108 protein-coding genes and 1 pseudogene (1 of these 109 only partly in view) are annotated in these 114601 nt (G+C 60.6%); 40 read left to right on the top strand and 69 right to left on the bottom strand.

Annotation, left to right across the window (positions count from 1 at the left end):
• The 3 genes from IEI94_RS15365 to IEI94_RS15355 all read right to left on the bottom strand — a co-directional run.
• Nucleotides 1–1347 carry the 5' portion of an efflux transporter outer membrane subunit gene (locus tag IEI94_RS15365; protein ID WP_318153406.1) on the bottom strand. The gene continues 57 nt to the left of window position 1, outside the view, so the window shows 1347 of its 1404 coding nt (coding positions 1–1347); it begins with the start codon at nucleotides 1345–1347; its stop codon lies beyond the left edge, outside the window.
• A complete protein-coding gene (locus IEI94_RS15360) occupies nucleotides 1340–4516 on the bottom strand; it encodes an efflux RND transporter permease subunit (protein WP_191168152.1) in 3177 nt (1058 codons plus the stop codon). The genes IEI94_RS15365 and IEI94_RS15360 overlap by 8 nt, the downstream gene beginning before the upstream one ends.
• 86 nt (nucleotides 4517–4602) lie before the next feature.
• Nucleotides 4603–5805, bottom strand: coding sequence for an efflux RND transporter periplasmic adaptor subunit (locus IEI94_RS15355; protein WP_191168151.1), 1203 nt, complete (start codon nucleotides 5803–5805; stop codon nucleotides 4603–4605).
• 301 nt (nucleotides 5806–6106) lie between these two features.
• Here IEI94_RS15355 and IEI94_RS15350 point away from each other — a divergent pair, with 301 nt between their 5' ends.
• Both IEI94_RS15350 and IEI94_RS15345 read left to right on the top strand, forming a co-directional pair.
• Nucleotides 6107–7081 carry a LysR family transcriptional regulator gene (locus IEI94_RS15350; RefSeq protein WP_191168150.1) on the top strand — a complete coding sequence of 325 codons (975 nt, stop codon included), beginning with the start codon at nucleotides 6107–6109 and terminating at the stop codon, nucleotides 7079–7081.
• Nucleotides 7082–7143: 62 nt separating this feature from the next.
• Nucleotides 7144–7530 carry a RidA family protein gene (locus IEI94_RS15345; RefSeq protein ID WP_191168149.1) on the top strand — a complete coding sequence of 129 codons (387 nt, stop codon included), beginning with the start codon at nucleotides 7144–7146 and terminating at the stop codon, nucleotides 7528–7530.
• Here IEI94_RS15345 and IEI94_RS15340 read toward each other — a convergent pair.
• Nucleotides 7502–9388, bottom strand: coding sequence for an ABC transporter ATP-binding protein (locus IEI94_RS15340; RefSeq protein WP_191168148.1), 1887 nt, complete (start codon nucleotides 9386–9388; stop codon nucleotides 7502–7504). The two genes, IEI94_RS15345 and IEI94_RS15340, sit on opposite strands and share 29 nt — an antisense overlap.
• 72 nt (nucleotides 9389–9460) lie before the next feature.
• On the opposite strand from IEI94_RS15340, the gene soxR reads away from it, so the two are divergent.
• On the top strand, nucleotides 9461–9910 hold the full coding sequence (gene soxR, locus IEI94_RS15335) for a redox-sensitive transcriptional activator SoxR (protein ID WP_191168147.1): 450 nt from the start codon (nucleotides 9461–9463) through the stop codon (nucleotides 9908–9910).
• Between the two features lie 75 nt (nucleotides 9911–9985).
• Entirely contained in the window at nucleotides 9986–10393 is a 408-nt protein-coding gene (locus IEI94_RS15330) for a YciI family protein (protein ID WP_191168146.1), read from the top strand.
• Between the two features lie 15 nt (nucleotides 10394–10408).
• On the opposite strand, the gene IEI94_RS15325 is transcribed toward IEI94_RS15330, so the two are convergent.
• From IEI94_RS15325 to IEI94_RS15300, 6 genes are all read right to left on the bottom strand, one after another.
• Nucleotides 10409–11416, bottom strand: a complete 1008-nt coding sequence (locus tag IEI94_RS15325; RefSeq protein WP_191168145.1) for a zinc-dependent alcohol dehydrogenase family protein — start codon at nucleotides 11414–11416, stop codon at nucleotides 10409–10411.
• A gap of 67 nt (nucleotides 11417–11483) precedes the next feature.
• Nucleotides 11484–12665 (bottom strand): 2-methylaconitate cis-trans isomerase PrpF, encoded by a 1182-nt coding sequence (prpF, locus tag IEI94_RS15320; protein WP_191168144.1) that lies wholly within the window; start codon nucleotides 12663–12665, stop codon nucleotides 11484–11486.
• Complete coding sequence (gene acnD / locus IEI94_RS15315) at nucleotides 12662–15295, bottom strand: Fe/S-dependent 2-methylisocitrate dehydratase AcnD (protein WP_191168143.1); 2634 nt, start codon at nucleotides 15293–15295, stop codon at nucleotides 12662–12664. The genes prpF and acnD overlap by 4 nt, the downstream gene beginning before the upstream one ends.
• A 37-nt stretch (nucleotides 15296–15332) precedes the next feature.
• Nucleotides 15333–16460, bottom strand: coding sequence for a 2-methylcitrate synthase (gene prpC, locus IEI94_RS15310; protein WP_191168142.1), 1128 nt, complete (start codon nucleotides 16458–16460; stop codon nucleotides 15333–15335).
• An 85-nt stretch (nucleotides 16461–16545) separates the two neighbouring features.
• The gene (gene prpB / locus IEI94_RS15305) at nucleotides 16546–17433 is read right to left on the bottom strand and encodes a methylisocitrate lyase (protein WP_191168141.1); all 888 of its coding nucleotides are present in this window, start codon (nucleotides 17431–17433) and stop codon (nucleotides 16546–16548) included.
• Nucleotides 17434–17472: 39 nt separating this feature from the next.
• Complete coding sequence (locus IEI94_RS15300; RefSeq protein ID WP_191168140.1) at nucleotides 17473–18186, bottom strand: GntR family transcriptional regulator; 714 nt, start codon at nucleotides 18184–18186, stop codon at nucleotides 17473–17475.
• Nucleotides 18187–18443: 257 nt separating this feature from the next.
• On the opposite strand from IEI94_RS15300, the gene pabB reads away from it, so the two are divergent.
• The gene (pabB, locus tag IEI94_RS15295) at nucleotides 18444–19805 is read left to right on the top strand and encodes an aminodeoxychorismate synthase component I (protein WP_191168139.1); all 1362 of its coding nucleotides are present in this window, start codon (nucleotides 18444–18446) and stop codon (nucleotides 19803–19805) included.
• Nucleotides 19806–19950: 145 nt separating this feature from the next.
• A complete protein-coding gene (locus IEI94_RS15290; protein WP_191168138.1) occupies nucleotides 19951–20565 on the top strand; it encodes a phosphoadenosine phosphosulfate reductase family protein in 615 nt (204 codons plus the stop codon).
• A gap of 86 nt (nucleotides 20566–20651) precedes the next feature.
• On the opposite strand, the gene cysB is transcribed toward IEI94_RS15290, so the two are convergent.
• Nucleotides 20652–21623 (bottom strand): HTH-type transcriptional regulator CysB, encoded by a 972-nt coding sequence (gene cysB, locus IEI94_RS15285; protein ID WP_191168137.1) that lies wholly within the window; start codon nucleotides 21621–21623, stop codon nucleotides 20652–20654.
• Nucleotides 21624–21903: 280 nt separating this feature from the next.
• On the opposite strand from cysB, the gene trxA reads away from it, so the two are divergent.
• Nucleotides 21904–22227 carry a thioredoxin gene (trxA, locus tag IEI94_RS15280; RefSeq protein WP_191168136.1) on the top strand — a complete coding sequence of 108 codons (324 nt, stop codon included), beginning with the start codon at nucleotides 21904–21906 and terminating at the stop codon, nucleotides 22225–22227.
• 39 nt (nucleotides 22228–22266) lie between these two features.
• Here trxA and IEI94_RS15275 read toward each other — a convergent pair whose 3' ends face one another.
• Nucleotides 22267–23397 (bottom strand): AI-2E family transporter, encoded by a 1131-nt coding sequence (locus tag IEI94_RS15275; protein ID WP_191168135.1) that lies wholly within the window; start codon nucleotides 23395–23397, stop codon nucleotides 22267–22269.
• Nucleotides 23398–23574: 177 nt separating this feature from the next.
• On the opposite strand from IEI94_RS15275, the gene IEI94_RS15270 reads away from it, so the two are divergent.
• A complete protein-coding gene (locus IEI94_RS15270; RefSeq protein ID WP_191168134.1) occupies nucleotides 23575–24354 on the top strand; it encodes an SIMPL domain-containing protein in 780 nt (259 codons plus the stop codon).
• On the opposite strand, the gene serS is transcribed toward IEI94_RS15270, so the two are convergent.
• Entirely contained in the window at nucleotides 24351–25628 is a 1278-nt protein-coding gene (serS, locus tag IEI94_RS15265; protein WP_191168133.1) for a serine--tRNA ligase, read from the bottom strand. The genes IEI94_RS15270 and serS overlap by 4 nt on opposite strands.
• Before the next feature lie 202 nt (nucleotides 25629–25830).
• On the opposite strand from serS, the gene IEI94_RS15260 reads away from it, so the two are divergent.
• The 9 genes from IEI94_RS15260 (at nucleotide 25831) to IEI94_RS15220 (ending at nucleotide 35236) form a co-directional block, all read left to right on the top strand.
• Nucleotides 25831–28950 carry an FAD-binding and (Fe-S)-binding domain-containing protein gene (locus IEI94_RS15260; protein WP_191168132.1) on the top strand — a complete coding sequence of 1040 codons (3120 nt, stop codon included), beginning with the start codon at nucleotides 25831–25833 and terminating at the stop codon, nucleotides 28948–28950.
• Nucleotides 28951–28986: 36 nt separating this feature from the next.
• On the top strand, nucleotides 28987–30594 hold the full coding sequence (locus IEI94_RS15255) for a sensor histidine kinase (RefSeq protein ID WP_191168131.1): 1608 nt from the start codon (nucleotides 28987–28989) through the stop codon (nucleotides 30592–30594).
• A 27-nt stretch (nucleotides 30595–30621) separates the two neighbouring features.
• On the top strand, nucleotides 30622–31323 hold the full coding sequence (locus IEI94_RS15250) for a response regulator transcription factor (RefSeq protein ID WP_191168130.1): 702 nt from the start codon (nucleotides 30622–30624) through the stop codon (nucleotides 31321–31323).
• Between the two features lie 130 nt (nucleotides 31324–31453).
• Complete coding sequence (locus IEI94_RS15245) at nucleotides 31454–32026, top strand: phosphoribosyl-AMP cyclohydrolase (RefSeq protein ID WP_191168129.1); 573 nt, start codon at nucleotides 31454–31456, stop codon at nucleotides 32024–32026.
• Between the two features lie 343 nt (nucleotides 32027–32369).
• A complete protein-coding gene (locus tag IEI94_RS15240; protein ID WP_191168128.1) occupies nucleotides 32370–32612 on the top strand; it encodes a type II toxin-antitoxin system Phd/YefM family antitoxin in 243 nt (80 codons plus the stop codon).
• The gene (locus IEI94_RS15235) at nucleotides 32609–32872 is read left to right on the top strand and encodes a Txe/YoeB family addiction module toxin (RefSeq protein WP_076748634.1); all 264 of its coding nucleotides are present in this window, start codon (nucleotides 32609–32611) and stop codon (nucleotides 32870–32872) included. The genes IEI94_RS15240 and IEI94_RS15235 overlap by 4 nt, the downstream gene beginning before the upstream one ends.
• Before the next feature lie 89 nt (nucleotides 32873–32961).
• Complete coding sequence (locus IEI94_RS15230) at nucleotides 32962–33162, top strand: DUF2905 domain-containing protein (protein ID WP_191168127.1); 201 nt, start codon at nucleotides 32962–32964, stop codon at nucleotides 33160–33162.
• 173 nt (nucleotides 33163–33335) lie between these two features.
• A complete protein-coding gene (locus tag IEI94_RS15225; protein WP_224750157.1) occupies nucleotides 33336–34598 on the top strand; it encodes a PQQ-dependent sugar dehydrogenase in 1263 nt (420 codons plus the stop codon).
• Between the two features lie 5 nt (nucleotides 34599–34603).
• Complete coding sequence (locus IEI94_RS15220) at nucleotides 34604–35236, top strand: c-type cytochrome (protein WP_191168126.1); 633 nt, start codon at nucleotides 34604–34606, stop codon at nucleotides 35234–35236.
• Between the two features lie 116 nt (nucleotides 35237–35352).
• On the opposite strand, the gene IEI94_RS15215 is transcribed toward IEI94_RS15220, so the two are convergent.
• The 5 genes from IEI94_RS15215 to IEI94_RS15195 form a co-directional block, all read right to left on the bottom strand.
• On the bottom strand, nucleotides 35353–36246 hold the full coding sequence (locus IEI94_RS15215) for a dihydrodipicolinate synthase family protein (RefSeq protein WP_191168125.1): 894 nt from the start codon (nucleotides 36244–36246) through the stop codon (nucleotides 35353–35355).
• Nucleotides 36247–36292: 46 nt separating this feature from the next.
• On the bottom strand, nucleotides 36293–36736 hold the full coding sequence (locus tag IEI94_RS15210) for a GNAT family N-acetyltransferase (protein WP_191168124.1): 444 nt from the start codon (nucleotides 36734–36736) through the stop codon (nucleotides 36293–36295).
• 23 nt (nucleotides 36737–36759) lie between these two features.
• Nucleotides 36760–37260 carry a hypothetical protein gene (locus tag IEI94_RS15205; protein WP_191168123.1) on the bottom strand — a complete coding sequence of 167 codons (501 nt, stop codon included), beginning with the start codon at nucleotides 37258–37260 and terminating at the stop codon, nucleotides 36760–36762.
• Between the two features lie 59 nt (nucleotides 37261–37319).
• Nucleotides 37320–38420: an SLC13 family permease gene (locus IEI94_RS15200; RefSeq protein WP_191168122.1), complete on the bottom strand. Its 1101-nt coding sequence runs from the start codon at nucleotides 38418–38420 to the stop codon at nucleotides 37320–37322.
• 100 nt (nucleotides 38421–38520) lie between these two features.
• On the bottom strand, nucleotides 38521–39384 hold the full coding sequence (locus tag IEI94_RS15195; RefSeq protein ID WP_191168121.1) for a helix-turn-helix transcriptional regulator: 864 nt from the start codon (nucleotides 39382–39384) through the stop codon (nucleotides 38521–38523).
• Nucleotides 39385–39536: 152 nt separating this feature from the next.
• Between IEI94_RS15195 and hemA the strand changes: the two genes are divergently transcribed.
• The 5 genes from hemA (at nucleotide 39537) to IEI94_RS15170 (ending at nucleotide 45503) form a co-directional block, all read left to right on the top strand.
• Complete coding sequence (hemA, locus tag IEI94_RS15190) at nucleotides 39537–40769, top strand: 5-aminolevulinate synthase (protein ID WP_191168120.1); 1233 nt, start codon at nucleotides 39537–39539, stop codon at nucleotides 40767–40769.
• Nucleotides 40769–41272 carry a GNAT family N-acetyltransferase gene (locus IEI94_RS15185; RefSeq protein ID WP_191168119.1) on the top strand — a complete coding sequence of 168 codons (504 nt, stop codon included), beginning with the start codon at nucleotides 40769–40771 and terminating at the stop codon, nucleotides 41270–41272. The genes hemA and IEI94_RS15185 overlap by 1 nt, the downstream gene beginning before the upstream one ends.
• On the top strand, nucleotides 41269–42339 hold the full coding sequence (locus tag IEI94_RS15180) for a Gfo/Idh/MocA family oxidoreductase (protein WP_191168118.1): 1071 nt from the start codon (nucleotides 41269–41271) through the stop codon (nucleotides 42337–42339). The genes IEI94_RS15185 and IEI94_RS15180 overlap by 4 nt, the downstream gene beginning before the upstream one ends.
• A gap of 22 nt (nucleotides 42340–42361) precedes the next feature.
• Nucleotides 42362–44215, top strand: coding sequence for an asparagine synthase (glutamine-hydrolyzing) (gene asnB, locus IEI94_RS15175; protein ID WP_191168117.1), 1854 nt, complete (start codon nucleotides 42362–42364; stop codon nucleotides 44213–44215).
• Between the two features lie 88 nt (nucleotides 44216–44303).
• Complete coding sequence (locus IEI94_RS15170) at nucleotides 44304–45503, top strand: MFS transporter (protein WP_191168116.1); 1200 nt, start codon at nucleotides 44304–44306, stop codon at nucleotides 45501–45503.
• A gap of 341 nt (nucleotides 45504–45844) precedes the next feature.
• Here IEI94_RS15170 and IEI94_RS15165 read toward each other — a convergent pair whose 3' ends face one another.
• The 14 genes from IEI94_RS15165 to IEI94_RS15095 form a co-directional block, all read right to left on the bottom strand.
• Complete coding sequence (locus IEI94_RS15165; protein WP_191168115.1) at nucleotides 45845–46315, bottom strand: HEPN family nuclease; 471 nt, start codon at nucleotides 46313–46315, stop codon at nucleotides 45845–45847.
• A 419-nt stretch (nucleotides 46316–46734) separates the two neighbouring features.
• Entirely contained in the window at nucleotides 46735–47187 is a 453-nt protein-coding gene (locus IEI94_RS15155) for a hypothetical protein (RefSeq protein WP_224750156.1), read from the bottom strand.
• A gap of 100 nt (nucleotides 47188–47287) precedes the next feature.
• Entirely contained in the window at nucleotides 47288–47716 is a 429-nt protein-coding gene (locus IEI94_RS15150; protein ID WP_191168113.1) for a hypothetical protein, read from the bottom strand.
• Nucleotides 47717–47753: 37 nt separating this feature from the next.
• Nucleotides 47754–48287, bottom strand: a complete 534-nt coding sequence (locus tag IEI94_RS15145; RefSeq protein ID WP_191168112.1) for a hypothetical protein — start codon at nucleotides 48285–48287, stop codon at nucleotides 47754–47756.
• A gap of 73 nt (nucleotides 48288–48360) precedes the next feature.
• Nucleotides 48361–49116, bottom strand: a complete 756-nt coding sequence (locus tag IEI94_RS15140; protein WP_191168111.1) for a TIR domain-containing protein — start codon at nucleotides 49114–49116, stop codon at nucleotides 48361–48363.
• Between the two features lie 69 nt (nucleotides 49117–49185).
• Nucleotides 49186–50616 (bottom strand): AAA family ATPase, encoded by a 1431-nt coding sequence (locus tag IEI94_RS15135; protein WP_191168110.1) that lies wholly within the window; start codon nucleotides 50614–50616, stop codon nucleotides 49186–49188.
• Nucleotides 50617–50764: 148 nt separating this feature from the next.
• Nucleotides 50765–51661 carry a hypothetical protein gene (locus IEI94_RS15130; RefSeq protein ID WP_191168109.1) on the bottom strand — a complete coding sequence of 299 codons (897 nt, stop codon included), beginning with the start codon at nucleotides 51659–51661 and terminating at the stop codon, nucleotides 50765–50767.
• 92 nt (nucleotides 51662–51753) lie between these two features.
• Nucleotides 51754–52923: a hypothetical protein gene (locus IEI94_RS15125; RefSeq protein WP_191168108.1), complete on the bottom strand. Its 1170-nt coding sequence runs from the start codon at nucleotides 52921–52923 to the stop codon at nucleotides 51754–51756.
• Between the two features lie 81 nt (nucleotides 52924–53004).
• Nucleotides 53005–54393 (bottom strand): HEPN domain-containing protein, encoded by a 1389-nt coding sequence (locus tag IEI94_RS15120; protein WP_191168107.1) that lies wholly within the window; start codon nucleotides 54391–54393, stop codon nucleotides 53005–53007.
• 88 nt (nucleotides 54394–54481) lie between these two features.
• On the bottom strand, nucleotides 54482–54814 hold the full coding sequence (locus tag IEI94_RS15115) for a hypothetical protein (RefSeq protein WP_191168106.1): 333 nt from the start codon (nucleotides 54812–54814) through the stop codon (nucleotides 54482–54484).
• Nucleotides 54815–54910: 96 nt separating this feature from the next.
• A complete protein-coding gene (locus IEI94_RS15110; RefSeq protein WP_191168105.1) occupies nucleotides 54911–55933 on the bottom strand; it encodes a DNA helicase UvrD in 1023 nt (340 codons plus the stop codon).
• Nucleotides 55918–57483, bottom strand: coding sequence for an ATP-dependent nuclease (locus IEI94_RS15105; protein ID WP_191168104.1), 1566 nt, complete (start codon nucleotides 57481–57483; stop codon nucleotides 55918–55920). The genes IEI94_RS15110 and IEI94_RS15105 overlap by 16 nt, the downstream gene beginning before the upstream one ends.
• A gap of 370 nt (nucleotides 57484–57853) precedes the next feature.
• Entirely contained in the window at nucleotides 57854–58927 is a 1074-nt protein-coding gene (locus IEI94_RS15100; RefSeq protein WP_224750155.1) for an IS91 family transposase, read from the bottom strand.
• Nucleotides 58920–59777 carry a tyrosine-type recombinase/integrase gene (locus IEI94_RS15095; RefSeq protein WP_191168103.1) on the bottom strand — a complete coding sequence of 286 codons (858 nt, stop codon included), beginning with the start codon at nucleotides 59775–59777 and terminating at the stop codon, nucleotides 58920–58922. Before IEI94_RS15095 ends, IEI94_RS15100 begins: the two co-directional genes overlap by 8 nt.
• Nucleotides 59778–59829: 52 nt before the next feature.
• Here IEI94_RS15095 and IEI94_RS15090 point away from each other — a divergent pair, with 52 nt between their 5' ends.
• Entirely contained in the window at nucleotides 59830–60342 is a 513-nt protein-coding gene (locus tag IEI94_RS15090; protein WP_191168102.1) for a hypothetical protein, read from the top strand.
• 32 nt (nucleotides 60343–60374) lie between these two features.
• Here the strand turns inward: IEI94_RS15090 and IEI94_RS15085 are convergent, their stop codons facing one another.
• From IEI94_RS15085 to IEI94_RS15050, 8 genes are all read right to left on the bottom strand, one after another.
• Nucleotides 60375–61061, bottom strand: a complete 687-nt coding sequence (locus IEI94_RS15085; protein ID WP_191168101.1) for a hypothetical protein — start codon at nucleotides 61059–61061, stop codon at nucleotides 60375–60377.
• 81 nt (nucleotides 61062–61142) lie between these two features.
• Entirely contained in the window at nucleotides 61143–61865 is a 723-nt protein-coding gene (locus tag IEI94_RS15080) for a HEPN domain-containing protein (protein WP_191168100.1), read from the bottom strand.
• An 811-nt stretch (nucleotides 61866–62676) separates the two neighbouring features.
• Complete coding sequence (locus IEI94_RS15075; RefSeq protein WP_191168099.1) at nucleotides 62677–64248, bottom strand: transposase; 1572 nt, start codon at nucleotides 64246–64248, stop codon at nucleotides 62677–62679.
• Between the two features lie 152 nt (nucleotides 64249–64400).
• A complete protein-coding gene (locus tag IEI94_RS15070; protein ID WP_191168098.1) occupies nucleotides 64401–65432 on the bottom strand; it encodes a hypothetical protein in 1032 nt (343 codons plus the stop codon).
• A 227-nt stretch (nucleotides 65433–65659) separates the two neighbouring features.
• Nucleotides 65660–66448, bottom strand: coding sequence for a hypothetical protein (locus IEI94_RS15065; protein ID WP_191168097.1), 789 nt, complete (start codon nucleotides 66446–66448; stop codon nucleotides 65660–65662).
• A 149-nt stretch (nucleotides 66449–66597) separates the two neighbouring features.
• Nucleotides 66598–67017, bottom strand: coding sequence for an L-alanine exporter AlaE (gene alaE, locus IEI94_RS15060; RefSeq protein ID WP_191168096.1), 420 nt, complete (start codon nucleotides 67015–67017; stop codon nucleotides 66598–66600).
• Between the two features lie 288 nt (nucleotides 67018–67305).
• Nucleotides 67306–67734 carry a fosfomycin resistance glutathione transferase gene (locus IEI94_RS15055; RefSeq protein ID WP_191169617.1) on the bottom strand — a complete coding sequence of 143 codons (429 nt, stop codon included), beginning with the start codon at nucleotides 67732–67734 and terminating at the stop codon, nucleotides 67306–67308.
• A 310-nt stretch (nucleotides 67735–68044) separates the two neighbouring features.
• Entirely contained in the window at nucleotides 68045–68614 is a 570-nt protein-coding gene (locus tag IEI94_RS15050; protein WP_191168095.1) for a bactofilin family protein, read from the bottom strand.
• Between the two features lie 338 nt (nucleotides 68615–68952).
• On the opposite strand from IEI94_RS15050, the gene IEI94_RS15045 reads away from it, so the two are divergent.
• On the top strand, nucleotides 68953–69363 hold the full coding sequence (locus tag IEI94_RS15045) for a bactofilin family protein (protein ID WP_191168094.1): 411 nt from the start codon (nucleotides 68953–68955) through the stop codon (nucleotides 69361–69363).
• 23 nt (nucleotides 69364–69386) lie between these two features.
• Here IEI94_RS15045 and IEI94_RS15040 read toward each other — a convergent pair whose 3' ends face one another.
• The 4 genes from IEI94_RS15040 to IEI94_RS15025 are packed head-to-tail and all read right to left on the bottom strand — an operon-like array spanning nucleotide 69387 to nucleotide 72339.
• The gene (locus tag IEI94_RS15040) at nucleotides 69387–69854 is read right to left on the bottom strand and encodes a hypothetical protein (protein WP_191168093.1); all 468 of its coding nucleotides are present in this window, start codon (nucleotides 69852–69854) and stop codon (nucleotides 69387–69389) included.
• Nucleotides 69855–69875: 21 nt separating this feature from the next.
• Complete coding sequence (gene trpC, locus IEI94_RS15035) at nucleotides 69876–70682, bottom strand: indole-3-glycerol phosphate synthase TrpC (protein ID WP_191168092.1); 807 nt, start codon at nucleotides 70680–70682, stop codon at nucleotides 69876–69878.
• Nucleotides 70683–70718: 36 nt separating this feature from the next.
• A complete protein-coding gene (gene trpD / locus IEI94_RS15030) occupies nucleotides 70719–71738 on the bottom strand; it encodes an anthranilate phosphoribosyltransferase (protein ID WP_191168091.1) in 1020 nt (339 codons plus the stop codon).
• 13 nt (nucleotides 71739–71751) lie between these two features.
• Nucleotides 71752–72339, bottom strand: a complete 588-nt coding sequence (locus tag IEI94_RS15025) for an anthranilate synthase component II (RefSeq protein WP_191168090.1) — start codon at nucleotides 72337–72339, stop codon at nucleotides 71752–71754.
• A gap of 395 nt (nucleotides 72340–72734) precedes the next feature.
• Here IEI94_RS15025 and IEI94_RS15020 point away from each other — a divergent pair, with 395 nt between their 5' ends.
• A complete protein-coding gene (locus IEI94_RS15020; RefSeq protein WP_191168089.1) occupies nucleotides 72735–73025 on the top strand; it encodes a HigA family addiction module antitoxin in 291 nt (96 codons plus the stop codon).
• Nucleotides 73026–73109: 84 nt separating this feature from the next.
• Nucleotides 73110–73364, top strand: a complete 255-nt coding sequence (locus tag IEI94_RS15015) for a type II toxin-antitoxin system Phd/YefM family antitoxin (protein ID WP_191168088.1) — start codon at nucleotides 73110–73112, stop codon at nucleotides 73362–73364.
• A 123-nt stretch (nucleotides 73365–73487) separates the two neighbouring features.
• On the opposite strand, the gene IEI94_RS15010 is transcribed toward IEI94_RS15015, so the two are convergent.
• The 11 genes from IEI94_RS15010 to IEI94_RS14960 form a co-directional block, all read right to left on the bottom strand.
• The gene (locus IEI94_RS15010; protein WP_191168087.1) at nucleotides 73488–74492 is read right to left on the bottom strand and encodes a hypothetical protein; all 1005 of its coding nucleotides are present in this window, start codon (nucleotides 74490–74492) and stop codon (nucleotides 73488–73490) included.
• Between the two features lie 247 nt (nucleotides 74493–74739).
• The gene (locus IEI94_RS15005; protein ID WP_191168086.1) at nucleotides 74740–75000 is read right to left on the bottom strand and encodes a hypothetical protein; all 261 of its coding nucleotides are present in this window, start codon (nucleotides 74998–75000) and stop codon (nucleotides 74740–74742) included.
• Between the two features lie 57 nt (nucleotides 75001–75057).
• Complete coding sequence (locus tag IEI94_RS15000; RefSeq protein ID WP_191168085.1) at nucleotides 75058–76056, bottom strand: DUF6708 domain-containing protein; 999 nt, start codon at nucleotides 76054–76056, stop codon at nucleotides 75058–75060.
• 33 nt (nucleotides 76057–76089) lie between these two features.
• Complete coding sequence (locus tag IEI94_RS14995; RefSeq protein WP_318153405.1) at nucleotides 76090–77037, bottom strand: tetratricopeptide repeat protein; 948 nt, start codon at nucleotides 77035–77037, stop codon at nucleotides 76090–76092.
• A gap of 53 nt (nucleotides 77038–77090) precedes the next feature.
• Nucleotides 77091–78095 carry a tetratricopeptide repeat protein gene (locus IEI94_RS14990; RefSeq protein ID WP_191168083.1) on the bottom strand — a complete coding sequence of 335 codons (1005 nt, stop codon included), beginning with the start codon at nucleotides 78093–78095 and terminating at the stop codon, nucleotides 77091–77093.
• 23 nt (nucleotides 78096–78118) lie between these two features.
• The gene (locus tag IEI94_RS14985; protein WP_191168082.1) at nucleotides 78119–81373 is read right to left on the bottom strand and encodes a hypothetical protein; all 3255 of its coding nucleotides are present in this window, start codon (nucleotides 81371–81373) and stop codon (nucleotides 78119–78121) included.
• On the bottom strand, nucleotides 81370–82197 hold the full coding sequence (locus IEI94_RS14980; RefSeq protein ID WP_191168081.1) for a DUF4123 domain-containing protein: 828 nt from the start codon (nucleotides 82195–82197) through the stop codon (nucleotides 81370–81372). Before IEI94_RS14980 ends, IEI94_RS14985 begins: the two co-directional genes overlap by 4 nt.
• Complete coding sequence (locus IEI94_RS14975) at nucleotides 82182–84272, bottom strand: type VI secretion system Vgr family protein (RefSeq protein ID WP_191168080.1); 2091 nt, start codon at nucleotides 84270–84272, stop codon at nucleotides 82182–82184. Before IEI94_RS14975 ends, IEI94_RS14980 begins: the two co-directional genes overlap by 16 nt.
• Before the next feature lie 373 nt (nucleotides 84273–84645).
• Nucleotides 84646–85164 carry an Hcp family type VI secretion system effector gene (locus IEI94_RS14970; protein ID WP_191168079.1) on the bottom strand — a complete coding sequence of 173 codons (519 nt, stop codon included), beginning with the start codon at nucleotides 85162–85164 and terminating at the stop codon, nucleotides 84646–84648.
• A 225-nt stretch (nucleotides 85165–85389) separates the two neighbouring features.
• The gene (gene trpE, locus IEI94_RS14965) at nucleotides 85390–86886 is read right to left on the bottom strand and encodes an anthranilate synthase component I (RefSeq protein ID WP_191169616.1); all 1497 of its coding nucleotides are present in this window, start codon (nucleotides 86884–86886) and stop codon (nucleotides 85390–85392) included.
• Between the two features lie 308 nt (nucleotides 86887–87194).
• Entirely contained in the window at nucleotides 87195–87860 is a 666-nt protein-coding gene (locus IEI94_RS14960) for a phosphoglycolate phosphatase (RefSeq protein ID WP_191168078.1), read from the bottom strand.
• A gap of 236 nt (nucleotides 87861–88096) precedes the next feature.
• On the opposite strand from IEI94_RS14960, the gene IEI94_RS14955 reads away from it, so the two are divergent.
• Entirely contained in the window at nucleotides 88097–89395 is a 1299-nt protein-coding gene (locus tag IEI94_RS14955) for an NAD(P)/FAD-dependent oxidoreductase (protein WP_191168077.1), read from the top strand.
• Nucleotide 89396: 1 nt separating this feature from the next.
• On the opposite strand, the gene IEI94_RS14950 is transcribed toward IEI94_RS14955, so the two are convergent.
• Both IEI94_RS14950 and rpe read right to left on the bottom strand, forming a co-directional pair.
• On the bottom strand, nucleotides 89397–89681 hold the full coding sequence (locus IEI94_RS14950) for a GIY-YIG nuclease family protein (protein ID WP_318153404.1): 285 nt from the start codon (nucleotides 89679–89681) through the stop codon (nucleotides 89397–89399).
• Nucleotides 89674–90369 (bottom strand): ribulose-phosphate 3-epimerase, encoded by a 696-nt coding sequence (gene rpe, locus IEI94_RS14945; protein ID WP_191168075.1) that lies wholly within the window; start codon nucleotides 90367–90369, stop codon nucleotides 89674–89676. Before rpe ends, IEI94_RS14950 begins: the two co-directional genes overlap by 8 nt.
• Nucleotides 90370–90452: 83 nt before the next feature.
• On the opposite strand from rpe, the gene IEI94_RS14940 reads away from it, so the two are divergent.
• From IEI94_RS14940 to IEI94_RS14915, 6 genes are all read left to right on the top strand, one after another.
• Nucleotides 90453–91640 (top strand): MFS transporter, encoded by a 1188-nt coding sequence (locus IEI94_RS14940; protein ID WP_191168074.1) that lies wholly within the window; start codon nucleotides 90453–90455, stop codon nucleotides 91638–91640.
• 113 nt (nucleotides 91641–91753) lie between these two features.
• Complete coding sequence (gene cysP, locus IEI94_RS14935) at nucleotides 91754–92776, top strand: thiosulfate ABC transporter substrate-binding protein CysP (RefSeq protein ID WP_191168073.1); 1023 nt, start codon at nucleotides 91754–91756, stop codon at nucleotides 92774–92776.
• Nucleotides 92773–93630, top strand: a complete 858-nt coding sequence (gene cysT, locus IEI94_RS14930; RefSeq protein ID WP_191168072.1) for a sulfate ABC transporter permease subunit CysT — start codon at nucleotides 92773–92775, stop codon at nucleotides 93628–93630. Before cysP ends, cysT begins: the two co-directional genes overlap by 4 nt.
• A complete protein-coding gene (cysW, locus tag IEI94_RS14925) occupies nucleotides 93630–94451 on the top strand; it encodes a sulfate ABC transporter permease subunit CysW (RefSeq protein ID WP_191168071.1) in 822 nt (273 codons plus the stop codon). Before cysT ends, cysW begins: the two co-directional genes overlap by 1 nt.
• A gap of 1 nt (nucleotide 94452) precedes the next feature.
• On the top strand, nucleotides 94453–95544 hold the full coding sequence (locus IEI94_RS14920) for a sulfate/molybdate ABC transporter ATP-binding protein (RefSeq protein ID WP_191168070.1): 1092 nt from the start codon (nucleotides 94453–94455) through the stop codon (nucleotides 95542–95544).
• A gap of 137 nt (nucleotides 95545–95681) precedes the next feature.
• Nucleotides 95682–96269, top strand: coding sequence for a YajG family lipoprotein (locus IEI94_RS14915; protein WP_191168069.1), 588 nt, complete (start codon nucleotides 95682–95684; stop codon nucleotides 96267–96269).
• Nucleotides 96270–96365: 96 nt separating this feature from the next.
• On the opposite strand, the gene IEI94_RS14910 is transcribed toward IEI94_RS14915, so the two are convergent.
• From IEI94_RS14910 to IEI94_RS14900, 3 genes are all read right to left on the bottom strand, one after another.
• A complete protein-coding gene (locus IEI94_RS14910; RefSeq protein WP_191168068.1) occupies nucleotides 96366–97010 on the bottom strand; it encodes a thiopurine S-methyltransferase in 645 nt (214 codons plus the stop codon).
• Between the two features lie 17 nt (nucleotides 97011–97027).
• A complete protein-coding gene (locus tag IEI94_RS14905) occupies nucleotides 97028–97651 on the bottom strand; it encodes a TIGR04211 family SH3 domain-containing protein (protein ID WP_191168067.1) in 624 nt (207 codons plus the stop codon).
• Nucleotides 97652–97853: 202 nt separating this feature from the next.
• Nucleotides 97854–98183, bottom strand: coding sequence for a DUF1820 family protein (locus IEI94_RS14900; RefSeq protein ID WP_191168066.1), 330 nt, complete (start codon nucleotides 98181–98183; stop codon nucleotides 97854–97856).
• A 230-nt stretch (nucleotides 98184–98413) separates the two neighbouring features.
• Here IEI94_RS14900 and miaB point away from each other — a divergent pair, with 230 nt between their 5' ends.
• The 5 genes from miaB to lnt all read left to right on the top strand — a co-directional run bounded on the left by miaB (nucleotide 98414) and on the right by lnt (nucleotide 103878).
• Nucleotides 98414–99760, top strand: a complete 1347-nt coding sequence (gene miaB / locus IEI94_RS14895) for a tRNA (N6-isopentenyl adenosine(37)-C2)-methylthiotransferase MiaB (RefSeq protein WP_191168065.1) — start codon at nucleotides 98414–98416, stop codon at nucleotides 99758–99760.
• 110 nt (nucleotides 99761–99870) lie between these two features.
• Nucleotides 99871–100953 (top strand): PhoH family protein, encoded by a 1083-nt coding sequence (locus tag IEI94_RS14890; protein ID WP_191168064.1) that lies wholly within the window; start codon nucleotides 99871–99873, stop codon nucleotides 100951–100953.
• Nucleotides 100950–101474, top strand: a complete 525-nt coding sequence (ybeY, locus tag IEI94_RS14885; protein WP_191168063.1) for an rRNA maturation RNase YbeY — start codon at nucleotides 100950–100952, stop codon at nucleotides 101472–101474. Before IEI94_RS14890 ends, ybeY begins: the two co-directional genes overlap by 4 nt.
• Nucleotides 101471–102364, top strand: coding sequence for an HlyC/CorC family transporter (locus IEI94_RS14880; RefSeq protein WP_191168062.1), 894 nt, complete (start codon nucleotides 101471–101473; stop codon nucleotides 102362–102364). Before ybeY ends, IEI94_RS14880 begins: the two co-directional genes overlap by 4 nt.
• Nucleotides 102365–102384: 20 nt before the next feature.
• Nucleotides 102385–103878, top strand: a complete 1494-nt coding sequence (lnt, locus tag IEI94_RS14875; RefSeq protein WP_191168061.1) for an apolipoprotein N-acyltransferase — start codon at nucleotides 102385–102387, stop codon at nucleotides 103876–103878.
• A 97-nt stretch (nucleotides 103879–103975) separates the two neighbouring features.
• On the opposite strand, the gene phaC is transcribed toward lnt, so the two are convergent.
• From phaC to prmB, 5 genes are all read right to left on the bottom strand, one after another.
• A complete protein-coding gene (phaC, locus tag IEI94_RS14870) occupies nucleotides 103976–105823 on the bottom strand; it encodes a class I poly(R)-hydroxyalkanoic acid synthase (protein WP_191168060.1) in 1848 nt (615 codons plus the stop codon).
• A gap of 97 nt (nucleotides 105824–105920) precedes the next feature.
• Nucleotides 105921–106337, bottom strand: coding sequence for a phasin family protein (locus IEI94_RS14865; protein ID WP_191168059.1), 417 nt, complete (start codon nucleotides 106335–106337; stop codon nucleotides 105921–105923).
• Between the two features lie 135 nt (nucleotides 106338–106472).
• On the bottom strand, nucleotides 106473–106880 hold the full coding sequence (locus IEI94_RS14860; RefSeq protein ID WP_191168058.1) for a hypothetical protein: 408 nt from the start codon (nucleotides 106878–106880) through the stop codon (nucleotides 106473–106475).
• Between the two features lie 361 nt (nucleotides 106881–107241).
• The gene (gene aroC, locus IEI94_RS14855) at nucleotides 107242–108327 is read right to left on the bottom strand and encodes a chorismate synthase (protein WP_191168057.1); all 1086 of its coding nucleotides are present in this window, start codon (nucleotides 108325–108327) and stop codon (nucleotides 107242–107244) included.
• Between the two features lie 28 nt (nucleotides 108328–108355).
• Complete coding sequence (gene prmB, locus IEI94_RS14850; protein WP_191168056.1) at nucleotides 108356–109309, bottom strand: 50S ribosomal protein L3 N(5)-glutamine methyltransferase; 954 nt, start codon at nucleotides 109307–109309, stop codon at nucleotides 108356–108358.
• Nucleotides 109310–109467: 158 nt separating this feature from the next.
• Here prmB and IEI94_RS14845 point away from each other — a divergent pair, with 158 nt between their 5' ends.
• Nucleotides 109468–110061, top strand: a complete 594-nt coding sequence (locus tag IEI94_RS14845) for a Smr/MutS family protein (RefSeq protein ID WP_191168055.1) — start codon at nucleotides 109468–109470, stop codon at nucleotides 110059–110061.
• A gap of 1 nt (nucleotide 110062) precedes the next feature.
• On the opposite strand, the gene IEI94_RS14840 is transcribed toward IEI94_RS14845, so the two are convergent.
• Genes IEI94_RS14840 through IEI94_RS14830 form a run of 3 tightly spaced genes read right to left on the bottom strand, consistent with a single transcriptional unit; the run spans nucleotide 110063 to nucleotide 112828 of the window.
• A complete protein-coding gene (locus IEI94_RS14840; protein WP_191168054.1) occupies nucleotides 110063–111121 on the bottom strand; it encodes a patatin-like phospholipase family protein in 1059 nt (352 codons plus the stop codon).
• 8 nt (nucleotides 111122–111129) lie between these two features.
• Nucleotides 111130–112008, bottom strand: coding sequence for an alpha/beta fold hydrolase (locus IEI94_RS14835; RefSeq protein ID WP_191168053.1), 879 nt, complete (start codon nucleotides 112006–112008; stop codon nucleotides 111130–111132).
• Nucleotides 112001–112828, bottom strand: a complete 828-nt coding sequence (locus IEI94_RS14830; protein ID WP_191168052.1) for an alpha/beta fold hydrolase — start codon at nucleotides 112826–112828, stop codon at nucleotides 112001–112003. Before IEI94_RS14830 ends, IEI94_RS14835 begins: the two co-directional genes overlap by 8 nt.
• A 246-nt stretch (nucleotides 112829–113074) precedes the next feature.
• Between IEI94_RS14830 and IEI94_RS14825 the strand changes: the two genes are divergently transcribed.
• On the top strand, nucleotides 113075–114022 hold the full coding sequence (locus tag IEI94_RS14825) for an AEC family transporter (RefSeq protein WP_191168051.1): 948 nt from the start codon (nucleotides 113075–113077) through the stop codon (nucleotides 114020–114022).
• Between the two features lie 128 nt (nucleotides 114023–114150).
• Here the strand turns inward: IEI94_RS14825 and IEI94_RS14820 are convergent.
• Nucleotides 114151–114601: pseudogene (locus tag IEI94_RS14820) on the bottom strand (aldehyde dehydrogenase (NADP(+))); the annotation flags it as partial.

The following is a 114601-nucleotide window of genomic DNA, read 5'->3' as shown; positions in this document are numbered from 1 at the left end:
GGCCGAGCGGGTATGGCTACGTGCCAGGCTATCCTCCGCGTCCAGCACCGAGCGTTCGGCGTCGATGACCTCCAGGAAATCGATCACGCCGACCTCGAAGCGCACTCGGGCCTGGCGCGCCGCCTCGGCACTGGCCTCGGCGGCGTCGACCAGATGCTCGCGTTCACGCAGCGCCTGGGCGTAGCGTGCCAGGGCGGTCTCGGTCTCCTCCAATGCCAGCAGGATCGTCTGCTCGTAGTGCGCCAGGTTGGCCTCGGCATCGGCCTCGGCGGCGGCCATCCGGGCCCGCACCCGCCCCTGATCGAGAAACGACCAATCCACCCCCAGCGCCACTAGCCGCGTCTCGCCATCGCGTCCCAACAGGTCACCCGTGCTGGCCGCCTGGGTACCCAGCAGCCCACTCAGGGTGAAGCGCGGGTAGAGATCGGCGGTGGCGACACCGATGCGCGCGCTGGCCACCTCGAGACGGCGCTCCGCGGCAGCGATATCGGGACGCCGACGCAGCAGGTCGCCCGGCAGGCCGGTCGCGACCCGTGCCGGCAGCGCGGGCAGTGACACCGGCTGTTCCAGCAGGGAGACCAAAGCGCCGGGCTCCTTGCCGCTCAACACGGCGATGCGATGAACCCGCGCCGCCACCTCCCCTTCCAGGGCGGGAATGCGCGACAGGGTATTCTCCAGCTGCGCCCTGGCGCGCACGCTATCGAAGTCGGTGCCGCGCCCCGCCTCCAGACGCGCATTCACCAGCGCCAGCGACTCGCGCTGATTCTCGGCGTTGGCCCGGGCCACCCGCAGCTGCTCCTGCAACCCGCGCAGCTGGAAGTAGTGGTCGACCAGCTCGCCGACCACCACCACCTGCAGGGCGCGCAGATCGGCGCTGCTGGCCTCGGCCTCGGCCCGCTGGGCCTCCACGTTACGCCGCACGCGACCGAAGAAGTCCAGCTCCCAGAACGCCGTCACGCCGGCATCGAAGCTCTCGGTGTCGCGATCCGAGCGTGAGCTCCCGGGCATCTGGTCGGCACTCAAGCGCTGGTAAGCCGCACCGCCCTGGGCGTTCACGCTCGGCCCCAGATCCTGGTGGCTCTGGCGCAGCAGCGCACGGCTGCGGTCGTAGCGCGCCAGGCCGATGCGCAGGTCGTGGTTGGCGCTCAGGGCCTCCTCCACCAACTGGGTCAGCAAAGGGTCCTCGAAGCCTTGCCAGAAGTCGACCTCCACCGGCTCGGCGCTGACCAGCGCAGCCTCGGCGCGCACCAGCGCTTGTGGTTCCGGAAGCGCCGGCGCGCGGTAGTCGGGCCCCACGGCGCAGGCGGTGAGGATCAGCAGCAAGGGAATCAGCAGCAGATTACGCACGATAGTCGCCCTCCAGCGGCAGGGTGGAGCCCTCGGGCATCGGGCGGTGGCGCGTGACCAGCTTGCGCAGGGCGACGTAGAACACCGGGGTCAGGAACAGGCCGAACAGGGTCACGCCAATCATTCCTGCGAATACCGCCGTGCCCAGCGCCTGGCGCACTTCGGCACCGGCGCCGCCGGCCAGCATCAGCGGCACCACCGCCGCAGTGAAGGTGATCGAGGTCATGATGATCGGCCGCAGACGCAGACGGCACGCCTCCAGTGCCGCCTCGACGATACCGCGCCCCTGCATCTCCAGCTCGCGGGCGAACTCGACGATCAGGATGGCGTTCTTGCACGCCAGCCCGATAAGCACCACCAGCCCCACCTGCACGAAGATGTTGCTGTCGCCCCCGGTCAGGCGTACGCCGATCAGCGCCGAGAGCATGCACATCGGCACGATCAGGATTACCGCCAGCGGCAAGGTCCAGCTCTCGTAGAGGGCCGCCAGCGCTAGGAACACCAGCAGGATGGCGAGCGGGAACACGATCAACGCCGCACCGCCCTGGTTGACCTGCTGATAGCTCAGGTCGCTCCATTCGAAGCTAATGCCCGCCGGCAGCACCCCCGGCGCCAGCCCCTCGACCACCGCCAGGGCCTGGCTGGAAGAGAGGATGCGCGGGTCGGACTCGCCCAGCAGGTCGGCGGCGGGATAGCCATTGTAGCGGATCACCGGGTCGGGACCGAAGGTCTGGTCGACGCGGATCATGCTGCCGATCGGCACCATCTCGCCGTACTCGTTGCGGGTGCGCAGACGGCCGATATTCTCGGCATCCATGCGGTAGTCGCCGTCGGCCTGGGCGATCACCTGCCAGGTGCGGCCGAAGCGGTTGAAGTCGTTGACATAGGCCGAGCCGAGGTAGACCTGCAGGGTCTCGAACAGGTCGGTCAGCGCCACGCCCTGGGTCTTGGCCTTGACCCGGTCGACGTGCAGGTCCAGCTGCGGCACGTTGGACTGGTAGGAGGAGATCGGATAGCCCATGCCCGGCGTCTGCATCAGCGCACCGCTGAGGGTATTGACCGCCTCCTGCAATTCGCCGTAGCCCAGATTGGCACGGTCCTGCAAGAACAGCGAGAAGCCCGAGCCGGAGCCGAGCCCGAGGATCGCCGGCGGCATGAAGGCGAAGGTGAAGGCCTCCTGCAGCGCCGCGAACTTGCCGTTGAGTTCGGCATTGATCTCCTCGGCGCTGCGCTTACGGTCGCCGAACGGCTCGAGGCCGAAGAACACCGTGCCGGAGTTGGGCGTGTTGGTGAACTGCAGCGGGTTGAGCCCCGGGAATGCCACGGCAGCCTCGACCCCCTCGGTATCCAGGGCGATCTCGGTCATACGCCGGATCACCGCTTCGGTACGATCCAGCGAGGCGCCCTCCGGCAGCTTGGCACCGCCGATCAGGTACATCTTGTCCTGGGTGGGAATGAAGCCGCCGGGCACCGCCTGGAACATCAGCCCGGTGGCGGCAAGCAGCAGCGCATAGACGGCAAATACCGCCCCCCGCCGACGCAGGCTGCGCGCCACGCCACGCTGATAGCGTTTTGAGCTGGCGTTGAAGAAGCGGTTGAAGGGGCGGAACAGCCAACCGAAGAGGAAATCGATCCCCCGCGACAGGCGGTCCTTGGGCGCGTCGTGGGGCTTGAGCAGCAGCGCGGCAAGCGCCGGCGACAGCGTCAGCGAGTTGATCGCCGAAATCACCGTGGAGATGGCGATGGTCACCGCGAACTGGCGATAGAACTGGCCGGTGACGCCCTCGAGGAAGGCCATCGGTACGAACACCGCGCACAGCACTATCGAGATGGCGATGATCGGCCCGCTCACCTCGCGCATCGCCTGGTGGGCCGCCGCCAGCGGCGCGAGCCCCTCCTCGATATTGCGCTCGACGTTCTCCACCACCACGATGGCGTCGTCGACCACGATGCCGATGGCCAGCACCAGACCGAACAGGGTCAGGGTATTGATCGAGAAACCGAGCAGATAGAGCACGGCGAAGGTACCGACGATGGATACCGGCACCGCCAGCAGGGGGATGATCGACGCCCGCCAGGTCTGCAGAAACAGCGTGACCACCAGTACCACCAGCAGCACCGCCTCGAGCAGGGTCTTGATCACCGACTCGATCGAGTCGCGCACGAACACCGTGGGGTCGTAGACGATCTCGTGCTCCACGCCTTCGGGGAAGCGTTCGGCCAGCTCGTCCATCTTGTCGCGCACCGCATCGGAGAGCGCAATGGCGTTGGAGCCTGGCGCCTGGAAGATACCGATGGCCACCGCCTGCTGGTTGTCGAGCAGCGAACGCAGCGAATACTCCGCGGCGCCGAGTTCGATGCGCGCCACGTCGGAGAGATAGGTGATCTGACCGTCATTACCGGCCCTGACCACGATATTGCCGAACTCCTCCTCGCTGGACAGCCGCCCCTGGGCGTTGATCGAGATCAGGAAGTCCGAGGTCTCTGGCGTAGGGGGCGCGCCGAGCTGGCCGGCCGAAACCTGCACGTTCTGCTCGCGGATCGCCGCCAGGATATCGCCGGCGGTCAGCCCCCGGGCAGCGGCACGGTCCGGGTCGATCCACACCCGCATGGCGTAGTCGCCGGCACCGAACAGCATCGCCTGCCCCACCCCCTCCAGGCGCGACAGCTCGTCGCGCACATGCAGCGCCGCGTAGTTGCGCAGGTAGGTGCTGTCGTAGCGGCCGTCGGGGGAGATCAGCTGCGGCACCATGGTCAGGTCCGGGGACTGCTTGTCGGTGGTCACCCCTTGGCGGCGCACCGCCTCGGGCAGACGCGCCTCTGCCTGGCTGACGCGGTTTTGTACCTGGACCTGAGCCTCGTCCGGGTCGGTGCCAGGGCGAAAGGTCAGCGTCATCGCCAATACCCCGTCGGAGCCGGCCACCGACTTCATGTACATCAGATTCTCGACCCCGGTAATCGCCTCCTCCAGTGGCGTGGCCACCGTCTCGGCGATCTCGCTGGGGTTGGCGCCGGGATAGACGGCCCGTACCTGGACGGTGGGCGGCACCACATCGGGGTATTCGCTGATCGGCAGCAGCGGAATGGCGATGGCGCCGGCGATAAAGATCAGGATCGACAGCACCGCGGCGAAGATCGGCCGGTCGACGAAGAATTTGGCGAAATTCATGACAAGACTCCCTTGCGGGGCGGGCAAAGGCGCCCGCCCCGAGAACAGCGTTCAGGGTTATTGGGTATTGCTGGAGTCAGGCGTGCTCAGCGTATGGCGGCGACCTCAGCGGCAGTGGCGTCCGAGCCGCGCATATCGACGCTCTCCGCCGCCACCGGCATGCCTGGGTAGAAGATGCGCTGGGCGCCATTGACCACCACCTGGTCTGTCGGCTCCAGGCCATCCGCCACCATCCGAAGCCCGTCGATCATGCGGCCGAGCTGCACGTCGCGGCGCATGGCCCGGCCCTCGTCGTCGACCACATAGACATACTTGCGGTCCTGGTCGGTGAGCACCGCCTTGTCATCGATCAGCAGACTGTTATCGGCGTTTCCCGCCAGCAGCTGCACGCGGGCATACATGCCGGGAGCGAAGCGCCCCTCGCTGTTGTCGAGAACGGCGCGGGTCAGGATAGTGCCGGCCTCGGCATCGAGGCGGTTATCGACGAAATCGACGTCGCCGCGGTAGGGGTAGCCGATATCGTTGGCCAGGCCGACGCGCACCGGAAAGCTCGCACCGCGGAAGTTCTCACGCTCGCCGTTGCGCGACATGGCCTCATAGCGCAGATAGGCCTGCTCGTCGCTATGGAAGTGCACGTGCACCTGCTCCAGGGCGACGATGCGGGTCAGCGGCGTGGCATCCGAGACCAGGTTCCCCGGTGTGACCAGCGCCCGGCCGGTGCGCCCCCCAATAGGCGCACGCACCTCGGTGAACGCCATATTGAGCCGGGCGGTTTCAGCACTGGCCTGGGCGGCCAGGATATCGGCCCCCGCCGTGGCCGCCGCTGCGCGGCGCTGATCCAGCTCCTCGCGGGAGATCGAGCGACTCTGCGCCAGCGTCTCGGCTCGAGCGGCCTCGCTGCGGGCCAGGTCGGCCCGGGCTCGAGCCCGCTGTAGCTCGGCCTCAGCGCGCTCCAGTTCGGCGCGATAGGGCCGCGGGTCGATGGTGAACAGAACGTCGCCCTTCTCGACCTCCTGGCCCTCGGTGTAATGAATGCTGTCGATGTAGCCCGATACGCGGGGGCGCAGATCGACGCTTTCCACCGCTTCGATACGGCCGGTGAATTCGTCCCACAGTTCGACATCCTCGACCAGCACCTGAGCCACGCTGACCTGGGGCGGTGGTGGCCCCTGCCCCGCGTCAGCCTGGTCATCGGCCTGACTGTCGCATCCCGTCAAAACGAAGAGCCCGGCGACTATGGTGATAACCATTAGATATCGCCGACTCCCGAACATCTTGTGGACGTTCATTGTTCCTCTCCCAATCCCGAGTAGCCGTTTGCAGCGTCGCTATAAGCCCTGGCCGGTAATCGACTCGCTGTGACTTATGTCCTTTATTTTTTAACTAAGGCTATGCATTTCGTTTGCCAGCATCCCTAATCGACAACGACGAACTTTGCCGACTGCCACGATATAGTCTTGCCGGTTACTTGATTAGTCGGGTTGAGAGGGAAATACTGTCCCGTTGACGGGATAGTGTCCGTGCAGCCATCCACGTCCTTCTTCCTGTAGTGTTGACTACCCACTGCTCGCACGGCACAGGACAACAATCATGCTACAAGACCTCAATGACGCCCTGATCTTTGCCAAGGTCGTGGACCAGGGCAGCTTCATTGCCGCGGCCAAGCAGTTACACCTTTCCAAGACAACAGTGAGCCGCAAGGTACAAGGGCTTGAGGAGCGACTGGGTGCCCGTCTGCTGCACCGCACCACGCGCAATCTTAGCCTTACCGAGGCCGGTGCCGTTTACTTTGAATACTGCAATCGCATCGCCCAGGATCTGGACCAGGCCGCGAACGCCGTCCAGCGTTTGGAAGATAGCCCGCGTGGCTGGTTGCGGGTCACGGCGCCCTTTACCATGTGTACCGAGTTCACCTCAGATTTAATACGCGAGTTTCGCGAGCGCTATCCCCAGGTGCGCATCGATATGGTGCTATCCAATGATCGCCTTGATCTGGTCACGAATCAGATCGACGTTGCCTTACGGGTCGGTCCGCTACCGGATTCGAGTTTGATCGCTCGTCCTCTGGCGCGTTTTCGCTCTTTTGTCTATGCCAGCGACAGCTATATCGCCCTGCACGGAGAACCAACCGAGCCAGCAGATCTGGCTCGCCACCCCGCCCTGGCCAAGTCCACCGACCAGCGCGGCCAGCGCTATCTGTGGCAGCTGCGCAAAGGGGCGCGCCAGGAGGAGGTCGAGATCGATCCGATTGCCGTCGCCAACGACCCCTTTGTGCTACGCGGGCTCCTCGTCGAGGGGCAAGGGTTGATGTTGACCAGCGAGATCGTCGCCTGCCTGGGGCCGGATGAGCAGCGACTGCAGCGGGTGCTGGAGGGTTGGGAGGGGCCTGAAGTTGAACTCAATGCGGTCTTCCCTGGAGGCCGACTGATATCTCCCAAGGTGCGCACCTTCGTCGACTTCGTCGTCGAGCGCATGCAAATCGGGAACATGCCAACCATCCAGCCGTGGCATCCTCAGGCTCAGCCCGCCGCCGAGGTGACAGAGGACGCCGCAGCAACCGCCTGATTTCGCAGGAACCCTTGTTGCCGAGGCGTGTCGTATAGGTGCTTTCTTGATAAGGAGATCTCATGCCAGAGCACCACAACGACCCCACCCTGCCCAGCCCGCAGTTCCCCGGCAGCCATATCGTGCTCGACGACCGCTACGCTTTCGTGTCCGGGCTGACCGTCGCCGATATCCACGGTACCGAGGGTGATCTAGGCGATATCAAGAAGGAGACACATCGCGTCATGCGCGAACTCGAGCGCATGCTGAAGCTTGTCAACGTGCACATGCGCGACGTGGTAAGGGTCGATGTCCACCTCGCCGACCTCGACGAGATCAGCGATATGGACAGCATCTACGCAGAGTACTTCGAGGGACCCCACTACCCTGCGCGCACCTGCACCGAGTCGCCCAGACTATGCGGCGGCTGCCGGGTCGAGATCACGCTGATGGCGCGCCGGCCGGAGTGACGGCCGTCTCGCCGTTGATGTCGACGCCCAGAAAACCGCCCGACTGGCGCCGCCATAGGGCAGCATAGAGCCCATCAAGCTCTAACAGCTGCTGATGAGTCCCGGTCTCGACGATACGCCCTTCGTCGATCACCACCAGCCGGTCGAGCATGGCGATGGTCGACAGCCGATGGGCAATGGCGATCACCGTCTTGCCCTCCATCAAGGTGTAGAGCTGCTCCTGAATCGCCGCTTCGACCTCGGAATCGAGTGCCGAAGTCGCCTCGTCGAGCACCAGAATCGGCGCGTTCTTGAGCAGCACCCTGGCAATTGCGATGCGCTGCCGCTGCCCGCCGGAAAGCTTGACCCCGCGTTCGCCGACATGGGCATCCAGCCCGCGCCGCCCCTGCACATCGACCAGATCGTCGATAAAGCTATCGGCGTGGGCGCGTCGCACCGCCTCCAGCACCTGCTCCTCACTGGCATGTGGACTGCCGTAGCGAATGTTGTCGCGCAGCGAGCGGTGCAGCAGCGAGGTGTCCTGGGTCACCATGCCGATCTGCTGACGCAGCGACGCCTGGCCGACGCCTGCAATGTCCTGATCGTCGATCAGGATGCGTCCCCCTTCCAGGTCGTAGAAGCGCAGCAGCAGGTTGGCCAGGGTCGACTTGCCGGCGCCGGAGCGGCCGATCACCCCGACCTTCTCGCCGGGCGCAATGGTCAGGCTCATGCCGTCGAACACCCGCTGGGCCTCACCGTCGGGCCGCGCATAGCCGAAGCGCAGCGCATCGAAGCGGATCTCGCCCCGCGATATCTCCAGCGCCTTGGCTTGCGGGGCATCCTTGATCTCGGGCTCGCGGGCGATGGTGTTGATGCCGTCCTGCACCGTGCCGATATTCTCGAACAGCCCCGCCACTTCCCACAGGATCCAGTTGGACATGAAGCGGATACGCATCACCAGCGCAATCGCCACCGCGATAACCCCCAGCGACACCGCCTCCAGGTACCAGGCGCCGATGGCGATGGCCGCCACCCCCGCCAGTAGCAGCGAGTTGAGCAGCGTCAGGCTTACCGTCAGCTTGGTGGCCAGGCGCATCTGGCGGTGCACCGTGGCCATGAAGCCCTCCATGGCATCGCGGGCGTAGTGCTGCTCGCGCTGGGTATCGGCGAACAGCTTGATGGTCTGGATATTGCTGTAGCTGTCGACGATGCGCCCGGTCATCCGCGCCCGGTCGTCGGCCTGATCCATGGAGACCTGGCGGAGGCGCGGTACGAAGACCTTCATGATCGCGACATAGCCGACCAGCCAGGCCACCAGCGGCAGCATCAGCCACGGCTCGGCGCTGCCCATCAGCAGCATGGCACCGGCGAAGTAGACGATCACATAGACCAGCAGGTCCATCAGCTTCATCACCGTCTCGCGAATCGCCAGCGCCGTCTGCATCACCTTCTGCGAGACCCGGCCGGCGAACTCGTCCTGATAGAAGGCCATGCTCTGTCCGAGCATATGGCGGTGCGACAGCCAGCGGCCGATCATCGGGTAGTTGCCGAAGATGCTCTGATGGGTGATCAGCGACTGCAGCAGGGTCAGCAGCGGCAAGCCAATCACCACCAGCGCCGCCATGCCGGCAAGGCGCCAGCCATACTCGGCAAAGAAGCCCTCGCGCTCCGCCGTCGCCAGCCAGTCGACCAGGTCGCCCATATAGCTGAAGAACAGCACCTCGACTGCCGAGACCAGTGCGGTGAGCAGCGACATGACGATCAGCAGCGGCAGTACCGGGCGCGAAAAGTGCAGAATAAAGGCGCCCAGCCCGCGGGGCGGGGTCTCGGGTTCACCGGAGGGATAGGGATTCACCAGGGTTTCGAAGAAGCGGAACATGACATCACCGGTTGTCTTAAGGGCGACTGGCAGGGTAAAACCTCAAGTTAACTAAAGGTCAAGGAAAAACGCATGTCGGCACGAATTCCGCGTGAGCTCAGCGTCGGCGAGGTCGCCGCCCGCAGTGGGGTGGCAGTATCTGCCATCCACTTCTACGAAGCCAAGGGGTTGATCGCCAGCCGCCGCAATGCCGGCAACCAGCGACGCTTCACCCGCGACGTGCTGCGCCGGGTGGCGATCATCAAGGTCGCCCAGCGCACCGGCATCTCGCTGGCCGAGGTGCGTGAGGCCTTCGCCACCCTGCCCGACCACCGCGCTCCCAGCGCCGCCGACTGGCAGCGTCTCTCGGCCAACTGGCGCAAGACCCTCGACGAACGCATTCGCTGCCTGACCCAGCTACGCGATCAGCTCGACCACTGCATCGGCTGCGGCTGCCTGTCGATGGACGACTGCCCGCTGCGTAACCCCCGCGACACCCTCGCCGAGCAGGGCGCCGGGGCACGACTGCTGGAATCGAGCTGAAAGACGCGTACAGGGTGTCGAATCGACGCCGCCAAGATCGACATTGGAGGGTAGACACCAATGTGGAGAGAGCGCATGCGCTTTATGATCATCGTCAAGGCAAGTCAGGACAGTGAAGCCGGCGTCATGCCGGAAGACTGCATGGTCGCCGCCATGGCCGACTATCACGAACAGCTGGCCGCCGCCGGCGCGCTACTCGACGCTTCTGGCCTGCAGCCCAGCGCCAATGGCTGGCGCATCGAGTATCGCGACGGCGAACCGCTGTTGACCGACGGCCCCTTCGGCGAAGCCAAGGAGCTGATCGCCGGCTACACCCTGATCCAGGTAGCCTCGCGGGAAGAGGCGCTGGAGTGGACCCGGCGCTTCCCCAACCCCGGTGGCCCGGGCGGAAACGCCGAGATCGAAGTCCGCCAGCTGTTCGAGCTGGAGGACTTCGCTCCGGGGGAAGGCATCCAACGCTTCCGGGCACTAGGCACCGTCTAGGCCGCTAGCGCCCTCTCAAATGTCGAGGCAGATCTTCCCAAAATGCGCCCCAGACGCCTGGTGGCGGAAGGCATCGGCGATCTGCGCCAGCGGGAAGTGGCGGTCGATCACCGGGCGCATGTCGTTGGCTTCAATTGCCTGGATCATCTCGATCTGCTGACGGCGGCTGCCGACGATCAGGCCCTGCAGGCGCACCTGCTTGGCCATCATCTTGGCCGTGGGCACCTCACCGCTGCCGCCGGTGAGCACGCCGATAAGCGAGATATGCCCGCCGATGCGCACCGCCTCGATGGATTGCGGCAGTGTGCCGGGACCGCCCACCTCGACCACGTGATCGACGCCACGGCCACCGGTGAGCGCCTTGACCCGCTCGCCCCAGTCAGGCTCATCGCGGTAGTTGATGGTGTGCTCGGCGCCCAACTCGCGCAGCCGGGCGAGCTTGTCGTCGGAGGACGAAGTGGCGATGACCCGCGCGCCCATCATGCGCGCGAATTGCAGCGCGAAGATCGACACCCCGCCGGTGCCCAGGGTCAGCACGGTGTCGCCGGCCTTGAGGCCGCCATCGCCGACCAGCGCCCGCCAGGCGGTGAGGCCAGCCGTGGTCAAGGTCGCCGCCTCGGCATGGCTATAGCCAGCCGGCGCGTGGGTGAACCAGTGGGCCGGACGCACTACCTGCTCGCGGGCATAGCCATCGACGCCGTCACCGGGCACGCCGGTGAAGTCGCCCTCGCGTGCCGGGCCTTCCTGCCAGTCGGGGAAGAAGGTCGAGACGACCGAGTCGCCGACGGCAAACTCCTGAACGCCCTCACCGACCGCCTCGACCACCCCGGCGCCGTCGGACATCGGAATGCGGCCGTCGGCGGTGGGCATCATGCCGATGACCACGCCGTAGTCGTGAAAGTTGAGCGAGCTGGCATGCAGCCGCACGCGTATTTCGCCGGCGCCGGGGGCGCCCGGTGCCGGCGCATCGGCTACCTGCAGCTTGTCGAGGCCGCCGGGTTGCGCGAGGGTTACCTGTTGCATGCTATCGATCTCCTGTGGGTAACATTAGCTTGCTAACGTTATACAATGGGGATGGATAGCCCTGACTTCAACCCGGCACCCGCACCCAGCCCTCCATCAGTACCCGCGCACTGCGGCTCATGGTCACCTGCTCGACCCGCCAGTCAGCGCCGACGCGGCTCGCCTTGGCGCCGACCCGCAGCGTGCCCGAGGGATGGCCGAAGCACACCGAGTCGCGCTCGCTGCCGCCGGCGGCCAGGTTGACCAGGGTGCCGGGGATCGCCGCGGCGGCGGCGATGGCCACCGCCGCGGTGCCCATCATGGCGTGGTGCAGCTTGCCCATGGAGATCGCCCGCACCAGCAGGTCGATCTCCTCGGCGTCGACCCGCCTGCCGCTGGAGGCCGTGTAGCCGGCCGGCGGCGCCACGAAGGCCACCTTGGGCGTGTGCTGGCGACCGCCCGCCTCGCTGATGTCATTAATCAGCCCCATGCGCACGGCGCCGTGGGCGCGCAGCGTCTCGAAGCGCAATAGCGCCTTTGGATCGCCGTTGATCGCCTCCTGCAGCTCGGTGCCGGTGTAACCCAGATTGGCGGCGTTGACGAAGATGGTAGGAATGCCGGCATTGATCAGAGTCGCCTGGAGGCGGCCGCTGGCCACCACCTCGCTGGGCACCTCCAGCTCATCCACCAGCTGGCCGGTGGGGAACAGCGCCCCCTCGCCGTCGGCGGGGTTCATAAAGGCCACCGGCACTTCCGCCGCCGGGAAGGTCACGCCGTCGAGTTCGAAATCGCCGGTCTCCTGCACCTGGCCGCCGCTGATCGGCACCCGCGAGACGATGGTCTTCTCGATATTGGCCTGCCAGATGCGCACCTCGACCACCCCGTCGCGGGGAATCCTGGCCGGGTCGACCAGGCCGTTGGCGATGGCGAACGGGCCCACCGCGGCGGAGAGATTGCCGCAGTTACCGCTCCAGTCGACGAAGGGCGTGTCGATGGCGACCTGGCCGAACAGATAGTCGACGTCGTGGTCCGGCGAGGCGCTCGGCGACAGGATCACCGCCTTGCTGGTGCTGGAGGTCGCGCCGCCCATGCCGTCGACCTGCTTCTGGTAGGGGTCGGGGCTGCCCAGCACCCGCAGCAGCAGCGCATCGCGGGCTGCTCCGGGCCGCTGTGCATCAGCCGGCAGGTCTGCGAGGCGGAAGAACACCCCCTTGCTGGTGCCGCCGCGCATATAGACGGCGGGAATGCGGATCTGTGGCGCGTGGCTCATGCGCTGGCCCCCGCGCTGGATTCGAGGAAGTCCTGAGCGAAGCGCTGCAGGACGCCGCCGGCGGAGTAGATGGTCAGCTCCTCCTCGGTATCCAGGCGGCAGATCAGCGGCACCCGCTGGGTCTCGCCATTAGTACGATGAATCACCAGCGTCAGGGTGGCCCGCGGCGCCGGCGTGCCCTCCACGTCATACACCTCGGTGCCGTCCAGCTCGAGGGTGTGGCGGGTGGTGCCCGGCTCGAACTGCAGCGGCATCACCCCCATGCCGACCAGGTTGGTGCGGTGGATACGCTCGAAGCCTTCGGCGACGATTGCCTCGACCCCCGCCAGCGCTACGCCCTTGGCCGCCCAGTCCCGCGACGAGCCCTGGCCATAGTCGGCGCCGGCGATGATGATCAACGGCTGCGCGCGGGCCATGTAGGTCTCGATGGCCTCCCACATGCGGGTCACCTTGCCCTCGGGCTCGAGGCGCGCCAGCGAGCCCTGACGCACCTTGCCATCCTCGTCGCGGACCATCTCGTTGAACAGCTTGGGGTTGGCCAGGGTCGCGCGCTGAGCGGTGAGGTGGTCGCCGCGGTGGGTGGCGTAGGAGTTGAAGTCCTCCTCCGGCAGGCCCATCTTGTCGAGGTACTCCCCCGCCGCGCTGTCGAGCTGGATGGCATTCGACGGCGACAGGTGGTCGGTGGTGATATTGTCGGGCAGGATCGCCAGCGGGCGCATGCCCTTGAGGCCGCGCTCCTGGGCCATATTGCCCTCCCAGTAGGGCGGCCGGCGGATGTAGGTACTCTGCGGACGCCACGCATAGAGCGGCTCGACAAGCGAGCGGGCGTCGCGGTCCAGGTCGAACATCGGGATATAGGTCTGACGGAACTGCTCCGGCTTCACCGCCCGCTTGACGATGGCGTCGATCTCCGCGTCGTCGGGCCAGATATCCTTGAGGGTCACCGCCTGGCCGTCGCTGTCGATGCCCAGCACGTCCTTCTCGATATCGAAGCGGATGGTGCCGGCGATGGCGTAGGCCACCACCAGCGGCGGCGAAGCCAGAAACGCCTGCTTGGCGTGGGGATGAATACGGCCGTCGAAGTTGCGGTTGCCCGACAGCACCGCCACCGAGTAGAGGTCGCGCTCGACGATCTCCTGCTGAATGGCCGGGTCCAGCGCCCCGGACATGCCGTTGCAGGTGGTGCAGGCGTAGCCCACCACGCCGAAGCCCAGGCTCTCCAGCTCGCCCATCAGGCCGGCCTCTTCGAGGTACATCTTGACCGTCTTGGAACCCGGCGCCAGCGATGACTTCACCCACGGCTTGCGCAGCAGGCCGCGGCGGTTGGCGTTGCGCGCAATTAGCCCGGCGGCGACCATATTGCGCGGGTTGGAGGTGTTGGTGCAGCTGGTGATGGCGGCGATGATCACCGCACCATCCGGCAGCTTGCCGGCCTGCTCCTCGGCCCGGGCGGCGTCCAGCCCCACCGCGATGCCGCGCTTGACCAGCTCCGAGGTGGGCAGGTGAGCGTGGGGGTTGGAGGGCCCGGCCAGGGTGCGGGTCACCGTGGAGAGGTCGAAGTGCAGCACGCGCTCGTACTCGACCTCGGTGAGGCTGTCGGCCCACAGCCCGGTGTGCTTGGCGTAGGTCTCCACCAGCGCTACCTGCTCGTCATCGCGGCCGGTAAGGGTGAGATAGTCGATGGTCTGGCTATCGATATAGAACATCGCCGCGGTGGCGCCGTACTCCGGCGTCATGTTGGAGATGGTGGCGCGGTCGCCGATGCTCAGCGCCGCGGCGCCGTCACCGTAGAACTCCAGGTAGGCCCCCACCACCCGCTCGCGGCGCAGAAACTCGGTGATCGCCAGCACCATATCGGTGCCGGTCACGCCGGGCTGCAGCTTGCCGGTCAGCTCCACGCCAATGATATCCGGCAGGCGCATCATCGAGGCGCGGCCGAGCATCACGCTCTCCGCCTCCAGGCCACCCACCCCCACCGAGATCACCCCCAGGGCGTCGGTCATCGGCGTATGGCTGTCGGTGCCGACACAGGTATCCGGGAAGGCGACCCGCTGGCCGTGGGCGTCGGGCTGGACCTGCACCACCGGCGACATCTTCTCCAGATTGATCTGGTGCATGATGCCGTTGCCCGGCGGGATCACGTCGACGTTCTCGAACGCCGTCTTGGTCCAGTTGATGAAGTGGAAGCGGTCGTCGTTGCGGCGATCCTCCACCTGGCGGTTCTTGTCGAAGGCGTCCTGCTCGAAGCCGGCGTGCTCCACCGCCAGCGAGTGGTCGACGATCAGCTGGGTGGGCACCACCGGATTGACCTTGGCCGGGTCACCGCCCTGCTTGGCAATGGCGTCACGCAGGCCGGCCAGATCCACCAGCGCGGTTTGGCCGAGGATGTCGTGGCACACCACCCGCGCCGGGTACCAGGGAAAGTCGAGGTCGCGCTTGCGCTCGATCAGCTGGCGGAGCGCATCACCCAGCAGCGCCGGGTCGCAGCGCCGCACCAGCTGCTCGGCCAGCACCCGTGAGGTGTAGGGCAGACCGGCGTAGGCGCCGGGGGCGATCTCCTCGACCGCGGCACGCGCATCGAAGTAGTCGAGTTCGGTGCCTGGGAGCGGTTTGCGATAGTCGGTATTCATGGTCTCACCCCGTGGAAGTTGGAGGCTGGAATTCGGCTCAGTGGCGCTGCTCGATGGGCAGCCAGCCGCGCGCCTCGGGGCCCACATAGTCCGCGCTGGGGCGGATGATGCGATTGTTCTCGCGCTGCTCGAAGACGTGGGCGCACCAGCCGGTGACCCGCGAACAGACGAAGATCGGCGTGAACAGCTTGGTCGGGATGTCCATGAAGTAATAGGCGCTGGCGTGGAAGAAATCGGCGTTGCAGAACAGCTTCTTCTCGCGCCACATCACCGCCTCGACCCGCTCGGAGACCGGGTAGAGCACGCTGTCGCCAACGTCGTCCGCCAACTGCTTGGACCACGCCTTGATGATCGCGTTGCGCGGATCGGACTCGCGGTAGATGGCGTGGCCGAACCCCATGATCTTCTCCTTGCGTTCGAGCATGCCGAGGATCTCCCGCTCGGCCTCGTCGGCGGAGCGCCAGTCCTCGATCATCGCCATCGCCGCCTCGTTGGCGCCGCCATGCAGCGGGCCGCGCAGCGAGCCGATGGCGCCGGTGACGCAGGAGTGCATATCGGAGAGCGTCGAGGCACACACCCGGGCGGTAAAGGTGGAGGCGTTGAACTCATGCTCGGCATACAGGATCAGCGACACGCTCATCACCCGCGCGTGCAGCTCGCTGGGGGTCTCGTCGCGCAGCAGGTGCAGGAAGTGGCCGCCCACCGAGTCGTCGTCGGTCTCGGTATCGATGCGCACGCCGTCGTGGGAGTAGCGGTACCAGTAGCAGATGATCGACGGCAGCACCGCCAGCAGGCGGTCGGAAACGTCCTGCTGCTGGTCGAAGCGCTCCTCGGTCTCGAGGTTGCCGAGCATCGAGGCGCCGGTGCGCATCACGTCCATCGGGTGAGCGTCGGCGGGGATCTGCTCGAGTACCGCCCGCAGCGGCGCCGGCAGGCCGCGCAGGCCCTTGAGCTTGGTGATATAGGCGTCGAGCTCGGCCTGAGTGGGTAGCTTGCCCTTGAGCAGCAGGTAGGCGACCTCCTCGAAGCGCGCCTTGTCGGCCAGCTCGGCGATATCGTAGCCGCGGTAGGTCAGCCCAGAACCGCTCTGCCCCACGGTGCACAGCGCCGTGCTGCCGGCGCTCTGGCCACGCAGACCGGCGCCTGGTGTTGGTTTATCTGCCATGACGTGTCTCCTTCTCCAAGCCCCCATGGGCCGGTGAATGCTAGGTATTGTTATGGGAAGTCGTTGCGCTCACGCGAGGCGTGGCCTAGGTGTTGTTTTCCTGCACGAACAGCGCATCCAGCTTGCGCTCGAAGTCGTGATAGTTGAGGAAGTCGTAAAGCTCATCGCGGGTCTGCATCAGCTCGACCACATCGCGCTGATGGCCGTTGGCGTGGATGCTCTGATAGACCTTGAGCGCCGCGGCGTTCATGGCGCGGAACGCCGAGAGCGGATAGAGCACCATCTGGCAGCCGGCCTCGGAGAGCTCCTGCTGGGTGAACAGTGGCGTGGCGCCAAACTCGGTGATATTGGCCAGGATTGGCGCATCGACTTGCTCGCAGAAGGCCTGATAGTCGTCCAGGGTGTGTACCGCCTCGGCGAAGATCGCATCGGCGCCGGCCTCGATGCAGGCATTGGCGCGCGCAATAGCGGCGTCCAGCCCCTCCATCTGGAAGGCGTCGGTACGCGCAATCAGGAAGAACTCTGGGTCGATGCGTGCATCGGCAGCAGCCTTGATGCGGTCGACCATCTCAGCCTGACTGACGATCGCCTTGTTGGGGCGATGCCCGCAACGCTTCTGGGCCACCTGATCCTCGAGGTGCACGGCGGCCACGCCGGCACGCTGCATCTCCTTGACCGTGCGCGAGATATTGAAGGCCCCGCCCCAGCCGGTGTCGATATCCACCAGCAGCGGTAGCTCAGTGGCGCCGGTGATGCGGTGGGCGTCCTCGACCACGTCATTCATGGTGGTCATGCCGAGGTCGGGCAGGCCGAAGGAGGCGTTGGCCACCCCGCCGCCGGAGAGATAGATCGCCTGGTGCCCGACTCTCTCGGCCATCAGCGCGGTATAGGCATTGATGGTACCGACGATGGGCAGCGGCTGGTTGGCGTTGAGCGCGGCGCGAAAGCGGGCGCCGGGAGTGGCATGGCTCATGAGACTCTCCTTGAACGGTGGCGTTGGAATAGCAGTCGGTTATGGCGCCGGCTGATCGGCTTCCTGTTCGAGCACCTCGGCGTAGCGCTCCGCGACATTGGCCCGCGAGGCACTGACGTGGCGACGCATCAGCAGCTCGGCAAGCTCGGGGTCACCGCTCTCGATGGCATCGACGATGCGGTGGTGCTCGACGAAGGCCCGCTGCGGGCGGGCGCCGCTGGCGCTGAACTGGGTGCGATAGAGGCGTACCAGGTAGTAGAGGTCATCGCAGAGGATCGTCATCAGCATGCGATTGTGGCTGCCCTGGACGATGCGGTAGTGGAAGTCCAGGTCACCCTCGCGTTGGAAGTAGGCCTCGCCGCGCTTGAGGTCGTCCTGGCGCTCATGCAGCGCCAGCACCTCGCGCAGTCCGGCGATCTCCTCGGCGGTCATGTGTTCGGCGGCCAGTCGAGCCGCCATGCTCTCCAGCGCCTCGCGCACATCGAATAGCTCGAGCAGCTCCTTCATCGACAGCTTGACCACCCGTGCGCCGACATGGGGCACCCGCTCGATCAAGCGGTGCACCTCGAGGCGACGCATCGCCTCGCGCAGCGGCCCACGGGAGATACCGTAGGTCTTCGACAGCCCTGGCTCGGTGATCTTGGCCCCCGGCGCCAGGTCGCCACGCACGATGGCCTCCTGTAGCTGGTTGAAGACCCGCTCGGCGAGGGTTCTGACTTCGGGCGTACTCAATTCTGATGTGGCTTGATTCATGATTAATTGTCGACAATTGGGATCTAATGGCACTCTACCCAGCCACCGCTGAGGAATCAAGCGTCGGCCGCGCTGCGTCGCCTACGCCTTTGGGCGTAGAGGCTGTCGGTCACGGTGCCGACCCACCCAAACATTGTCAACAATAATGCCAAATTAGCATATGCCGTTGATAGGCCGTCTTCATCCAGCGTGGCGTGGATGAGACAAACGCCTGAACGACGCCTAGAATAATGCGCTCGTTGAGGAAAGTGCCGCGCATGACATCACGACTCGAGATCACTGCTCTGCCCTATCAGCCCGATCCATTGGGCTACTTTGCCGTGCTGCGCCAGCAGCCGGGGGCCGTGCTGTTGGATAGCGGGCGCCCCCACGGCCCTGGCGGGCGCTACGATATTCTCAGCGCGCGGCCCCTCGAGATGCTCGAGATCGCCCCCGGTGGCCAGGCGCAAGACAGCCGCGGTCGCAAGCTCCCGGGCACGCCCATCGAGGCGCAAAAAGCGCTGCTGGCCAAGCTGCGGCTCGACCTGCCGGACAGCGACCTGCCGTTTCTCGGCGGGCTGATCGGCTACTGGAGCTACGACCTGGGTCGCAGCCTCGAGCCGCTGGAGGGCCATGCGCGTGACGCCACCCATCTGCCCTGGTGTCGCGTCGGCCTCTACGACTGGGCGCTGATTCAGGACCACCAGCGCCAGCAGAGCTGGCTGGTGGCCAGCGCGCCGCGCCGCGCCGAGGTCGAGCAGTGGCTGGCCATACCGGCGCCGGCAAGCGAACCGTTCAAGATCACCGCGCCGTTCGCCGCCGAGCTCGACCGTGACGGCTACGGCGAGCGCTTTCGCCGCGTGCAGGGCTATATCCAGTCCGGTGACTGCTACCAGATCAACCTCGCCCAGCGCTTCAGCGCGCCCTACCGCGGCGACCTGTGGCAGGCCTACCTGCGGCTGCGCCGGGCCACCCCCACGCCCTTCGCCGGCTACCTGGCCTGGGATGACAAGGCGGTGCTGTCGCTGTCACCGGAACGCTTTCTGCAGGCCCACTACGGCCAGGTCGAGGCGCGACCGATCAAGGGCACCCGCCCGCGCGGCGCCACCCCCGAGGAGGATCGCCGCCTGGCCGAGGCGCTGCTGGCCAGCGACAAGGACCGCGCCGAGAACGTGATGATCGTCGACCTGCTGCGCAACGACCTGGGCCGGGTATGCCGCCCCGGCAGCGTGCGGGTCCCGCAGCTGTGCGCCCTGGAGAGCTACGCCAATGTCCATCACCTGGTCAGCAGCGTGCGCGGCGAGCTGGCCACCCGGCGCTCTACGCTCGACCTGCTGGCGGCCTCCTTCCCCGGCGGCTCGATCACCGGCGCGCCCAAGGTGCGCGCCATGCAGATCATCGACGAGCTGGAACCCAGCCGGCGCAGCGTCTACTGCGGCAGCCTCGGCTATGTCGACCTGCGCGGCCATATGGATACCTCCATCGCCATCCGCACCGCGGTGGCCGACGCTGGCCAGCTGCACCTGTGGGGCGGCGGCGGCCTGGTGGCCGACTCCGATGAAGAGGCCGAGTACCACGAGACCCTCGACAAGATCCGCCACCTGCTGCACGCCCTGGATCAAGACAGTGTTATCACTTAGCACCAATGGCTCTAACGCAGCCGCCTCAAGCTTATTTTTCGATATATAACGATCTAACCAAACGATATTGGGGCGGGGCTGTGCGGCTTTGGTAATCTGGCGCCATTCACCAGAGCGGCGGTCTTTCGCCTTCAGGAGCCAGATAATGGATATCGACAGCATCAACCAGCAGCATGGCAACGACCCCGAAGCCCTCACGCGCTGGGCACTGAGCCTTGGCAAGCGCGCTATCTGCACCACCAACTTCCGCCCCTTCGAAGCGGTCATCCTGCATATGGTGACCCAGGTGCAACCCGATATCCCGGTGGTATGGATGGATAGCGGCTACAACACCGAGGCCACCTATCGCTTCGTCGACGAGGTCGTCAAGCGCCTCGACCTCAACCTGATCACCTACCACCCGCAGCGCTCCCGCGCCCATCGCGAAGCCCTGGAAGGCGACTTTCCCGGCATCGACGACCCGCGCCACGCCGCCTTTACCGAGGAGGTCAAGCTCGAGCCCTTCCAGCGCGCGCTGCGCGAAATGGCCCCCGAGGTGTGGTTCACCGCGCTGCGTGCCGAAGACACCGCCGAGCGTGCCCGCATGCAGCCGGTCTCGCGCAACGCCGACGGGCTGATCAAGGTCGCCCCGGTGCTGCACTGGACCGCCAAGGAGATGTACCAGTACCTGCAGCAGCACGACCTGCCCAACAACTTCGACTACTTCGACCCCACCAAGGTGGAGGAGAAGCGGGAGTGCGGGTTGCATCTGCAGCACTAGGCACTTGCCTGATCACATCGCCTCACAACCATAAGGGCCCGCCGGTATAGCTACCGGCGGGCCCTTATGCATGTTGCTCGATGCGCTTAGCGCGTCGGCAGCTCGATATTCTCGAACAAGTCCTGCTCGTGACGCGGGCCGGCCGCCAGGGCGGCATCCACGATGTCGCGGTCGAGGTGGGCGGCGAAGCCCTGCACGAAGTCGTACATATAGCCGCGCATGAAGGTGCCGCGGCGAATGGCAATCTTGGTGGTCGAGCTGGCGAACAGGTGGCTGGCATCCAGCGCCACCAGATCGCTGTCGGCCTCCGGGTCCACCGCCATATGGGCAACGATCCCTACTCCCATCTTGAGCCGCACATAAGTCTTGATCACGTCGGCGTCGGCGGCAGTGAGCACCACATTGGGCGTCAGGCCACGTGCCTTGAAGGCGTCGTCGAGCTGCGAGCGGCCGGTAAAACCGAACACATAGGTCACCAGCGGGTACTCGGCCAGCGCTTCCAGGGTCAGGGTCTTGACGCTGGCCAGCGGGTGGCCCTTGGGTACCAGCACGCAGCGGTTCCAGCGGTAGCAGGGCAGCAGCACCAGGTCGTTGAACAGCTCCAGCGCCTCGGTGCAGATGGCGAAATCGGCGTGCCCCTCGCTGACCATCTGGGCGATCTGCTTGGGCGTTCCCTGCTGCATATGCAGCGCCACATCGGGGTACTTCTGGGTGAAGTCGTGGATCACCGGCGGCAGCGCATAGCGTGCCTGGGTATGGGTGGTGGCGATCGACAGGCTGCCGCGGCGCTCGTCGCTGTGCTCCTGGGCGACCTGCTTGATATTCTCGGCGGTGCGCAGCACCTGGCCAGCTAGCTCGATGATCGCCTCTCCGGCTGGCGTTACCCGCGTGAGGTGCTTGCCACTGCGGGCAAAAATCTCCACCCCCAGCTCATCCTCGAGCAGGCGGATCTGCTTGGAGATCCCCGGCTGCGAGGTATACAGGCTTTGCGCGGTGGCGGACACGTTGAGGTTGTGGCGCGTGACTTCCCAGATATAGCGCAGCTGCTGCAGTTTCATCCCCGAAACCTCTTGCTGATGGTCGGCCTCCAAGGCCGGTCGGCTAATTCGACAAGGCAATAAGCCAGCATTATTAAATTACTTTATAGCATATAAGAAAGCCCTCCGAAACGGCCACACCTGGCCTGGGCCGAGGCCACCCTGGCGGATACCGATAGCACCTCGCTATTATGAGTATTGGCTAGGTGATATTTGCCAGCAACGCAGGCTGCCGCTAACATCGGTCAGCTAAACCTTGCGAAAGCACGCTCGATACAGCGCAAAGCAACTGGAGATTTACATGGCTAATAACGTCGATGTCACCACTGCCAACTTCGAGCAGGAAGTGCTCAAGGCCGACAAGCCGGTCCTGCTGAAGTTCTGGGCACCCTGGTGCGGCCCCTGCAAGATGATGGCGCCCGTGGTCGATGAAGTCGCCGATGAGCGCGCGGATAACATCAAGGTCGTCAGCGTCAATGTCGACGACGCCCCGGAAATCGCCGCCGAACACGGCGTACGTGGCGTACCCACCGTGATGCTGTTCAAGTCCGGCGCCAAGGTCGCCTCACTGGTCGGCGCCCAGTCCAAGACCCAGCTCGCGCAATTTATCGAGCAGAACGCCTGATCCCAGCGGCGCCTCGCTCGCCAGGCCGACAACTCGCGTCTATTCAGCGCCCCGGTGTTCATCATCGGGGCGCTGCCGTTTGAGGCGCACCCGCCCCGCCATGATCTCATCCTCTGTGGCATTCTTCTCCGCCCCCGGCCCCAGCAGCCGCGCGATCCAGCGCGTATCCGGGTGGCTGTCGAGGGCGATCTTGAGAGTCATGGTCAGCAGCACCGAGAGCAGCATGCCCACCGTGCCAAGGATCCACCCCCACACCACCAGAGACAGAAAGGCCACGAAGGTCGACAGTCCCAGGGCGCGCCCCATCACCCGCGGTTCGACCAGGTTGCCCATCACGAAATTGATTGCCAGGTAGGCCATCGCCAGCACCAGCGCCGAGCCCCAGCCGGCATCGGGCGACACCAGCAGCAGCAGCACCGGGGGAATCGCCGCCAGCGCCGAGCCGATATTGGGAATGAAGTTGAGCCCGAAGGCCAGGGTCGCCCACAGCAGCGGGAAACCCACCCCCACCACGATGCAGGCGATCCACACCAGCACCCCGGTAATCAGGCTGATCACGGTCTTCACCGCCAGGTAGCGCTTGAGGGTCAGGCTGAACTCGCTGATCCGACGCAGGCTGGGTGCCGGGTCGAGCAGCGCCTGGCTGATCTTGTCGCGAAAGTTGAGCGTCTCGAACAGCATGAACACCACCAGCAGCCCGACGATTATGCTCTGGAACAGGAGGTTACCCAGCTGGCCAAGCAAGGTCGGTATCATCTGGGTGACGTTGACATCGTCGAGCCAGTGAGCGAACTGCTCGGGCTGAACCGACATGCCGCGACTTGCCAGCCAATTGAGCAGCTCATAGTAGTAGGCGTAAGCCTGCTCCTCGATATCCGGCAACGCGGCGATAAAGGTGCTGAAGCTATTGGCCAGGAACAGCATCAACAGGATCAACAGAGTGCCTATCACCAGCAGGGTCGCGCACACCGCCTGGCGCAGGCTCAGGCCGTGGCGATTGAGCCACTGTACCGGCGCAGTGCACACCACGGCGATAAACAGCGACAGCAGCAGCGGCACCAGCAGGTCGGCCCCCGCCTTCATCCCGCCGATGATCACCACCAGCGCGGCAAGCGCCAGCGTCAGATTAAGGGGGATGGTGCGAGTAGGCTGATGAGAATCGGGATCCATGGACCTTCCTGGCGAGATGATTGCCTTTCATGATGGCTGGAGTTGACCGCCGAGACAAATCCGCCGCTCGGCGCTCCAGCATAATTAGGGAAACTTAGTGCACTCGCTCGCCGCCTGGGAACCGTGGGCATAGAGTAGGCTCGAAACGTCGTCTACTGCCTGCAAGGAGGCCATTCAATGACACTATCTCGTTTTCGCCCACACCTGCCGCTGGCGCTGCTGCTTGCCGCCACTCTCAGCGCACCGCTGGCCATGGCCGACATGCCTCGGCCCCAGGAGTCGCGGCTCAGCGTACAGGCGCAATCCAGCGTCGAGGTGACCCCCGACAAGGCCAGCCTCAGCGCCCGCCTGTGGGAGCGCACCCCGGCGGTCGCCGCCGGCGACGACCAGCAGACCGACCCGGATGCCCTGCGCGAGGCACGCGAGCGCCTCGAGGAGCGCACCGGCGAGCTGATCCGCACCCTGGAAGAGGCTGGCCTCGAGCGCGATGCCATCAGCGCCGGCTCGCTCAACGTGCGCCCGGACCACGTCAATGCGCCGCGCCAGCAGGACGGCGAGCGCGAGACCCTTGTGCGCACTCAGCTCGAGCGGCCGATCACCCTCACCATCGATGACCTCGAGCAGCTGCCGGTGATTCTCGATGCCCTCACCGAGGCCGGCGTGAACGCCCTGGACGGCGTGCAGTACGACCTCCACGACCGCGAAGCGGCCACCGATCGTGCTCTCACCCAGGCACTGGAGAAGGCCCGCCACAAAGCCGGACTGATGGCCGACACCCTGGAGGTCGAGCTGGGCCGAGTGACCAGCGTCAGCGAAGTGCAGTCGCCGGTATTCATGCCGCGCAATATGGCGATGCGCGCCGACGCCATGGAGAGCCAGGGTGCCAGCGCCGAGTACCGCCCCGGCACCATTAGTGTCGATGCCGAGGTGAGTGTGAGCTGGGAGATCGCCGACTAACCGTTAATCGTTTCCACCCCGCCCATATAGGGCCGCAGCGCGGCGGGGATGGTGATCGAGCCGTCGGCCTGCTGGTGGTTCTCCATCACCGCCAGCAGGCAGCGGCCCACCGCCAGGCCGGAGCCGTTGAGGGTATGCAGCAGCTGCGGCTTCTTCTGCTCCGGATGGCGGAAGCGCGCCTGCATGCGCCGCGCCTGGAAGTCCTCGCAGTTGGAGACCGAGGAGATCTCGCGGTAGGTCTCCTGGCTCGGTAGCCACACTTCCAGGTCGTAGGTCTTGGCCGCGCCAAAGCCCATGTCGCCGGTACACAGCGTGACCACCCGATAGGGCAGCTCGAGCTTCTGCAGGATCGCCTCGGCGTGGCCGCGCATCTCCTCCAGCGCCGCGTAGCTGGTGGCCGGGTCGACCAGCTGCACCATCTCCACCTTGTCGAACTGATGCTGGCGGATCATGCCGCGGGTATCGCGCCCGTGGGAGCCCGCCTCGCTGCGGAAGCACGGCGTATGCGCGGTGAGCTTCAGCGGCAGCGTCTTGTGGTCGAGGATCTCGTCGCGGGCGAAGTTGGTCAGCGGCACCTCGGCGGTGGGGATCAGGTGGAAGCCGCGCTCATCGTCGAGCTTGAACAGATCCTCGCCGAACTTGGGCAGCTGGCCGGTGCCGGTCAGCGACGCCTCGTTGACCATGTAGGGCACATAGCACTCTTCATAGCCGTGCTCGAGGGTCTGGGTGTCGAGCATGAACTGGGTCAAGGCGCGGTGCAGGCGAGCAATCTCGCCACGCATCACCGCGAAGCGCGAGCCGGTCAGCTTGGCCGCCAATTCGAAGTCGAGGTTGGCACACTTGGCGCCCAGATCGACGTGGTCGAGCACCTCGAAGTCGAAGGTCCGCGGCGTGCCCCAGCGGTGCAGCTCGACGTTCTCCTCTTCGCTCTCGCCCTGGGGCACGCTCTCATGGGGCAGGTTGGGCAGCCCCACTACCACTGCATCCCACTCGGCCTGCACCTCGGCCAGGCGCGCCTTGGCGGCGTCCAGGCGGTCACCCAGGTCGCTCACCTCGTCGAGCAGCGGCTGGATATCCTCGCCGGCCGCCTTGGCCTTGCCGATCGCCTTGGAGCGCGTGTTGCGCTCGTTCTGCAGGGTTTCGGTCTCGGTCTGGATCTCGCGACGCCGGGATTCCAGCGCCTCGAGTCGCGCGGTGTCGAGAGTAAAGCCACGCGTGGCCAGTTGTTGGGCAACCTGTTCGAGGTCACCACGCAGCAGTTTCGGATCGAGCATGGAATCCTGTCCGTCGCAATTCGGTGGTGGGGGAAACGCCAATCAGGCGCTTATTGTAGGGAAAAGCCCGCCCTTTCACCACGCCACCCAACCTGCACCGAGATGCGCGGTGCATCCGCCTCGGGTAGAGTAGTGGCACGACTCCAACAGCACGCGCGGCTTGTTAAAGCCGACGCCCGCGACCGATGGCTAGAAACGACCGATGATCGCACGACTGGATACTGACTCCCCCGCTGCCCTGCCCGCCCTCGACCATCACTACCTGCGTTTTATCGAGGCGCTCAAGGCGGCCGGTTTCGAGGGCGAGATCGCCCCGGACTTCGCCAACCGCACGGTGCTCGCCACCGACAACTCCATCTACCAGCGCCTGCCCCAGGCGGTGCTCAGCCCCAAGGGGGCGGAGGACCTGCAGCGTATCGCCCACCTCGCCGGCCAGGTCGAGCATCGCCGGGTGGTGCTCACCCCGCGCGGCGGCGGCACCGGCACCAACGGCCAGTCGCTCACCGACGGCCTGGTGGTGGACGTCTCCAAGCATATGAATCGGATTCTCGAGATCGACGTCGAGAACCGCCGGGTGCGGGTTCAGGCCGGGGTGGTCAAGGACCAGCTCAACGCCGCCCTCAAGCCCCACGGGCTGTTCTTTGCGCCGGAGCTCTCCACCTCCAACCGCGCCACCATCGGCGGCATGATCTCCACCGATGCCAGCGGCCAGGGCAGCTGCACCTACGGCAAGACCCGCGACCACGTGCTCGAACTCGACACCCTGCTGCTCGGCGGCGAGCGCCTGACCAGCCGCCCGGTGGACGATGCCGAGCTGGAGGCGCTGTGCGCCCGCGACGATGTGACCGGCCACGCCTACCGCACCGCCCGCGAGATCATCGACACCCAGGGCGAGCTGATTGCGGCCAAGTTCCCGCCGCTCAATCGCTGCCTGACCGGCTACGATCTGGCGCACTTGAGAGACGCCGACGGCCGGCTCGATATCAACAGCCTGCTGTGCGGCTCCGAGGGCTCGCTGGGCTTCCTCAACGAGGCGGTGCTCAATGTGCTGCCGATCCCCAAGCACGCCACCCTGGTCAACGTGCGCTACGCCGACTACATGCACGCGCTGCGCGACGCCAAGGCGCTGATGGGTAATGGAGAGGACACCCAGGATCGCCCCACCTCCATCGAGACGGTGGACGACACCGTGCTGCTGCTGGCCATGGACGACTTCGTGTGGGACAGCGTGGCGGAGTTCTTCCCCGCCGGCGAGACGCCGGTGCGCGGCATCAACCTGGTGGAGTTCAACGACGACGACCCCGAGCGCCTGGCGGCGCGGGTCGAGGCGTTCTGCCAGCACCTCCAGGAGGACACCAGCGTCGAGCGGATCGGCTACACCCAGGCCCTCGGCCGCGAGGCGATCAAGCGCGTCTACGCCATGCGCAAGCGCGCGGTGGGCCTGCTCGGCAACGCCCAGGGCGAGAAGCGCCCGATCCCCTTTATCGAAGACACCGCGGTGCCGCCGGAGCACCTCGCCGACTTTATCGGCGAATTCCGCGACGCGCTCAGCGCCCGCGGCCTCGACTACGGCATGTTCGGCCATGTCGACGCCGGGGTGCTGCACGTGCGCCCGGCCATCGACATGAAGGACCCCGAGCAGGCGACGCTGATTCGCGAGCTCTCCGACGAGGTCGCCGAGCTGACCCACAAGTACCATGGCCTGCTGTGGGGCGAGCACGGCAAGGGCGTGCGCTCGGAGTATTCGCCCAAGTTCTTCGGCGAGCTCTACCCCAGCCTGCAGCGGGTCAAGGCGGCCTTCGATCCGCACAACCAGTTGAACCCGGGCAAGATCGCGACGCCTTCCGAAGCGGTTGAGGAACAGCCGGTGCGCCTGCTCGACCCCGGCCTGCTGACCGTCGACGGCGTTACCACCCGCGGCGAGCTCGACCGCACCATCGACGAGCGGGTCTGGCAGGCCTACGACGCCGCGGTCTACTGCAACGGCAACGGCGCCTGCTACAACTACGACCCCGATGACGCCATGTGCCCATCGTGGAAGGCCACCCGCGAGCGGGTCCATTCGCCCAAGGGCCGCGCCAGCCTGATCCGCGAGTGGCTGCGCCAGCAGGACGCCGCCGGCATCGACCTGGTCGAGGAGGCTCGCAAGAAGAAGGCCGAAGGCGCCTGGGGCTTTATCAAGGACCTGCCCAAGCGCAGCCTCAACAGCCTGCGCCGCAAGCGCGAGGCGGACGTCTCCCACGAGGTCTACGACGCCATGGCCGGCTGCCTGGCGTGCAAGTCCTGCGCCGGCCAGTGCCCGGTCAAGGTCAATATCCCCCAGGTGCGCTCGCAGTTCCTCGAGGTCTACCACGGCCGCTACCTGCGCCCGCTGCGCGACTATCTGATCGGCGGGCTGGAGTTCATGGTGCCAACCCTGGCTCGCATAGCACCGCTCTACAACGGCCTGCTGGATACCCGCCTGGTCGACCGGCTGCTGGCCGGCCCCATCGGCATGGTGGACAGCCCGCGCCTCTCCCGCGCCAGCCTCAAGAAGCAGCTGGCCGCCTGGGGCGTGGCAGAAGCCACGCCCACCTCGCTGGGCCTGCTCACCGAGGCGCAGAAGGCGCGCAGCGTGGTGATCGTGCAGGACGCCTTCACCAGCTACTTCGAGGCCAAACTGGTGATGGATATCGTCGAGCTGCTCAGCCGGCTGGACGTCAAGGTGTTCGTGGCGCCCTTCTCACCCAACGGCAAGCCGCTCAACGTGCAGGGCTTCCTCGGCGCCTTCGAGCGCACCGCCGCCAAGCAGGCCAAGCGCCTGCGCAGCCTCGCCGAGCATGGCGTGCCCATGGTCGGCATCGACCCGGCGATGACGCTCACCTACCGCCAGGAGTACGTCAAGGCGCTGGGGGCGGACGCCGTGCCCGAGGTGCTGATGCTGCAGGAGTGGCTGGTGACGAGCGCCCGCCGCCTGGCGCCCAACGGCCTGACGCTGGACGACCCCGGCTACCGGCTGCTCAGCCACTGCACCGAGGCCACCAACGCCCCGGGCAGCCCCAAGGCGTGGCAGCAGGTGTTCGCCGCCTTCGGCCTGGAGCTCGAACTGGTCAACACCGCCTGCTGCGGCATGTCGGGCACCTACGGCCACGAGGCGCGCAATCTCGAGACCTCCAAGGCGATTTACGCCCAGTCCTGGCAGCCGCTGGTGGAAGACCCGACCAACGCAGGCAAGCTGCTGGCCACCGGCTACTCGTGCCGCAGCCAGGCCAAGCGACTCTCGGATAGCGCCCTGCCACATCCGCTGCAGGCGCTGCTCGGCCTGCTGCGCCAGCGGCACTGAGAAACACAACGGCAGATCACCGGAGATCGATGGCCCATGTTTCAACGCCGCCTGGGAATTGCGCTGTTCACCCTCACGCTGCTGGCGTTGATCCAGGGCGGCATAGCCGTGTGGGCCATCGATGGCGCCCGGCAGAAAGTCGAGCTCGGTCGTCTCTCCAGCGACCTGCATAGCGGTTTCTTGGCGCTATCGGACAGCAAGCACCGGCTGCAGACCTGGCTGTCCCGCGCCCAGCACGACGCCAACCCGGACCTCGAGCAGCGCCAGGCGCTGCTCGAGGAGATGCGTTCGCACCTGGCGCGGCTTCACCAGCTCAGCGAAACCCTGGCCGACCATGCCCTGGTGGAGATGGAGCAACCCGCCAGCCTGGCGGAGGAGCGCCAGACGGCCCTGAACGTCTTCGATCGGTTCCTCGACACCCTGGAAAGCCAGGAGAGCATCCCCCCGTTCGACCTCGAGGCCAGCGACATCAACCAGTTCGAGGGCCGCGACCTACGCCTGATGATGGCCGACACCCTGTCCCGGGAGCGCACGCTGCTCGCCAAGCAGCGCAACGAAGCCGACCGCTCCCTCCAGCAGTTGGTGCTCACGGTGATCCTGACCACGCTGACCCTGAGCGCCATCATCCTGCTGGTGTTCTGGCACTTCGCCCGTGCCCTGCGTCGCCCCATCGGCGAGCTGGTGCGCGGCGCTCAAGCCCTGCAGCGCGGAGAGCTCAGCCATCGCCTGGACGACAGCCTGCAGGATGAATTCGGCCGCATCGCCGCGCATATCAACCACATGGCCAGCGAACTGGAGCAGCATCGGCGTACCGAGCGCGACCGCCAGCAGCGTCTGGAAGACCTGGTGGAAACGCGCACCCGGGAGCTCGAACAGGCGCTGGAACGGCTCAAGCAGCTCTCCCAGCAGCGCCAGCAGCTGCTCGAGGACATCAGCCACGAGCTACGCACCCCAGCCACCTCGATACGCGGCGAGGCGGAGATCGCCCTGCGCGGCCAACCGCGCAGCGAGAGCGAGTACCGCCAGGCACTGCAGCGCATCGCCGGCGATGCCGTTCACCTGAGCGGCGTCATCAGCGATCTACTGACCATGGCACGCAGCGATATCGCCGAGTGGCAGATCCAGCACCAGCCCCTCGACCCGCGTGGTCCGCTGCACGATGCCATTGGCCAGGCCTCCACCCTGGGCCGGCTACGCGGCATCAGCGTGACCACAGGCCAGTTGGAGACGGCCACGCTGCTCGCCGATGCGCAGCGCCTCCAGCAGGTCTTCGGCATACTGCTCGATAATGCCGTCCAGTATTCGCACCCCGGCGGCCAGGTCAGCGTCGAGGCGCAGGTGATCAAGCATCAGGCCGGCAGCGTCTGGGAGCTGCGCATCCGCGACCACGGCATCGGGTTGACAGCCCAGGAGACATCACGCGTCTTCGAGCGCGGCTACCGCAGTGCCGAGGCGCGCCGCCACCGCCCCGACGGGCAGGGTGTCGGACTGGCCATCGCCATGCTGCTGATGCGGCTGCATGGCGGCCAGCTGCAACTCGAGAGCATGGACGACGGCGGCTGCCTGGCCCTGCTGCGCCTGCCGGTGCATATGCCCGAGGCCACCGCCATCGACAGCCCCGCCCCGTCCCCCTCGTCGGATTGACCTGCCAGCCCCACGGAGCCCATCACCATGCACATCGTCATCGTCGAAGACGATCCCCGTATTCGTGACTTCCTGCAGCGCGGGCTGGCGGCCGAGGGCCACCAGGTACAGAGCTTCAGCGAGGGGCAACCGGCACTGGTGCATCTCGTCCAGGCGGCGCGCGACGGCATGGCCGCCTCGCCGCCGGTCGTCATCCTGGACCGCCTGCTGCCGGATATCGGCGGCCTGGAAGTATGTCGCAACCTGCGTACCGCCGGGGTTACCTACCCGATCCTGATGCTGACCGCCCTCGACAGCATCGAGGACCGTGTCACTGGGCTCGAGGCCGGGGCCGACGACTACCTGGTCAAGCCTTTTGCCTTCGAGGAGCTGCTGGCCCGGCTCGGCGCCATTTCGCGACGCCACGCGGGGCACGCCAGCGCGGAGCAGCGCATCGTCAGCGTTGGCGACCTGGTGCTCGATCGCGACCAGCGTAGCGTCACCCGCGCCGGCCAGCGGATCGATCTCACGCCGAAGGAGCTAGCCATCCTCGAGCTGTTGATGTCCGCGCCCGGCAAGCTGTTCAGCCGCGAACGCATCCTGGCCAGCGTATGGGGCGCCCACGAGGATCCGCTGACCAATGTCGTCAATGTCTATATCCGCCGCCTGCGCCGCAAGCTGGACGACGGCCACGCCGAAGCGTCGCTGATCACCACCCAACGGGGCTTTGGCTACCGGCTGGAGGCCTGAGCGTTCACCTAGTGTTAATCCTGGCGGTATTGCTTGTTCATCCCACGTCTATCAGAACGCAGTGCAGCCTGCGTTACGCTGGTCAGGCTTTTCCATTAGCCCCTAACCCGCTAACGACAGGAGATGAACGATGAAGATCAAGACACTGGTTACCGCGACTGCCCTCAGCCTTAGCCTGGGCACTGCCGGCCTGGCAAGTGCCGCGCCGGTCACGCATCTGGGCGGCGACATCAGCGAAGAGCAGGTGCTGGCGGCACAACAGGCCTGGGGCGACGCTCTGATCGCAATCTCCAACACCTACGAGGAGGAAGGCATCGACGCCGCCCGCGAGCTGGCCCGCGAAGTGATCGACAGCGCCTACGGCCACGACATGGGCGAAGTGCTGTTCAAACCGACCCTGGCCGCCGCTCCGCAGACCTTCCGTACCACCCCGGAAGGCGCGCTGGCGTACTTCGTCGGCCATAGCGACGAGTACAGCGACGACAGCGGTTTCGCCCTGCAGGGGTGGCAGGAAGTCAGCATCGACAATGCCGCCATCCTGATCAGCGGCGATGTCGCCCTGACCATGGGCAACGTCTCGATCCTCGATGCCGACGGCAACACCACCACCGTGGACAAGTCCTGGGGCTACCACCTGGACGACGAAGGCGACCTGCGGATCGTGCTGCACCACTCATCGCTGCCCTTCGAAGGCTACGAGTAAGCGTTAGGCTCTGTCTGAAAAGTCGGCGAGCGAAGGTCAGACAAGGCAAAAATCGGCGAAAATACGGAGTTTACGGGGTGTAAATGAGTACTTTGAGCCGATTTTTAACGCAGTATGGCCGAGCGCAGCCAGTTTTCGGGCAGAGCCTAGCTCTCCCCAGCAGCAGCGGCCGGCAAAACTCCCCGCCGGCCGCCCACGGTCAAAACGTCAGCGCCCAGCAACCTACAGGCTGCTCAGGGCGCTGTGCGCTGCCGGCTAGCCAGCCCCATGCAAAGCGCTCGTCTTGACGTACGTACCCTAAAGCGTACACTTGGTGGAAAGTTAAACACGCAAGAGGTGCGTCATGACGGGAATCACAGCCACTGAGGCGCGCAGCAACCTTTACCGGTTGATCGACGAAACCGCCGAGTCCCATCAACCGATCGTCATCATGGGCAAGCGGAACAAAGCAGTCTTGGTATCCGAAGAGGATTGGTCGGCTATTCAGGAAACACTCTACCTCCTTTCCGTGCCTGGAATGCGGGAGTCCATTCGAGAGGGAATGAATACCCCCGTGGACGACTGTGATGAGGAGTTGAACTGGTGACATGGAAGCTGGTTTACACCAAGCAAGCCCAGAAAGATGCAAAGAAGCTGGCCTCCAGCGGCCTTAAGCCAAAAGCTCAGGAACTATTGACACTGATAGCGGAAGATCCATACCGCAAGCCGCCACCGTTTGAGAAGCTCATCGGCGATCTTGCGGGGGCCTACTCTCGCCGCATCAATATTCAGCATCGTCTGGTCTACCAAGTGCTCGAAGATGAGCGAGTGGTGAAAGTCCTCAGGCTCTGGAGCCACTACGAATAATGCATCACCAACCGCGGCGGCCGGCGGGAACTCCCCACCGGCCGCGTGCAGTCGAAGCATCAACGCCTCAGTAACCCTCAGGAGGCCGCATGTCGCGCACCCTGATCCTTATCGGCCTGATCATCGTCGCCATCGGCATCCTCTGGCCGTGGCTCTCCAAGCTGCCCTTCGGCCAGCTACCCGGCGATATCGCCATCCGCCGCGAAGGCTTCTCCTTTTTCTTCCCCATCACCACCATGATCCTGATCAGCGTGGTGCTATCGCTGATCATGTGGCTGTCGGGGCGTTAATCCTTGATGTCCAAGCTAGGTGGCACCCCGCTCCACGCCAACTGAGGCGGTAGCATTGGCCAGGGCTATCAGCACGACAGCCTTGGCCTATCACCGCTTTACCCGGGAGCGACTATGCTGAGCTGGCGGCACCTGCCGCGCGATATAATCATAATTAAGAAGGATCGCCAGCCATGACACTCCCACGTCTGATGCCTCTCACCATTGCCATCTCCACTGCCGGGCTGCTGTTCGGCGCCGCCATGACCACTGCCCTGGCAGACGACCATGAACCCGCCTGGGCTCAAGGCCGCTCCTCCGACATGGCCGACTCGCCGCTCGCGCCCCACGCCACCCCACTTACGGTCACCGCCGTCGAGGACATTCCCCTCGACCATCTGCGGATGCCCGACGGCTTCAGCGCCGAGATCTGGGCCCACGGCATGCCCGGCGCCCGCATGATGGCGCGCGGCGATGACGGCACCCTGTTCATCGGCACCCGCGGCATCGGCCGCGTCTATGCGGTGCTCGACAACGACGACGGTGAAGAGCGCGAGCATGTGATCATCGCCGAAGGCCTCACCCAGCCCAACGGCGTGGCGTTCAAGGATGGCAGCCTCTACGTGGCGGCGATCAACCGCATCTTTCGCTACGACGACATCGAGTCGAACCTGGCCAACGGCGGCGACGTTCCCGAGCCCGAGGAGCTGACCGACGCCTTCGGCCTGCCCGACGACGAGCACCACGGCTGGAAATTCCTCGCCTTCGGTCCCGACGGCCGGCTCTACGTACCGGTAGGTGCCCCCTGCAACGGCTGCGAGGTCGACGAAGACACCCACGCCACTATCCACAGCTTCGAGCCAGACGGCTCCGATATGCGCGTGGAAGCCCGCGGCGTGCGTAACAGCGTCGGCTTCGACTTCCACCCCGAGACCGGCGAACTCTGGTTTACCGACAACGGCCAGGACTGGCTCGGCGAGCACGGCCCTCAGGACGAGCTCAACCGCCTCAGCGAGACCGGCGAGCACTTCGGCTTCCCGTTCTGCCACTCCCACGGCATTATCGACCCGGACCTTGGCTCGGAAGGCGCCTGTGATGGCGTCACCATGCCTGCCGCACTGATGGGTGGTCATTCTGCCGCCCTCGGCATGCGCTTCTACACCGGCGACATGTTCCCCGAGGAGTATCAGAACGCGATGTTCATCGCCCGCCGCGGCTCCTGGAACCGCACCCTCAGCGTCGGCTACGACGTGCAGGTGGCGCATATCTCCGAGGACGGCGAGCGTGCAGCCATCTCTCCGTTCATGGTCGGCCTGCTCGACCCGCGCGCGAACGACTTCGCCGGCCGCCCGGTCGACGTGCTGCAGATGCCCGACGGCTCGTTGCTAGTCGCCGACGAGTACAACGGCGCCATTTACCGCATCAGCTACGAAACGCCTGACTACGTCGAGGAGTGAGGCCGATGCGGTCGACCACCCGCGCGCCCTGGCGGCGCGCTTTCGTGACCTGGGGCGGCGCTGCCGCTCTGGGGTTGGGCGTGGCGCTCACGGCCACCGCCGAGGATGCCCCGGCGGTGGGCCTGCCCTTCGAAGAGCAGGTTCAGGTGTGCGGCGCCTGCCACGGTAACGACGGCAACTCCCAGCAGGCCGGCACGCCTTCGCTGGCCGGCCAGCCCGAGCTGACCATCGTCAACCAGATGATCTACTTCCGTGAACGCCTTAGGCAGAACGAGGTGATGACGCCCCAGGCCCGCGGCCTACCGGACGTCGAGATACAGGCCCTGGCGGCCTACTATCACGAGCAGCCGGTGGCCGCGCCCGAGGGCGAGCCAGACCCCGAGCTCAAGGCCCGCGGTCAGGAAGTCGCTTCACAACAGCGCTGCGCCAGCTGCCACCTCTCCGACTACCGCGGCCGCGAACAGATGCCGCGACTCGCCGGGCAGCGTGAGGACTACCTCGTGGCGGCCATGGTGGCCTATCGCGACCGCACCCGCGGCGGCCCCGACACCACCATGATCGACGTAATGCGCGGCATCGACGACGACGACATCGACGCCATGGCCCACTTCTTCACCTACCTGCACGTGGAGGAGTAAGCGGCCACACACCCAGGAGGCCAATAATCACAAAGGGCAGCCATCTAGGCTGCCCCTTGTGCGTGTAACGGCGGCGTTGCTACGCGCGCCTATTCCTACCCGGCTATTCCCTACCGCTACGCCAGCTCCAGCTCATCGATCAGCGCCGCCAGGCGCTGCCGCGCCTCGCCGTCCACCGCCTTGAGCGGCCGCGGCAGGCAGGGCGACTCGACAAGCCCCTGCAGCTCGGCCGCTGCCGCCGAGACGCGCAGGCTGCCGCCGGTTTCACTAAATAGCTGCCAGATTGGCTGCAGCCGCTCGACCAGCCGGGTTGCTTCCTCGGCATCGCCGGCCTGTGCGGCGCGGGTGATCGCCAGCATGGTCTTGGGGAAGGTCCCGCCAATTGCCGAGTACCACACCTCGCAGCCCGCATTCAGGCCCAGCGCGGCGAAGGCATCGCCGCTGACACCAATCGTGACGTGGGACGGAATCAACGCCCGCAGCCGCGCCACGCGGGCCTTCGCCTCGGCAGGGTCGTTAGGCACACCGGGGATCTTGATCGAGGCGACGTTGGGCAGATGCGCGATCTCCCCGTGCAGCTCATCGCTGAAGTTGAAATGCGTGGTGCCGGGATTGTCGTAGACGCAGAGCGGCACCGACAGCTCCCGGGTCACGTCCTCGAAGAGCCCGAACACCTCCTCAGGCGCCAGCCGCTGATACGACACCGGCGCCAACATCACCGCACTCGCCCCTGCCTGCTGAGCATCTTCCGCCAGCTTGAGCACATCGCGGGTGCGCACGGCACCGATACCCACCATCACCGGCGTATCGCCGGCGTGCTGCACCGCCAGCTGGGCGACGCGAGCACGCTCCGCCACCGACAGATAGGCATAGTTGCCGGTTGAGCCCAGCGCACCAATCGAATCGACCTTGGCCGCCACCAAGCGCTCGATCAGCCGACCGAAGGCCGCCTCGTCGATACCGCTGGCGTTCAAAGGGGTCAGGGGAAAGGCGCTGAGGCCAGTGAACATGGTGGATGCTCCAGGTAGTGGTAGGAAGTAGTGGAAGGAAAACGATCTATGACAGTACCTTGGTAAATCGAATCTGCCCATCTTCAAGGTGGCCGCTATCGACCCAGCCGAGGTGCCGATAGAAGCCAGGCGCCCGAAAGCGCTCCACCTCCCCGGTAGACAGCCACGCCTCCTTGACCCCGGCCCGGTGCAGGCCCTCTTCCGCCGCTGCCATCAGAGCGCCGCCCACGCCAAGCCCGTGGCACTCGGCCCTGACAAAACAGGCAAAGACATAGCCTTCGGAGATCTGCGCCATCGAGAACCCCGCGGGCTGGCCGTCTATCTCAGCAATGGTGGTCACAAAGTCGCCGCTGGCGACCATCGCGCTAACGCTCTCGACAGTGATCCCCAGCGCTGCCAGCTCCTCGCGGGACTGGTGATTCTCGGTGACGGAGCAGCGGATATCGAACAGAGTCTCGATGTCATCGACGGTCGCTGGGCGTAGCGTCATGGGGGCTCTCTCACTACCCAAGTCTAATCACCCACATAGACCTGGTAGTTAACATTCAACATTGAATCATCCTCCCCCATCGACATCAGGAAGAGACTTACCCGTCGGTTACCATCGATCCAGCTTACTGTCGCTTGCCGTATGGGGCCCGAGTCCTTTATCTCCGAGTCGACTTCTTCACCATATTGATCGCGCATCTTTTCCGTCAGCGCCTCTACCGTCGTCAGCATGGCATCGAAATCACGGGTGTCGTCCAGCCTCAGCGTGACTTGGCTGAGCTGGTCATTGAGGAAGAAAAAGCGCTGGGTAAAGGACTCGCCCGCCAGCTCGACATCATCCCGGCGTAGGGCTTCTACCGCATTGGTCGCCAGGCGGTCACCCTCCTCAAAGGCGTAAGCGTCATCCAAGACATCCATCACCTCCTCCGTCGTCATGCCAGCGGAGACAGGCCCCCACAGCGATCCGGCAAAGGCGGCACTGGGCAGCAGAAGCAGCAGTAATAGACCAGTGAGGAGTTGTTTCATCAGTGATTCATCCTTGATGGTGATATTGGTTTGCCTTGAGGCACGCTGGCCCTTGAACGCTAGCGCATCAACAGCAGCGCAACCAGCCATCCACCGAACAGCGCCGGTACCGACCAGAGATGGAACTCGCGCCACAAGCCGGGCTGGTAAGCGAGGCGCAGGGCAATCAGATTGGCCAGCGAGCCGATCGCCAGACCGAACCCGCCCACCGTTACCCCCCATGCCAGGGCGTGCCAGTCATCAGTAAAGGAGGCAAGGAAGATAGCAGCGGGCACGTTGGACATAAGCTGCGAGGTGAGCACGGCGGCGGTAAACGCCTCGCCTGGCAGTTGCAGCAGGTGGTGGGTGACGCCTTGCACCGCAGGCAGCCCCGCCAAGAGACTCATATTGATAAACATCAGCGCAAACACCAGCAGCAGTAGCCAGTCCACGCCCAGCAGCAGATGCCGACGGTAAAACAGATACAACACAATCAGCATGGCGGCTCCCAGGGCCGCATAGCCCCAGTCGGCCATGACCAGAAAAGGCACATACAGCAGCAGCGAAACCCAGAACAGCCTGTGGTCACGAGACACCGCAACAGCCACACCAGACACGGAGATACGCTTGCGAGGAAACGCCAGCGGCACTGCCGCAATCAGCAGTGCGGTCAGCGCCAGCGCCAAGGGCGCCATCATCGCCGTGAACTCCAGGAACCCCGTGCCGGAGACCTGCCAGAGAAAGAGATTTTGCGGATTGCCGATGGGGCTAAGGGCAGAGCCGGCATTGACCGCCAGCGCCTCGAAGATGATCAAGCGCCCCAGGGGAAGATCCGCCACCCGCCGAAGACCCACGGTAAGCGGCACGACGATAAACAGCGCCACATCATTGGTGATAACCGCAGACAGGCCCGCCGAGAACAGAATCAGATAGACCGCCAGCAAGCGTTCGCCTTGCACCCGCTGCAGCAGCCAACTGCCCGCCAGGCTAAGGTAACCACTCACCTCCAAGCCACGGCTCAGCACCATCAGCCCCGCCAGTGCCCCTACGGTCTTCCAGTCGACCCGCTCATGCAGCGCCCAGCCCGCATCGGGGGAAAGCCACCACAGTGGCACCAGCGCCGCCAGCAGAACCATGAAGAGAACATCTTGCACCACCCGAGACAGGGCATGACGGAACATTGAAGTGGGGTCTCTTCGTTGGCGCGAAAGTTTTAAAAGGACTGTAAAGTAGGAGTGCTGAGGACAGGGTATCTCCTTGATTGAGAACTATCCAATTGCTTTACACCTGCTCCTGAACCGGCTCTTGTTGAAGCCACTTCTCAAAAGCTCGGCTCTCAGGCCTACCTTCTTTCGCGGCATAGTACACAAGACGAAGATGACGATCCTCATCGATAGACAATGAAGTATGTTCGAACTCTACTTGACCTACCGTGGGTATCTGAAAGTGGCGAATGCCTTGGCATGGACCATGGATATCCTGCTGCTGCCACCACGCCTTGAAATCAGGAGATACTGTTTCCAGCTCCGTCACCAAATCGGTGATATCAGTATCATGAATCGCGCGCACGAAGTCACGACGGAAGCTCGATAAAATCTGTAGCGCTTGTTCATCCCAAGGAGAGAATAACTCGCGCATGCCGGGGCTAGTAAACAGTATCCACAAAAAATTGCGCCTATCAGCGGGACGGATTGAAAACCCAAACACCCGGTCAGCGGCTGAATTCCAAGTCAACACATCCCAGCGCAAGTTAAGTACATAGGATGGTCGTGAAGGGATGTCATTCATTAGCCGATTTATCAACGGAGGAACCACACAGATAGTATGGCCGAGCTCCGGAGGCAGCCGCTGATGAGCCAACAAGAAAAGGTGGCGACGCTCGGTCGCATCCAGCTTGAGCACTCGTGAAAGGTTATCGAGAAAAGCAGAGGATGCCTTAATAGCCCGCCCTTGCTCCAGCCATGTGTACCAAGACAAGCCAACCCCAGCCAAGGCGGCTACCTCTTCGCGCCGCAGCCCCGGTGTGCGCCGCCGGCCACCAGCGGGCAAGCCAACCTCTTTAGGTGAGATTCGCTCACGGCGACTACGAAGGAATTCTGCCAGCTCTGCCCGGGTGTGCTGAGAGGGTGTCTGAGGTGTGCTCATACAGTTACCTCAAGTAATAGCATAAACGATCAAATTGTACACTTCGAAAAACCGAAGAAGAATACCCATTCCTGGCTGACGAACCCGGGCCAGGACTCTTGGTTAAGAGTTTACACATTGATGTGTCATCAATCTGCAAAGGGGTCATCAGGATGTACCAATCACTTCTTCGCGATCAGCTAGAGACTCTGAAATCCTCAAGTCAGTATCGGACCTTCACCACCCTCAGTCGCCTCTGTGGGCAGTATCCACTAGCCAGGCTGAGCGACAGCCACCCAGAGCCGGTAGTTATCTGGTGCAGCAACGACTACCTGGGAATGTCTCAGCATCCGTACGTACTTACGGAGATGCACAGAGCCCTAGGGGTCTACGGTGCCGGCTCCGGCGGGTCACGCAATATTGGTGGGTCTCATGAAGTATACGCCCGCCTGGAGGCAAGCCTCGCCGACTGGCATGGTAAGGAAGCTGCACTGGTTTTCCCTACCGGCTTCGGCTCCAACGATGCCACCCTCCAATGCCTTCTACGTCGCATTCCCAACTGCGTGGTGATCAGCGACGAACTGAACCACGCTTCTATCGTTAACGGCATCCGCTCGGCGCCCAACGAGCGCCAGATCTTCCGTCATAGCGACGTAGCCCATCTAGAGCAGATTCTGTCCAGCTATCAACTGAATCGACCAAAGCTTGTGGTGTTCGAGTCAGTCTATTCGATGGACGGAGACATTTCCCCCATTGAGGAGATCGTCACCGTTGCCAAGCGTTACAACGCTCTCACCTATCTCGACGAAGTACATGCCGTTGGCATGTACGGCCCTCGTGGCGCAGGCATAGCGGCTGCACGCGACCTTATCGATCAAGTAGATATCATTCAAGGCACCATGGCCAAGGCCATCGGGGTAATTGGTGGCTATATCGCCTCGAGTCATGTTCTTGTCGATGCCGTGCGTTCCTTCGCTACCGGCTTCATTTTTACCACCTCGCTTCCTCCGGCAATCACCGCTGGTTGCCTGGCCAGCGTCGAGCACTTGAAGGCCAGCAGTGCGGAGCGGGAGCGGCTGCACGCCCAAACGGCCAAGCTGCGCGAACACCTCAGTCAACATGACATTCCAGTCATGCCCTGCTCACAGACGCACGTACTGCCGGTGCTTGTGGGCGAGGCGCAGCGCTGCAAATCTGCGGCCGAACGCTTGCTGCATACCCACGGTGTATATCTGCAACCTATCAATTACCCATCGGTACCGGTGGGCACAGAGCGCTTTCGCGTGAATGCCACACCAAACCACAGCGACGCCCAAATCGAGCACTTGGCAGTTTCACTACGTGAGACATTCGAGCATTTCTCCATTCCGCTTGCGTCCCAAGTATTCAGTGCGGAGGTGGCCTGATGGATCTGCCCTTCCTTATCGTGCGCCCTGCGACGACGGCCGACCTGGACAGGTTAGTGAGGCTACGCGCTTACCTCCTGGATGGCACTGAAGCCATGTATTCAAGCAAGACACCAGAAGACTCGATGCGCTGGCGTGCGGCTTACCGCACCTGGTTGAACAGCCATTTAAAAGCAAGCAGTTGTGTGCTGGTTCTCGCCGCAGAACACAAGGAATCTGGTGAAGTGCTTGGCTGCGCAACCGCGATAATCGATCAACGTGCGCCAGCGCCCGGATGCCTTAACGGCCTGTCCGGCTGGGTACAGTCGGTAGTGGTCGAGCCGCAATGGCGTAACCAAGGCATAGCCCGGCAATTGATGCAGCACCTGCTGCGCTGGTTCGCCAGCTGCAGCGTAGGCTCCGTGGTGCTGCAGAGCACCGAAGCCGCCGGCAGGCTGTATCAGGCCCTTGGTTTCGCCGTCAGTGACGAACGCCTGCTGATTCATCAGGAGGCCACGACATGAAGATCCTGATCATCGGCCTGGGCTATGCCGGAAACCGCTACCGATGCGCCTTTAACCATATCGCCACGATCACCGGCTTGCCGTTGTCGCTGGCCTATGTCGGGCGTCGACAGAAACCGACCGAGCTGCCCTACTTCGACAACGTCGGCCATGCGCTGGAAGTGTTCGCACCGGATATCGTCGTAGTCAGCGTCAACGACCACAGCCATGCCACCGTGCTCAAGCAGTTGGCAGGCTACCGGGGCTTCGTGCTCTGCGAGAAACCGCTGGTCACGCCGGGCGACGACCTCGACGAGATGCTTGGCGCACTACAGCAGGTCGGCGGCTTTGCCCTGGATCTGGTGGAGCGCTACTCGGACGCCAGCCGGCTATTGCGCGAGTGGGTCGAACGACACGACTGGAAACTGGTGCGCGCCAGCTTCCACTGGGGCAAGGATCGCATCAACGACTACCGCCCCACCTGCGGTGTGACCAGCGAAGTGATCCATGCCCTGGATCTGCTCGGCTGGATCTGCCCACGCGCCATGCAGCTCAAGCTGCATGGCGTACTTGGCGTGCGCTCGGACTTCTCGATCTCCGGCAGCGATGTGCTCGATACCGTGCAGCTCACCGGCAGCCTAGGAGAGGCACGAGTCACCGGCTACGCCAGCTTCGTCAACATCGCACGCCAGCGCACGTTGGACTTCAGCTTCGTCGACCGCGACGCCCGGCTGATCCACGCGCGCCTGGTATTCGACACACCGCGCTGGGATCACGACCAGTTGCGGATATGGACGCGAGACGCGAACGGCACCGAGGAGCTACTGCACGAGTATGACACTGCACCCAACGAGTCGGGGCTAGACACCCTGCACAAGCTCTCACGCCTATGCCTTCAGGTGGTGCGGGCGGTGGCGTTCAAAGAAGCACCGCGCCAAGCCTTCGCCGATCTCGAAACCGCCATGGAGCTACAGCGCATGCTCAACGAGCTCGACAACCAAGCCCAAACCCCACCACCGGTTCGCTACGTCCATGGCGAAACGCGCGTGCTGCTGGCCGAGGACAGCGACCTGGAAAGCCTCGGGTAGCCCATTCACAAGGAGAAAGACTATGTGTGGAATCGCTGGATGGCTGTCATACAGCCAGAACATGGAAACGCAACGCGGCACCCTCCAACGAATGACCGACACCATGGCCCTGCGCGGACCGGATGCCGGTGGACTGTGGATCGATGGTCCAGTCGGCCTGGGGCATCGCCGATTATCTATCATAGATTTGGAGGGTGGCCGCCAACCGATGACTGCCATGCACGGAGGGCCACGTGAAGTCGTCGCCATTACCTACAGTGGCGAAGTCTACAACTTCCACGAATTACGCGCCGAGCTGCAACAACTAGGACATCAGTTCGAAACCCATAGTGATACCGAGGTGGTGCTGCGCGCCTATGTGCAATGGGGCGAAGCCTTCGTCGAGCGGCTCAACGGCATGTATGCCTTCGCCCTCTGGGACCTACGCTCGCAGGAGCTGCTGCTGATCCGCGACCGCATGGGGGTCAAGCCACTGTACTACTTCCCGACATCTGACGGCGTGGTATTCGGCTCCGAGCCCAAGGCGCTGCTGGCCAATCCCCTGGTACCGCGCAAGGTGCACGCCGATGGCCTGCGCGAAATCCTGGAAATGGTAAAGACACCCGGGCATGCCGTCTTTGCCGGCATGCGCGAGGTGATGCCGGGCGAGATCGTGCGAATCAACTGCCAGGGACTAAGCCGCCGTCACTACTGGAAGCTGGAAGCGCGCGAGCACAGACACTCGCTGGACGAGACCATTTGCCATACTCGCGAGCTGCTGGAGGACATCGTCGAATGCCAGATCGTCGCCGACGTACCGCTGTGCAGCCTGTTGTCGGGAGGTCTCGACTCCTCGATCATCACCGCGCTGGCCTCGAAGAAATTGCTGGCCGCCGGCAAGGAGAACATCCGCTCCTTTTCCGTCGACTTCGTCGATCACGGTGGCGGCTTCACCAGCGATGCCGTTCGTGGAACACCGGATGCCCCCTTTGTCCGCGACCTAGTGGAGAAGATCCGCTCCAGCCACCAGGAAATTGTCCTCGACAGCCGCGAACTGGCCGACCCAGCGCTACGTGCACAGGTCGTGCGCGCCCTCGACCTGCCGCCAGCCTTCTGGGGCGACATGTGGCCGTCGCTCTACCGCCTGTTTCAGGAGGTGCGTCAGCACTCGACAGTGGCGCTGTCAGGCGAGAGCGCGGACGAGGTATTCGGCGGCTACCGCTGGTTCCATGACTCGGAAGCGATCCAGGCCGACACCTTTCCCTGGCTTACCTCGGTGACAGGCAAGTACTTCGACGGCAAACCCCTGTTCGACCAAGGCCTGCTGGCCCAGTTGGACATGCAGAGTTTCTTGAACGACAGCTATGCCCAAGCCATCGCCGAGGCACCGGTGCTATCAAACGAAAGCGTGATGGACCAGCGCATGCGACAGATGAGTTACGTAAATCTGACGCGCTTTGTGCAGACCCTGCTGGATCGCAAGGATCGCATGAGTATGGCCGTTGGCCTTGAGGTGCGAGTGCCCTTCTGTGACCACCGCCTGGTGGAGTACGCCTTCAATATCCCATGGACACAAAAAGCCTTCGACGGGCGGGAGAAGAGCATATTGCGCGCGGCAACGCGCGACCTGCTGCCGGATTCGATCAGTGATCGGGTCAAGAGCCCCTACCCATCCACACAGGACCCGGCCTACGAGCAGGCACTGCGCAACGCCTTAACCGCCATTCATGCTGATCGCAATGCACCGGTGACGCCACTGCTCGACAGCAACCGAATCCAACAAACCCTGGCCAAGCCGCTCGGCAGTGTCTCGCCCATGTACGAACGCATGGGGATGGAGTTAGCGGTCGGCCTCAACACTTGGCTGAGCGAATACGACGTCAGCCTGGAACTCTAGCCCCCACAACGGGTGCGGCCTCGTTTCGAGGCCGTATCCCTTAACCATACCACCCTCGAGTTCACCGGAACGAAAGCGAGCAATCAGCATGAATACATCCAACCAATCTTCCATCTACCTCATCGCCCTGGGAGCCTTCTCCCTTGGGATGGCTTCCTACGTTACCGCTGGGCTGATCCCGATGATCGAAGCCTCGTTCACGGTTTCCGTAGCAGTAGCCGCGCAGTTGGTTACCGCATTCACCCTGGCCTATGGGCTGGGCTCGCCGATCTTCGTTGCCCTGACCCCAGCGCACCGTCAGCGTGCCGGGCTGCTGTTATCTCTCGGTCTGTTCGTCATCGCCAATGCCGCCAGCGCATTGACCGAAAGCTTCACCGTGCTGATGGTCTGGCGCGCCATTGCCGGCGTAGGTGCCGGTGTATACCTGGCCATGGGCATTGGCGCCTCTGCGGCAGTCTCCACCCCAGAACACCGCGGCAAGGCTATCGCCATCATTATGGGCGGCATGGCCAGCGGTGTGGTGTTGGGCGTACCACTCAGCCTATTGTTTGCAGAGCAGTTGGGGTGGCAATCCGCTCTTTGGCTGGTGGCCCTTCTCGGCTTGATTGCCTTTATTGGCTTGCTGCTGAAACTCCCAGCGCTACCTGCAGCTAAAGCCAGCTCGTTGGGACAGAAGCTGGCAATCCTCAGTGACGGACATGTACTGGTTATCCTGACGGTCTCTCTGCTTGCAGCCATTGCCAGCCTCGGAATGTACACCTTCATCGCGCCGCTGTTGACTGACCCAGCTTACGGTGCCGTACGTTCAGTCACGCCCTACCTCTGGGTTTGGGGCATTGGCGGCGTCCTCGGTAGCTTCTTGGTCGGGCCATTGGTTGATCGACTCAAGGGACCTTATGTCACCTTTGCCATTATGTTGATTCTTGCAGGATCACTATTTGTCCTACCGGTTACAGCTGCGCTAAGTACCTGGTTGGTCATGCTGCCGATCGTTCTTTGGGGTGCTGTTGGTTGGGCCTTGCAGGTGCCGCAAAATAACGAACTGATCCGGGCCCGCCAAGCTAAGGGAGACGGCAATCTAGCCATAGCCCTGAATGAATCAGCACTGTACCTGGGCAGTGCTATTGGTGCTGCGGCAGGTGGCTTCGTATTGTTGCTGCAGCTACCTGTATGGTCACTGGCCGCATGCGCTGGCGGTATAGCAGCGTTGGGTGCTTTTTTGCAGATCGTCAATCTGCGCCGGCAGCCAACGCTGATAGCCGAAACGCAAGCCGGTTCCTGTAACTGAGGCATCGGGAGAGAATAGAGCGACGATTGCTTATACGTACCTGAAAGCCGGTCTGAAAGTTGGTGGCACGTCGCTTAGCGGCGTAGCTGCCAACTATTGGTGAGATACCCTAGAAGAGATGCAGCAGGACTAGGCGACTATCTGGCTACCTACAACACAAAACGCCCCTACCAGGGCCGCAACATGAAGGGAATGACACCCTATGCTGTCTTCAAGAAAGGGCTCCCCAAAGCGACGAAGATGGAACCCAGGAAAACGGCAGAAAACACTGCTTAACTATAGAGGCCCCACGGGGGCATGTGTCAGCTGATTACTGTCTCTGTACAGCTTGGTTATGAGTATTACTCATGATGCTTCCTTAGATTCTCGCATAGCACTTGCGCATAATGTTGCAAAAATGAATATATTTCCGGAGCAGCAAAGCGTGCAATGACTTCAGGCTGCTTTCGGCGACCTTTAAACTCTATAAAGTCTACAAGATTGTTCTCGCAAACCGAGATAACTTCAATATCAAAATGAGCTATTGCATGCCGAAGATGCTGGATCAGCTCTTGTAGATTCTTGATTGAGTCATCTATCGTCGAACTTTTGAGCCCAATAGTACTGAGAAACTCATTAGTGATCGGCTCTTTAGGTATATAGGTAACGACCCTCTCTTTTGGCATTACAATAAGGCCCAAAAGGCAATTGATTGTAAGCGTATAATTCAGCTGGTCTTCAAATTCTAAACCCTGAATCATATCGGTGTACTGACCGATCAACCGGATCGTCCGTTCTATGAATTCCAATTCAAGATTAGCGTAATTTCCCATACTTTCCTTTACTCATAACGCTTTGCTCACCGGTAAATTAGGAGCGCAGCGAGTAATTTATCCGCGTGTAGCAACTTGTTAGCTTCTCGTAGCCAGCAGCCAATTTTGACCTCAAATTACTCAATGTTTCATTTCTGTCCGATGTAGCTTGAACCGTTATAATTGGAATGCTGATTCTTTCGGCCTCAGTTAACTCCCAGCGCACCCACTCTGATTTACCTATTGAACTCGATGAGATCAAAAGTAATAACTTGGCCTGAGATAACATTATTTCAACATGACGCTGCTTGTCACTTGAGTTGTTGTGCAATAGGTCTATGTAAAAATCTCCATACCCCGATAGCACCTCACACATGCTTTCTAGTAGCTCTCGATCAACGTAGTAATCTCTCGTTGTGTAGCTGACAAAAATACACATACTACCTTCCTATCCAATCCGTTAGGTATGCAAGCCAACCTATAAAACATAGAGCCGCTAAAGCGTAGTATAGAGACATTGAATGATTGAATGCTGCTCCAACCCAGCTTACTGTTAAGTTCTCAGATTGATAGCCCTTAATAGAATTTCTTTTAGCAATTGCACTCAGCTTTTTATTCATGGCTATTCGCGTTTTTCTTTGGAAGTAGTACGCAGAAAAATCAGCGATCCAAAAGCCAAAGCAAATAAGCAATGGAATTGAAAAGTATGAATGGTCAAGTTGATTGCTAGTGATTTTAACTAATATTGCCAATGCAGCACCAATAAGACCCACGCATATTTTCTTGAACTCAAAACAGCTTTTACTGATCTGAAGGGTTGCTTCATGAAGCTGATTGATACTCGCCCAATCCAGCTCATCCTCACACGTTCTTTTATACTCGTCCATATTCACGCTCAGATAATCATCAGAAAGCTAACGCCTGCAATAAACGGCGCGAGGAACGAGCGTCCGGCGACCGAAGGGAACGAATTTGATTGTTTGGTTAGCCATTTTACACCCACGGACTTTCATAAATTGTCCTTCTCAGCGCCCTCGCGGCAAACAGAGCCATTCCTTCCAGCCCTTTTTCCGCATGTTCGGGATTTTCAAGCAACTCCTGATCGTCCCACGGGTCATTCACGTGCACCCACTTATTTCGGTACTTCCGTAGCCTATGCAAATCAGACCGAAGATCATTTGCTATGGGAGAATTATCGATTAGCTCAAAGAGGCTGCTGCGCTCCTTCCCGGCATACTCGGACCTCAGATAGGTTTCGATACCTGAAACTGCTGTCAATATTGATGCGAGGTTCGACCCATGCACAAATGCCAGATCCGATTCTCGCACGATGAAGGAGCACCATTCCGATAAGATGACACCGCCCTTCAAAAGCTCGTCATCAAGGGACACTATGTGGTTCCAACGCTCTTCTTGCTTCATATGGCTAACGCCTTTCCGCGTGCAGCAACTTGTTAGCCTACTTTGGCAGGCAAAATACTCTCACATCAAACCACTGCAATCTCCGCGAGACCTCCACTCCGGGGAACTTTGCAGCCTCCAAGACTTCACTGAGACGGTCAGGGCCTTGTATTTTAGGGATAACGATAATCATGTATTTCTCATAGGCGCTGTTGGCCGAAAACAATCTACAGAAATCCTTGAATATACTTCCTTCGGCTTCACTATGGCACGCCATGTCTTCGAATGAAAAAGACTTTTTCGATGCCACATCCTCTGTAAGAGAAAATCCGTTCAGCATTTTGCTGTAATACCCTCGCCCGCAGACTTTCAACTCCGCGATCATTTTGGGGGATTCTCCGACAAAATCAACTGAGCCACCGGCAATTATATCTCTAACGTTCAAGTTGAGTTGCTGATCGTCAGTTGACATTAGATACAACTCACCCTGAAGCCAAAGCTCACGCACTTGATTCAACTCAAGGATGTATCCGAGCCTTTCCTCAAGCTCCGAAATTCTTTCAACAAACCATTTTCCCCACTCTGTGGGCATTGGCATCACTCTTTGGAAAGGCGGCTAACGCCGCATTCAGCGGCTTGTCCGCTGCAATGCTTTGTTATACCAATTAGCTTGATGCATTAGCGACTTTGTCCGGGTTCAGCACAAAGCCAGACTCCTTAAGCCGCCCTGCTAGACGGGGCACGATTTCCTTTACATGGTTGTTGAATGCCAAATATAGGATGCCATCAGCGTCTGATGGACGCTCCAGGTGTCCTTTGACTAGTATGGCAATATTTCTACGGCCTATAGATGAAATTAACATTCCCATTTCCAGCACAACATTCTGCCTTGCTCTAGGTTGTATATTGTCCGCACCGGAGCTTAGTGCGTACCCCATATCATCGGGTGTCATAAGAACAATGCCAAAACTCGTTGCATTTGAGTTGTGTCCAATTTTAGCCTCTAAAGCTTCGATGATGGTTAGACCGCCACCGCCGCTGTTAGCAAGAATAAAATGATCTATTCCAAGTTTGTGGAGGACTAACTCAAGCTGTTCTTTTGAAACCTCATCGTGGCCATGCACAACAAACACTTGTTTCTGCTGAGTCACACTGGCCATGAGCGTTTCTGGCGATGCATGAACTGGTTCGGCAGTCTGTGCTGGTGCTGTACCACTATACTGGTTGAAATCATCTTCAAATTTTTGCTTCAGGGCAGGGCTACCCTGAACTTGAAGAGTGCCAGTTTTGTATAGATTAATCGTTTCACCTTCGCTGGTTTTTATTTGGTGCATATTCCCTTTGCCTGAAGAAGAGCTGATTGTTCTCCCGATGGCACAAACTATTGTTTCAAGATCTTGAGAGCTACCTGAAAACTTCATTATTTCTCCTTCTGGTATAACGCCCGCGTAATAGGCGCGAGCTTGCGAGCGTCCTGATTAACGCGATTGTTAGTGCTTTAATATCGCACACACCAGCTTACTGCCCAAATAATCTTGGATTGAGTTAGGTTTTGGTTCATCTACATATTTAGTAGTTGCAATCGTTTGTCCAACAACCACTTCCCAAGGTTTGCTACTCTCTATGATACCCATTAAGTCATTTCTTATCTTCTTAATATTGAACATTTTTCGATCAAAGCCTCCTTCCCTGAATTCAGACATGACCGGATGGTGAGAGTGATGAACATTAGTTTCAAGCCATACTCCGATTTTCAGATTTAGTGTACCCCAGTCCGTTCCAAGCCTTGCCAAAGATTCATCTGAGAGCAGCAAATTCTCTGCAGCCCTGCATGATAGACGCATCCTGGTGACTGGTGGAGTATCATTTATATCTTTATCACCATCATCTCTATCCCTTAAAGAATAAGCTATAGCAGAGTCGTAAATAGAATTTATTATTCCAGCAACTTGCAATTCGTATTGATTTAGAACATCAATACTATCAACTGCACAAGGGTATATCTTGATAGAACCCTGCGAGCTACGAATTACTTGCTGCCAGATCCTTTCATCATCTTCCCCTTCTACCAAAAGGATAGGTGACTCATTGAATAGATTAGATAATGGATGAGCGCCAAATATCGGGAGTATTCGCTTATATGTATCTGACACTACCTGGAAGTTAATATCTGTCTGTTTCGGAGACATAAAGTTGATAGAAACGCCTGAGTAATCTCCAAATGCCGCCAAAAATGATGTGCTATGAGTGGCCATAACAACTCTAAAATTGTTTTCTTCCACTACATTTCTTAAGAAAATTGCAAGACGAACCTGCAAATCTGGATGTAAGTGTGCGTCCGGCTCATCTAGAAATAGAATATTTTCTTCTCCATCCAAACTTTCTTTCGCGAAAACAAGACATTCAATACCTAACGCAATTAGCTCAGACTCACCACTACTGATTGCATCTGGCTCAATACCAGTATTGTCAGCTCGGTTGTAAATATTGAAGTCCGACCCTTCTCGTCGGATTTCGATATTATCAAGTAATGTATTAATTGCGTTTACGATAGATTGGAATGTATACGTATGGTCGTTTCTAAGATCTGAGTTTTGTTCAATTTCGCGAAGACTTAAAAGCTCAAGCTTTCTAAACTGCAATACAGTTTGCTGTTTAAACTGAGTAAATTGGTTTTTTCGTAGTTGATTGGATAGCCAGCGGGGGCTGCTGCTCGTATTCTGCTCAATGTTTGGATCATATTTAAGAGCGCCACCCCTTTCGGGCGTAATATATTTAGACTTACCAACCTCATCCCCGCTTTCCAGTGCCTGCTGAACTTTCTTCAGGGCAGTGCTTTTCCCGCACCCATTCTTGCCAAGGAGAACATTAATCTTGTTTAAGTTTCTTAGGGAATACCCGTTCTTATCAATCAAATTCATTAGTTAACTTCTCGGTTCTATGCACTAACGCTCTGTTAAGGTGTGAGCACCGCAATACCAATGCCGCTACAAACCACCTTAAACACTAATGGCAACGCATACTAAGAATGCGACGTGTTACGAATCACTCTTAAACAGTTTGTTAGTTCTATTTCCCAATAGAAGTCATTAACTTATCATTCATTCGAAGGAAGACCTCTTCTGATGAACTACCTTCATCGTAAATTGGGATAGAAAAACACCTATCGTAAATACCAATAGTTTCATCTTTTAGCTGGAATACTGGAAAACAGAAGTAGACAATTATAGACAAGCAGTCTGTCCCATATTCTGAGAATACTTGCTGAAAAGCAGGAGCATAACCGTGATCTGCATTTTTCAACACATCTGAAATAAAGGACAAATCTTTAGGCACTAGAAACTCATGCTCAGGGTTAATCAGAGCAGTAAGATCAATTGCGGCGATACCTTTTTGATTTCTTTTATCATTAGGGTCAAAACGCTTGATGGCTTGTTTTAACGCCTTTTGGATATTTGGACCAACAGTCTCTTCTTTAGCTGGTCGTTTACATTCAATAAATATAGAGTCTTGCTCATCTGTAGCATTTATGTCTGCAATAGTATCAAAGTTAAGGTCGTATCCTGCTCGTTTGAAGTATCGTGCCATAAATAATTCAAAAGAAAAATCCCGTGCAGAATTAGCCTTCTTCTTCTGAGCATCGACACTATATAACTCACACCCAGATAAGGTCTTTTTTAAAGCTGCGGTTAGATTATCATGTTTAAGCTCAAGTAACTTATCACCTATTTCGATCATTTGGTGGACTTCAAAGAGAACACTCGCGTATTGCCTATTGCTGACAATTGAAGAAACAGATTCAGTTCCCCATTTTGTGATCATTTGCTCATAAGGTTCAATGTACTTCTTTAAACGACTCGGATTCACGTTAAGTCCAAGTTCCAACAACTTCTTAAGAGTAGATTCATACCTAGATAAACTTGCAGCTAACTCTTCTTTATTTATTGTTGAGTTGTAATCACTCATTTATATACTCCTAGAACTAACGCTGCCAACACGCGCAGCTTTGTAGTGAAGGCGTAGCCGCAACGAAAAAGCTGTCGCCGTGCTTGGCCTTGTTAGCGATCAATTGCGCTCAATATCGCCTTGTACGAACCCACTATTTTCTCGATTAATACGTTGTAAATAGCTTCGTACCCACTGCCCTTTTTCAGGCCCAATCTTGCACAGACCAAATCGTGCTTTTCCTGCCGCGTTTCTGCACTTTGCAAATGTGAGCAAATTATTCGAAGATCGTATAGAACGAAAAAGGGCAATGCAACATCGCTTGGCGATTCTACGCCAGCTACTCCATCGCACCACATCTCAAATAGCTTCAGGCCTTTCTTAGATTTCGTTTCGTAACCTTTCCCTAGAGCGTCGATACTGCCTCTAAGCCCCGGCACACTAATGCTTTCAACAAATATTTGATTTAGCGAATTAAAGAACGCCGATACATGCTTTTCTTCCCAAAACACAGGTCGCTCTATATTTTCAAGGATGCCACTTACTTCGCCATTTAACGAATATACGTCATAACCGAATTTTTCCGATATAAAGGCCTGTAAGTCGCTTCTTAGGTGAAAAGCCGAAGACTGAACAGAAGGATCGGAAAACTGGACTTCGATTTGCGCGTTATAGAATTCAGAGTGAATGTCGTGATCAGAAGGCACATTTTCCGATCTTAGGTAATACTTTTCATTTTCCGGAAGCCGATCTATGTCGCCAAGCCACATGATGACTTTTCTGTGCCTATTTATACCAAATGCTATGTCCCACTCACCTGGCTTTCTGATATCGCCATAAGTTTCCGAGAACAAGTTAAGCGTGTACTCAGGATGCTGCGAATACTTGTTGAGAACAGCTAGATTGAAGTAAACCGGAGTAAGGAAACCCTCATCACATGGACGCACCAAACCAGGAATATACTCATAGTCTATATGCGAATAATCGAAATCAAATTTTTCGGCGAAAGGATAACGGACGTTTCGTGTTCCCCTGGGCATCAGGCGAACGCCCGCTTTCCCTTCTTTCAATGCTTCTTCTACAAAGAACTCTATGAGAGCCTTTGTCTTGTCTGGATAATGGATTTCTCCGGCTCGTTCGTCCTTCAACAGCGGAACGCCCTCAAGCTGGACGTTGACGCCGTCAATAACTAGAGCATGAGGGTCGAAGCAGAGAACGAGAGGACTTTTGGTCTCTTCATCAAAATAGGTTTGGATTTCTTCTCTAGAAAACGGAGCACCCATACGGCTTCCTCGTATCGCTAACGCCTTGCTCACCGGAAAATTGGGAGCGTAGCGAGTAATTTTTCCGTGCGCAGCAATTTGTTAGATTTCGTTTATCTTTTGCTTAAGTGGGTAACAGTTTTCAACGACGCTGTCGATTTCTTCGTTACTAAACCCGATCACCTTCAAAAAATGAAGCTGAAAAATAATCTCCATTTTTTGACAAAGAACCCAAAGATCTCTGCCATGCGCTGCTTTAGATTTCAAATCCTCATTGTAGTGAGTGAGGTAGTTCCGAGTATCTACGATCTTTCTTAAGAGCCTACTTCTGTTCGTGCTATTACCTAGCTTATCCTTGAATGGCTCGATAATTCTCTTCAATCTTTTCCCAAGATTTATTTCGTTACCATGCATTAAGCGTCCTTTAAGCCATTCCAAATGTTGATCTGGACAATTTTCAACTAACATGGCAACCAGCGATTCGAACTCGCCAGGGTCCATCAAATTTTCATCACTTGTTCTTCTGTGATATGTCTCTAATCCTTGGGCCAAGGCCAAGAATTTTCCATCAAGATATTTCTGAGCACCAATCTTTGTAGAGAAGTACAAGCTTAACGCAGGCGCTATAACATCGTAAGCGTTTATCCAATTATTAAAAACATCTTGGGCGTTTGATTTAATTTGCCCATAACTGAATAACATCTGGTGCCAGCTTTTACTAGGCACTTTTTCTGAAAATGGAATGCTTGGATAGTAAACACTAATAGGAACGGGATGGAATTTTTCTTCCCCTACCTCTCTTTGTATTTCTGATGACTTTACAATCAAATTTTTTAGCGTAACAGTGGCATCGATCGCAAAGCACATCAAATTGGTTAATTTATAAGCAACCTCTGTGAAGTCACTGAGTGGCCTAATCTTTTCAGATGTTAGCTTGAAATATGCTCTTTGGGTTATTTTCGCTTCGGTCGTATTAGGTGAGCCGGGAAGAGTGTATGCGAAACATATTTCTAACTGCATTCCGTTATCTAGACAGCAAGCAATATCTAACGGTGGCTCGTAGGTTATAGTGGCTGTTTTATTCTCCCAATCTCTATCTACTTTTATGCCGCTAATCCCTACCCATTCATCAAAGCAGTCGACTGAAAAAGATAAAGAATTAAACGTAAAAGGCTCATCTTTCTCATAGGCCACGCCACTCAACACCCTGTTAACGCAAACTTTTGACTTTGATATCCCACCAAACGAGATATTCTTTTTAGTGTAGAAGCAGTTATCCAGCGTGACCAATCCATCTTTTTCAATGTGACCAATTATTCTGCTTAGATCATCTTCACCATTGAGAGACTCTATGCTGTCATCGAAGAGGCCAACAACCTCTAACTCAATATCTCCGCCATCGGAGATAGTTAACGTCCCAGGTATCTTTCCATCCTCCTTTTCCGGAAGCCAAAAATATCCTGTTTTAACATATGGTTCTTCAAGCCTCATTATTTCCTCGCGAGAAATCTAACGCTTGGCACAGCGGACGTTTTGGAGCGACGCAGGAGCGGAAAAACGGTCCGACTGCTGCCACTGGTTAGCGTGAAAGCTCCAGATCTCCGGAAAATCCATGTTCCTGGCCCTCTTCTCCCCATGCACCCTTGACCGACAAGAAATCGCCATCTACCTCCACACTCACAAAAGATATACCGCAAGGAGGCCCATTTTCTCCAGTTTCAACTTGAACCGCGGGTTCAGAATCGGATTTATAACCGATGCCGTCCCGAAAGGCAGAGCCGGTTTTTCTCCACTTGCCTTGGCCTGCCCAGTTAGCTATAAGCGAAAAAGCTATTTCAGTTTCTGACCTAATGATAAATGAAGGAACATTTATCAGCTCACCATCATCAAAGTATAATTCGCCTTTAAACATAAATTCCTCGGCCTCTCTTTAGCGCTAACGCCTTGCTCACCGAAAAATTGGGAGCGCAGCGAGTAATTTTTCCGAGTGCAGCAACTTGTTACACATTTACTTGCGATAATCCCCTAACATAGATTCTGGGACAAAATACAAATTTCGCTTTGCTCTTGTGCATGCGACGTAAAGCTTATTTTTTGTCTGAGGAGCCAGTTTATGCAGTTCTGATTTTTGAAACAAAGCGAATGTTTTAGAGTTCAGAACAACGCAAACGTCATCATAACAATCCTGCCCCTTGGTGGCCCCCCAGTTCTCTGTGAAGCCAACATATTTAGCGCTGGCCTGATAGAACAGCTTGACAGTTTCTCGGCATGTAAACAATTGGTCTGCATGTTCTCTGCATTCGATAAGTGACACTTGAGTTTCATCTTCTCTATGAGAACTAATATTTATCCCTAACTGTTTGGAAACGAACTCACAAACTGTAGGGCTACACCTAAAGCTGTTCGATAGAAGATCGGTATCAACGACAAATCCGGCTTTCATGAATCTTGATTTATAGCTAGGATAATCGTCGTGCAACTTACCGTTTACATTGCCATCTCTACTTGTGTCGAACGTGTGCTGAAAGAAATCACCAACTAATAGTTGCTGGACACTTGCTTCATTCAAACCGCATAGCAGATTAAAATCATTGCCAGCAAAATCCTGAACTTCATCAATACAAACTCGGTCAAAATACTTTTCAATTCTCGCTATAAGCTCAGGCAAAGATCCAGTTTCCATTATTAACTTTGCTATCCTACTTCCATATAGTCGGCCATTTTTATCAAAGTAATGATGCAAGCTGTCTTTTTTTGCGAATCTAGGTGGGACTTCCCAATTTATTCCTTTTGAAGGAGCCTTATGACCAAGTATTGGCTTAAAGCAGAAAGAGTAAAGAAACTTATAGTATGTGTAAACTTTTATTCCACACGGTATGTAGCCAAACTTATTAATAACTTTTTCTTTAAGATTGACAGTATTTTTTTCTGTATAAGTAACAATTAGGGCTCGAGAATTATCATCCAATCCATTAATTATAAAACTAGTTTTCCCAGATCCCGCAACAGCAAAAACTACTCGTTTATCCATGCGAACGCCTGCTTCAAATACTCGGGTGAAACTAGCTTATCTGCTTTCTCATCTCTCAATCTGAACGCACAATCCGCCTTGTTCTTTAGCATATATTCCAACGTATCAAGTTTTCGACGGCCCGGCTTAAACAACTCCTCACAAATTTCCTTATTCAATTCATAAAGACAAACTTCAAAAGTGTTCTTTGCATCGTCACAATCAAAGAAGATTTTTGTATTTTCAGATGAGTAGTCCTCGTAATTTTCTACGCAGTTAGCTCTATGATCACCATCATTATCACGAATAACGGCCGTTTTAATGTTTAGCAATTTAGCCAAATCGAGATACCGTTTAAAGCTCGTACCCCCCACAGAAATAACGTGTACATCATCCGATTCTAGCGTTGATTCAGTGACATTATTATATAATGCATCAATCAGTATGTACTCAGCATCACCTTCAACCAAAATGACTTTAGACGACAATATAAATTCAAGAACATTATTATCTGGCGCCTTCATGAAAAACCTAGAGGTATCTTCAGGAAGATTCTTTAAAAGAACGGGCTCAAGTGACGAACTATTAAGAAAAATCGATTTTCTCAAATCTAGGCGAGTGCTGATTAGGCTGTTATGAGTTGCAATGAATATCTGCTTTGCTTGAGATTCCGATATTCTTCCAATCAACTTTTTCATATTAGTATGACTTAAGTGATTCTCTGGCTCCTCAAGTAAAAGGGTGTCAATATTCTGCTCTTCGCGGTAACGTTTTAACGCAAACTCTGTTTTTATGAAGCACTGACGCCCCTTTCCTCGGTGCTCTATCGGAACATCATCCTCGGTGATAGTTAAGTCAGTTTCTAAATTTGCTTTAGAGCCAGAACGAATTGCAAACTGATAATTCTCCAGGCAATCATTTATGGCGTTCAACTTATTATTTTTGAAATATATTTTCTGTAAACGGTAATCGTTTTTTAAGTTTACACGCTGGGGTGTTTCAACCAAAGAATCATAAACGTTTTTTATGTATTCTTTGGTGGCATATTCGCTATTGACTTGTGAGCTGTCTAACGCAATGTAGCGAAGGAACTTGCGATAACCTGTATACGCTTCACCCGCAAAGGTACTAAAACGGATACTGTAGTATTCGAATGGAAAATTATCTGACTCCTGCTCTAACACTTGTTTGATCTCAGCTGTTAGATCTTCATTTGGCTCACATATCAACTGAAGGCCATTAGCTTGTATTCCATCGAGATTATTTCGTCCGAATAGATCAGGATTATTCTGCTCATTTAGATGGATCTCAACATGCAGTTTTGGCAAGCCTTCAATGTTCTTTTCTCCGGCAAGAAACTCACTAATAGCAGTTGTACTGAATAGACTTTCTAGACCTACCGCCTCTACTTTACTCTTGCTACCGCCTAGTACAAGCTCAATCGCATTAAGTATCGAGCTTTTCCCTGCTTCGTTATCACCAATCAATAAGTTAATGTCTGAAACAAAATCCACCTCAAAACAGGAGAACCTTTTAAAGTTAAGAAGCTTCAATTTTTCTATTATTCTCACCTAGCATTCTCCCCTTTTTCAGCTTGCTACTCATGCAGTGAAACTGGACTCTTTTGACGTGTAACTGTGCAGCATTTATTCGCCGTGCGCAGCATGGCGAATAAATGCCTGTTGGACTAAGCCGCCCATCAGGCGGCGATGCCGCTTCTATAGGGTATTGTATCGGCCGGAGTGCAGCCTGGAGCATCAAGTCGCGTACATGCGGAGCTGTTGTGACGCGTTCGGGCAGTATTTCTGGTCATGATCTCGGTCCCCTCCTCGCCCAATTTATCCCAACGTAACGCGCCGGCTGGTCAAAAGCCATCGCCGGGGCGAGTGCCGCCACGACCCGCATGCGGGCCGGATAGCCGAGTCCGTTGTGTGTCTGGCGTTACCTCATGCTCGATAGCGTTGCCCCCTGTGGTTGGGTGGTCGGCCGAGTGCCGGCGGTTGTATCGGTATCCGGCGCCGTCTCCGCCACCCTCAGTGCTTGGCGGATCTGGGCGAGGCGTCGTCGCCGACAGCGATTGGCCAGAACGCCGTAGTGACGCACCCGCATCAGCCCCTTGGGCAGGACATGGAGCAGGAAGCGTCGCACGAATTCTTCGCCATTAAGAACGAGCCGTTTGTGGCGGTCACGGTCGCGATAATCCTTGTAGCGCAGGGTGACCTGGTGGTCGTCCACGGCGAGAATACGGGCGTTGCTGATGGCGATCTGACGCGTGTAGCGTGCCAGGTAACAGACCACGGCGTGGGTGTGCTCGAGGCAGTCCTTGCTGTAGACCACCCACTCGGTGGCCATCAGGGTATTGAGCTGTTGATCCACGTCACCGGGCCGGGTGACCCGGTGGAGCTCGCCGGCAGTGGCCGCCCGGCGCAGGGCGCTGACCATGTGACCGCGAAAGTGGCGCGATAGCGCCCGCACGGGGAACAGGTAGTGACTACGCGCCCCATGCCAGCGGCCATCGTCGCTCAAGGCCCCGCCGGGGACCAGGCAGTGCAGGTGCACATGCTGATTCAGGTTCTGGCCCCAAGTATGGAGCACGGCACTCATGCCCATCTCGCCGCCGAGGCGCTTGGGATCGCGGCCGAAGGTGCGCAGCGTCTGCCAGGCGCTCTGGAACAGCAGCCGGTGGATCACTTCGGGGTGAAGCTGGATCCAGCCATTGAGGCTATGGGGTAGCGTGAACACGACATGGTAATAGCGCACCGGCAGGATATTCGCTTGCTGACGCTCGGCCCACTGGCGCATGGCGCGGCCCTGGCACTGCGGGCAATGGCGATCACGACAGCCGAAGTAGTGCGGCTGGATGTGGTCGCAGTCCGTACACTTGAGGATCATGCCGCCCATCGCCTCGGTACGACACGCCAGCAGGTGATGGCATACCCGACGACGCTGGCGATCGAGGCCGGCCGGGCCAAGGAAGCGCGTCAGGGCCTGTTGCAGCGTGGCGGTCTTAGCCATGACCCACCTCCAGCGACGCGACCAGGTCGATAGGCGCCTGACCGGTCCCCTGCTGCCCCGGCAGCCAGTGCATGTAGCGCATCGTCGACTGGACGCTGCGGTGGCCCAGCAGACGCTGCAGCTGATGCACCGGCAGCCCCTGTTCCAGCACATGCGTGGCATAGGCATGGCGCAGGCTATGGATGCCGCCAATGCGCTCGACACCGGCCAGCCGCTTGGCCTGTCTAAAGGCCCGCTGTGGCGCACTCAGATGCAGCGCACGATCCGGGCACAGGGCACTTGGAAACAACCAGGTTCGCGGTCGATAGGCGCGCCAGTCATCGCGCAAGCGATCAATCAGGGTCGCCGTTAACAGCACCATACGGTCTTTGGCGCCCTTACCCTGCGCGACACGCAGCTGGCCGCGCTGGCTGTCGATGTCGCTGACCCGCAGGTGGCAGACCTCGCTCACGCGCAGTCCGCAGCCATAGCACAGTTCGAGCATCATGCGATGCTTGGGGTTGCGGCACGCGGCCAGGATCCGCCTCACCTCGTCGCGCGTCAGCAGTTCTGGAATCCGCTGCGGTGTCTTCGGCACCACCAGCGATACTTCCACCGACGGCCAGTGCAACACGTGCAGGTACAGGAAGCGCACGCCGTATAGGTAGACGCGGCAGCTGGCGGCGGACAAACCGCGCTCCTGGAACAGGTGATGGAAGAAGTGCTGTAAGTCGTCGGTGCTCAACGTGTCAGGCGAGCGGTGGAAGTAGCACGCCAGGTCGGTGATCACCATCAGGTAGGTCGTGTGGGTACGTTGCGCAAAGCCACGCTGACGCATGGCCTCGATCATCTTCTGTCGTAAGGCAGTCATCGTCATCACTCCTGTTCTCTGACCCACGTGGGTCAAGGAACAGTGTGGTGCGATGAGTCAGAAGGCGTGCCTCGACGACGGCTACCGGACAGCTACCGCGAAGCGGTTTAGTTCAACGCCAATGTTAAGCGGCGGCCTTTTTGGAGCAAAGCGGAGAAAAGGACGCCCGGTGGACGGCCGCCAGGCCGGGAACGAACTTGAACAAATTGTTAGGCTTTTCGCGTATCTACAGGCACTTGCGTTGCTTAAGGTTACCCGCCAAACTGCTATAAACCATAGCATAAGGCGTAACCCGATGATGAAGCTTCCCCTCAATTTTCGTGTAGGACTGATGGCGGTTACTTTCGTTGTTTCCGGCATCATGGCCGTGTTTATGTTCTGTTTCAGTTTTGGAGTGGGCCTATGGGGATGGATGATGAAAGCGGCTTGGGCATATGTCGATGGGGGCTTTGCTGACACCAACCTGATCGGGCTTATGCTCTTGATCTCGATATTCCTGCTCGCCGGATCATACTTCCAATGGATAGCCAAAGACGCTGCTCGCTTCGTACTGAGCCCAGAATAAGCCTAACGCCATGGCTCAGGGGCGACGGCGCGTTAGCGCTGGTGTTCCTTGGAGCCCTTTGTTAGCCGCTCTTGTAGCGTTGGTTCAAGGATATCAGCCCGAGTGGCAGCACTTTCAAGAGTAATCTGATCGCTTGCATACAACTCCCAAAGCTCCCGTATTTCGGGTTGTAAATCCTCTATCCGAATAATTGCGGTATTTCCTTTGGTGAGGGTATCCCAAACATACTTAGCAGCCCCCAATACTGTATCAACGCCAGAATTAAACCATTCTTCGGATTGGACCGTTGTATCAAGGCCCCCAGACCAATGAAGGTATTTCGATACTTTTCCACTGTCTCGAATCAGACGGGAATTGTCCCACTTCGATATCGGTATACCCTTTGGCGCCAGGGCAACCGTGAAGTCTACCAACTTTTCGTATCGCGGGATCAGCCGTGTCAAAACCTGATCAAGAAGCTTCGCGTTTCCCTTGCATTTTTTATACTCCTTCTGCTCTAGCTCTGAACCAACCCCGACCACCAGCTGCTCAAAAAGAAGTTGCTCAATTCCCAACCGAGTTTCCAGCGCAGCATATTCAAGCGCACTGATATTATTGCTCCGTTTGGCGTAATCAAGCCATGACAGCGCCTTGTAAATTCGTCCTGACGATTCGAAATAGCTTCTTTCCGTAATGATCTGCGCTGGTTCGCGATTTTCAAAACTTGGAATCATCGTCATCTCGGCTAACGCCGCCAGCACACGCGACTGCAGAATGGAGGCGAAGCCGCAATGGAGCAGCCGTCGCCGTGACTGGCATTGTTAGCCATTTTTGTAGGCGTCACTTATTTCTTTTGGAACAAAGGTGTATTTAGACACCTCGTCAATTATTTCAGGGTATAGGAAAAACGGCGAATTCTCAGCCATGACAGAGCTCTTCATATAAACCCTTTTACGCTTTGATGCTGAGTAGTACAGATTGCACCAAACTAGATCAGGCCTAGCCCTTGAATTTCTTTTCTCCAATGTTTTCTCGAGAAACCCACCAAGGATGAGAGTATTAGTCTTGTCCGGCTTATCAATGGCCTTTACCTGTTCGTATTTATCTTGGGATATTGAAACAAACTGGTTGCCAGAATATTCATATAGCTCCGCATTACAGAAACGTCGTAGTTCCCATACTGCTCGATCTAATATCGCGAGCTCACAGTCCTTTATGAACCAAGACACCTCTAGGTATCGAAATCTTGCGCCAAACTCCTCAAGCCTTTTTATGAATTTCTTGGTTTGTTCTGACAGAGCAATATCTAGCTTCTCAGAGATAAGGTCTAAGCTTCTTTCTACCTCATGCTTTATAGCGTGCTTTGGCTTTGGAACACGGGCAAGAATTGCAATGCATTTTGCATATTTCTCAAGAGCATGAAGTGCAGACCAGTGAAACTGTGGGAACAGGCCTGCCCTGTAAGCCATACGAGCATGGATGTAGTCTCTGTCAGCGGTGTCTCGAAAGGCTCTGAGAGCAAAACTGTTCACCTTTTGCATCATGCTGTGAGTCATACTTGCCCTCTAAATTGGCTAACGCAGAGCTGAGCGGCGGGCTTGGAGCGCAGCAGAAAGTCCGTCCGGCGGAGGCCCGGCCAGGGCCGGAGCGTACTCGAGCGATTTGTTATGTGCTCGCATCCCTCAGCAACCTCTCGATCTCTAACTCCAGCAATGCCGGTTCAGGGTATAGCCGCTTGGAGTAGAGCCAATTTCGGCGCGGACCAATTGTAAATACGCCGCTATACAGCTTGTAGCCGGGATACACCCTAAAATCACGAGCAGATAGAACTTCCCTGGCTTGTTCTTTCGTGAAACGCCATTGGAGACCGCCTGGCTTATTCGGCCTTGCATCTTCTAGATGGCATTCAAGGCCGACATTCGTAACCTTCAACCACGTTGTCTGGTTAGATGTCTCAAACACTTTAACCTTTTGCGGAGTGACTGCTTCCGCCCCAGGAGCCTCTGGCTCCTCAGGCTCTGCCTCTTGCACAGGAGTGCGCAGTAACGTTTGGTAAGCCACCCAAGCGCCAAACCCGGCGATCAAGGTCATCGCAACTTGCGATACGACATTCACAATTTCCACAAAATAAGGCCAAGACACTTCAGTTAACCTCTCTCCCGACACATAACGAGGCTGTAGAAAAACTCGATTCTGAGCCCTCCCCACCACCTGTTTTCTGATTTTGTGTACCGCCCACCATACGGACAATTTTCTTGGCCAAGGAGCCTAGCTGACCATTTCGCTTCCTCGATGATGTCAAAGGCACTCACCACCGGCAATCAGCGGCCACTTTCTGGCCTTCTAGCCCCTATATCACGTGCCTAATCGTCCATAATTGGCGAGCTTCTCAATGTTGTGTATCAAGCAGTATAACTGCCACTGTCCCTGTACCTTTTTCTTGCCACGAAGAGCGAATCGGCTCAATCGCTTCGTGGTGCCGATGTTGCCGAATACCGGCTCCACCACTGACATCCGATGGCTGTATATCTCCTTACCCTGCTGGCTATCCACCCGGTGCTTCATCCAGTCAGTGTAGTTTGGTTGTCCGTCGCTCTTTATCGTAAAGGATACTTGCCGGCCAGCGCCGTTGCGGTGATCTGCTGAGGCTGGGTTCTGCATGCATTGATGTTTCTTCGGGCAGTGCCGGCATTGCAGCAGCCTGCCCTCGAAATGTGCCCGTACCTTGCCATTCTCGGCTTCCCGTAGCCCCCGGTAGGTGAGGGACTCGCCAGCCGGGCAGATACAGGTCATGGTCATCGGATCGAATTGAAATTCACTGGCGGGGATGGTGCTTTTCCAACCCGTATTCGGCAGGTTCTGGTGGCGCTTGCCGTATTTGTCTTTTTGATCAGAGAACTTTGGATCCCGGCTGCGGAACTGATTATCCGGCACATAGCCGTTGATCTGTCGTTCGTACAGGTACTTCATGTTGGCCTCATTGGCGAAGCCAGTGTCAGCGGTGACGACGGTGCCCTGCTGGTAGATGTCGTCAGCAATGCCTAACTTCTTGAAGCGAGCCCCCACCCTCTCCAACACCGGTTGCAGCGTATGGTGTTCCTGACCTTCGCCAAAGGCTTGAGCGTCGACGATGATCTGGTGCTTCTTGTCCACCGTGGCCACACCGTTATAGCCCTGGATCGTGCCCTTGCTGGTGGTCATCTTGGCACTTTCATTATCGGTGACGTTACTCTTCACTTCCTTGCTCCGCTTCCCCCGGCCCATCCTTGGGCTGTGCGTCTTTAGTAAGCGGTCCACTTTGTTCATCGCGGCATCTAGCGACAGAATCGTCTTGGCCTGGCGGATATCTCGATCCAAGTCGGCTTCCGTCTCAGCTTCGTCCCGCGCGTAGTGCTCAAGCAAGTGATGGCGAATCAACCGTCGTAGCTTCTCCCGCTTCTCACCCAGCTCTTTGAAGGTGCCAGACCACTCCTTCGAGGCATCCGAGGGCATCTTGCAGCCGTCAATGGCAAAGAGCTCGTTGCCTAGCAGGCCTTGCTCATGGCACACCAGCAGCACCTGCTCAAAGAGGTCTTCAATCTCCTCAGCGTGGCTGCTGACGAACTTCGCCAGCGTGGTGAAGTGGGGGACGGTATCGCAGGACAGGGCCTTGAAGATGATGTTGGTCTCGCAGCACCACTCCATCTCGCGGCTGGAGGTGATGCCCTTGGAATAGGCGAACAGGATAATCTTCAGCAGTATCGCGGGATCATAGGCAAGTCGGCCTGTGTCGTGATTGCGGTACTGAGGGTGAAAAACCGACAGGTCCAGCTTGTTCTCAATCAGATAGTGGACCGCGTGCTCAAAGGTCCCGGGCTGAAGCTGGTCCTGGTAATTGATCACCACCATGGCGTTCTGATCATGGTTGTAGGGCTTGAAGCGGGGCATCTTGACCACTCCTAGGCTGTTTTCCTGATCCTACCAAAACGGCGTAGGCTGCGGGCTTTTTCTACAGCCTCAACGCCGCCAGCACGCGCGGCTTTGTAGTGAAAGCGAAGCCGCAACGAAAAAGCTGTCGCCGTGCTTGGCCTTGTTATGCTTCAGTTCACAATATTTGTGGCTGCAGTTATTGCAGCAGCCAAGCAAATAAAACCGACTGCGAAAAACGCGACAACTCCATCTTTATGCGTCACCGCTCTTCGAAGCAATGTGGTCAATAATAAAGATAATGGATTTATTAGCGGCTTAACTACAACTGAAAAAAGGATAGCTATCACCATGACTAGGAATGGTACCAACGAGGCCGCCGCAAGCGCTTTTAACCATATAGGAGCCGTGATCCATGCGAAAACTCCATAGCTAGCAAAACTTGCTGTTCCCCAGAGGGGGCCCAATTTCAATAAGATGCCAACAAGGGAAAAAGCGAACATTAATAGTGCACTAGAAACTATCGAAAGAACCACAACTCCAAGAACAAAAATTAATAACGAAACCAAGCCGTTCAACAAGATCGCCCCTGCAATTAGAAGGGGAGAATCTGTTGTTGTTATCGCCGTAGTTGTTTTCCCCGTGAAGCGTAATGACATGCTGGTTAAGCCTACTGATATTAATCCTATTGCAATGGATACAAGAGCCAGGGTTGCCCACCTTGCGAACGGATGCTTGGCGGTTTCTAGGATGCGACTTACGTCCTGCCGGAATTGCAACATCTCCTGCTTTTCAGTATCAGTTAAATCTTCGGAATCATGTTCTACAGAAATTAAGCGCTCAAAAATCTCAATTTCTTGTCTATACGAGTCACCAGAATTCTGTTCGAATCCGAGCATAGTATCCGTAGCTAGTCCTGCAGAAAACAAACAAGCAGATAGTAGAAAAATACTAATTGAGGAGGTTCTTTTCCAAGATTTCTTTTTTAATATTGGATCATCAGTTGCATCAGTCAGAATACTGCTTAGAGCGATTACAGGAGTCTTAGCAACAAAGATGAAAGATCTCTTTTGATCATGTAGTCGACGATTTAGAGCTTCTCCAAGCGTACGCTTTTTGTCGTCTGTCATTAACCAGTCAACCAGCTTTAGAACAGCGGCTACAAGTAGGAATAAAGCCGCCAATTGTCCAATTTCAATTGTCACTATCTTTCATTCCTGCCGATAGGGTTGTGAATTTTCTGATTAAGAATACGCTGGCCATACCCGCATAACGCCGCAAGCAGCTGCGGCTTTGCAGTGGATTGTTTTGCGGTAGCGTAGCGTTGAACCGTAAAACAAGGAACGGAAAAGCCGTCAGACTGGCTTGCATTGTTGGGCTCAAGCTCGAACGAGACATGAAGGCATAAAATGCATAGCCTCTCAAGAACTTGCTATTGCTTCTCTTCGGACTCACTCTCTGAAGAAGATGTAGTACTAACTCGTATCCGTAATCCACTTGCATCACTTTCTGACAGCACCAATAACTCCTCCGTTTCCTCTGAGTAAAGGAAACGGTTATCCCCAAGGATGCCCAAGAACAACCATTTTTTGGGAACCTCGTCGCCCTCTTTAAGGGCATCTGGCAACAAGGCGATCTTTTGATTCGTGCCATGAACAGAAGCGCTCGCCGCTCTATCACCATGTGCATACGCCCAAAACGGGATTGATAAAACAAACGCCGCAATTGCCGCAACTGGAAGCGGATTTATACTATTTGGAACAAAGGTCTTATACAGCCCAGAGTACTCGACAGGAGAAACCGAGACTGCAATCAAGACATATAGCCCCGCCACATCCCATTTTGCAGGAAAGTCTACAATGAAAGCAAAAGCTACCAAAATCGCGCCGAAAATGGTCACACCAAGGATCAACGCAGCCTCTTTTTTCACATTCAAGCGCGGCCCCGCAGATTTCTCACCATCTCCTTGATTAATACCGTCATCGCCATCAGGCTCTTCACTGTAGATCCGGCGGTAAATCGATAATAGCATTCCAATGAACATTCCTAATACGAAGACACTCAAGCCGAAGACGATACCGTGAGCCGCAAATCGTAGAAGGTCGTGAAACCCGGCATACTCTAAGACCCGCACTCCAAATGAATTCCAGTATCCAGATGCATACAAGAACGCAATCAAGAGGCAGTAACCACTGCCGAGCGTTGCAAGGTTTGTGCGCAAAGTCTCCCTCCTATGCCCAACGCCTGCGCTCAGCCGACGCCGAACCGTGCCAGCGGTTTGGCGGTCGGCTGAAGCGCCTTGTTGGGCTCTGCATATATCCGAACAGTATACTTGCTTACATTAGCCATTTCATAGTTTCCACGCGTCTATTAATTTGAATTTACGCCAAACAATTTTCTACAACCATTCAAGAATATTCCATAAGGTCTGCCGGAAATGATAAGGAATACCACGATGGATCCTCCAGCTTTCAACGCCTGCTCTATCGTTGCACCATTTATAAAAAGCAAAATCAAATACAAGGTGATTTGGAACGAAAAGTTTGCAAACGTATCTATCACCGTCGATTTGAGCTCTCCAACCTGGTTCCCGTTCCCACCCAGGAGTTTGAAAATCCAGTCTCTATAAAGTCCGTATGGTCTACCGGCAAACAATATGATAGGTATCGCCGCAATGCGAATCCGCATGGATTGGTCAATTGATAATCCCGCGATTACGATTTCTATAAAGGCTCCACAAACGGTGGAGAATACAATCATCGCGAGGGTGTCTGCGAGATACCGTTTCATTATTTGAAGAACTCAACTGTAATACCCAATTTTCATTCATGTGCAGTAGCCACATGCTGCCTTGGAGCTGGCCTGGCCCGAGTGCGACATACCTATAGTAGGCGCAATCAACCTCCACATACGCCCAACAGTGATTGGACTGCACGTCCTAATATTGGATGAACACACTTGCGCGTTCAACATTCTTATCTGACGCGCCACATTTAACCTGATCCTATGATTCTAAATGACATTAAGAATAGCCAGGCTACCTATGCAGAATTCACATGCGCGCTGCATTTGTCGGTTTCAATCATCCTTTGGCTGTTGAACAAACCACTCCAGCCCGTCGTATGGACACTCCCTGAGAGCCGCCAAGCGGCTTTTAAGGTCGCCGGAGTGGATTTCCAGTTTGTGCCCATCGGGGTCGAGAAAGTAGAGGGAATCCCCTTCGCTACTGTTGTGCTTCCAGATGGTGGCGTTGCTGGCACGGATGGCGTCAGCCGCGTCGTTGAAGGCTTGGCTTGGTACTGAAAAGGCGAGATGGGTGTAGTCCGGGTGGGGGCTGTTTCGCGCCTCGGCATCGAGTGAGAGGCAGATCCAGTCGTTGCCGGCTTGCAGATAGGCGCCGCGCGTCCATTTGGCGATGGGCTTGAACCCAAGCACCTCGGTGTAGAACGCGAATGCGCGCTGGAGATCGCTGACGGCCAAGGTGACGTGGTTGATGCCGGTGATCAATGTCATCTCCCTAACGGCGAGCAATCTTTAGGCACGCTACCGCCCCGGGGCTGCATATCGCGTTATGCGCTGATCCCGTGCGTACGACTTGTTATATCCAGCCGTCTCAGCGGCCTTAGGGTTTCATACTAGGCGGGTTGCCCCCTACCAGCAAAACGCATTAGGCGTCGCGTATCAACGCAGTTCTGGGTTTTGTATTGAGGATGGCTTCAGCGGCGTGCGAGGAGTAAGTGATGGCTTACTTGAAAACAACGGGCAGCCTAGGCTGCCCGTTGTCGGTGGTGATTAGTGCGATGAGAGGTTGGTTGGCTCAGGTGTTCTCTTCGCGCTGCGCTTCCGTTTCGGCGGATGCTTCGGCATCGTCGTCATCGATATCGGTCTCTGCGTCGAACTGGGTGTGAGACTGCGGTGCCGGCTGGCTGACGCTGCCGCCAAAGGCGGCGCGCAGGACGTCGTTCTCGGCGTCCATATCGATGCTGCCCTGGAAGACAGCGCCGTCCTCGAGTACCAGGCAGGGGGTGATGATGGTGCCGGTGATCTGCGCGGTGTGGTGGACGGTGATCTTGTGCGAGGCGATCAGGCGCCCTTCCACGCTGCCGGCCACGTGCAGCGTCTGTGCAAAGATATCGCCCTCTACGCGCCCGTCGGTGCCGATGCTAACGGTGTTGCGCTTGAACTCCACCGTGCCCACTACCTGGCCATCGATGATCAGCTCCTCCTCGCCGATCACGCTGCCTTCGATGCTGGTGTGAGCGCCGATGGTAGCCGGGCGCCCACTGCCGCTGCGGGGCTCGTCCCTGGTTGGGGCGCTGTACGACGAGGCGGGAGGCGACACCGTATGGTCGGCAGGAACACTGGTGGGCTTGTGCTTGCTGAACATAGGGAAAGGCTCCGGGTAGCGTAAGGGGCAAAAGTGCGATACTAGGAATAATGCCGCGTCGGGTTAAGATCAAAGGCGAGAGTAGCCAATGAAAACGGCCGTTAGTCGTGTTTTCTCCGTCTCGTGATACCCGCCTATACTGACGCAGGGCAACCGACTGCTATCAAGGGGCGACTATGGGGGGCGGAGACGCGTTATTTATCACGGGCGTAGTAGCGCTCATCCTGATTATGCTGGATGGCAAGCGCCGTATGCGAAAGCGTGCCGTGGCAAACCAGGTCTCTCCCCTGCACGCCTCCTCTCAACATCAACTCGTCTCGCCCCAGGAGCCCGCCAAGTTGTCACATCAGGTCGAGGAATCCGCCAAGGCTAGCTTACCGTCGCCTCCCCAGGTGGCGAACACCCAGCGCTTGTCGGCGCCCGACGGCAGCCTGATTGGCGAGACCCTGCATATCGCAGGCAAGGTGAGCGCCCAGGAGCCGCTGGTGATCCGCGGGACCATCGAAGGCGACGTTGCGGCGCCGGAGCAGCCCGTCACCATCACCGAGTCGGGGGGCGTATCTCACCGTATCGAGGCACGGCTGATTAGCGTTGCCGGCAGTGTCGAGGGACTGTTGGTGGCCACCGACCAGGCCATTCTGCTCCCCGGTGCACGGGTGAGCGGCAGCATCGAGGCGAAGCGGATGAAATGCGCAGACGGGGCCTGGCTAACAGCCAAGATTCGCGTGATGTCGCCTGGCCACCCATAGGGCGAAGGCAACGCTTGTGGGCGTTATGGGCTTGCTTCGATGGCGCGGATATCCTCGATATCGACTGGCCGAGAGAGCGCCCGTTTATAACGGATCAAATCATCCTTGGGCATAAGGGGCAGGTCCATGCCCAGGACGGGCCGCATTTCGACGCGGGTGACGTCTATCGCTAGCGGCACCCAGGCCTGGCGGCTGGCATCGAAGATGTGCGCCCCATCTGCACTCCCCACCTCGACTTTGATGCCTTCATACTTGAACTGCACATAGGTGAGGTCCCAGCCCTCCTCCCGGTAGTGTGCGGCGCCTTTGGAGATATACGCCTGCCCCGCCTCGACGACGCTCGAGAACACCTCTCCGGGAACGAATAGGTCGATATCGTGCAGTGGGCGCTTGGCACCATAGCCCTGTGCCGCGAGCCCACCGCAGATCACGAACGGGATCTCTCGCTGGCGCAGTAATCCCACCACCCACTCTGCCGCAGCTTGATGCACGTTTCCTCCGTCCTATGGGTATTAGAAGAACAGCCGCCGCAGGGCTTCGCCGGGGTCCTCTTCGCGCATAAAGGCTTCACCGACCAGGAAGCCGTGCACGTCGTGTTCGCGCATCCGCAGGACGTCGTCGCGGGTATGGATACCGGACTCGGTGATCACGGTGACGCCTTCGGGGATTTGCGAGAGCAGCTCGAAGGTGGTTTCCAGGCGGGTGTCGAAGGTGTGCAGGTCGCGGTTATTGATCCCCACCAGCGAGAGCTCCAGGCGCAGGGCGCGCTCGAGTTCGCGCTGGTCGTGCACTTCCACCAGGACGTCCATGCCCAGCGCTTCGGCCTGCTGGTAGAGGTCGACCATGCGCGCGTCATCCAGCGCGGCGACGATCAGCAGGATGCAGTCGGCGCCGATGGCGCGGGCTTCGCTGACCTGGTAACCGTGGGTGATGAAGTCCTTGCGGATGACCGGTAGGTCGCAGGCTTCCCGGGCTTCGATCAGGAAGTCTTCATGGCCCTGGAAGAAGTCGGCGTCGGTGAGTACCGAGAGGCAGGCGGCGCCGCCGGCCTGGTAGCTGGTGGCGATCTCGCCGGGGCGGAAGTCTTCCCGCATCACGCCCTTGGAGGGCGAGGCCTTCTTGATCTCGGCGATCACCGCCGGGTCGCCGGCCTCGATGCGTTCGTCCAGCGCCCTGACGAAGCCGCGCGGCGCGCCCTGCTGCCGCGCTAGCGCCAGCAGGTCGGTCTCGGTCACCGCCAGGCTGCGCTCGTGGACCTCGTCGTCCTTGCGCGCCAGGATCTGCGCGAGGATGGTGGGCATGCCATGTGTGGTTGTCATGTCGCTATGTCCCCGTAGCAGCATTGCAGGGTGCCGTCAGTCGGCAAACACCCGGGTGAAATCGGCCAGTTCTTTCATCTTTTCCCGCGGCAGCCCGGAGGCCTGGGCATCCTGAGCCATGGTCACCCCTTCCTTAAGCGTATCGGCAATGCCGGATACGTAAAGGGCGGCGCCAGCGTTCAGGGCGACGATATCCGCCGCGGGGCCGTCGCCGGCCAGGGCCTCGTGGACCAGCCGCAGGCTGTCTTCGGCGGTGACCACCTTGAGCGGCGTCAGCGCCTGGCGCTCGATACCGAAGTCTTCGGGGGCGATGGTGTACTCGACGATCTCGCCATCCTTGAGCTCGGCGACCCGGGTCGGCGCGGCCAGCGAGATCTCGTCGAGGCCATCCTCGGCGTGTACCACCATCACATGGCGGCTGCCCAGGCGCTTGAGCACCTCGGCCATCAGCCGCACCAGTTGGGCATCGTAGACGCCGAGCAGCTGATTGGGGGCGCCGGCCGGGTTGGTCAGCGGACCGAGGATGTTGAACAGGGTGCGTACGCCCATCTCGCGGCGCGGGCCGATGGCGTGGCGCATCGCCTGGTGGTGCATCGGCGCGAACATGAAGCCGACCCCGACCTGGTCGATGCAGCGTGCTACCTGCTCGGCGTCGAGCTCGATCTTGATGCCGGCCACGGCGAACAGGTCGGCGCTGCCGGAGGAGGAGGAGACGCTGCGGTTGCCGTGCTTGGCAACGTGGGCGCCACCCGCCGCGGCAACGAAGCTGGAGGCGGTGGAGACGTTGAACAGGTTGGCGCCGTCGCCGCCGGTACCGACGATATCGACGACGTTGTCACCGCTCACGCTCACCGGGGTCATCAGCTCGCGCATCACCTGGGCGGCGGCGCTGATCTCTTCGGCGCTCTCGCCTTTCATGGAGAGCGCGATCAGGAAGCCGCCGATCTGCGCGTCGGTGGCTTCGCCGGTCATGATGGTACGCATCACTGCGTGGGTCTGGTCGAACGTCAGGCTCTGGCCGCGCATTACGGCATCGATGGCCTCTCGCATCTGCATGGGGCTGTCTCCGTCAGGCGCGACGTGAAAGAAAGTTCTGCAGGAGCTCGTGCCCCTGGCGCGTCAGGATCGACTCGGGGTGAAACTGCACCCCTTCGATATCCAGTGTCTTGTGGCGCAGGCCCATGATCAAGCCGGGGGTGACGTCGCTGTCGTCCACCCAGGCGGTCACTTCGAGGCACTCCGGCAGAGTCTCGGCGGCCACTACCAGGGAATGATAGCGGGTTACCTCCAGCGGGTCTTCGAGGCCGGCGAATACGCCGTGGCCGCCGTGACGTACCTTGGAGGTCTTGCCGTGCATCACCTGGGGCGCGCGCACCACCTCGCCGCCGTAGACCTGGCCGATGGCCTGGTGGCCCAGGCAGATACCGAGGATCGGCAGCTTGCCGGCGAAGTGCTCGATGGCAGCCATCGAGATGCCCGCCTCGTTGGGCGTGCAGGGGCCGGGGGAGACCACCAGATGGCTCGGCGCCAGTGCCTCGATCTCCTCGAGGGTGATGGCGTCGTTGCGGTAGGTGTGCACCTCGGCCCCCAGCTCGGCGAGGTACTGCACGACGTTGTAGGTGAAGCTATCGTAGTTGTCGATCATGAGCACGGACATGGCCATCACTCTCTGTTCCCTATGGTTAGTGCTGTCGCTTACCGACGCGTTGACCCAGTGTGATCGAGGGGGTGCGCCAGCCGTGCAGGGGGAAGTCAGACACAAAAATGCCGCCCCGACGGCGGCATTTTTCACTCGTCAGCGTGCCGCCCCCAATCAGGAGCGCCACCACTGGCCTGTGCGTTGGATCTGGTCTAGTGCGTTCATCCCTCAATGGTGCTGCTGGGCGGCAATCCTGTCAAGCCAGGGGTGGCTGAATCGCCCGCTGGCAGTGCGCTTGCAGCGCTGGGCAGTAGGCTGCCGGCAACAAGTAACACGCTGCGTTATACTTTTTCGGCACAAAAGCGTAAGCGCCACTCATGGTGATGTCGTCAACTACCACTGAGGAGAGCATCATGACGAGTCAGCAACTACCCAATATCCATCCTGGTGAGATCCTGCTAGAGGATTTTATCGAGCCTATGGGACTCACAAAGAATGCGCTAGCCAACGCTATCAGCGTACCGGCTACTCGTATCGGTGAAATTACCCGCGGCGCACGGGCCATTACCGCCGACACCGACCTTCGCCTGTCGCGCTACTTCGGCACTAGCGAAGGCTACTGGCTCCGACTGCAAAACGCCTATGATCTTGAGCAAGCACGTCGGGCTGGGCGCTACGATGCAATTCGGCCTCATGCCGCTTGAGGGTGGCCCCAGCTGCTCGTTAGTCCTGTGAAACGCTCATGTAAGACATTATGTACGTGATCACTGCCCCCTCAGGAGCCATCTATGGATTCCATCAGCTACGCAGCCGCTATAACCAACCTAGCAAAGACAATGGAGCAAGTCTGCGAAGACCGTTCACCCATCGTTATTACCCGAAATAAATCACCGTCTGTGGTGATGATCTCTCTTGAGGACTACGAGGAGTTGCAGGAGACGGCGTTCCTTCTGCGTGCGCCGAAAAATGCCCGTCGGTTGCTGGAGTCCGTTGCCGAACTGGAGAAGGACAGCGAACAGGGAAAGTATCGTCGCTCTCAATGATGCGGAAACTCTCACGCTTGATGCTCTTCAGCACAATGGCCATGGTGCGCTCGACATGATCTTCGGTGGGATCAGCGCTATACCTGATGGGCGTCATATCAGCCATCAGGCTGCTCGATTCCCTTAGCCGCGGTAGAAAGCATTCAGCTTGTCCTGATGCTCGTGCACCTTCTGCGCAAAGGGCTCGTCGTCCATATCCCGCCAGTAGCGCGGTGGGCGGCCGGTGCGCCGATCATGCTCCAGCGACGTGGGATCAAGGGGGCGGAACTCCTCCCATAGCGGCGTATCGGGAAGCGGCTGCGAGGTGTCCATATAGCGCTGCACCATATCCCAGGCAGCGCGCTGTTCCACATGACTGCTGGTGGCGCCAAACATCCCCACCAAGGCCACATGCACCTCCTGGCGATAGTGCGCCAGGCTACGGTTGAACTGCGGCAGGCCTTGGTGGCTAGGTGTATTCTGCAGATAGCAGTCGAACTCATGAAACGGCAACTGATGCTCCACCTGCCAGGCAGTGCGCATCTTGGCTGGATTGGCGAATACCGTGACCATGCCGGTGCGTCGGTTTAACTCCCACATCGGGCCAGGTTGAAAGCCTGCGGCGAAATTTGGTAAAAGACGGTAAACTAGACTCACCCCGCCCCACATAATAATCGATGACATTAGCAAGACAACTGGCATCTCCCAGTTCAAGCTTTCGAAAAAGCTTGCTTGAGGTGATCTACGTTCGAATGCGCCGTAAATCACAACAAGAATTGATATTGGAAGCACTGTAAAAAAACTTACTAAGCCTACCCCCCTTATAAAACCCAAAAAAAAGTTACGCTTAGTCTGGCTAGTATATCTCAAGCATTCTTCGTCCCAGCGCAGAGGATGCTCTGGGCGATCTTCCGGTCGCGGTGTATGTCCCGGCATTTTCTCAATTTCACGCAGCTTCGCCGGTTTCATATCTTGAAGTTCACGCATCGGGAACAGGTCGACCGTCGGGAAGCGATGCGGCAAACGCTGCCCACTGGCAGCCGACATACGAAAGCGCCTAGAGTGCTCACTCTCCTCTTGTCGCAGCGACTCGATACGCTCCGCCGTGTAAGCTTCAGCGCTATAGGTGATGGGCGTCATCTCAGCCATCATTTGCCTCGTTATCTTGATGCGTCGTTTCATCGGCCCAATATGGCCGGCCAGAGCGCGTGAAGTCAGGCGTCATGGGGTCACCGGAGGCCTCCTCGGTAGGAGGCGGAGCCGGCAGCACCCTAGGCAGTTCGTTATCAACATCACTGTTCTTACGCCACTGCACCCGAACCTTTAGGTGGTGAATATTACGTCGTGGCATGGCCCCTGTCGTTTCGGACTCTACTGGTGCCCAAAGATAGTACTCTCAGCCATCCGTCGTCGCGCGCTCGAAGAGCGGCTGAGTAAGCTCGCCCAGCTCGCGGCCCAGCTCCTGCCACTGCGAGTAGCCCTCTTTATGCCTAGTGTACTTGCTCTCGCTAACGGTCTCGAAGCGGAACTTGGCGACTTGCTCCCAGCCCGGGGCCATGCCAGGCAGGTTACTGTTGACGACTACCCGCGTATTGGCGAAGAGGCCAGGCAAAGCTCCCAGCGCCTGCTGCTGCATCAAGCGTTCGATATAGGCCATTGGCTGGGTAAAGCTGAGTATGCCAATCGCAGGGCGTTGTTCGGCATCCTTAGCGTTTCATCTAGCGGCTCCGGAACCATAGGCTTCACTAGTGACGGCCCCCTGATGCATCCCCTCATCAACTTCCAGGTCATAGAGCCGAGTAGTGGGACCGTCGACGCGACAGCGCTCCTTGACCAAAGGGTGCCATTGATTACGGGCGGCACGTTGACGGGCGTATTTGGCCGTAATGTCGCGGATAAACAAACATGGGTACAAAAAGGCAAGTCCAAGAATCAATATAACTGCACGTGATTTCGGAGTTATTCCTTCTTTAACTGATTGTCGATAGCCCTCTATATTTAATGTGGCTTTCTTTTGTCTTTGCCTGCACCCCTCCAAAGCCGCTTCGCGGTTAGAATTCGACAGTGGGTTACCTTGTTCGTCGAACCAAGGGCCCTTCTCCATGTAACAACGCAAATACTCCCAGAGCATGCCTTGCGTTTCCGCGGTGCGCCCCATCGGCAGGTTCAGTTGTAGGGCAATCACCTCCTCCGGATACCCATAACGCTGTAGCAACAGCTGTAATGGGGTTTCGGTCATTGCTCCGGTATATTGGGTCACGGTGCGACTCTCCTGCATCCAGGCCACCGCTTCGTCCCAAGGGACATGGTAGAGCTTTTCCTTATCCTGGAAATAGATCTCCCTAGTTCGGCGATTAAAACGGATAGGAGATGAAGATGGCCAAAAAACTTCTAGTAAAAAAACAACTGTAGTGATGCCAAACATTACGGCCATCGTTGTAAATACAAAGACAACACCTTCCCAATCCTGAAAAACAATAGGGAATAGTATTAGGGACATATAAACAGCCCCTAACCCCCACACTCCTGTGAATATTCCCTTCCCCTCTTCCGCACCGCTAGATAGATCCAGATAGTGCTCGGTCTGATCCTGCACCTCACCCAACTGCATGGGCTGCTGGGCAGCCCGACGCTCGGGGGATAGCACGATCAGCTCGTCGGCTAAGTCCAGCCGTTGAGAGAGGTTGGCGAAATAGGTCTTAATGCTTTGCATGGCCTAGCCAATCTCTATGGATGCTCAATCGCATCAGGGTCCAAATTTTTCAGGAAAATAGGAAAGCGGCGGCTCGCGATTGAGCCATTCGTCCATCATAGCCTCACCCTCTTCGCGCTGCTCAGCGGTAACCTCTTCACGATAGAACCTCAAAAATCTCTCGGAGGATGTTCCTGGAATCTCTTCATTGATGGCAAGAAAAATAGCCCAACCTTTAGCGGGGTTTTCGTCTACATTACACATTTCGCTTTCTTCAGGATCAATATAGCAAGTTGCTATCCATTGACGACCATTAATATTACCTGCGTCGGAAGCCTTTACAATCCATTCCCATGCTTCTTGAAACTCCCCAAGGCTATTTAAAGTAGCTGAAAGATAGCTCATTGACAGAGCATGTCCGGCTTCCGCCGCCATACGGAACCACGGCTTCGCAGCTTCCAAGCGCTCGGTATCACTGGCGTACTTCTCTTCATCATTACGCGCTAATCGGCCCAGCCAGTTCATGGACTCAACGTTGCCCGCCTCGGCAGAGCGCACTAGCCATTCCATGGCTTTTTCTTCGTCAGGGTCTTCAACGTAGTAATAAATATCATACAGCACACCCATGGCCTCGGTGTCACCCGCCTCTGCCTTGGGCAGCGTCATTTCGAGGGCTGCCTGGGGCCAGTCATCGCCATTCGCTGGGCATACATCACCAAGCTCACAGGCGCTACCGTCGAATAGCCGTAGCATGGCATGGGGGTCACCGTTCAATGCGGCGCGGTGATACCACTCTAAAGCCGCTTGAGTCATCCCCATATGACGTAGACGATACGCCTCACCAAGGTAGTACATTGCCTCTACGTCGCCAGCTTCTGCCGCTTTTTCTAAATAAGGCATGCTCGCCGAGCGTTGGTGAGTATTGTATAGCCGCATGCCTTCCTCCTTGGCGGTCTGGGCCTCTTCATCCAGCGCCCAAGCCGCAGGAAACCACAGCGTCACGAGTGCCAACCCAATCAGTGTCTTTAGTAGGTTTGATCGATTAGGCAACCGCATCAGTAACCAAATTTCTCAGGGAAGTAGGAAAGCGGCGGCTCTAAATTTGACCATTCGTCTTTCATACGCTCGCCTTCTGCGCGCTGTTCTGGAGTAACGCTGTCGCGATAAGCGCGCAAAGCGTTCTCAGAGGAAGTGCCAGGGACTTCTTCATGAATAGCAAGAAAGATCGCCCACCCTATGGCTGGGTCTGGGGCAGGTGCTGCACGACATAAATTTCGGCCTTCCTCTTCGGGCTCGATGTTACAGGCGGCTAACCAACCACGCCCATTAATATGCCCTTCCTCGGAAGCCTTGGTTATCCATTCCCAGGCCTCTTCAGGCTGATCCAGATGATTTAATACAGAGGCGAGGTTATTCATAGAGGGGGCATAGCCTGCTTCCGCTGCCTTTCGAAACCATACCTCTGCCGCTTCTAGCCGCTCCATATCGTTGGCGTACCCTTGTTCGTCGTTACGGGCCAACTCGCCCAGCCAGTTCATGGCGTTAACGTTGCCTGCCTCGGCAGCACGGTGTAGCCACTTCATCGCCTCGTCTTCATCGGGGTCTTCAACGTAATAGTAGATATTATAAAGCGCGGCCATGGCTTCAGCGTCACCCGCCTCGGCTTTGGGTAGGGTAAGCTCCAAGGCCTCCTGGGGCCAGTCGTCACCGTTTTCAGGACAGACATCCCCCAGTTCGCAAGCACCTCCGTCAAACAGCCGCAGCATAGCGTAGGGTTCACCGTGTTGCGCGGCTTGGTAATACCAGTCCAGCGCAGCTTGATTCATGTTTCCCATCACTAACCGACGATTGGCTTCACCCAGATAATACATAGCCTCTGCATCGCCCGCTGCAGCGGCTTGTTCGAGAAAAGGAATAGCAGTGTCTGCCTGGCGAATGCCGTAAAGCCGCATGCCCTCCTCTTTGGCGGCCTGTGCCTCTTCGTCCAGCGCCATGACAGAGGGCGACAACAGCGCTGCTAGTGTCAGCCCTGCCAGTGTGGCCAGTAGGTTTGATCGCATATCTTATTCCTTAGTCAGCGGTTTTATTCAGCAACACACACTTCCGTTGCAAGCCCTGCGACGTACCGGCGGTAATCTCTCTTTGACGCTGGTACTTGGAGGTTATCTGTGCCTGAAATCCGCTCCATAAAAAAATCCAAGTCACGTTTACGGCGTTGGTAGGCATGACTCGAGTCGTCATGCCATGGCTGGCCGGTCTCACTCATACAAATGAGCGCTTTGGCAAACAGATATTGTGAGGGCGTGGGGGCTTCTTTGCTAAAACGACACAGCGTCCCATAAACACCGGTAGTGACGCCCTCCACAATCCAGCCTAGGCAGTTGGCAATGGCGATTTGCTGGAAGTCCAGCGCTTGCTGGCGATTAAATGACTGAACGCTGCCACCGCTTCTGCCTCTACGGGGCCCCTCTACTGCAAATTCTTGCGGCTCTCGGATGAGCAGGAACAACAAAGCCCCCAGCGCTTCGGGCGTTAATTGCTGGATCCATCTAGCTAGCTGCTCACCTTGCCCACGATCACTTGCGTTAACAATTTCATACGCAATCGGTCCAGCATTCTGCCCACCGGTCATGGCGCTATACAGCCGCTCGATACCTGCCTTGTCGCGGGCGGCGAGAAGACCGACATTGAGCAGCGTGGTGGCGGCCAGATAGCCAAGCCAACCCATGCTTTCATAAGCCTCTTCGTCGATCCAGTCGGGCTTTACTTGCTTATTATCCACCATGGCGCGGTGGAGCATGGCCAGCCATAGGTCGAGGCTGTCGATATCCAGCTCGACAGAGAGACTCCCCCCTGCCCCTTTTCCGATGACGACTCGAGCAGCCACGCGTAGCACGAACTTGCCGTTCTGGATGCCCAGCGCGAGGCCAAGCCTGCCCCCTAAGCCCGCACCAACCTCGCCCCCCAGGGTGGCCGTGCCGAGGGCTCGCCACCCCGTCAGTGACTGGCTGGCACGCTGCATGTCCATATCGGAGAGTGCGGCGCGGCTGGGTAGGATGCGCTGCAGGTTCTCGGGAGGCTCCCAGCTCAAGGCACAGCGGGTTTCGATACCCAGCCGAGCACCGGCAAAGGCTTCCAGGGTCGGGCCTTCGGCTTCCCGTTTTGCCCAGTCGACCCCGGTGATGCTCAGCCCATCGTCGTCTAGGGAGAAGCCCGTCTCGGCAGCAAGCGCCAGGCTGGCCCCAGCAAACCCTTTGGCAACGGCATCGAGTACCAAGGCATAGCGGCCAAGGTCGCGTTCTTCGTTACGCTCTGAAAGGGTCGCCATCACCGAGCGAGCCTGCTCTTCCCGGGGCAACACCAGCCGGCCTAACGGCAGCTCGCCTCGAGCGAGGCTAAAGGTGCCCTTGGCTTCCCAGCGGTAGGTAACGTCAGTTGAGGTGCCGTTGGGATCGCCATCATCGAACTGCCAATCGCCATCAGGTGTGTTCTTGATGGCCAGCTCATCGCGCTGCGTAGTGCTCAGGTCGCCACTGCCGCCGCTGCTCATCTCAACGTCGGCATCGAAGAACGTCAGCGTCGGCTGCTGGGCGACGACCTCCCACGGGGTATCGCGATCGCCCTTATCGCGGCCCTCATTGAGGTCATACCGCGCCATTCCCACCAGACGCATCATCTGGGCCTGGGCACTGGCGTCAAAGAGTCGAAGCTGCTCTCGGCTCGGTCCCATGAAGAGGAGCTTCTGCAACGCCTTGCCCCACTTCTCCTTGCTGTCATCGTCGAGGGAGGCAACCTCGTGACCCTGCTCTTCGAGATATGCGAAGAAGTGCTCGGGCTGGAAAAATCCCAGTGGCCCATCGTGCCAATCGGGGCGATGCTCTATCGCTTCGCAGCCGCGTCCTTGCAACCACTGAGAGAGAGCCGTTTCGGGCGCCTCCCACAAATGGGCCGGGAGCACGCCATCGGCATTGATGGCAGCATCAAGGCGCTGCCGCTCGCTGGCTGTGGCGACGGGGATCAGCTGATTGAGGCTGAGATGGCTGAGTGATTGATCCGCTTTAGGTGAGCTGAACTCGCGAAGCGGGAAGTCGCGACGTACCAGCAGCTCGATCTCGCGCTTCTGATACCCCATGGCATGGCGGTCGTCGTCGATATCGGTATGCCAGACCAGAACCCGACCAGGTGTCATCGCATTGACGGCCTTATCGGCTTTCTTGAAGAGATCAGCCAGCGACTCTTGCAGCGTCTCATACTGACGGCGCTCATCCTCGAATAGAAAGATCGGCAGTTGGGCCTGCCCAGCAGTGCCGGACTCCCACTCGCTGAGCTTCTCTTCTACCGCCTGGTGTAGCTCGACACTCTCCTCGAGCGCACGGCAGTAATCATCGAAAGCTTCGACCCCCTCTTCCACAGAGCCCGGAGGAGACAATGCCAGCTCTGGCGTCGCTATCCCCAGGGAAGCCAGGGTCAGGATGCTGTCCAAGTAGTCTTTATACTTACTCTCCTGTTGCGCCGAGAGTTCTTGAACATGGCCGACAAAACCGCACGCCTGCGCCGCTTCTTGAGGAGGCTTGGATTCGCATAATTCAATAAAGGTTTGATACTCGGCGAGCACCTCTTGCAGCGAGAAAGGCATGGGCTCACCGCCGCTCCCCGGGTTGAAGTGGTACAGCCGCTGCGCCTCGGCCCGGCAAGTGCGATAGGTTTCCAACGCGCGCTCTATTTCGGCTTCCCAGGGGCCGTAATAGCGCTCGCCTTCAAGGTGATAGCCCGCTTCCTGTGCACGATTCAAGCCCTGGCGATAAAGGCTTCGGAGCTCTTCCTCCAGGTCAAATGCCTCGGGACTGTTGCGCCGATAGACCAAGCGGCTCAGCGCCACTGGCGCCGAGTGGCGCCATAGCTGCTGCATAAACGAGCGCTGATGCGCGATACGCTCTTCCAGCGTCGATTCCTCAGTGGCAGTGATCTCCACCAATCGCTTGAAGCACTCCTGGAAGCGTTTTCTCTCAGCATCATCGAGAAAGTTCTCGGCTCTGGTCGGCAGCAGACACTCCATCAGCCCCGCCTCCTTATTGAGAAGCCGGAGCCGCTCGTCGGCATCCTCTACTTGTGTCCACGCCTTAAGCTGCTCGGCAGCCCCCAGCAAGGCATCGGAGACATCATCGGTCAGCAGCCAGAATGTGTGGGTCCCCGGCAGATACAGAATATCGGCCCAGTCGTGCTCCTCACAGACATGTTGACCAGCAGATTCGACGTTGCCGCCCTCTTCATCAGGTGCGGTGTAGTGGCAAATCAGAACAGGGTCGTCCGGGGTTGGGGCGCGTGATCCGGCACTCATGTCAGGCTCTCCAAAGCTTGGACTTTCTTACGCGGGGGAAGCGACGCAGCAAGCGCCTGCTCGACCGCCGAAGGGAGGGTGTCATCAGGCTGGCAAATCATCTCCAGCAGGCGTCGCAGATAGTCGGCACGGGTTATCCCGGCGCGATTCAACCGTGCAAGCCTCGCCAGCCACGCCTCGGGCAGTTCGTACAGCGGCGTCTCCGTGGTTCGACTCAGCCACCAGCCGCCAGAGGCCGCACGCAAGGCAGCGTCTCCCTCTCGCGTCAGCGGCAGGATCTCTTGCGCCACCTCACTTTCAGATACCTCATGCCAAGCGAGCCATTGCCGCTGCGGTGTCGGTGTGAAGACTCGACCTAAAGGGGTCAGCCAAGCAGACAGTGACGTGCCAGGAAGCGTCGCCAACAGCGCCGTCCAGGCAGCGGGGTCTTGAATATTGATCAACGACTGGCCACCTCGGGGATCTTCGAGGACAAAAAGACGGCGCAGATGATCGGCCAGGTCATTGAGTGAAGTCGCTTGTGCCGGCTGAAAGATCCAGCCAAGGCGCTGCTCCCGGCATAGCGTCTCACCGCTACGCCAGGCCTCGCTGCCAACATCGAGCTCAATGAGCCAAGGACTGGCATCGATCAGCGGCGCCAGGGGTGTGGTGGCAAAAAGCGTGAGGAAGTCGTACTTGCCCGTTTTCCCCAGCAGTTCTGCACTAGTCTCGGGGTAACGACGCTGGTCGAGGACGAGATACGCTGGCCGCTGAGCGTCGATCCAGGCCCCCAGTTCGCCCGCACCCCGTGTGCGCTCGGGGAGTCGCTTCAACCAGCCAGACATGGACAGTCCTCGCGGCTACATTGGGTGTCATTGATCTTGCCGCACAGCGGCATCAGCGCGGCCTCGCTCAGTTGGTAGTCCTTTAGCTTGGGCAGTGAGGTAGGCGGTATCGCGTCATGCGCCTCCGCCACCGCCCTTCCCGGCAGCAGCGGCGTTTCGGCAGCCTGGCCGCTGCCCGAGCCGGGGCTGCCGCCGGCGTTGACCTTGACGCTGGGGCCGCTGATGGTCACGCCGCCGCCGTCGATCTTGAGGAAGCTGCCGCCGGCGTTGAGGGTGAGTTCGCTGCCGGCGTCGAGCACGACCTTGTGGCCGGCCTTGATATGCAGTTCGCGGCCGCTCTCGGTGAGCCAGGCCTGGCCGGCCTTCACGTGCAGCGTGCCCTGGACGATCAGGTGCTGGCTGCCCTCGGTGTGCTCATGGCGCTGGCCGTGGACGCTGTGGTGGTCGTCGCTGTCGATCTCGCCGATACGGTCGCGGTGGACGCTGAGGGTGCTGTCGTTGCCGACTGACTCGGTGCGGTCGTTGTTGGTGAGCAGCTCCAGATCCTTCTGGGCGTGCAGCCAGATCTGCTCCTGGTCGGCCTGGTCCTCGAAGCGCAGCTCGTTGAAGCCCTCGCCCTGGTGGCTCTGGGTGCGGATCACGGTGCGGGTCTTGTGCGCCGGAAGTTCGTAAGGCGGCGTGTTGACCGCGTGGTAGGTGCGCCCGGTGATCAGCGGCTGATCCGGGTCGCCCTCCAGGAACGAGACGATAATTTCGTGGCCGATCCGGGGGATGGCGATGCTGCCGTAGCCGCCGCCGGCCCAGCCCTGGGCGACGCGGATCCAGGCGCTGGCGGTGTCATTGGGCTCGGCGTAGCGGTCCCAGGGGAACTGTACCTTGACCCGGCCGTGTTCGTCGCAGTGGATCTCTTCGCCCTCGGGGCCGACCACGAAGGCGACCTGGGGGCCGTCGACCCGGGGCTTGGGGTCGGGGGTGGGGCGCCAGGCGGCGTCGCCGGGGGTAAGGACGACGTCGTTATGGTAGCGGGTCATCCCGGCTCTATCTGACTGGGTGACACCGTCCTCTTCCAGGGCCTGGGGCTGTTCGCCGCGGTGGGTGACCCGTACCACCTGCCAGTCGCGGTTGAGGCTGTCGGCATCGTGGTCGCTGAGGGTAAAGCGGCTGCCGGGGGCGAGCTCGGGGAGGTCGCTGTTGGCTTCCGCGGTCAGGGCGTCGTGGCGCAGCGCTTCGAGACGTATCTTGGTGAAGGGCTCGCCGGAGGCGTCCTGCTTGTAGCGCCCGGGGTAGTCGTAGTGCTCATAGTCGTCTCGCTGGCCGTGGGCTTCGAGGTCGTCGCCGACGTGTTCATGCAGCTGAGCGTATGCCGGCTGCTTGAAGGAGTAGTCCTTGAGGGTGGCGCTGGCCGGGGCGACCCGGGAGACCTGGCGCAGCCGACGCACATGGCGGGCCGGCGGGGTGCCGCCGGCGCGGCTGTGGTAGCTGCGCTCGCCCAGCGCGGTGAGCATCTGCGGGTCGTCGGCGAAGATCAGGCGGTGAGCGCCGCCAACGTCGTCTTCGAACTCGTGGAAGTAGAACAGTCCCTCTTCGGCGGCCAGGCGCTGGATAAAGGCCAGGTCGGTCTCCCGGTACTGCACGCAGAACTCCCGCGCTTCCGGCTCGCGGGTGACGGCGAAGGCGACGTCGGTGATGCCGCGCTCCTCGCACAGGGTATTGATAATGGTCAGCGGCGAGACGTTCTGAAAGATGCGCGAGTTGTGGCGCAGCGAGAGGCGCCACAGCGCCGGACGAATCACCAGCGAGTAGAAGGTGCGGCGATGGCCGCGATCGCCGCGGCTGAATTCGGCGGCGATGCCGTGCACGCGGCGTAGCGGTTCGCCGTCCTGCCAGACGGTAAGGGTCAGCTCGCGGTCGAGGAAGGCCTCGGGGGAGAGGTCCGACGCGCGGCTGGCGAAATCGACCTCAAGGCGGAACGGCGCCGAGAGCGACTCCTCGAGGGTGAAGTCGATCACCGCCAGGTCGAGGGCGTCGTCGCTGGCCAGGGCCAGGGTGAATTGCAGTCCGGTGGCATTAGCCATGGGTCCCTCCAGGCAAGTGAACAGCAGCGCCACCCGGGAGGTTACCGCTCACCGAGCAGCACGCAAGCGATCCGGCATCACTGTGGTAGATCGCTGACGTGATATATGGGCAATCGCTTACATGCGTTGATGCCAGAGCTCTAAACAAGCCCTGGCATCAGGTTTTGCACGAAAACAGCCTGCGCTCGGCCATGCGGCGTTAAAAACCGGCTCAAAATGCTCATTTACACCCCCGTAAACTCCGCTTTTTCGCCGATTTTTGCCTTGCCTGACCTTCGCTCGTCGAGTTTTCGAACAAAACCTGGCACATCGATCAAGCATGGCGGGGCTCGGGTTGCGAGCCATCGGGTGAGCCCCGCCATGCCCTCAAGTCTTACGACTCGAGCGGGGCGCGCCAGTCGTCGGAACCCGAGGTGCCGGCTACGGTGTGTTCCCAATCGATCTTGCGGTAGGACAGCGAGACGTCCATCAGCTGAGTGAACTCAGAGCTGGCGGTGTCCTGGGCGTGGGGCATGCGCAGGTTGATGTCGACGATGGTGGCGTCGGTCAGGCTGGTGGTGAAGAAGTGCTCCTGCTTGCCTTCCACCGAGGTGCGGTACCACTTCAGCTCGACCTTGGGCAGCATTTCGCCAGAGGCCAGGGCGTTGTACATCAGCGGTACGGCCTTGTTGAGGGCCACGGTGAAGATAAATGGCTTGTGGGCACGCTGGCCGGAAGGCTGACCGGACTGCGGGTCAGTGGGCACAGTGACGACGTGCTTGAACTCTTGCACCAGCATTTCATCTTCGTGGCCTTCCACGTAGATGTTGCCGACGGAGTCGGGGGTGAAGGCACCGGCGGTGATGTTGCCCTGGGTCTGGCCTTCGATACTAATATAGCAAGGTGTTGGCATCAGTCTGCTCCATGACGGAAAAATGAGAAAACGTCCGACGGACGCCCCATATAGAGCAGGCAGCGTGCCAGAAAGCGAAAATTACTTTTATATCAGTGATATATGAATTTTCGGAGAGACAGGGCTAAGTAAATTTAGGCAACTTCTTGCCCAGGGCGAGCAAGAAGTTGCCCAGCGGGCAAGAAATTGCCTAATTTAAATTAGGCTTAGCAGAAGAGAGGCCGCTTACGAGAGATTGTCGAGGCCGCGCTCGGCCATGGCGACGGCGCGGAACAGTGCGCGCCCCTTGTTGAGGGTCTCCTGCCACTCCATCTCGGGGATCGAGTCGGCCACCACGCCAGCGCCGGCCTGGATCTGCAGCTCGCCGCCTTTGATCACCGCGGTACGGATGGCGATGGCGGTGTCCATATTGCCATGCCAGGAGAGGTAGCCCACCGCACCGGAGTAGATACCGCGCTTGACCGGCTCCAGCTCGTCGATGATCTCCATGGCGCGGATCTTGGGCGCGCCGGAGAGCGTGCCCGCCGGGAAGGTGGCACGCAGGGCGTCCATCGCGGTGAGGCCAGGCTTCAGCTTGCCGGTGACGTTGGAGACGATATGCATCACATGCGAGTAGCGCTCCACCGCCATCTGGTCGGTCACTACCACCGAGCCGGTCTCGCTGATACGGCCCACGTCGTTGCGCCCCAGGTCGATCAGCATCAGGTGCTCGGCGATCTCCTTGGGGTCGGCCAGCAGATCGGCCTCCAGTGCCTGGTCCTCCTCCTCGGTCTTGCCGCGCACCCGGGTGCCGGCAATCGGGCGCACCGTCACTTCGCCCTCCTCCAGCCGGGTGAGGATCTCCGGCGAGGAGCCCACCACGTGGTGGTCGTCGAGGTTGAAGAAGAACATGTAGGGCGAGGGGTTGAGGCTGCGCAGCGCACGGTAGAGGTCGAGCGGCGGCGCCTGATAGGGAATCGACATGCGCTGGGAGGGCACGCACTGCATCACGTCGCCGGCCAGCACGTAGCCCTTGATCTTGTCGACCGCGGCCTTGAAGCCCTCCTCGGTGAAGCCCGAGGTAAAGTGCCCCTCCTCCACCGCGCTGCGCCCGGTGCCGGGGCTGACGGTATTGAGGGTGGCGCTGCGCAGCTGGACCTCGAGGCGTTCGAGACGCGCCCGTGCCCGCGGATAGGCGTCGTCCTCGGCAGGGTCGGCGTGGGTCCACAGCGTCAGGCGGCCGGAGAGGTTGTCGAACACCACCAGCTCGTCGCAGACCATCAGCAGGATATCGGGCACGCCGAGGGGGTCGGGCTTGGCGGCGGCGGCCTCGCTGCGCAGTCGCGGCTCGACGTAGCGAATGGTGTCGTAGCCGAAGTAGCCGACCAGGCCGCCGTCGAAGCGCGGCTGGTCGTCGAGGCGTGGCACCTTGAAGCGCGCCTGGAACGCCTCGATCCAGTCCAGCGGATCCTCGACCTCGTGGCGCTCCACCTCGGCGCCCTCGACGATATGGCGCACCGTGAAGCCGCGCACCTCGATGCGCTCGCGGCTCGGCAGGCCAATGATCGAGTAGCGCCCCCACTTCTCGCCGCCCTGCACGGACTCCAGCAGGAAGGTCCAGGGCGCATCGGCCAGTTTCAGATAGGTGGAAAGCGGCGTATCCAGGTCGGCGAGCACCTCGCGGGTCACCGGAATACGGTTATAGCCGGCCTCGGCCAGCTCATTGAAGCGCGCGGAAGTCATCATGCCCGGCGTATCCTCACAGTCTTGTCATCTTACGCGGGGCCTGGCACCGGATATCGGAGTCGGCCCGCTCATAGGGGGGCGGCCCGACGGCTGGCCATCTCGATGGTCGTGCGGGCGCGCTCAGCGGCGGTGTGTCGTCACCATCGCCAGCGCTTGACGTCGCGCATCAGCGCGCCGCCGCCGATAAGGGCGACCGCGAGCCGGGGGGAGAGAGAGGGTTGCAGCGTCATGGGCTGTCCGTGGGTCGAGGCTTGGCCAACCGTGGCCGAGCCGAGATGAAAGCGCGATCTCGTTGATTCAAAACCCTAAACGAGTTCCGCAAGCGATTCAACCAGGGCATCCGGCCGGCTCGCGGCCACCGGCTCACCGTGATTATAGCCGTAGGGCACCGCCAGGGTACGAAAGCCGGCGCGACGCCCCGCCTCGATGTCATGGCGCGAGTCGCCGACCATCAGGCAGTCGCCGGGGGCGACCCGGAAGTGCCGCGCCAGGTGAAGCAGCGGCGCCGGGTCGGGCTTCTTCTGAGGCAGTGCATCGCCGCCCAGGCAGAGCCCGAAGTGATCGGCCAGGCCGAAGCCCTCGAGGATCGGCGCAATAAAGGCCTGCGGCTTGTTGGTGACCAGTCCCAGCGGCATGTCGGCAGCGCGCAGGCCGTCGAGGGCCTCGCGCACACCGGGGTAGAGCCGCGTCAGCCTATTCGGCGCCAGCCCATAGTGATGCAGAAAGCGGGCATGCCCCCTCTCCTGCCGTTCGGCGCTTGGCAGCTCACCCAGCGCATCGTCAAGGGCGCGTTCGATCAGCTTGTGCGAGCCGTTGCCGACCCAGTCCCGCACCCGCGCCTCACCACGGGCACTCAGGCCATCGTCGGCCAGGGCGGCGTCCACCGCGGCGGCCAGATCCGGCACCGAATCGACCAGGGTGCCGTCGAGGTCGAAGACCACCAGTTTCACGCCCTGCAGGAGTGGATGCATTATCTCTTTTCCTTTCAATAAGTTGCCCAGTACGACGCAATCTACATCCATTTTATGCATGTAATATTACGAAAGAACATGCCCCGAATCACCGATCACCCATAGGAAAACGCCTCTCCCCGGCCTATGCTAGGCGCAGATATCGCCGTTACCGGGTAGCGTCCTCGCCCCGCGTGCCGCTGCTCCGACCCAGGCGATGCATTTGCTGATCCTTTTCATCATTTCTGGAGTCTCTCATGTCTCTACCACGCATCGTGGTGGTGGGCGGCGGCGCAGGCGGACTCGAGCTGGTCACTCGGCTCGGACGCAAGCTCGGCAAGCGTAAGCGTGCCGAGATCGTGCTCGTCGACCGCAACCCTACCCATATCTGGAAACCGCTGCTCCACGAGGTCGCCACCGGTGTCCTCGACTCGGGCCTCGATGAGGTCTCCTATCAGGGCCACTCCAAGGCCCACGGCTACCAGTTCCAGCGCGGCACCCTCAGCGATCTGGATCGCGAGGCCCAGACCCTTGCCCTGGCGCCGATCCTCGACGACGACGGCAGCGTGGTGCTGCCCTCGCGCAACCTGCACTACGACTACCTGGTGCTGGCGCTGGGCAGTGTCTCCAACGACTTCGGCACCCCCGGCGTGGCCGACCACTGCCACTTCCTCGACAGCCCCAAGCAGGCCGAGGCGTTTCGCCACGACATGCTCAACACCTTCCTGCGCTACAGCGACCCGGAGCGCCGCGTGCATCCCAAACTGGCAGTGGGCATCGTCGGCGCCGGCGCCACCGGGGTGGAGCTCGCCGCCGAGCTCTACGACGCCTCCAAGATGCTGCACAGCTACGGCTTTACCAATATGGATAGCGGCCAGCTCGACGTGCACCTGATCGAAGCCGCGCCGAGCATTCTGCCGGCGCTGCCGGACCGCATCACCCAGGCGGTCCACCGTGAGCTGGAGAAGCTCGGCGTCAATATCCACGTCGAGACCCGGGTCACCCAGGCCGACACGGAAGGCTTCATCACCGCCGACGGCACCCGCATCGAGACCGACCTCAGCGTGTGGGCGGCGGGCATCAAGGCGCCGCCGTTCCTCTCCGAGCTGGGGCTTGCCACCGAGCGCAACCACCAGATCAAGGTCAACGCCGAGCTGCAGAGTCTCGACGACCCGCGCATCTTCGCCTTCGGCGACTGTGCCAGCTGCCTGCAGTCGGATGGCAAGCCGGTGCCGCCGCGGGCCCAGGCCGCCCACCAGCAGGCCTCGCGGCTCTACCGCAACCTGCTGGCGACCCTCGAGGACAAGCCGCTCAAGCCGTTCGTGTTCCGCGACCGCGGCTCGCTGATCTCACTGGCGCACTTCGATGCGGTGGGCAGCCTGATGCGCGGCGCCTCGGCGCGCAGCCTGTTCCTCGAGGGCCGCATCGCCAAGCTGTTCTACGCCTCGCTCTACCGCATGCACCAGTTTGCGATTCACGGCGCGATCAAGACCGGCATGACCATCGTGGTCGACGGCATCAACCGCTTCCTGAAGCCGAAGATGAAACTGCACTGAGTCACTGAGCCCCGCCCCGGCGCGCCAACCAGGCGCGCTTGGCCGGGGCCGCCATCCGCTTGATCTCGCGCTCCAATCGCAGCGCCTCGGTGTGGCTGCCTACCGCCTGCTGATGCACCAGTGTCAAGGGCCCCTTGCCGCGCAGCGCCCGGGCGCCGCGCTTGCCGCCGCAGTGCTCGGCAAAGCGCCGCGTCACGTCGGTGCTGATGCCGGTATAGAGCGCACCGGCCGCGGTCTCGACCAGATAGAGGTACCAGACCGGCCCATCGGACGAGTCGTCAGACACTGGCCAGCTCGTCGCGCAGCGCCTTGAGCACGCCGTCATAGCGATTCGGCTCCTCGGCATTGCGCGCCTTGAAGATCGCCGAGCCAGCGACGAAGGTATCGGCACCGGCGCGGGCGATCTCGGCGATATTGTCGACCTTTACCCCACCGTCGATCTCGAGGCGAATATCGCGCCCCGAGGCGTCGATGCGCGCCCGCGCCTCGCGCAGCTTGTCGAGGGTACTAGGCAAGAACGACTGGCCGCCGAAGCCGGGGTTGACGCTCATCAGCAGGATCATGTCGACCTTGTCCATCACATAGTCGAGGTAGGAGAGCGGCGTGGCCGGGTTGAACACCAGCCCCGACTTGACGCCGCCGTCGCGGATCAGCTGCAGCGAGCGGTCGACATGCTCGGAGGCCTCGGGATGAAAGGTGATGTAGCTGGCCCCAGCGTCGATAAAGTCGCCGATCAGCCGGTCCACCGGCTTGACCATCAGGTGGGCGTCGATGGGGGCGGTGACGCCGTGCTTGCGCAGCGCCTCGCAGACCATCGGCCCGATGGTCAGGTTGGGCACGTAGTGGTTGTCCATCACGTCGAAGTGGACGATATCGGCCCCCGAGGCGAGCACGTCGTCGACCTCTTCGCCCAGGCGAGCGAAGTTGGCGGAGAGTATGGAAGGAGCGATCTTGAAGTCGCGGGGGGTGGCCATGAGGCGCTTTCCTCTGATACGGGGTCGCAAAGTTGAGTAGTCTAGGCGGGCAAGTCTACCAAAAACCGCGACACGGAATCGTCATGCCCACGCTCATCCTGGCCATCGCCGAGTTATTTGGCACCGCGCTGTGGTTCACCCCCAACGCCGTGCTCGCCGACCTGCAGGCGCTGTGGCAGCTCAGCGACGCCGACCTCGGCTGGCTGACCGGCGCCGTGCAGGGCGGTTTTCTGCTCGGCACCCTGCTGATCGGCCTGGGCGGCCTCGCCGACCGCCTCGACGCCAGCCGCCTGTTCACCGCCTGCTGCCTGCTCGGCGCGCTCTCCAACGCCCTGCTGCCCTGGGCCGGCGGGCTATGGGGCGCGGTGGGCCTGCGCGTGATCACCGGCATGTGCCTGGCCGGCATCTACCCGGTGGGCATGAAGCTGATGGTGGGCTGGACGCCGGGCAAGAGCGGCCTGGGACTGGCCTGGCTGGTGGGGATGCTGGTGCTGGGCACCGCCCTGCCCCACGGCCTGCGTGGCCTGGGCGAACTCAGCGCCGGCATCCCTTGGCAGGGCGGCATCTGGGGCGCCTCGCTGCTGGCGGTGGCCGGCGGCGTCATGGTCTGGCGCCTCGGCGAGGCCCCGGAAGTGCGCCAGGCCAAGCAGCACGCCGGCGGCCCGGGCGCTCGCCTGGCGGGGCTCGAGGCGTTCTCCATCGGCGGCTTTCGGCGCGCGGCCAGCGCCTACTTCGGGCATATGTGGGAGCTCTATACGCTGTGGGCGCTGCTGCCGCTGATGCTGCTGGCCGCCGCCCCGGGGCTGGAGACCGCGCAGCTGGCGCTGCTCGCCTTTACCCTGATCGCCGTGGGCGGCCCGGCCTGCTGGCTGGGCGGTGCTCTGAGCCAACGTGTCGGCAGCCGCCGGGTAGCGCAGCTGGGCTTGGCCGGCTCGGCGCTCTGCTGCCTGGCCTACCCGCTGCTCGGCCCACTGCTGGCACCGGCCGGCGGGTCGCTGCTGCCACTGGCACTGTTCCTGGCGCTCTGGAGCGCGCTGGCGGTGGTCGACTCGCCGCAGTTCTCGGCGCTCTCGGCGGCGGCCTGCCCGGCGCGTATCGTCGGCAGCGCCCTGACCCTGCAGAATGCCATCGGCTTCGCCATCTCGATGCTGTCGCTGATCGTGCTGATTCCGCTGTGGCAGGCGCTAGGGCCGTGGCTGGCCTGGCTGCTGCTGCCCGGCCCGCTGGTGGGGCTCTACTGCCTGCGCCAGCCCCGCGCGACCGGCATATAAACCCACACTATTGCGTTATATTGCTAAATTGAATAATAAACGGGATTGTCATTCCTTAATCGTTGGTTTAGCCTTCGCTCCAATCACCACACTTTGTGCTGGAGCCGAATCCTATGTCAGCTACATCCCTGTTTCGCCGCGGCGCCCTCGGCGCCTCTCTGGCCGCCGCGCTGACCGCTGGCGTCGTCACCCCCAGCGTGGCCGCCGAGCGCGAGCTGCTCAACTCCTCCTACGATATCGCCCGTGAACTGTTCTCGGCGATCAACCCCGAGTTCATCGCCTGGTGGCAGGAAGAGCACGGTGAAGAGATCGACGTGCAGCAGTCCCATGGCGGCTCCTCGGCCCAGGCTCGCGCCATCCTTCAGGGTCTGCGCGCCGACGTGGTGACCTACAACCAGGTCACCGACGTCCAGGCGCTGGCCGACGACGGTCTGGTCGCCGAGGATTGGCAGGACGCCTTCGACAACAACGCCTCGCCCTACTACTCCACCACCGCTTTCCTGGTGCGCAAGGATAACCCCAAGGGCATCGAGAGCTGGGACGACCTGGTCCGCGAGGATGTCGAGATGGTGTTCCCCAACCCCAAGACCTCGGGCAATGGCCGCTACACCTACCTGGCGGCCTGGGGCTTCGCCGAGGATCAGTTTGACGGCGACGAGGAGCAGATCCATGACTTTATGCGTACCTTCCTCGCTAACGTTGCGGTATTCGACACCGGCGGCCGTGGCGCCACCACCAGCTTTATCGAGCGCGGCATCGGCGATGTGCTGATCAGCTTCGAGTCCGAGGTCAACAACATCCGCGGCGAGTACGGCACAGACGACTACGAAGTCATCGTGCCGCCGGTCAGCATCCTGGCCGAGTTCCCGGTCGCGGTGGTCGGCCCCAACGCCGAGCGCAACGGCAACCTCGACCTGGCCCAGGCCTACATCGAGTACCTCTATAGCGAAGACGCTCAGCGCCAGCTGGCCGGCTTCAACTATCGCGTGAACAATGAGGCAGTGGCCGAAGAGTTCTCCGACCAGTTCCCCGAGACCGAGCTGCTGCGCGTCGAAGACGTCTTCGGTAGCTGGGACGAGGCGATGGAGGACCACTTCGCCAATGGCGCCCTGCTGGATCAGCTGCAGCGCAGATGATTACGCTCGCTAACATCACCGGCAGCGCCCCCAAGCGGGTGCTGCCGGGTTTCGGTTTATCGCTGGGCATCAGCCTGACCTTCGTGTCGCTGATGCTGCTGCTGCCCATGACCAGTCTATTCGGGCAGCTGTCGGGCATCAGCCTGGCGGAGTACTGGCGGATCATCACCGACGGACGGGTCGTCGCCAGCTATACCGTGACCATCGGCGCCGCGGCGGTGGCCGCGCTGGTCAACGCCGCCTTCGGGCTGCTGCTGGCCTGGGTGCTGGTGCGCTACGAGTTTCCCGGCAAGCGCCTGCTCGACGCATTGATGGATCTGCCCTTCGCGCTGCCTACCGCGGTGGCAGGGATCACCCTGGCCACGCTCTACTCGAGCAACGGCTGGATGGGCCGCCTGCTCGACCCGCTGGGCATTCAGGTCGCCTACACCTGGGTGGGTATCGCCCTGGCCATGGCCTTTACCAGTATTCCGTTCGTGGTGCGCACGGTGCAGCCGGTGCTCGAGGATCTGCCCAACGAGGTCGACGAGGCCGCGCTGACCCTGGGCGCGAGCGACGCGACGGCGTTTCGACGGGTGATCCTGCCGCACCTGTGGCCGGCGCTGGTGACCGGTACCGGGCTGGCCTTCGTGCGCTCGCTGGGCGAGTTCGGGGCGATCATCTTTATCGCCGGCAATTCCCCCTACGAGACCGAGATCACCGCGCTGATGATTTTCGTCAAGCTCCAGGAGTACGACTACGTCGGCGCCTCGGCCATCGCCTCGGTGGTACTGGCCGTGTCGCTGGCGCTGCTACTGGCGATCAATATCTGGCAGGGGCACTTTATCAAGCGCCTGCATGGAGGACGCGGCTGATGCAACGGATCGGTGACGCGCCGCGGGTACGGCGCATTCTGGTGATCAGCGCCGTGCTGTTGGCGGCGCTGTTCCTGCTGCTACCGCTGGTGGCAATCTTCGCCCAGGCCTTCTCCCAGGGCATGGAGGTGTTCTGGCGTAACGTCAGCAACCACTACACCCTGCGCGCCATCGGCCTGACGCTGTTCATCACCGTGCTGACGATCCCCGTCTGCCTGGTATTCGGCGTGGCGCTGGCCTGGCTGGTGACCCGCTTCAGCTTCCCCGGGCGGCGCCTGCTGCAGACCCTGATCGACATCCCCTTTGCGGTGTCGCCGGTGGTCGCCGGCCTGGTCTACCTGCTGCTCTACGGGCGCAACGGCTGGATCGGCGGCTGGCTCGACGGCTACGATATCCAGCTGATGTTCGCCTGGCCGGGGATTCTGATGGTGACCATCTTCGTCACCTGCCCGTTCGTGGCCCGTGAGCTGATTCCGCTGATGCAGGCCCAAGGCTCGCGGGACGAAGAGGCGGCGGTGACCCTTGGCGCCTCGGGCTGGACGCTGTTTCGCCGGGTCACGCTGCCCAATATTCGCTGGGCGCTGCTCTACGGGGTGATCCTCACCAACGCCCGGGCAGTGGGCGAGTTCGGTGCCGTGTCGGTGGTCTCCGGGGCCATCCGCGGCCAGACCAACACCCTGCCGCTGCATCTGGAGCAGCTCTACCAGGACTACAACACCGTGGGCGCCTTCGCCAGCGCCGCGCTGTTGGCCCTGATCGCTTTGCTGACGCTGGCCGCCAAGGCCAGCCTCGAATGGCGCGCCGCGCGCCAGGAGGCTTGAGATGAGCATCCGTCTGACCAATATTGCCAAGACCTTCGGCCGCACCCAGGCGCTGGAGCCGATCGATCTCGACATCCACGATGGCGAGCTGGTCGGCCTGCTCGGCCCCTCGGGGTCGGGCAAGACCACCCTGCTGCGCATCATCGCCGGGCTCGAGCAGGCCGACGCCAAGCCCGCCGGGCGCATTCAGTTCGGCGACCGCGACGTCACCCAGGTCCATGTGCGCGACCGGCGCATCGGCTTCGTGTTCCAGCACTATGCGCTGTTCCGGCATATGACGGTGTTCGACAACGTCGCCTTCGGCCTCACCGTGATGCCGCGCAAGCAGAGACCCTCAAGCGGCGAGATCCGCGCCCGGGTGCATCGCCTGCTGGAGATGGTACAGCTCGAGGACTTCGCCAAGCGCTATCCGGCGCAGCTCTCCGGCGGCCAGCAGCAGCGCGTCTCGCTGGCCCGGGCACTGGCGCTGCGCCCCGATGTGCTGCTCCTCGACGAGCCGTTCGGCGCACTGGACGCCAAGGTGCGCCAGGACCTGCGCCGCTGGCTGCGCCACCTGCACGATGAGCTCAACTTCACCAGCGTGTTCGTCACCCACGATCAGGAGGAGGCGCTGGAGCTCTCCGACCGTGTGGTGGTAATGAGCAACGGCCGCATCGAGCAGATCGATACCCCCGAGGCGCTCTACCGCGCCCCGGCCAACCGCTTCGTGTTCGAGTTCCTCGGCGACGTCAACCGCCTCGAGGGCGACGTGCGCAACGGCGTGCTGACCTGCGGTGACGCCCAGCTGGCGGTGAGCGAGCTCGACGACGGCCGCGAAGAGTTGCTGCTGCGCCCCCACGAGGTCAAGCTGGCCGATGCGCCGAGCGATGCCGCCCGGCTGCCGGTCACGGTCACCTCGATCTCGCCGATAGGCGCCGAGGTACGGGTCGAGCTGGAGGCCGACTGGCTGCCGGCACCGTGGCTGGCCACGGTGCGCCACGCAGACTTCGAGCGCCTGGCGATCAGCCGCGGCCAGCGGCTCTATGCGATCCCGCGCCGCTGGCACCGCTTCGACGATGAAACCGCCAAGCGGCGCCAGCCCACCGCGGCCTGAACCAGCGTTATAACGGCGACGTTTCGCAATGGAGATCGGCAACAGGCTGAAGTGAGGTTTGAAGGCGTGCCAGCCGGGCGGCAGAGGCTTATACTCGACGCACCACCTTCCGCCTGTTGATCATTCAGGAGTTTCGCATGCTGTCTCGTTGCGGATTACGCACTCTGTTTGCCGCCGCCGCGCTGGCTCTGGCCGGCTGCACCAGCCCTCACTATCTGCAGGTAGACCCGCAGATCACCGCCGACATTCCCCAGAGCGGCGGCGGTCAGGAAGTCACCGTCAACGTGGTCGACGAACGCGAGTCCGAGGTGCTGGGCACGCGCAGCGGCTCGGCGATGTCGGCGGCCCAGATCACCGTCAACTCCCATGACGTGGTGCCCAAACTGCAGGAGCAGGCCGAGGCTGCGGTGCGCCGCATGGGTTTCTCGCCTACTACTCAGCCCAGCGACGGCCGGCCCTCACTGACCCTGACGCTGACCCGCCTCGACTACGCCCGCGGCGATGGTGTGCCAGTGCTCGGCGAAGCGGTGCTCGAAGCAGTGTTCCGCGCCGAGGCGGTCAACCAGCGCAATACCTACACCGGCACCTATACCTCACGCCGCACCCAGAGCTACGCGGTACGCCCCGATCAGGACACCAACACGCGCATGGTCAACGACCTGCTCAGCGACGGTTTGAACCGCACCTTCCGCGACCCCGAGCTGGGCCAGCTGCTGGCCCGCTAAACCAGGCCATGCCTGAAGCTGGCCACGCCCCTCCCAACAACCACTGAGCCCCGCGATCTCGCGGGGCTCAGTGGTTCAGGCAGGCTAGCCGGGCGCTCAGGCCATCGGGCCGCGCCGCTTGAGCGCCCAGGCGCTCTCGTAAAAGCCGTTGTCTTCCGGCTCACCGTCGGCCAGATGGGTCAGCTCGAAGTTGGGCTCGAACAGCTCGCGCACCTCCTCGGCGGGGACACTGTAAGGCGGCCCCGCTCCCTCCCCACCTCGAGTGAGGCTGATCAGCAGCCCCACCGAGCCCGGCGGCAGTAGCTGAGCAAGGTGGAAAGCGTAGCGCTGACGGGTGGCCGGGGGCAGCGCAATCAGCGCGGCGCGGTCGTAAAAGGCCCCGATCTCCGCCGCCTGCTGGATGTGGAAGTGAAAGAAATCACCGCCCCACAGTTCGACGCTTCCCTGACGGCAGATATCGAAGTCGCCCTGGTGATAGCGCGACACCTCACCGCTACCCTCGGCCAGAAACTGTTCGATGGCATCCGTGGCCAACTCGATGCCCAGCACCGGATGCCCCTGCTCGGCCAGCCAGCGCATGTCGAGGCTCTTGCCGCATAGCGGCACCAGCACCTTGGCCCCCGGCGCGGCGCCTAGCGACGGCCAGAAACGCACCAGCGCCGGATGCACCGCGTCGCGATGAAAACCGATACGCCCCTCGCGCCAGCGCGCCAACCACTCGTTCTCTTCGCTCTGCTGCATGCTCAGGCGATCCCCGTTCAGAACCAGCGGTCGTTCTTCTTGCGCCGCCGCGGCAGGTGAGGAACGATCAGGCCGACCAACAGGCCGGCGCCGGCCACGCCGCCGCCGTACATGAAGTAGCGCAGCAGCAGGTCTTCCTCCTGAGTGTCGAGTCGCGCCTGCAGGCCACGCACCTGACGCAGGGCCTCATCGGCCTCGGCGTCCAGCTCGCGGTTGCGGGTCTCGAGTTCCTCGATGCGCTGCTGGCGCTGTTCGAGGGTCTCGGTCATGGTCGACACGCGGGTTTCCCACTCCTCGTTGATTCCGTCGAGCTCACTGGTCAGGCTGGCCACCTGGGCCTCGAGCTCGGGCACCCTGACGCCGGCGCTGGGCGAGTCCTGCAGCTCGTCACTAAGAATCCACACCGTATCGCCGTCGGCATCCTCGACCCGCGTATAACTACCGCTGGTCTCGAGCACTGTGACCGGCTCGCCAGCGGTGAGGGTACCGACGATACGATAGCCGTCGGTGGGGCCGCTTCTGACGAAGGTGGTCAGGCCGTCTGAGACCCAGGCCTGGTTATCGTCCGCTTCCTGGGCCTGCGCCCCGAGGGCCATGGCCCCCAGCGACACGCCCAGCATCAATGTCTTGAATGTACGCATATGTCTGCCGTGTTCGTGGCTCGAGTTGGGCGAGTCGCGCCCGCTCCACCCTGATGGCACCGCCCGAGCATCCTGTCACTGGCGGCGCGATGAGACCGCGTCCCATCCACAGCTTCTGTGGATAAGTCTTGGGAAAACCTCCCCCGAAGTCGATGTCAGCCACCGAGATGCCTGACACCCCCTCAAATCGTTCATTTTTTGATCAGCTGTCGCTACGAGGCGGCCAGCTCATCGGGCGCGGAAATTCCGCCACCTTGCCCTCGGCCTTGACCGCCTTGGGCGTACCTTCACGCTCGACTTCATCGATGCGCACGATCGCATTCAGCGGAATATAGCTGCGGCTGACACCGTCAAAGGTCCGCCTCAGCTTCTCGGTAGAGGGGTCCACCACCAGCTTGCTGGCGTCCTCGAAGACAAACGCCTCGACCTCGATAAACCCCCACAGGTCGCTCTGGAAGATCTCGCGGGCGTAAAGCTCCCAGATCTCCCCCAGATTATGAAACACCACCCGGTAAATAGGCTTGGCCGCCATACTGCCTCTGCATTTATGCCACATCAACGACGCCGGCAGCACCTGGATGCCGACCCTAGGGGGCGAAGAATAGCACAGCCTCGGCCAATTCGAGCCCCCACCGCTGGCCCCACCGGCGGGCTATCCGTATAATCGCCGAGATACGTCAGCAACGGCCCGCGGGCCGCCTGGATGAATCCCCTGAACCGGTAACGGCTAGGTCGGGCTCACACGCCACGACCCTAATTCTTATGGCGAAGAAACTCTTCATCAAGACCCACGGCTGCCAGATGAACGAGTATGATTCGGCCCGCATGGCGGATCTGCTCGGCGAATCCCACCAGCTCGAACTCACCGATAACGAAGGTGAGGCGGACGTGATTCTGCTCAACACCTGCTCGATCCGTGAAAAGGCCCAGGAAAAGGTCTTCCACCAGCTCGGCCGCTGGAAGAAGCTCAAGGACGCCAACCCCGATCTGGTGATCGGCGTCGGCGGCTGCGTGGCCAGCCAGGAGGGCGAGGCGCTGCGCAAGCGCGCGCCCCATGTCGACATGGTGTTCGGTCCCCAGACCCTGCACCGGGTGCCGGCAATGCTCGACTCTCGGCGCGGCAGCGAGCAGATCTCGGTGGTCGACGTCACCTTCCCCGAGATCGAGAAATTCGACCATCTGCCCATGCCCAGCGCCGATGGCGCCACCGCCTTCGTGTCGGTCATGGAGGGGTGCTCGAAATACTGCACCTTCTGCGTGGTGCCCTATACCCGCGGCGAGGAAGTCTCGCGCCCCTTCGAGGCAGTGATGGACGAGGTGATTCACCTCGCCGAGCAGGGCGTACGCGAGATCAACCTGCTGGGCCAGAACGTCAACGCCTACCGCGGCGAGAATCAGCTCGGCGACGAGATCGATCTGGCCGAGCTGATCGCCTGCGTGGCGGCGGTGGAGGGCATCGACCGCATCCGCTTCACCACCTCGCACCCGGTGGAGTTCTCCGACAGCCTGATCGAGGCCTACGCCGAGATCCCCGAGCTGGTCAGCCATCTGCACCTGCCGGTGCAGGCCGGCTCCGACCGCATCCTGGCAGCGATGAAGCGCGGCCATACGGTGGAAGAGTACGTCGAGAAGATGGAGCGCATCCGCGCCCTGCGCCCGGATATCAGCTTCTCCTCCGACTTCATTATCGGCTTCCCCGGCGAAACCGAGGCAGACTTCGAAGCGACCATGGACCTGATTCACCGCATCGGCTTCGATCACTCCTTCAGCTTCGTCTACTCGGCGCGCCCCGGCACCCCGGCGGCCTCCCTCGAAGATGAAACACCGGAGGCGGTCAAGAAACAGCGCCTGGCCATCCTCCAGGAGCGCATCATTCAGCAGGCGATGCAGATCAGTCGGCGGATGGTGGGCTCCACCCAGCGCATTCTGGTCACCGGCTTCTCGCCCAAGGACCCCGGCCAGCTGTCGGGCCGTACCGAAAACAACCGGGTGGTCAATTTCCGCGCTGCCAATCCCACCGAGCTGATCGGCCACTTCGTCGACGTGGAAATCAGCGAGGCGCTGCCCAACTCGCTGCGCGGCGAACTCGCCTCTCCGGCGCTGCATTGAACCGCCACTATCGACTAGGCTGAATATCTAGTTAACGTACGACATTGCCCCGGGCTGCCCCGGGGCAGTAAGCTCGTCGAATCCATTCGCAACGCACGGATCCCTTGCTCTTGAGCCAACACAGTTCTCAGGCCAATCGCATCATCACGCTGACCCTCGAACCTAACGACCCACGTCGCCTGGCCAACTTATGCGGCCAGCGTGATGAGCACCTCAAGCTGGTCGAGGAGCGCCTGGGCATCACCCTGCGCAACCGAGGCAACACCTTCCAACTGGCCGGGCCCAGTTCACGGGTCAAGGCAGCGGCCAATGTGGTCGAGCATCTCTACCGTGAGACCGAAGCCAGCGATTTGTCGCCGGATACCGTGCATCTGTTTCTGCAGGAGTCCGGCCTCGAGGCGCTAGAGGAGGAGGAAGGCGTCGAGGACAGCGAGGTCCTGCTGCGCACCACGCGGGCGCTGATCAAGCCGCGCGGGCTCAACCAGCAGAGCTATGTGCAGAGTATTCGCGAGCACGATATCAATTTCGGTATCGGCCCGGCGGGCACCGGCAAGACCTATCTGGCCGTGGCCGCCGCGGTGGAGGCGCTCAACCAGCAGGAGGTGCGACGCATCCTGCTGGTGCGCCCGGCGGTGGAGGCCGGCGAGAAGCTCGGCTTCCTGCCCGGCGACCTGGCCCAGAAGATCGACCCTTACCTGCGCCCGCTGTATGACGCCCTGTATGAAATGATCGGCTTCGAGCAGGTCGGCAAACTGATCGAGCGGCAGATCATCGAGATCGCCCCGCTGGCCTATATGCGCGGTCGCACCCTCAATAACTCCTTCATCATTCTCGACGAGAGCCAGAACACCACCCGCGAGCAGATGAAGATGTTCCTGACCCGCATCGGCTTCGGCTCCACCGCGGTGATCACTGGCGACGTGACCCAGGTCGACCTGCCGCGGGGCCAGAGCTCGGGGTTGATTCAGGTGCTCGATGTGCTCAAGGGCACCCCAGGCATCGGCGTCACCCACTTTGCCGCCAAGGACGTGGTGCGCCACCCGCTGGTGCAGCGCATTATCGAGGCTTACGACCACTTCGAGGCCGAGCAGGAAGCTGCCGAGCGCCAGCGCAAGCTGGAGCGCGACCAGGAGCGGGCCGCGCTGCGCCGCGAGCAGCTGGAACGCGATCTGCGTCAGGATCCACGGACGTGACTCATGCTCCCTGCGTAGATCGCCAGGTCGCTCTTGCCGACGACAGCCAACTGCCCGATCAGGCCAGCCTCGAACGCTGGGTCGCCGCGGCGCTGGCCCACGCCGGCGAACATGACCGCGACGAACTCAGCGTACGCTTCGTCGACAGCGCGGAAAGCCAGGCGCTCAATCGCGACTACCGCGGTAAAGATGCCCCCACCAATGTGCTCTCCTTCGGCGTCGAGCTGCCGCCGGGGGTGGCCCTGCCGCTGCTGGGGGATCTGGCGATCTGCCACTCGGTGGTGGTACGTGAGGCTAATGAGCAAGGCAAAACGCTGGCCGACCACTATGCCCACATGGTGGTTCATGGCACGCTGCACCTGCTCGGCTACGACCATGTCGACGACGCCGAGGCCGAGGCCATGGAACAGCTCGAGCGCGAGATCCTCGCCGAGCTTGGGATCGCCGATCCTTATCGCACCGAGGACAGCGCGTCCAATGCCCCTTCTGCCGCACTAGAGGACGAGAGACCCGACGCATGAGTGAAGACCGATCGAGTAGCCTGAACAACAAATCCTGGCTCGAGAAGTTTTTCAGCGCCTTCTCATCCGACAGCGACGAGCCCAGCTCGCGCGATGAACTGCTGGCTTTCCTGCGTGAAGCGGGTACCCGGCTGCGCCTCGACCAGGACGCGCTGACCATCATCGAGGGTGCCCTGCAGATCAGCGACCAGCAGGTCCGCGAGGTGCTGATTCCACGCTCCCAGGTCAATTCCATCGGCCTCGAACAGGCGCCCGAGGAGTATCTGCCGGTGATCCTCGAGACCGGCCACTCGCGCTATCCGGTGATCGGCGAGAATCTCGACGAGGTGCACGGCATCCTGCTGGTCAAGGATCTGCTGCCGCTGCTCTCCGAGAGCCAGGACAAGCGACAGCACTTCGCCCTCGACAGCGTGCTGCGCCCGGCGATGTTCGTACCCGAATCGAAGCGCCTCAACAGCCTGCTCAAGGAGTTCCGCGACACTCACAACCATATGGCGGTGGTGGTCGACGAGTATGGCGGCACCGCCGGGATCGTGACCATCGAGGATATCCTCGAGCAGATCGTCGGCGACATCGAGGACGAACACGATACCGACGAAGAGGACGATATTCGCGAGCTGGGTGACGGCCGCTTCGCGATTCGTGCCCTGACGCCCATAGAAGACTTCAACGAACGTTTCGAAACGCGCTTCTCGGACGAGGAGTTCGACACTGTTGGCGGACTGGTAATGCAGCGCTTTGGCCATCTGCCGCGTCGCGGCGAGCATGCTGATCTGGGTGGCTGGCGCTTTACCGTACTCAACGCTGATAATCGCCGCATTCGCCTGCTGCAAGCCGAGCGTGCCGAGCAAGCCAACGAGAATGACAGCGCCAATGCGGCCGACGGTTAGTCTCTGTTCAAGGAACGATCATGACGCAAGCACTCCCCCCCCCTAGCCGCGGCCAGCGCCTGTTGGGCTACGCCATCGCACTGATCGCGGGCCTGCTCACCACCCTCACCGCCTCGCCCTTCGAGCTGTGGTGGCTGGGGCCGGTAGCGGTAGCACTGATCTACCTCGGAATTCATACCCTCACGCCTGGCCAGGCGGCCCTCAAGGGCTGGTGGTACGGCGTCGGCCTGTTCGGCAGCGGCGCCTCCTGGGTGTATGTCTCGATCCATGATTACGGCTACACCGGCATGCCGCTGGCACTCTTTCTCACCGCGCTGTTCGTCGCTGCAATGGCGCTATTCTTCGCCGTGTGGCTGTGGCTCTACCGTCGCCTGTGCGGCCCACGCCTGGCAGCGCTGAGCTTTGCCGGCGCCTGGGTGCTGGGCGAAGTGCTGCGCACCTACGCCTTCACCGGCTTTCCCTGGCTGCTGCTGGGCAGCGCCCACGTCGATTCTCCACTGGCCGCCTGGGCGCCGGTGGGGGGCGTCTATCTGCTGTCGCTGATTACTGCCCTCTCCGGCACTCTGCTGGTCGAGCTACTGCATCGCCGCTGGCTGGCAGCGGCGCCGATTGCGCTGATGTGGCTGGCCCCGCTGGCGCTGCCCGCGCAGTGGACCAGCCCCGCTGGCGAACCGCGCCAGGTCGCACTGCTGCAGGGCAACCTGCCCCAGGAGCTCAAATGGACCCCCGAGGGGCAGCGCATGGCCGCCAACACCTTCAGCGACTTGACCCGCGAACAGGATGACGATATCGATCTGATCGTCTGGCCGGAAGCGGCGCTGCCGATGCTCGAGGAAGATGCACGGCCGCTGCTTGAGCGGGTACAGGCCAACCTGGCACCCGACACCGCCCTGCTCACCGGCATCCTGCAGCGCGACGATGACGATCTTTTCTATAACGCGGTGATCGGAGTCGGCGACGTCGAGGGGCAGTACCGCAAGGAGCATCTGGTCCCGTTCGGCGAGTATCTGCCCTTCGACAGCCTGCTGCGCGGCGCCATCGCCTTCTTCGACCTGCCGATGCCGGCCATGACCCCCGGACCCGCCCGTCAGGCACCGATGCAGGCCGCCGGCCTGACCATCGGCAACGCGATCTGCTACGAGATCATCTACGCCGATCTGGTCGCCCAGCGCGCCCGCCATGCCGATGTGCTGCTGACGGTCTCCAACGACACCTGGTTCGGCGCCTCGATCGGCCCTCACCAGCATTTCCAGATGGCGCGACTGCGGGCGCTGGAAAACGGCCGCTACGTGGCCCGCGCCACCAGCAACGGCGTGACTGCGATCATCGATCCCCAGGGTCGCGTCACCGCCCAGCTGCCGCAGTTCGAGACCGCCAGCCTCACCGGCGAGGTAACGCCAATGCAGGGTCTGACACCGTTCACCCGCAGCGGTAGCTGGCCAACCTGGTTGCTGGCCGCACTGCTGATGGTGGCTGGGCTGGGCTTTAAGCGTCAGAGCAAACCCGTAGCGTAAGCTTCGCTTCACCACCATCGCAAACGCCCCCGCAGCGAGTCGCTGCGGGGGCGTTGGGTTGCCAAGCTTGCCGCCGCGACGCGGCGCGCTTAACGCGTTACTCTTCCGGCGTAGCCGGGATCTCTCCCAGCACTTCTGGGATCGTCATGCGTACATAGCGCCCCGGCGCCGGCTCCAGCAGCGCCAGCTCGCCTTCGCCTGGCACCCGTGCCGCTACCAGCTTCTTGGGATCCGGATCGGCATAGCCGTTTTCGGTCGCCCAGGCCTGCCAATGCGGCCACCACGACCCCTCATTGAAGGTGGCATTCTCCAGCCACTCGTCGGGGCTGGCCGGCAGCGCCTCGTTGGTCCAGAAGCCGTACTTGTTCTTGGCCGGTGGATTGACGATGCCGGCGATATGTCCCGAACCGCCGAGCACGAAGGTCACCGGCCCCTTGGGCAACTGGGTGCCGCCATAGGTGCTGTTCCACTTGGCGATATGGTCTTCCTTGGCGGAGACGAAATAGCTCGGCGTGGAGATCTTGCGCAGGTCGATCTTGACCCCGTCGAGCTCGATACCGCCGGGCTCGATCAGGCGATTCTCCATATACATGTTGCGCAGGTACCAGGCGTGGGTACCGGCCGGCAGGTTGGTGCCGTCAGTATTCCAGTAGAGCAGGTCGAAGGCCGCCGGCTTCTCGCCCTTGAGGTAGTTGTTGATATAGAACGACCAGAACAGATCGTTCTCGCGCAGCAGGTTGAACGAGAAGGCCATCACCCGGCCATCGAGATAACCGTCCGCCTCGAGCTGGCGCTCAAGCCCTTGAAGCACCGGTTCGTTGAGGAACACGCCGATCTCACCGGGGTCGCTGAAGTCCTGCAGCGTGGCCATATAGGTCACCGACTTGACCTTGCGACCGCGCCGGGTACTGGTCAGATAGGCCACGGTGGACGCGGCCAGGGTCCCGCCAACGCAGTAGCTGAGCAGATTGACCGACTTCTCGCCGCAGGCTTGCTCGATGGCGCCCATGGCATCGATGGGGCCCATCTGCATGTAGTCGGCCCAGGTCAGGTCACGCTGCTCGGGGCCGGGGTTGCGCCACGAGATCAGGAACACGCTGTGGCCCTGGTCGACCAGCCACTTGACCAGCGAGTTGTCTTCACGCAGGTCGAGGATGTAGTACTTGTTGATCCACGGCGGCACGATCAGCAGTGGCGTCTTGAACACCTTCTCGGTGGTCGGATGGTACTGGATCAGCTGGATCAGCTCGTTCTCGTAGACCACTTCACCGGGGGTAACGGCAACGTTCTCGCCAATCTGGAACGCCGAGCGATCGGTCATGGTGACGTTGATGCCCTCGGCGGAGTTGGCAAGATCTTCACGCAGTCGAGCCATGCCGTCGATCAGGTTCTGCCCCTTGGTCTCGAGGGTGCGGCGCATCACTTCGGGGTTGGTGGTAACGAAGTTCGAGGGCGACAGAGCACTGACGCACTGGCGGGCATAGAAGGCCAGGCTGCGCTTTTTCTCCTCGGGCAGGCCGTCGAGGCTCGCTACCAGCTCTTCCACGGTACGTGAGAACAGCAGGTACTGCTGGAGCAGCGCCTGGTAGAAGGGCTCCTCCTGCCAGGCCGGGTCCTTGAAACGTCGGTCGTGTCGAGCCGGTTCTACCAGCGGTTCGGGGGTCTGACCGGCCAAGGTCTGCATGCCGTGCTGCCACAGCTGCCACTGCTCCTGCATCAGGCGCCACTGAGCGGCATACATCGCCTGAGGGTCGCTGGCCAGGGCTTCGAGGGCGGCAGTGAAGCTTTCTCGCATGTCGTTGTAGACGGTCTTGCCCGCCTCGCTGGGCTCTACCCGTCCGACGAGATCTCCCAGCATCTCCTGGTACTGTTGACCGATGGCGGTAAGCTGCTCACGCCACACCTCCATATCCGCCTGGGATGGCTGATCTAATCCTGGCTGCATTGCACACTCCGTCAGACACAACTGAAACAATGACCGTAAACACCATCGCCCGCCTTGCCCGCAGAGCGGGCAAGGCGGGCGCTATAGTAGAGACCGCTCAGGAGCTTTTCTTGCTCGCCTGACTGCTGGCCTTGGCCGGCGTGGTGGTAGCCTTGGTGGCTTCCTCGGCCTGGGCAGCGGCCTTCTCGGCGGCCTCGCCAAACAGCTGCTCCATCTCACTCTTGAACTGCATGGAAAGCTCGGTCATGGCGCGGGCGTCTTCCAGCATTTGATTCGACAGCTCGCTCATGATCTCGGCCTGGCGGGTGCCAAACTCGCGTATGTCCTCGGCGTCCTTGATCTCGCTGGCGTCGCGCAGACGCTCGGTGCCCAGCTGGCTATAGCGCTTCATGGACTCCAGCTGGTACTGGGTCATCTTTTCCATGTTGTTGAGCATCAGCGAGTTGAGCTTGCGCATCGGCTCGAAGAAGCCACGGGTCTGCTCATTGAAGGCGGTAAACATCTTGTCTTGCATGGCGATTTCCTCCTGGATAATCGGCATAAGGAATCAAGCAATTTGCTGCAGTGCACAAAGCGTAGTCTCTCCCTACGCTCATTGCAATTAACCGCAGCCACTTGCTTGACCGGGATCAAGCTTGCGACAGGAGGCTCACTTGCGCTTGGCGCGTGAGTTAGCCGACGCCTTGCCGCGTTCGCCGCTCGGCGTCTCCTGGGTTGGCTCAGCGGATTCGGTGGCCGACGCCTCCTGTGCGTTACGTCCACTACCGCTGGATGATGCCTGGCGCAGCATGTCCAGCATCATCTGCTGATAGCTGCCGAAGCTGGCCAGTCCCTGCGCCATGCTGTCCTTCATAAATGGCTGCTGCATGCCCTCCTTGAGGAACGACTGCTGCAGAAACGGCTGCATCAAGCTCATCGGGTCGTACCCCTCCACGCCGTTCTCCATCTGCTGCTGGATACGCGCCATCAGATCGTTCTGGAACGACTCGACGTCCGGCAGCCCCATTGCCTGGCGGAACTCCTGGGGGGTGAGATCAAACTCGACGTTGATTTTCATAGATAGCATGACTCGACTGGCGGGCTTTCCATCAGTCTAGCAGTCTTGGGGGAAAGTCCCCCACATCGGCACCAACGCTGATTGGTGCCGAGGGGGATTCAGGGAAACGCTGAATAAATCAGCGAGCGGGATGAAGCAGCTAGGTTCGTTCCCGACGAACCAACGCACTTCCCACATCCCTGTGGGTCGCAAAGCGCACGGAGCACAGTACCGAGCGAAGCGACAAACATCCGAAGGATGGCTCCGAAGGAGCGAGAAACCGAAGGTTTCGAGTCAACCGGAGCCTATGGGGTATAGGTGAGGATTTCGAGCACCGCGCAACGCAGTGATTTACCCGCGCAGCCATTTAAGCAGTGTTTCCTTAGCTGAGGCGGGGCGTATCGACGCATACGTCGAGGTTCTGGGCACGGTGACGCAGCAGGTGGTCCATCAGTGTCAGCGCCATCATCGCCTCGGCGATGGGGGTGGCGCGGATGCCGACACAGGGGTCGTGGCGCCCCTTGGTGACCACTTCCACGGCATTGCCGTGGACATCGATGGAGCGTCCCGGGGTGGTAATACTCGAGGTGGGCTTGAGCGCCAGGTGGGCAATCAACGTCTGACCCGATGAGATCCCGCCGAGCACGCCGCCGGCATGGTTGGAGAGGAAGCCTTCCGGAGTCATCTCGTCACGGTGCTCGCTGCCACGCTGGGCCACGCTGGCGAAACCGTCACCGATCTCGACCCCCTTGACCGCGTTGATGCTCATCAGGCCGTGGGCCAGATCGGCATCGAGGCGGTCGAAGACCGGCTCACCGAGTCCCGGCGGCAGCCCCTCGGCGACCACGCTGATCTTGGCGCCCACCGAGTCCTGGTCGCGGCGCAGCTGATCCATATAGGCCTCGAGCTCGGGCACCTTGTCGGGATCGGGGCAGAAGAAGGCGTTCTCGCCGACCGCCTGCCACTGCTTGAACTCGATGGCGATCGGGCCCAGTTGACTCATGTAGCCGCGCACCTGAATGCCCAGCGTGGCCAGGTACTTCTTGGCGATAGCGCCGGCGGCCACGCGCATGGCGGTCTCGCGAGCGCTGGAGCGCCCGCCGCCGCGGTAGTCACGCACGCCGTACTTGTGATGGTAGGTGTAGTCGGCGTGGGCCGGGCGGAACTGGTCCTTGATCTTCGAGTAGTCGGTGGAGCGCTGGTCGGTGTTCTCGATCAGCAGTCCGATCGAGGTGCCGGTGGTGACGCCCTCGAACACGCCGGAGAGGATACGCACCTGATCCGGCTCACGGCGCTGGGTGGTGTGCCGTGAGGTACCGGGGCGACGCCGGTCGAGATCGCCCTGCAGGTCGGCCTCGCTTAGCGCAAGCCCGGGGGGGCAGCCGTCAACGATGGCACCCAGCGCCGGGCCATGGCTCTCGCCGAAGCTGGTGACGGTGAACAACTTGCCGAAGGTGTTGCCGGACATGGGTGTTCCTCGCAGGTGAAGTCAGGAGTCAGGCGAAGGCCGGGGCGTAAGCGTCGAGTTCGGCGGCGGTGAGTACGAACACGCCTTGACCACCGCGTTCGAACTCCAGCCACAGGAACGGAACCTCGGCGAAGGCCGCTTCGAGGTGCCGGTCGGAGTTGCCGACCTCGACGATCAACACGCCGCGGTCGCTGAGGTGCTGGCGGGCATCGCGCAGAATGCGCCGCACGATATCCAGACCATCCTCGCCGGCCCCCAGCGCCAGCGACGGTTCGTGCTGGAACTCGGCGGGCATGGTGGCGAGGTCCCGGGCATCGACGTAGGGTGGGTTGGCAACGATCAGATCATAGCGCCGGCCGGCCACCCCGGCGAACACGTCCGAGTAGACCGCGCGCACCCGAGCACCAACGTCGTGGCGACTGATATTGGCCTTGGCCACCTCCAGCGCGTCAGCGCTGATATCGGTGAGATCGACCTCGCAGGTAGGCAGGGTCAGGGCCGTGGCGATGCCGATACAGCCCGAGCCGGTGCACAGGTCGAGCACCCGCGCCGGCGGCTGATCGGGAAACCAGGCGGAAAAACCGTCTTCGATCAGCTCGGCGATCGGCGAGCGCGGGATCAACGCCCGTTCATCGACGTGGAACGGATAGCCGGCATAAAAGCACTCGCCGAGGAGGTAGGGCAGCGGCCGACGCGTCTCGATGCGTGCCCGGACCAGGGCCACGATGCGCCCACGCTCCATGGGCAGCAGCCGCGCCTCGAGCACCGCCGGATCGACGTCCCAGGGCAGGTGCAGCGCGCCCAGGGTCAGCGCCACCGCCTCGTCCCACGGCGAGGCGGTGCCGTGGCCATAGAACAGGCCGTGGGCGTGAAACTCGCTGGTCGCCCAGCGCAGGCAGTCGCGCAGGGTGATAAGCCCCTCGGCGAGGTCGCCATCGCTGAGCGTCAGGGTCGATACGGCTGCTGGGGTAGAGTCGGCCACGCGGCATCCTGTCAGTTGAGTGGTGCGAATCGAGGTGCATGATTGTACCCGCAGCGGAGCACGGTTCACAGTCACTCGGCAGCCGGTATACTGGCGCTGAATCCTTTGCCCAGGCCGCCCGGACGGGCAGCCTCGCCGCACGTCACAAGAGAGCCTCCATGAGTCGACGCCCCGATCCGCCGGATGACGACGAGATCAACCTGTTCCGCCAGGCCCTGAACGAAGCTGGCGTGCGTCGCCTTGAGAGCAACCGTGCCGATCCCGGAAAGCCCACCCAACGGCGGCGCGCGGCGGCGCTGGCCGAGCGCCGTGCCGCGGCCATCGCGGCGGATACCCAGCAGGCGGTCAGCCGCACCAGCGACGGCCGCGTCGAGCCGGTGCGCCCCTCGGAGTTTCTCGACTTCGCGGTGGTCGACCTGCCCTACCGCACCCACGCCCAGCTCAAGCGCGGCGGCATCCACTGGGAGGCCGGCCTCGACCTGCACGGTTATAGCGTCGATGAAGCGCGCGGCGAGCTGGAGAGCTTTCTCGCCGAGGCACGCAGCCGTCGCATGCGCTGCGTACTGGTGGTGCACGGCAAGTCTCGCGCCAGCGTGCACACCGGCACGAGCGAGTTCCCGGTGATCAAGAGTCACGTCAACGCCTGGCTGCGCGAGTGGCCAAGCGTGCTGGCGTTCTGCTCGGCCCGCGAGCTCGACGGCGGCACCGGTGCCGTTTATGTGCTGCTGCGGCGTCGCGGCGAGACGATGTAGCTCAGCCCGACGTGGGCGGCACCTCGTGCGGAGTCTGCGGCGGTTCGACGATACTCGCCTCGGCCTGGTAGGCCTTGGCGCGATGACTGCCCTCATGCCGATCCAACGCCTGTACGGCGAGATGCCGCCCCAGCCGGATCAACGCCTCGGCGCGGTGAAATTCGTAGGCGCCACACACCGACTTGGGCACCTCGATGAGCACGTCCGGCGGATAGCCGGCGACCTTGTAGCGGGCCAGCGCGGCCTGAGTGATATCGAAGGATGCAAGCATCATGTCGAGCCTGCCCCAGGCGCGGCGAGTGGCGAGCTGTTCGCAATCGGCGTCATCATCGGCATCGCCGCCGCGACTCGCGAACATCCGCTGGGCCTGCTCGCGCACCCCGGCCATCCAGCCGGCAAAGCCTTGACCTTCTGCTTCCAGCGCCTTCTCCCGGGCATGCTCCTGTGCCGCTTCTTCGGCTGGCAGCAGCTCTTCCAGGGTGACGGGATAGGGGCTCTGGGCGGTGACGTTGACTGCCAGCACCATGTCGGCATGAGAGGAGAGCGTCGGCATGATCGGCAGCGGGTTGAGCAGCCCGCCGTCGACCAGCACCTGGTCGCCAAAATGCACCGGCGTGATAATGCCGGGTACCGCAATCGAGGCGCGAATCGCCTGCAGCAGCGGGCCGCTCTGGAACCATACCTCGCGCTGGCGAATCAGGTCGGTGGCTACCGTGGTCACCGGAATCGCCAGGTCCTCGATCAGGGTTTCGCCGATCAGCTGTTCGAGCTTGCTCATCACCTTGCTGGCGCGCATCGCGCCCATCGGGCTCCAGGTGACGTCGACCAGCTTGAGCACGTCGAAATAGTCCAGCGCGCAGACCCACTCGCGGTAGCCATCCAACTGGCCGGCCGCGTGAATACCGCCCACCAGGGCACCCATCGAGCAGCCCGAGATGGAAATGATCTGGTAGCCCCGCGCCTCCAGCTCATCGATCACGCCGATATGCGCATAGCCCCGCGCTCCCCCGCTGCCCAGCACCAGCGCCACGCGCTTGCTATATTCGCTCTTGCTGTTCATATGGCCTCCTACCGCGTCGCCCCCTGCTGCTGATACCAGGCAATGATCTCCTCGGCCACCGCCGACACCGTGCGTGGGTCGAGGTGCAGATGGTGCCCGCCCGGCAGCACGCGACGATGCAGCTGTGCCACCGCGGCCCGCGCGCGCTCGATGCCCTCGCGTTTGGGGAGCACCCCGGTCTCACCTTCGACCAGCATCACCGGCGCCTGGATCGCGGCCAGATTGGCCAGCACCTGCTCCGGCGTGAAGCGCACCAGTGAGGGTCGCATCAGCCGCGGGTCGGTGCGCAGCTGCACTCCTCCATCGGCCAGCGGCGCCGCGTTGCGCGTTACCAGCGGGCGCACGGTGTCGGCGTCCAGCGGCATCACGCCGCCCTTGCCGCGCGCCGCCACGGCGCTCTCTATATCAGCATAGCGCGGCGGGGCAGAAAGGCGACGGCGGTGCCCCTGAATGCCCTTGCGCAGCTGCTCCGGCATCTGTTCGGCGGGGGTCGAGAGCGTGCCCAGGCTGTCGATCAGCATCAGCCGCTCGACGCGCTCGGGAAAGGCCCCCGCCAGCAGACAGCTGACCCCGGCCCCCATCGAGTGGGCCAGCAGCGTCGCCGGCGCAAGCTCGAGCTCATCCAGGGCATCCAGTGCGTCGTGCAGGTAGTCCCAGATCGCATAGTCGACACCGCCGGGATGCGGCTGCGACTGGCCATGGCCGGCGAAGTCGATGGCCACGATGCGTACTCCCAGCGCCTCGACCAGGCGCGGCGCCAGGCGGCTGAAGGTGGCGGCATTGTCCAGCCAGCCGTGCAGCGCCAGCCAGGCCGGCGCGTTGGACTCTCCCCAACTGAGTCCAGCCAGGCGGCCGTCGGCCAGCGTCAGTGAAACAGGCTCAGCCATGGGCAGGCTCCAGCAGGGAATCGATAGTGGCGAGCAGTACATCGCGCGCTTCACGCGGGTGCTCCATGGGAAACATATGCCCGCCCGGGGCGGTGTCGATGCGCACGCCGTGACGTGTCAGGCGCCGCCGACGGGCCGGGGTCAGCAGATCGGACTCCTCGCCGGCGATCAGCGATAGCGGCACCTTGAGGCGCCCCGGCAGGCCGTGGAGGTGGTCGGGCAAGTGACGGAATATCTCGACTTCGATGGCCGGGTCGAATACCAGTTGCGCGGCACCGTCCTCGAGCAGCCGGGTGCCGCCCTCGACATAGTCGTTGAGCGCCTCGTCGGTGAAACGCTTGAACAGCCCACGGCTGCGCAGGTAGTGGGCCATGGCGTCGCGGTTCGACCAGCGCACACGACGCCCCAGGCTCTTGCCCGCCGGGGTCACTCGGTCAATCATGCCGACGCGCTTGGCGACCTTCATCGCCAGGGCATCGAGCCCCAGCATCAGCGGCGGGTCGAGCACTACTACGCAGCGAAAGCGCTCCGGCGCCTGCTCGGCCGCCATTGCCATCAGCACCCCGCCCATGGAGTGACCGACGCCGATCACCGGGCTTTCGTGATGCGCCAGCTGCTCGAGCAGCTCGTCGCGCAGTGCCAGCCAGTTATGATCCACCGGGTAGTCGGGATGATGGGCCAAGCGGTCCAGCGGATGCAGGTCGAAGCGCTCGGCCAGAGGCGCCAGAAAGCTGCGGTAGCTGCCACCGGTGAAGCCGTTGGCGTGGGCGAACACCAGGCGGTCGCGAGATGAAGAAGGCGCAGATCGAGAGTGAGACATGTACAGGTCCTGAGCGAAGGCGTCGCGGCCGTCGATAGCCATAGCAGGCTAACGAGCTTACCATTGACGCTACGCTAATGGTTTTTTCGATGCGTTAATACAGTCGTTTTAATTCTACCAACCCCCAGCAGGGAGCTCAGCGTGCCTACCCCCCGCGATAATCGTCTGCGTAATCGCCTATTCTTTGCCACCGTGATCGCTGCGATAGTCGTCGGCCTTTGGCTGGCGCGTTAGGACTCGACACGGATGAATCTATTCGACGTCTTCCTGGCGACTCTCAATGTCACGCTACCGGTGTTCGCCATGGTCCTGGTGGGCCTGGTACTCAAACGCATCGGGTGGATCGACCAGGCCTTCATCGCCACCGCCTCAGCGCTGGTGTTCAAGGCCACCATGCCGACGCTGCTGTTTCTGAGCATCATCCAGGCCGACCTGGAGATGGCCTTCCAGCCAGACCTGATCGCCTATTTCCTGGGTGTCACCGTGATCAGCTTCATGCTCGCCTGGGGCTGGGCGATACTCCGCTATCCGCACATCGACCGCGGCATCTTCGTCCAGGGCTCCTTTCGTAGCAACTGCGGCGTGGTCGGGTTAGCGCTCGCCGCCAGCATGTATGGCGGCTATGGCCTGTCGCTAGGTGGCATTCTTACCGGCTGCGTAATCGTGCTCTACAACGTGCTGTCGGCCATCATTCTCGCCCTCTACAGCCCAACCGCGCGCTCCGACATCCCCGCGCTGCTCGCCGACATCATCCGTAACCCCTTGATCCTCAGCGTCCTGGCCGCCCTGCCAGTAGCAGCCCTGGGTATCACCCTGCCTGGCTGGCTGCTCACCTCCGGCGAGTACTTCGGCTCGCTATCGCTGCCCCTGGCGCTGATCTGCATCGGCGGCACCCTCAGTATTCGCTCGGTACGCAGCGGCAGCTGGCTGGTCACCAGCGCCTGCCTGTGGAAGCTGGTGTGGGTCCCGCTGCTCGGCACCCTGGGCGCCATCCTGCTTGGCTACCGCGGCCAGGCCCTCGGGGTGCTGTTCCTGTTTCTTGCCAGCCCCACCGCCGCCGTGGCCTTCATCATGGCCAAGGCTGCCGGTGCCAACGACCGATTGACCGCCGACATGATCGTGCTCTCCACTCTGGGCTCGATGCTGACCGTCAGTGTGGGCATCTTCGTGCTGCAGACGTTGCGGATGATTTGAGCAACCTCGCCGGGCTTGAAGGCCTGTTGAATGGGCAACACTCTCAAATAAAAAAGCGGCCCGCAGGCCGCTTAAAGGTCTCACTTGCTCGCCATCTACGGGCGCATCGCCCGGCCTTACTTCTTGCCTTACCCCTCGCGCTTGCCATCCACCAGCCGGCTCACGCCCAGGGGGTTGCCGTCCTGGAGCGCCTCGGGCAGCAGCCCCGCCGGCAGGTCCTGATAGCACACCGGGCGCAGGAAGCGATGAATGGCGGCGCTGCCCACCGAGGTGGTGCGGGCGTCCGAGGTGGCCGGATAGGGGCCGCCGTGGACCATGGCGTGGCATACCTCGACCCCGGTGGGCCAGCCGTTGGCGAGGATCCGCCCGGCCTTGCGCTCAAGCGTCGGCAGCAGGCCCTTGGCCGCTTCCAGGTCGCCGTCGTCCATCTGCAGGGTGGCGGTGAGCTGGCCTTCCAGCCCCTCGGCGACGCGCTGCATCTCGGCCAGGTCACTGCACTCGATCACCAGCGAGGTGGCACCGAAGACCTCGGCCTGCAGCGCCTCATCGGCGAGGAAGTCTGCGGCACTGGCCACAAAG

Source organism: Halomonas sp. ML-15, assembly GCF_014779595.1.
Lineage (GTDB): Bacteria > Pseudomonadota > Gammaproteobacteria > Pseudomonadales > Halomonadaceae > Franzmannia.
The sequence above is the reverse complement of the archived record's forward strand: the minus strand, read 5'-3'. Positions and strand labels throughout refer to the sequence as shown.

Bases quoted from the DNA above. Each gene is read 5' to 3' on its own strand.
- soxR (WP_191168147.1), top strand. From the start codon at position 9,461: ATGTCGGCACGAATTCCGCGTGAGCTCAGCGTCGGCGAGGTCGCCGCC.
- IEI94_RS14960 (WP_191168078.1), bottom strand. From the start codon at position 87,860: ATGCATCCACTCCTGCAGGGCGTGAAACTGGTGGTCTTCGACCTCGAC.
- cysP (WP_191168073.1), top strand. From the start codon at position 91,754: ATGTCAGCTACATCCCTGTTTCGCCGCGGCGCCCTCGGCGCCTCTCTG.
- IEI94_RS15210 (WP_191168124.1), bottom strand. From the start codon at position 36,736: ATGACGCTACGCCCAGCGACCGTCGATGACATCGAGACTCTGTTCGAT.
- IEI94_RS15325 (WP_191168145.1), bottom strand. From the start codon at position 11,416: ATGCAACAGGTAACCCTCGCGCAACCCGGCGGCCTCGACAAGCTGCAG.
- IEI94_RS15240 (WP_191168128.1), top strand. From the start codon at position 32,370: ATGACGGGAATCACAGCCACTGAGGCGCGCAGCAACCTTTACCGGTTG.
- IEI94_RS14915 (WP_191168069.1), top strand. From the start codon at position 95,682: ATGCTGTCTCGTTGCGGATTACGCACTCTGTTTGCCGCCGCCGCGCTG.
- cysT (WP_191168072.1), top strand. From the start codon at position 92,773: ATGATTACGCTCGCTAACATCACCGGCAGCGCCCCCAAGCGGGTGCTG.
- IEI94_RS15115 (WP_191168106.1), bottom strand. From the start codon at position 54,814: ATGTTTAAAGGCGAATTATACTTTGATGATGGTGAGCTGATAAATGTT.
- IEI94_RS15095 (WP_191168103.1), bottom strand. From the start codon at position 59,777: ATGACTGCCTTACGACAGAAGATGATCGAGGCCATGCGTCAGCGTGGC.
- serS (WP_191168133.1), bottom strand. From the start codon at position 25,628: ATGCTCGATCCGAAACTGCTGCGTGGTGACCTCGAACAGGTTGCCCAA.
- prpF (WP_191168144.1), bottom strand. From the start codon at position 12,665: ATGAGCCACGCGCCACAGATCCGCATTCCCGCCGTCTATATGCGCGGC.
- IEI94_RS15150 (WP_191168113.1), bottom strand. From the start codon at position 47,716: ATGAAGCAAGAAGAGCGTTGGAACCACATAGTGTCCCTTGATGACGAG.
- trpC (WP_191168092.1), bottom strand. From the start codon at position 70,682: ATGACAACCACACATGGCATGCCCACCATCCTCGCGCAGATCCTGGCG.
- IEI94_RS14940 (WP_191168074.1), top strand. From the start codon at position 90,453: ATGCCCACGCTCATCCTGGCCATCGCCGAGTTATTTGGCACCGCGCTG.
- IEI94_RS14840 (WP_191168054.1), bottom strand. From the start codon at position 111,121: ATGAACAGCAAGAGCGAATATAGCAAGCGCGTGGCGCTGGTGCTGGGC.
- IEI94_RS15125 (WP_191168108.1), bottom strand. From the start codon at position 52,923: ATGGGTGCTCCGTTTTCTAGAGAAGAAATCCAAACCTATTTTGATGAA.
- IEI94_RS15220 (WP_191168126.1), top strand. From the start codon at position 34,604: ATGCGGTCGACCACCCGCGCGCCCTGGCGGCGCGCTTTCGTGACCTGG.
- IEI94_RS14990 (WP_191168083.1), bottom strand. From the start codon at position 78,095: ATGCGATCAAACCTACTGGCCACACTGGCAGGGCTGACACTAGCAGCG.
- acnD (WP_191168143.1), bottom strand. From the start codon at position 15,295: ATGAATACCGACTATCGCAAACCGCTCCCAGGCACCGAACTCGACTAC.
- IEI94_RS14975 (WP_191168080.1), bottom strand. From the start codon at position 84,272: ATGGCTAATGCCACCGGACTGCAATTCACCCTGGCCCTGGCCAGCGAC.
- IEI94_RS15275 (WP_191168135.1), bottom strand. From the start codon at position 23,397: ATGGATCCCGATTCTCATCAGCCTACTCGCACCATCCCCCTTAATCTG.
- IEI94_RS15350 (WP_191168150.1), top strand. From the start codon at position 6,107: ATGCTACAAGACCTCAATGACGCCCTGATCTTTGCCAAGGTCGTGGAC.
- IEI94_RS14980 (WP_191168081.1), bottom strand. From the start codon at position 82,197: ATGTCTGGCTGGTTGAAGCGACTCCCCGAGCGCACACGGGGTGCGGGC.
- IEI94_RS15010 (WP_191168087.1), bottom strand. From the start codon at position 74,492: ATGGCTGAGATGACGCCCATCACCTATAGCGCTGAAGCTTACACGGCG.
- IEI94_RS15015 (WP_191168088.1), top strand. From the start codon at position 73,110: ATGGATTCCATCAGCTACGCAGCCGCTATAACCAACCTAGCAAAGACA.
- IEI94_RS15085 (WP_191168101.1), bottom strand. From the start codon at position 61,061: ATGACGATGATTCCAAGTTTTGAAAATCGCGAACCAGCGCAGATCATT.
- pabB (WP_191168139.1), top strand. From the start codon at position 18,444: ATGACATCACGACTCGAGATCACTGCTCTGCCCTATCAGCCCGATCCA.
- IEI94_RS15000 (WP_191168085.1), bottom strand. From the start codon at position 76,056: ATGCAAAGCATTAAGACCTATTTCGCCAACCTCTCTCAACGGCTGGAC.
- IEI94_RS15245 (WP_191168129.1), top strand. From the start codon at position 31,454: ATGAAGATCAAGACACTGGTTACCGCGACTGCCCTCAGCCTTAGCCTG.
- IEI94_RS15330 (WP_191168146.1), top strand. From the start codon at position 9,986: ATGCGCTTTATGATCATCGTCAAGGCAAGTCAGGACAGTGAAGCCGGC.
- IEI94_RS15135 (WP_191168110.1), bottom strand. From the start codon at position 50,616: ATGAATTTGATTGATAAGAACGGGTATTCCCTAAGAAACTTAAACAAG.
- IEI94_RS14845 (WP_191168055.1), top strand. From the start codon at position 109,468: ATGAGTCGACGCCCCGATCCGCCGGATGACGACGAGATCAACCTGTTC.
- prpB (WP_191168141.1), bottom strand. From the start codon at position 17,433: ATGAGCCATGCCACTCCCGGCGCCCGCTTTCGCGCCGCGCTCAACGCC.
- IEI94_RS15340 (WP_191168148.1), bottom strand. From the start codon at position 9,388: ATGTTCCGCTTCTTCGAAACCCTGGTGAATCCCTATCCCTCCGGTGAA.
- IEI94_RS14830 (WP_191168052.1), bottom strand. From the start codon at position 112,828: ATGTCTCACTCTCGATCTGCGCCTTCTTCATCTCGCGACCGCCTGGTG.
- IEI94_RS15230 (WP_191168127.1), top strand. From the start codon at position 32,962: ATGTCGCGCACCCTGATCCTTATCGGCCTGATCATCGTCGCCATCGGC.
- IEI94_RS14955 (WP_191168077.1), top strand. From the start codon at position 88,097: ATGTCTCTACCACGCATCGTGGTGGTGGGCGGCGGCGCAGGCGGACTC.
- IEI94_RS14865 (WP_191168059.1), bottom strand. From the start codon at position 106,337: ATGCAAGACAAGATGTTTACCGCCTTCAATGAGCAGACCCGTGGCTTC.
- IEI94_RS15020 (WP_191168089.1), top strand. From the start codon at position 72,735: ATGACGAGTCAGCAACTACCCAATATCCATCCTGGTGAGATCCTGCTA.
- alaE (WP_191168096.1), bottom strand. From the start codon at position 67,017: ATGAAACGGTATCTCGCAGACACCCTCGCGATGATTGTATTCTCCACC.
- IEI94_RS15050 (WP_191168095.1), bottom strand. From the start codon at position 68,614: ATGTTCAGCAAGCACAAGCCCACCAGTGTTCCTGCCGACCATACGGTG.
- IEI94_RS14825 (WP_191168051.1), top strand. From the start codon at position 113,075: ATGAATCTATTCGACGTCTTCCTGGCGACTCTCAATGTCACGCTACCG.
- phaC (WP_191168060.1), bottom strand. From the start codon at position 105,823: ATGCAGCCAGGATTAGATCAGCCATCCCAGGCGGATATGGAGGTGTGG.
- IEI94_RS15255 (WP_191168131.1), top strand. From the start codon at position 28,987: ATGTTTCAACGCCGCCTGGGAATTGCGCTGTTCACCCTCACGCTGCTG.
- IEI94_RS15185 (WP_191168119.1), top strand. From the start codon at position 40,769: ATGGATCTGCCCTTCCTTATCGTGCGCCCTGCGACGACGGCCGACCTG.
- IEI94_RS15205 (WP_191168123.1), bottom strand. From the start codon at position 37,260: ATGAAACAACTCCTCACTGGTCTATTACTGCTGCTTCTGCTGCCCAGT.
- IEI94_RS15005 (WP_191168086.1), bottom strand. From the start codon at position 75,000: ATGGCCTATATCGAACGCTTGATGCAGCAGCAGGCGCTGGGAGCTTTG.
- IEI94_RS15225 (WP_224750157.1), top strand. From the start codon at position 33,336: ATGACACTCCCACGTCTGATGCCTCTCACCATTGCCATCTCCACTGCC.
- IEI94_RS14905 (WP_191168067.1), bottom strand. From the start codon at position 97,651: ATGCGTACATTCAAGACATTGATGCTGGGCGTGTCGCTGGGGGCCATG.
- IEI94_RS14970 (WP_191168079.1), bottom strand. From the start codon at position 85,164: ATGCCAACACCTTGCTATATTAGTATCGAAGGCCAGACCCAGGGCAAC.
- IEI94_RS15100 (WP_224750155.1), bottom strand. From the start codon at position 58,927: ATGGCTAAGACCGCCACGCTGCAACAGGCCCTGACGCGCTTCCTTGGC.
- IEI94_RS15090 (WP_191168102.1), top strand. From the start codon at position 59,830: ATGAGTCAGAAGGCGTGCCTCGACGACGGCTACCGGACAGCTACCGCG.
- IEI94_RS15300 (WP_191168140.1), bottom strand. From the start codon at position 18,186: ATGAATCAAGCCACATCAGAATTGAGTACGCCCGAAGTCAGAACCCTC.
- IEI94_RS15080 (WP_191168100.1), bottom strand. From the start codon at position 61,865: ATGATGCAAAAGGTGAACAGTTTTGCTCTCAGAGCCTTTCGAGACACC.
- IEI94_RS15140 (WP_191168111.1), bottom strand. From the start codon at position 49,116: ATGAAGTTTTCAGGTAGCTCTCAAGATCTTGAAACAATAGTTTGTGCC.
- IEI94_RS14920 (WP_191168070.1), top strand. From the start codon at position 94,453: ATGAGCATCCGTCTGACCAATATTGCCAAGACCTTCGGCCGCACCCAG.
- lnt (WP_191168061.1), top strand. From the start codon at position 102,385: ATGACGCAAGCACTCCCCCCCCCTAGCCGCGGCCAGCGCCTGTTGGGC.
- IEI94_RS15195 (WP_191168121.1), bottom strand. From the start codon at position 39,384: ATGAGCACACCTCAGACACCCTCTCAGCACACCCGGGCAGAGCTGGCA.
- IEI94_RS15290 (WP_191168138.1), top strand. From the start codon at position 19,951: ATGGATATCGACAGCATCAACCAGCAGCATGGCAACGACCCCGAAGCC.
- IEI94_RS15355 (WP_191168151.1), bottom strand. From the start codon at position 5,805: ATGAACGTCCACAAGATGTTCGGGAGTCGGCGATATCTAATGGTTATC.
- IEI94_RS15145 (WP_191168112.1), bottom strand. From the start codon at position 48,287: ATGCCCACAGAGTGGGGAAAATGGTTTGTTGAAAGAATTTCGGAGCTT.
- IEI94_RS15360 (WP_191168152.1), bottom strand. From the start codon at position 4,516: ATGAATTTCGCCAAATTCTTCGTCGACCGGCCGATCTTCGCCGCGGTG.
- IEI94_RS14835 (WP_191168053.1), bottom strand. From the start codon at position 112,008: ATGGCTGAGCCTGTTTCACTGACGCTGGCCGACGGCCGCCTGGCTGGA.
- rpe (WP_191168075.1), bottom strand. From the start codon at position 90,369: ATGGCCACCCCCCGCGACTTCAAGATCGCTCCTTCCATACTCTCCGCC.
- IEI94_RS14985 (WP_191168082.1), bottom strand. From the start codon at position 81,373: ATGAGTGCCGGATCACGCGCCCCAACCCCGGACGACCCTGTTCTGATT.
- IEI94_RS14910 (WP_191168068.1), bottom strand. From the start codon at position 97,010: ATGCAGCAGAGCGAAGAGAACGAGTGGTTGGCGCGCTGGCGCGAGGGG.
- IEI94_RS15180 (WP_191168118.1), top strand. From the start codon at position 41,269: ATGAAGATCCTGATCATCGGCCTGGGCTATGCCGGAAACCGCTACCGA.
- IEI94_RS15130 (WP_191168109.1), bottom strand. From the start codon at position 51,661: ATGAGTGATTACAACTCAACAATAAATAAAGAAGAGTTAGCTGCAAGT.
- cysB (WP_191168137.1), bottom strand. From the start codon at position 21,623: ATGAAACTGCAGCAGCTGCGCTATATCTGGGAAGTCACGCGCCACAAC.
- IEI94_RS15260 (WP_191168132.1), top strand. From the start codon at position 25,831: ATGATCGCACGACTGGATACTGACTCCCCCGCTGCCCTGCCCGCCCTC.
- IEI94_RS15025 (WP_191168090.1), bottom strand. From the start codon at position 72,339: ATGTCCGTGCTCATGATCGACAACTACGATAGCTTCACCTACAACGTC.
- IEI94_RS14900 (WP_191168066.1), bottom strand. From the start codon at position 98,183: ATGGCGGCCAAGCCTATTTACCGGGTGGTGTTTCATAATCTGGGGGAG.
- trpD (WP_191168091.1), bottom strand. From the start codon at position 71,738: ATGCAGATGCGAGAGGCCATCGATGCCGTAATGCGCGGCCAGAGCCTG.
- IEI94_RS14860 (WP_191168058.1), bottom strand. From the start codon at position 106,880: ATGAAAATCAACGTCGAGTTTGATCTCACCCCCCAGGAGTTCCGCCAG.
- IEI94_RS15215 (WP_191168125.1), bottom strand. From the start codon at position 36,246: ATGTTCACTGGCCTCAGCGCCTTTCCCCTGACCCCTTTGAACGCCAGC.
- cysW (WP_191168071.1), top strand. From the start codon at position 93,630: ATGCAACGGATCGGTGACGCGCCGCGGGTACGGCGCATTCTGGTGATC.
- IEI94_RS15250 (WP_191168130.1), top strand. From the start codon at position 30,622: ATGCACATCGTCATCGTCGAAGACGATCCCCGTATTCGTGACTTCCTG.
- IEI94_RS15075 (WP_191168099.1), bottom strand. From the start codon at position 64,248: ATGCCCCGCTTCAAGCCCTACAACCATGATCAGAACGCCATGGTGGTG.
- miaB (WP_191168065.1), top strand. From the start codon at position 98,414: ATGGCGAAGAAACTCTTCATCAAGACCCACGGCTGCCAGATGAACGAG.
- prpC (WP_191168142.1), bottom strand. From the start codon at position 16,460: ATGGCAGATAAACCAACACCAGGCGCCGGTCTGCGTGGCCAGAGCGCC.
- IEI94_RS15165 (WP_191168115.1), bottom strand. From the start codon at position 46,315: ATGGGAAATTACGCTAATCTTGAATTGGAATTCATAGAACGGACGATC.
- hemA (WP_191168120.1), top strand. From the start codon at position 39,537: ATGTACCAATCACTTCTTCGCGATCAGCTAGAGACTCTGAAATCCTCA.
- IEI94_RS15170 (WP_191168116.1), top strand. From the start codon at position 44,304: ATGAATACATCCAACCAATCTTCCATCTACCTCATCGCCCTGGGAGCC.
- IEI94_RS15110 (WP_191168105.1), bottom strand. From the start codon at position 55,933: ATGGATAAACGAGTAGTTTTTGCTGTTGCGGGATCTGGGAAAACTAGT.
- aroC (WP_191168057.1), bottom strand. From the start codon at position 108,327: ATGTCCGGCAACACCTTCGGCAAGTTGTTCACCGTCACCAGCTTCGGC.
- trxA (WP_191168136.1), top strand. From the start codon at position 21,904: ATGGCTAATAACGTCGATGTCACCACTGCCAACTTCGAGCAGGAAGTG.
- trpE (WP_191169616.1), bottom strand. From the start codon at position 86,886: ATGACTTCCGCGCGCTTCAATGAGCTGGCCGAGGCCGGCTATAACCGT.
- IEI94_RS15120 (WP_191168107.1), bottom strand. From the start codon at position 54,393: ATGAGGCTTGAAGAACCATATGTTAAAACAGGATATTTTTGGCTTCCG.
- IEI94_RS15200 (WP_191168122.1), bottom strand. From the start codon at position 38,420: ATGTTCCGTCATGCCCTGTCTCGGGTGGTGCAAGATGTTCTCTTCATG.
- asnB (WP_191168117.1), top strand. From the start codon at position 42,362: ATGTGTGGAATCGCTGGATGGCTGTCATACAGCCAGAACATGGAAACG.
- IEI94_RS14880 (WP_191168062.1), top strand. From the start codon at position 101,471: ATGAGTGAAGACCGATCGAGTAGCCTGAACAACAAATCCTGGCTCGAG.
- IEI94_RS15270 (WP_191168134.1), top strand. From the start codon at position 23,575: ATGACACTATCTCGTTTTCGCCCACACCTGCCGCTGGCGCTGCTGCTT.
- IEI94_RS15345 (WP_191168149.1), top strand. From the start codon at position 7,144: ATGCCAGAGCACCACAACGACCCCACCCTGCCCAGCCCGCAGTTCCCC.